Origin of the sequence: Nocardiopsis sp. NPDC101807 (assembly GCF_044766605.1) — a bacterium.
Taxonomy (GTDB): domain Bacteria; phylum Actinomycetota; class Actinomycetes; order Streptosporangiales; family Streptosporangiaceae; genus Nocardiopsis; species Nocardiopsis tropica.
Genome location: NZ_JBIWMK010000002.1, coordinates 378,358 through 489,463 on the forward strand (window position 1 = coordinate 378,358; position 111,106 = coordinate 489,463).

At 73.9% G+C, this 111,106-nt stretch carries 109 protein-coding genes and 1 pseudogene (1 of these 110 cut by a window edge); 65 read left to right on the plus strand and 45 right to left on the minus strand.

The genetic code is table 11. The features are described 5' to 3' along the window. Positions 1-395 precede the first annotated feature (395 nt). The gene (locus ACIRPH_RS06850; RefSeq protein ID WP_402910300.1) at positions 396-1,313 is read left to right on the plus strand and encodes a GNAT family N-acetyltransferase; all 918 of its coding nucleotides are present in this window, start codon (positions 396-398) and stop codon (positions 1,311-1,313) included. Here ACIRPH_RS06850 and ACIRPH_RS06855 read toward each other — a convergent pair. Further along, positions 1,291-2,307: a Gfo/Idh/MocA family protein gene (locus tag ACIRPH_RS06855; protein WP_402910302.1), complete on the minus strand. Its 1,017-nt coding sequence runs from the start codon at positions 2,305-2,307 to the stop codon at positions 1,291-1,293. The two genes, ACIRPH_RS06850 and ACIRPH_RS06855, sit on opposite strands and share 23 nt — an antisense overlap. 132 nt (positions 2,308-2,439) lie before the next feature. On the opposite strand from ACIRPH_RS06855, the gene ACIRPH_RS06860 reads away from it, so the two are divergent. Then, the gene (locus tag ACIRPH_RS06860; protein ID WP_402910305.1) at positions 2,440-2,823 is read left to right on the plus strand and encodes a hypothetical protein; all 384 of its coding nucleotides are present in this window, start codon (positions 2,440-2,442) and stop codon (positions 2,821-2,823) included. Positions 2,824-2,844: 21 nt separating this feature from the next. Here ACIRPH_RS06860 and ACIRPH_RS06865 read toward each other — a convergent pair whose 3' ends face one another. The 3 genes from ACIRPH_RS06865 to ACIRPH_RS06875 are packed head-to-tail and all read right to left on the minus strand — an operon-like array spanning position 2,845 to position 5,979. After that, positions 2,845-3,819, minus strand: a complete 975-nt coding sequence (locus tag ACIRPH_RS06865) for a DUF4097 family beta strand repeat-containing protein (protein WP_402910308.1) — start codon at positions 3,817-3,819, stop codon at positions 2,845-2,847. A gap of 46 nt (positions 3,820-3,865) precedes the next feature. Next, complete coding sequence (locus ACIRPH_RS06870; RefSeq protein WP_402910309.1) at positions 3,866-4,576, minus strand: response regulator; 711 nt, start codon at positions 4,574-4,576, stop codon at positions 3,866-3,868. Then, positions 4,573-5,979, minus strand: a complete 1,407-nt coding sequence (locus ACIRPH_RS06875) for a sensor histidine kinase (RefSeq protein WP_402911630.1) — start codon at positions 5,977-5,979, stop codon at positions 4,573-4,575. Before ACIRPH_RS06875 ends, ACIRPH_RS06870 begins: the two co-directional genes overlap by 4 nt. An 87-nt stretch (positions 5,980-6,066) precedes the next feature. On the opposite strand from ACIRPH_RS06875, the gene ACIRPH_RS06880 reads away from it, so the two are divergent. From ACIRPH_RS06880 to ACIRPH_RS06890, 3 genes are all read left to right on the plus strand, one after another. After that, the gene (locus tag ACIRPH_RS06880; RefSeq protein WP_402910312.1) at positions 6,067-6,798 is read left to right on the plus strand and encodes a (2Fe-2S)-binding protein; all 732 of its coding nucleotides are present in this window, start codon (positions 6,067-6,069) and stop codon (positions 6,796-6,798) included. Positions 6,799-6,878: 80 nt separating this feature from the next. After that, complete coding sequence (locus ACIRPH_RS06885; RefSeq protein ID WP_402910313.1) at positions 6,879-7,634, plus strand: SAM-dependent methyltransferase; 756 nt, start codon at positions 6,879-6,881, stop codon at positions 7,632-7,634. Between the two features lie 455 nt (positions 7,635-8,089). Continuing rightward, positions 8,090-8,395, plus strand: a complete 306-nt coding sequence (locus ACIRPH_RS06890; protein ID WP_402910316.1) for a hypothetical protein — start codon at positions 8,090-8,092, stop codon at positions 8,393-8,395. Positions 8,396-8,695: 300 nt separating this feature from the next. Here the strand turns inward: ACIRPH_RS06890 and ACIRPH_RS06895 are convergent, their stop codons facing one another. Then, a complete protein-coding gene (locus ACIRPH_RS06895; RefSeq protein ID WP_402910318.1) occupies positions 8,696-9,178 on the minus strand; it encodes a VOC family protein in 483 nt (160 codons plus the stop codon). A gap of 200 nt (positions 9,179-9,378) precedes the next feature. Here ACIRPH_RS06895 and ACIRPH_RS06900 point away from each other — a divergent pair, with 200 nt between their 5' ends. The 4 genes from ACIRPH_RS06900 to ACIRPH_RS06915 all read left to right on the plus strand — a co-directional run bounded on the left by ACIRPH_RS06900 (position 9,379) and on the right by ACIRPH_RS06915 (position 12,829). Further along, positions 9,379-9,822, plus strand: a complete 444-nt coding sequence (locus ACIRPH_RS06900; RefSeq protein ID WP_402910320.1) for a helix-turn-helix domain-containing protein — start codon at positions 9,379-9,381, stop codon at positions 9,820-9,822. Next, a complete protein-coding gene (locus tag ACIRPH_RS06905) occupies positions 9,819-10,241 on the plus strand; it encodes a DUF4180 domain-containing protein (RefSeq protein WP_402910323.1) in 423 nt (140 codons plus the stop codon). Before ACIRPH_RS06900 ends, ACIRPH_RS06905 begins: the two co-directional genes overlap by 4 nt. Before the next feature lie 62 nt (positions 10,242-10,303). Beyond that, positions 10,304-11,101 (plus strand): methyltransferase domain-containing protein, encoded by a 798-nt coding sequence (locus ACIRPH_RS06910; RefSeq protein ID WP_402910325.1) that lies wholly within the window; start codon positions 10,304-10,306, stop codon positions 11,099-11,101. Between the two features lie 252 nt (positions 11,102-11,353). Then, the gene (locus tag ACIRPH_RS06915; protein WP_402910328.1) at positions 11,354-12,829 is read left to right on the plus strand and encodes an MFS transporter; all 1,476 of its coding nucleotides are present in this window, start codon (positions 11,354-11,356) and stop codon (positions 12,827-12,829) included. Positions 12,830-12,981: 152 nt separating this feature from the next. On the opposite strand, the gene ACIRPH_RS06920 is transcribed toward ACIRPH_RS06915, so the two are convergent. Beyond that, entirely contained in the window at positions 12,982-13,476 is a 495-nt protein-coding gene (locus ACIRPH_RS06920; protein WP_402910330.1) for a macro domain-containing protein, read from the minus strand. 198 nt (positions 13,477-13,674) lie between these two features. Between ACIRPH_RS06920 and ACIRPH_RS06925 the strand changes: the two genes are divergently transcribed. Next, positions 13,675-14,082: a MarR family winged helix-turn-helix transcriptional regulator gene (locus ACIRPH_RS06925; protein ID WP_402910333.1), complete on the plus strand. Its 408-nt coding sequence runs from the start codon at positions 13,675-13,677 to the stop codon at positions 14,080-14,082. An 18-nt stretch (positions 14,083-14,100) separates the two neighbouring features. Here ACIRPH_RS06925 and ACIRPH_RS06930 read toward each other — a convergent pair whose 3' ends face one another. Both ACIRPH_RS06930 and ACIRPH_RS06935 read right to left on the minus strand, forming a co-directional pair. Next, positions 14,101-14,673, minus strand: a complete 573-nt coding sequence (locus ACIRPH_RS06930) for a GNAT family N-acetyltransferase (RefSeq protein ID WP_402910335.1) — start codon at positions 14,671-14,673, stop codon at positions 14,101-14,103. A gap of 111 nt (positions 14,674-14,784) precedes the next feature. After that, complete coding sequence (locus ACIRPH_RS06935; protein ID WP_402910337.1) at positions 14,785-15,414, minus strand: TetR/AcrR family transcriptional regulator; 630 nt, start codon at positions 15,412-15,414, stop codon at positions 14,785-14,787. A gap of 71 nt (positions 15,415-15,485) precedes the next feature. Here ACIRPH_RS06935 and ACIRPH_RS06940 point away from each other — a divergent pair, with 71 nt between their 5' ends. The 4 genes from ACIRPH_RS06940 to ACIRPH_RS06955 all read left to right on the plus strand — a co-directional run bounded on the left by ACIRPH_RS06940 (position 15,486) and on the right by ACIRPH_RS06955 (position 19,697). Further along, positions 15,486-16,196 (plus strand): GAP family protein, encoded by a 711-nt coding sequence (locus tag ACIRPH_RS06940; RefSeq protein WP_402910339.1) that lies wholly within the window; start codon positions 15,486-15,488, stop codon positions 16,194-16,196. A 107-nt stretch (positions 16,197-16,303) separates the two neighbouring features. After that, the gene (locus ACIRPH_RS06945; protein ID WP_402910341.1) at positions 16,304-17,041 is read left to right on the plus strand and encodes a sensor domain-containing protein; all 738 of its coding nucleotides are present in this window, start codon (positions 16,304-16,306) and stop codon (positions 17,039-17,041) included. A 354-nt stretch (positions 17,042-17,395) separates the two neighbouring features. Then, on the plus strand, positions 17,396-19,294 hold the full coding sequence (locus tag ACIRPH_RS06950) for an ABC transporter ATP-binding protein (RefSeq protein WP_402910344.1): 1,899 nt from the start codon (positions 17,396-17,398) through the stop codon (positions 19,292-19,294). 97 nt (positions 19,295-19,391) lie between these two features. Then, positions 19,392-19,697 (plus strand): integrase core domain-containing protein, encoded by a 306-nt coding sequence (locus ACIRPH_RS06955; RefSeq protein WP_402910347.1) that lies wholly within the window; start codon positions 19,392-19,394, stop codon positions 19,695-19,697. Here the strand turns inward: ACIRPH_RS06955 and ACIRPH_RS06960 are convergent. Together ACIRPH_RS06960 and ACIRPH_RS06965 are read right to left on the minus strand one after the other, a co-directional pair. Further along, positions 19,694-20,236: a sugar O-acetyltransferase gene (locus tag ACIRPH_RS06960; protein ID WP_402911633.1), complete on the minus strand. Its 543-nt coding sequence runs from the start codon at positions 20,234-20,236 to the stop codon at positions 19,694-19,696. The two genes, ACIRPH_RS06955 and ACIRPH_RS06960, sit on opposite strands and share 4 nt — an antisense overlap. Positions 20,237-20,379: 143 nt before the next feature. After that, positions 20,380-21,045, minus strand: coding sequence for a TetR/AcrR family transcriptional regulator (locus tag ACIRPH_RS06965; protein WP_402910349.1), 666 nt, complete (start codon positions 21,043-21,045; stop codon positions 20,380-20,382). 99 nt (positions 21,046-21,144) lie between these two features. Between ACIRPH_RS06965 and ACIRPH_RS06970 the strand changes: the two genes are divergently transcribed. Continuing rightward, positions 21,145-22,320, plus strand: coding sequence for a winged helix DNA-binding domain-containing protein (locus ACIRPH_RS06970; protein ID WP_402910352.1), 1,176 nt, complete (start codon positions 21,145-21,147; stop codon positions 22,318-22,320). A gap of 146 nt (positions 22,321-22,466) precedes the next feature. Here the strand turns inward: ACIRPH_RS06970 and ACIRPH_RS06975 are convergent, their stop codons facing one another. Continuing rightward, positions 22,467-23,654 carry an acyltransferase gene (locus ACIRPH_RS06975; protein ID WP_402910354.1) on the minus strand — a complete coding sequence of 396 codons (1,188 nt, stop codon included), beginning with the start codon at positions 23,652-23,654 and terminating at the stop codon, positions 22,467-22,469. 29 nt (positions 23,655-23,683) lie between these two features. Further along, a complete protein-coding gene (locus ACIRPH_RS06980; RefSeq protein WP_402910355.1) occupies positions 23,684-24,304 on the minus strand; it encodes a TetR/AcrR family transcriptional regulator in 621 nt (206 codons plus the stop codon). A gap of 228 nt (positions 24,305-24,532) precedes the next feature. Here ACIRPH_RS06980 and ACIRPH_RS06985 point away from each other — a divergent pair, with 228 nt between their 5' ends. The 3 genes from ACIRPH_RS06985 (at position 24,533) to ACIRPH_RS06995 (ending at position 26,468) form a co-directional block, all read left to right on the plus strand. After that, the gene (locus tag ACIRPH_RS06985; RefSeq protein WP_402910358.1) at positions 24,533-24,961 is read left to right on the plus strand and encodes a fluoride efflux transporter FluC; all 429 of its coding nucleotides are present in this window, start codon (positions 24,533-24,535) and stop codon (positions 24,959-24,961) included. Then, on the plus strand, positions 24,958-25,320 hold the full coding sequence (gene crcB / locus ACIRPH_RS06990; RefSeq protein ID WP_402910361.1) for a fluoride efflux transporter CrcB: 363 nt from the start codon (positions 24,958-24,960) through the stop codon (positions 25,318-25,320). The genes ACIRPH_RS06985 and crcB overlap by 4 nt, the downstream gene beginning before the upstream one ends. A gap of 284 nt (positions 25,321-25,604) precedes the next feature. After that, on the plus strand, positions 25,605-26,468 hold the full coding sequence (locus tag ACIRPH_RS06995) for a hypothetical protein (protein WP_402910364.1): 864 nt from the start codon (positions 25,605-25,607) through the stop codon (positions 26,466-26,468). A gap of 94 nt (positions 26,469-26,562) precedes the next feature. On the opposite strand, the gene ACIRPH_RS07000 is transcribed toward ACIRPH_RS06995, so the two are convergent. Next, on the minus strand, positions 26,563-28,836 hold the full coding sequence (locus tag ACIRPH_RS07000) for an ATP-binding cassette domain-containing protein (protein WP_402910366.1): 2,274 nt from the start codon (positions 28,834-28,836) through the stop codon (positions 26,563-26,565). 73 nt (positions 28,837-28,909) lie between these two features. Here ACIRPH_RS07000 and ACIRPH_RS07005 point away from each other — a divergent pair, with 73 nt between their 5' ends. Next, positions 28,910-29,728, plus strand: a complete 819-nt coding sequence (locus tag ACIRPH_RS07005; RefSeq protein WP_402910368.1) for a TetR/AcrR family transcriptional regulator — start codon at positions 28,910-28,912, stop codon at positions 29,726-29,728. A gap of 268 nt (positions 29,729-29,996) precedes the next feature. Then, the gene (locus tag ACIRPH_RS07010; protein ID WP_402910371.1) at positions 29,997-30,653 is read left to right on the plus strand and encodes a CatB-related O-acetyltransferase; all 657 of its coding nucleotides are present in this window, start codon (positions 29,997-29,999) and stop codon (positions 30,651-30,653) included. A 33-nt stretch (positions 30,654-30,686) separates the two neighbouring features. On the opposite strand, the gene ACIRPH_RS07015 is transcribed toward ACIRPH_RS07010, so the two are convergent. Continuing rightward, positions 30,687-31,088, minus strand: a complete 402-nt coding sequence (locus tag ACIRPH_RS07015; protein ID WP_402910374.1) for a cupin domain-containing protein — start codon at positions 31,086-31,088, stop codon at positions 30,687-30,689. A gap of 51 nt (positions 31,089-31,139) precedes the next feature. Between ACIRPH_RS07015 and ACIRPH_RS07020 the strand changes: the two genes are divergently transcribed. Both ACIRPH_RS07020 and ACIRPH_RS07025 read left to right on the plus strand, forming a co-directional pair. Beyond that, positions 31,140-32,141, plus strand: coding sequence for a helix-turn-helix domain-containing protein (locus tag ACIRPH_RS07020; RefSeq protein ID WP_402910377.1), 1,002 nt, complete (start codon positions 31,140-31,142; stop codon positions 32,139-32,141). Positions 32,142-32,256: 115 nt separating this feature from the next. After that, entirely contained in the window at positions 32,257-33,234 is a 978-nt protein-coding gene (locus ACIRPH_RS07025; protein ID WP_402910379.1) for an aldo/keto reductase, read from the plus strand. A gap of 129 nt (positions 33,235-33,363) precedes the next feature. Here the strand turns inward: ACIRPH_RS07025 and ACIRPH_RS07030 are convergent, their stop codons facing one another. Then, positions 33,364-34,368 (minus strand): helix-turn-helix transcriptional regulator, encoded by a 1,005-nt coding sequence (locus ACIRPH_RS07030; RefSeq protein WP_402910381.1) that lies wholly within the window; start codon positions 34,366-34,368, stop codon positions 33,364-33,366. A 264-nt stretch (positions 34,369-34,632) separates the two neighbouring features. Between ACIRPH_RS07030 and ACIRPH_RS07035 the strand changes: the two genes are divergently transcribed. Next, positions 34,633-35,055, plus strand: coding sequence for a VOC family protein (locus ACIRPH_RS07035; RefSeq protein ID WP_402910384.1), 423 nt, complete (start codon positions 34,633-34,635; stop codon positions 35,053-35,055). A 227-nt stretch (positions 35,056-35,282) separates the two neighbouring features. Here ACIRPH_RS07035 and gdhA read toward each other — a convergent pair whose 3' ends face one another. Continuing rightward, the gene (gene gdhA, locus ACIRPH_RS07040) at positions 35,283-36,650 is read right to left on the minus strand and encodes an NADP-specific glutamate dehydrogenase (RefSeq protein WP_402910387.1); all 1,368 of its coding nucleotides are present in this window, start codon (positions 36,648-36,650) and stop codon (positions 35,283-35,285) included. A 287-nt stretch (positions 36,651-36,937) separates the two neighbouring features. Between gdhA and ACIRPH_RS07045 the strand changes: the two genes are divergently transcribed. After that, on the plus strand, positions 36,938-37,990 hold the full coding sequence (locus ACIRPH_RS07045; protein ID WP_402910390.1) for a Gfo/Idh/MocA family protein: 1,053 nt from the start codon (positions 36,938-36,940) through the stop codon (positions 37,988-37,990). A 468-nt stretch (positions 37,991-38,458) separates the two neighbouring features. On the opposite strand, the gene ACIRPH_RS07050 is transcribed toward ACIRPH_RS07045, so the two are convergent. Beyond that, positions 38,459-39,997, minus strand: coding sequence for a hypothetical protein (locus ACIRPH_RS07050; RefSeq protein WP_402910392.1), 1,539 nt, complete (start codon positions 39,995-39,997; stop codon positions 38,459-38,461). Positions 39,998-40,449: 452 nt separating this feature from the next. On the opposite strand from ACIRPH_RS07050, the pseudogene ACIRPH_RS07055 reads away from it, so the two are divergent. Next, positions 40,450-40,977 (plus strand): annotated as a pseudogene (locus ACIRPH_RS07055) (phosphotransferase); the annotation flags it as partial. Positions 40,978-41,362: 385 nt separating this feature from the next. Beyond that, positions 41,363-41,536, plus strand: coding sequence for a hypothetical protein (locus ACIRPH_RS07060; protein WP_402910394.1), 174 nt, complete (start codon positions 41,363-41,365; stop codon positions 41,534-41,536). Positions 41,537-41,588: 52 nt separating this feature from the next. Here the strand turns inward: ACIRPH_RS07060 and ACIRPH_RS07065 are convergent, their stop codons facing one another. Continuing rightward, positions 41,589-42,491, minus strand: a complete 903-nt coding sequence (locus tag ACIRPH_RS07065; RefSeq protein ID WP_402910395.1) for an NADP-dependent oxidoreductase — start codon at positions 42,489-42,491, stop codon at positions 41,589-41,591. Positions 42,492-42,697: 206 nt separating this feature from the next. Continuing rightward, on the minus strand, positions 42,698-43,261 hold the full coding sequence (locus tag ACIRPH_RS07070; protein WP_402910398.1) for a helix-turn-helix domain-containing protein: 564 nt from the start codon (positions 43,259-43,261) through the stop codon (positions 42,698-42,700). Between the two features lie 40 nt (positions 43,262-43,301). Between ACIRPH_RS07070 and ACIRPH_RS07075 the strand changes: the two genes are divergently transcribed. Together ACIRPH_RS07075 and ACIRPH_RS07080 are read left to right on the plus strand one after the other, a co-directional pair. Further along, positions 43,302-43,826 (plus strand): GNAT family N-acetyltransferase, encoded by a 525-nt coding sequence (locus ACIRPH_RS07075; RefSeq protein ID WP_402910400.1) that lies wholly within the window; start codon positions 43,302-43,304, stop codon positions 43,824-43,826. 409 nt (positions 43,827-44,235) lie between these two features. Beyond that, positions 44,236-45,192, plus strand: a complete 957-nt coding sequence (locus ACIRPH_RS07080; RefSeq protein ID WP_402910403.1) for an EamA family transporter — start codon at positions 44,236-44,238, stop codon at positions 45,190-45,192. 116 nt (positions 45,193-45,308) lie between these two features. Here ACIRPH_RS07080 and ACIRPH_RS07085 read toward each other — a convergent pair whose 3' ends face one another. The 3 genes from ACIRPH_RS07085 to ACIRPH_RS07095 are packed head-to-tail and all read right to left on the minus strand — an operon-like array spanning position 45,309 to position 48,486. Then, a complete protein-coding gene (locus tag ACIRPH_RS07085) occupies positions 45,309-46,637 on the minus strand; it encodes an ABC transporter substrate-binding protein (protein ID WP_402910405.1) in 1,329 nt (442 codons plus the stop codon). A gap of 18 nt (positions 46,638-46,655) precedes the next feature. Beyond that, positions 46,656-47,531: a carbohydrate ABC transporter permease gene (locus ACIRPH_RS07090; RefSeq protein ID WP_402910407.1), complete on the minus strand. Its 876-nt coding sequence runs from the start codon at positions 47,529-47,531 to the stop codon at positions 46,656-46,658. Then, the gene (locus ACIRPH_RS07095; RefSeq protein WP_402910409.1) at positions 47,521-48,486 is read right to left on the minus strand and encodes a carbohydrate ABC transporter permease; all 966 of its coding nucleotides are present in this window, start codon (positions 48,484-48,486) and stop codon (positions 47,521-47,523) included. Before ACIRPH_RS07095 ends, ACIRPH_RS07090 begins: the two co-directional genes overlap by 11 nt. A 425-nt stretch (positions 48,487-48,911) precedes the next feature. Here ACIRPH_RS07095 and ACIRPH_RS07100 point away from each other — a divergent pair, with 425 nt between their 5' ends. From ACIRPH_RS07100 to ACIRPH_RS07120, 5 genes are all read left to right on the plus strand, one after another. After that, a complete protein-coding gene (locus tag ACIRPH_RS07100; protein ID WP_402910412.1) occupies positions 48,912-50,231 on the plus strand; it encodes a Gfo/Idh/MocA family oxidoreductase in 1,320 nt (439 codons plus the stop codon). Beyond that, a complete protein-coding gene (locus tag ACIRPH_RS07105) occupies positions 50,228-51,445 on the plus strand; it encodes a Gfo/Idh/MocA family protein (RefSeq protein WP_402910413.1) in 1,218 nt (405 codons plus the stop codon). Before ACIRPH_RS07100 ends, ACIRPH_RS07105 begins: the two co-directional genes overlap by 4 nt. Next, entirely contained in the window at positions 51,442-52,287 is an 846-nt protein-coding gene (locus ACIRPH_RS07110; protein WP_402910415.1) for a PmoA family protein, read from the plus strand. Before ACIRPH_RS07105 ends, ACIRPH_RS07110 begins: the two co-directional genes overlap by 4 nt. Before the next feature lie 495 nt (positions 52,288-52,782). Then, the gene (locus ACIRPH_RS07115) at positions 52,783-53,673 is read left to right on the plus strand and encodes an NAD-dependent epimerase/dehydratase family protein (protein WP_402910417.1); all 891 of its coding nucleotides are present in this window, start codon (positions 52,783-52,785) and stop codon (positions 53,671-53,673) included. An 85-nt stretch (positions 53,674-53,758) separates the two neighbouring features. After that, positions 53,759-54,820 carry a LacI family DNA-binding transcriptional regulator gene (locus ACIRPH_RS07120; protein ID WP_402910420.1) on the plus strand — a complete coding sequence of 354 codons (1,062 nt, stop codon included), beginning with the start codon at positions 53,759-53,761 and terminating at the stop codon, positions 54,818-54,820. 83 nt (positions 54,821-54,903) lie between these two features. Here ACIRPH_RS07120 and ACIRPH_RS07125 read toward each other — a convergent pair whose 3' ends face one another. After that, positions 54,904-55,827 (minus strand): NmrA family NAD(P)-binding protein, encoded by a 924-nt coding sequence (locus ACIRPH_RS07125; RefSeq protein ID WP_402910422.1) that lies wholly within the window; start codon positions 55,825-55,827, stop codon positions 54,904-54,906. A 103-nt stretch (positions 55,828-55,930) separates the two neighbouring features. Here ACIRPH_RS07125 and ACIRPH_RS07130 point away from each other — a divergent pair, with 103 nt between their 5' ends. Next, on the plus strand, positions 55,931-56,497 hold the full coding sequence (locus tag ACIRPH_RS07130) for a TetR/AcrR family transcriptional regulator (RefSeq protein WP_402910425.1): 567 nt from the start codon (positions 55,931-55,933) through the stop codon (positions 56,495-56,497). A gap of 99 nt (positions 56,498-56,596) precedes the next feature. Here ACIRPH_RS07130 and ACIRPH_RS07135 read toward each other — a convergent pair whose 3' ends face one another. From ACIRPH_RS07135 to ACIRPH_RS07165, 7 genes are all read right to left on the minus strand, one after another. Beyond that, positions 56,597-57,109 carry a GNAT family N-acetyltransferase gene (locus ACIRPH_RS07135; protein WP_402910427.1) on the minus strand — a complete coding sequence of 171 codons (513 nt, stop codon included), beginning with the start codon at positions 57,107-57,109 and terminating at the stop codon, positions 56,597-56,599. Between the two features lie 62 nt (positions 57,110-57,171). Beyond that, entirely contained in the window at positions 57,172-57,555 is a 384-nt protein-coding gene (locus ACIRPH_RS07140; RefSeq protein ID WP_402910430.1) for a DUF2784 domain-containing protein, read from the minus strand. A gap of 138 nt (positions 57,556-57,693) precedes the next feature. Next, positions 57,694-58,782, minus strand: coding sequence for a mandelate racemase/muconate lactonizing enzyme family protein (locus ACIRPH_RS07145; protein ID WP_402910432.1), 1,089 nt, complete (start codon positions 58,780-58,782; stop codon positions 57,694-57,696). 2 nt (positions 58,783-58,784) lie between these two features. Next, a complete protein-coding gene (locus ACIRPH_RS07150; protein WP_402910435.1) occupies positions 58,785-59,690 on the minus strand; it encodes a 5-dehydro-4-deoxyglucarate dehydratase in 906 nt (301 codons plus the stop codon). Positions 59,691-59,760: 70 nt separating this feature from the next. After that, complete coding sequence (locus ACIRPH_RS07155) at positions 59,761-60,681, minus strand: sugar phosphate isomerase/epimerase family protein (RefSeq protein WP_402910437.1); 921 nt, start codon at positions 60,679-60,681, stop codon at positions 59,761-59,763. Continuing rightward, positions 60,678-61,838, minus strand: a complete 1,161-nt coding sequence (locus ACIRPH_RS07160; RefSeq protein ID WP_402910439.1) for a dihydrodipicolinate synthase family protein — start codon at positions 61,836-61,838, stop codon at positions 60,678-60,680. Before ACIRPH_RS07160 ends, ACIRPH_RS07155 begins: the two co-directional genes overlap by 4 nt. Further along, on the minus strand, positions 61,835-62,989 hold the full coding sequence (locus tag ACIRPH_RS07165) for a Gfo/Idh/MocA family protein (RefSeq protein WP_402910442.1): 1,155 nt from the start codon (positions 62,987-62,989) through the stop codon (positions 61,835-61,837). Before ACIRPH_RS07165 ends, ACIRPH_RS07160 begins: the two co-directional genes overlap by 4 nt. Positions 62,990-63,558: 569 nt before the next feature. Between ACIRPH_RS07165 and ACIRPH_RS07170 the strand changes: the two genes are divergently transcribed. The 9 genes from ACIRPH_RS07170 (at position 63,559) to ACIRPH_RS07210 (ending at position 72,259) form a co-directional block, all read left to right on the plus strand. Continuing rightward, a complete protein-coding gene (locus ACIRPH_RS07170) occupies positions 63,559-64,122 on the plus strand; it encodes a DUF3887 domain-containing protein (protein WP_402911636.1) in 564 nt (187 codons plus the stop codon). 53 nt (positions 64,123-64,175) lie between these two features. Continuing rightward, positions 64,176-65,147: a lysostaphin resistance A-like protein gene (locus ACIRPH_RS07175; protein ID WP_402911639.1), complete on the plus strand. Its 972-nt coding sequence runs from the start codon at positions 64,176-64,178 to the stop codon at positions 65,145-65,147. A gap of 224 nt (positions 65,148-65,371) precedes the next feature. Next, entirely contained in the window at positions 65,372-66,517 is a 1,146-nt protein-coding gene (locus ACIRPH_RS07180; protein ID WP_402910444.1) for a winged helix DNA-binding domain-containing protein, read from the plus strand. A 98-nt stretch (positions 66,518-66,615) separates the two neighbouring features. Continuing rightward, positions 66,616-67,269, plus strand: coding sequence for a GyrI-like domain-containing protein (locus ACIRPH_RS07185; RefSeq protein WP_402910446.1), 654 nt, complete (start codon positions 66,616-66,618; stop codon positions 67,267-67,269). Between the two features lie 257 nt (positions 67,270-67,526). Continuing rightward, positions 67,527-68,045 carry a hypothetical protein gene (locus ACIRPH_RS07190; RefSeq protein WP_402910448.1) on the plus strand — a complete coding sequence of 173 codons (519 nt, stop codon included), beginning with the start codon at positions 67,527-67,529 and terminating at the stop codon, positions 68,043-68,045. Between the two features lie 173 nt (positions 68,046-68,218). Continuing rightward, positions 68,219-69,223 (plus strand): DUF2804 domain-containing protein, encoded by a 1,005-nt coding sequence (locus tag ACIRPH_RS07195; RefSeq protein WP_402910450.1) that lies wholly within the window; start codon positions 68,219-68,221, stop codon positions 69,221-69,223. Positions 69,224-69,287: 64 nt separating this feature from the next. Next, positions 69,288-70,334: a pirin family protein gene (locus ACIRPH_RS07200; protein WP_402910453.1), complete on the plus strand. Its 1,047-nt coding sequence runs from the start codon at positions 69,288-69,290 to the stop codon at positions 70,332-70,334. 267 nt (positions 70,335-70,601) lie between these two features. Next, complete coding sequence (locus tag ACIRPH_RS07205; protein ID WP_402910455.1) at positions 70,602-72,146, plus strand: sodium-dependent transporter; 1,545 nt, start codon at positions 70,602-70,604, stop codon at positions 72,144-72,146. After that, entirely contained in the window at positions 72,146-72,259 is a 114-nt protein-coding gene (locus ACIRPH_RS07210; protein ID WP_267950150.1) for a methionine/alanine import family NSS transporter small subunit, read from the plus strand. The genes ACIRPH_RS07205 and ACIRPH_RS07210 overlap by 1 nt, the downstream gene beginning before the upstream one ends. Before the next feature lie 84 nt (positions 72,260-72,343). Here ACIRPH_RS07210 and ACIRPH_RS07215 read toward each other — a convergent pair whose 3' ends face one another. The 4 genes from ACIRPH_RS07215 to ACIRPH_RS07230 form a co-directional block, all read right to left on the minus strand. Beyond that, complete coding sequence (locus ACIRPH_RS07215; RefSeq protein WP_402910459.1) at positions 72,344-72,889, minus strand: type 1 glutamine amidotransferase domain-containing protein; 546 nt, start codon at positions 72,887-72,889, stop codon at positions 72,344-72,346. A 260-nt stretch (positions 72,890-73,149) separates the two neighbouring features. Next, on the minus strand, positions 73,150-73,851 hold the full coding sequence (locus ACIRPH_RS07220) for a hypothetical protein (RefSeq protein WP_402910462.1): 702 nt from the start codon (positions 73,849-73,851) through the stop codon (positions 73,150-73,152). 75 nt (positions 73,852-73,926) lie between these two features. Continuing rightward, positions 73,927-74,529: a helix-turn-helix domain-containing protein gene (locus ACIRPH_RS07225; RefSeq protein WP_402910465.1), complete on the minus strand. Its 603-nt coding sequence runs from the start codon at positions 74,527-74,529 to the stop codon at positions 73,927-73,929. A 112-nt stretch (positions 74,530-74,641) separates the two neighbouring features. Beyond that, positions 74,642-76,018 (minus strand): FAD-binding oxidoreductase, encoded by a 1,377-nt coding sequence (locus tag ACIRPH_RS07230; RefSeq protein ID WP_402910467.1) that lies wholly within the window; start codon positions 76,016-76,018, stop codon positions 74,642-74,644. A gap of 226 nt (positions 76,019-76,244) precedes the next feature. On the opposite strand from ACIRPH_RS07230, the gene ACIRPH_RS07235 reads away from it, so the two are divergent. Together ACIRPH_RS07235 and ACIRPH_RS07240 are read left to right on the plus strand one after the other, a co-directional pair. Continuing rightward, positions 76,245-76,985: an SDR family oxidoreductase gene (locus ACIRPH_RS07235; protein ID WP_402910470.1), complete on the plus strand. Its 741-nt coding sequence runs from the start codon at positions 76,245-76,247 to the stop codon at positions 76,983-76,985. A 181-nt stretch (positions 76,986-77,166) separates the two neighbouring features. Then, the gene (locus tag ACIRPH_RS07240; RefSeq protein WP_402910472.1) at positions 77,167-77,592 is read left to right on the plus strand and encodes a DNA-binding protein; all 426 of its coding nucleotides are present in this window, start codon (positions 77,167-77,169) and stop codon (positions 77,590-77,592) included. A 205-nt stretch (positions 77,593-77,797) separates the two neighbouring features. Here ACIRPH_RS07240 and ACIRPH_RS07245 read toward each other — a convergent pair whose 3' ends face one another. Beyond that, entirely contained in the window at positions 77,798-79,108 is a 1,311-nt protein-coding gene (locus tag ACIRPH_RS07245; protein WP_402910475.1) for an FAD-binding oxidoreductase, read from the minus strand. A 100-nt stretch (positions 79,109-79,208) separates the two neighbouring features. Between ACIRPH_RS07245 and ACIRPH_RS07250 the strand changes: the two genes are divergently transcribed. Next, a complete protein-coding gene (locus tag ACIRPH_RS07250; protein WP_402910477.1) occupies positions 79,209-80,081 on the plus strand; it encodes a sigma-70 family RNA polymerase sigma factor in 873 nt (290 codons plus the stop codon). Between the two features lie 74 nt (positions 80,082-80,155). Here ACIRPH_RS07250 and ACIRPH_RS07255 read toward each other — a convergent pair whose 3' ends face one another. The 5 genes from ACIRPH_RS07255 to ACIRPH_RS07275 form a co-directional block, all read right to left on the minus strand. Continuing rightward, positions 80,156-80,698: an MOSC domain-containing protein gene (locus tag ACIRPH_RS07255; RefSeq protein WP_402910480.1), complete on the minus strand. Its 543-nt coding sequence runs from the start codon at positions 80,696-80,698 to the stop codon at positions 80,156-80,158. Positions 80,699-80,779: 81 nt separating this feature from the next. Beyond that, positions 80,780-81,208: a hypothetical protein gene (locus ACIRPH_RS07260; protein WP_402910483.1), complete on the minus strand. Its 429-nt coding sequence runs from the start codon at positions 81,206-81,208 to the stop codon at positions 80,780-80,782. Positions 81,209-81,224: 16 nt separating this feature from the next. Next, entirely contained in the window at positions 81,225-81,668 is a 444-nt protein-coding gene (locus ACIRPH_RS07265; protein WP_402910486.1) for a hypothetical protein, read from the minus strand. Between the two features lie 93 nt (positions 81,669-81,761). Beyond that, positions 81,762-83,267: an MFS transporter gene (locus ACIRPH_RS07270; protein ID WP_402911641.1), complete on the minus strand. Its 1,506-nt coding sequence runs from the start codon at positions 83,265-83,267 to the stop codon at positions 81,762-81,764. 44 nt (positions 83,268-83,311) lie between these two features. Next, positions 83,312-83,875, minus strand: coding sequence for a TetR/AcrR family transcriptional regulator (locus ACIRPH_RS07275; protein WP_402910489.1), 564 nt, complete (start codon positions 83,873-83,875; stop codon positions 83,312-83,314). A 390-nt stretch (positions 83,876-84,265) separates the two neighbouring features. On the opposite strand from ACIRPH_RS07275, the gene ACIRPH_RS07280 reads away from it, so the two are divergent. After that, positions 84,266-85,105: an alpha/beta fold hydrolase gene (locus ACIRPH_RS07280; RefSeq protein ID WP_402910491.1), complete on the plus strand. Its 840-nt coding sequence runs from the start codon at positions 84,266-84,268 to the stop codon at positions 85,103-85,105. A gap of 108 nt (positions 85,106-85,213) precedes the next feature. On the opposite strand, the gene ACIRPH_RS07285 is transcribed toward ACIRPH_RS07280, so the two are convergent. Further along, entirely contained in the window at positions 85,214-86,086 is an 873-nt protein-coding gene (locus ACIRPH_RS07285) for a class I SAM-dependent methyltransferase (protein ID WP_402910493.1), read from the minus strand. A 423-nt stretch (positions 86,087-86,509) separates the two neighbouring features. Between ACIRPH_RS07285 and ACIRPH_RS07290 the strand changes: the two genes are divergently transcribed. The 5 genes from ACIRPH_RS07290 (at position 86,510) to ACIRPH_RS07310 (ending at position 90,264) form a co-directional block, all read left to right on the plus strand. Then, on the plus strand, positions 86,510-86,701 hold the full coding sequence (locus ACIRPH_RS07290; protein WP_402910496.1) for a hypothetical protein: 192 nt from the start codon (positions 86,510-86,512) through the stop codon (positions 86,699-86,701). Between the two features lie 52 nt (positions 86,702-86,753). Then, entirely contained in the window at positions 86,754-87,659 is a 906-nt protein-coding gene (locus tag ACIRPH_RS07295) for an NADP-dependent oxidoreductase (protein ID WP_402910499.1), read from the plus strand. Between the two features lie 51 nt (positions 87,660-87,710). Then, positions 87,711-88,433 carry an alpha/beta fold hydrolase gene (locus ACIRPH_RS07300; protein ID WP_402910502.1) on the plus strand — a complete coding sequence of 241 codons (723 nt, stop codon included), beginning with the start codon at positions 87,711-87,713 and terminating at the stop codon, positions 88,431-88,433. Between the two features lie 168 nt (positions 88,434-88,601). Beyond that, positions 88,602-89,744, plus strand: coding sequence for a Gfo/Idh/MocA family protein (locus ACIRPH_RS07305; RefSeq protein WP_402910505.1), 1,143 nt, complete (start codon positions 88,602-88,604; stop codon positions 89,742-89,744). Positions 89,745-89,937: 193 nt separating this feature from the next. Beyond that, the gene (locus ACIRPH_RS07310; protein WP_402910508.1) at positions 89,938-90,264 is read left to right on the plus strand and encodes a hypothetical protein; all 327 of its coding nucleotides are present in this window, start codon (positions 89,938-89,940) and stop codon (positions 90,262-90,264) included. Positions 90,265-90,347: 83 nt separating this feature from the next. Here the strand turns inward: ACIRPH_RS07310 and ACIRPH_RS07315 are convergent, their stop codons facing one another. After that, positions 90,348-90,956 carry a TetR/AcrR family transcriptional regulator gene (locus ACIRPH_RS07315; protein ID WP_402910511.1) on the minus strand — a complete coding sequence of 203 codons (609 nt, stop codon included), beginning with the start codon at positions 90,954-90,956 and terminating at the stop codon, positions 90,348-90,350. A 175-nt stretch (positions 90,957-91,131) separates the two neighbouring features. Here ACIRPH_RS07315 and ACIRPH_RS07320 point away from each other — a divergent pair, with 175 nt between their 5' ends. Beyond that, complete coding sequence (locus ACIRPH_RS07320) at positions 91,132-92,079, plus strand: alpha/beta hydrolase family protein (protein WP_402910514.1); 948 nt, start codon at positions 91,132-91,134, stop codon at positions 92,077-92,079. Between the two features lie 438 nt (positions 92,080-92,517). On the opposite strand, the gene ACIRPH_RS07325 is transcribed toward ACIRPH_RS07320, so the two are convergent. Then, a complete protein-coding gene (locus ACIRPH_RS07325; RefSeq protein ID WP_330161362.1) occupies positions 92,518-93,111 on the minus strand; it encodes an XRE family transcriptional regulator in 594 nt (197 codons plus the stop codon). A 662-nt stretch (positions 93,112-93,773) separates the two neighbouring features. Here ACIRPH_RS07325 and ACIRPH_RS07330 point away from each other — a divergent pair. The 4 genes from ACIRPH_RS07330 to ACIRPH_RS07345 all read left to right on the plus strand — a co-directional run bounded on the left by ACIRPH_RS07330 (position 93,774) and on the right by ACIRPH_RS07345 (position 97,748). Next, on the plus strand, positions 93,774-95,372 hold the full coding sequence (locus tag ACIRPH_RS07330; RefSeq protein ID WP_402910518.1) for a protein kinase: 1,599 nt from the start codon (positions 93,774-93,776) through the stop codon (positions 95,370-95,372). A 1,594-nt stretch (positions 95,373-96,966) separates the two neighbouring features. Then, on the plus strand, positions 96,967-97,095 hold the full coding sequence (locus tag ACIRPH_RS07335) for a hypothetical protein (RefSeq protein ID WP_402910520.1): 129 nt from the start codon (positions 96,967-96,969) through the stop codon (positions 97,093-97,095). A 9-nt stretch (positions 97,096-97,104) separates the two neighbouring features. Next, entirely contained in the window at positions 97,105-97,359 is a 255-nt protein-coding gene (locus ACIRPH_RS07340) for an SH3 domain-containing protein (RefSeq protein WP_402910523.1), read from the plus strand. A gap of 29 nt (positions 97,360-97,388) precedes the next feature. Further along, the gene (locus ACIRPH_RS07345) at positions 97,389-97,748 is read left to right on the plus strand and encodes a hypothetical protein (protein ID WP_402910526.1); all 360 of its coding nucleotides are present in this window, start codon (positions 97,389-97,391) and stop codon (positions 97,746-97,748) included. Positions 97,749-98,014: 266 nt separating this feature from the next. Here ACIRPH_RS07345 and ACIRPH_RS07350 read toward each other — a convergent pair whose 3' ends face one another. Beyond that, on the minus strand, positions 98,015-98,695 hold the full coding sequence (locus ACIRPH_RS07350; RefSeq protein ID WP_402910528.1) for a TetR/AcrR family transcriptional regulator: 681 nt from the start codon (positions 98,693-98,695) through the stop codon (positions 98,015-98,017). A gap of 255 nt (positions 98,696-98,950) precedes the next feature. Between ACIRPH_RS07350 and ACIRPH_RS07355 the strand changes: the two genes are divergently transcribed. The 3 genes from ACIRPH_RS07355 (at position 98,951) to ACIRPH_RS07365 (ending at position 102,968) form a co-directional block, all read left to right on the plus strand. Next, on the plus strand, positions 98,951-101,626 hold the full coding sequence (locus ACIRPH_RS07355; RefSeq protein WP_402910531.1) for a helix-turn-helix transcriptional regulator: 2,676 nt from the start codon (positions 98,951-98,953) through the stop codon (positions 101,624-101,626). A gap of 3 nt (positions 101,627-101,629) precedes the next feature. Next, the gene (locus tag ACIRPH_RS07360) at positions 101,630-102,508 is read left to right on the plus strand and encodes an alpha/beta fold hydrolase (RefSeq protein WP_402910533.1); all 879 of its coding nucleotides are present in this window, start codon (positions 101,630-101,632) and stop codon (positions 102,506-102,508) included. An 88-nt stretch (positions 102,509-102,596) separates the two neighbouring features. Continuing rightward, positions 102,597-102,968: a VOC family protein gene (locus tag ACIRPH_RS07365; protein WP_402910535.1), complete on the plus strand. Its 372-nt coding sequence runs from the start codon at positions 102,597-102,599 to the stop codon at positions 102,966-102,968. Between the two features lie 78 nt (positions 102,969-103,046). On the opposite strand, the gene ACIRPH_RS07370 is transcribed toward ACIRPH_RS07365, so the two are convergent. Continuing rightward, a complete protein-coding gene (locus ACIRPH_RS07370; protein WP_402910537.1) occupies positions 103,047-103,925 on the minus strand; it encodes an alpha/beta fold hydrolase in 879 nt (292 codons plus the stop codon). A 128-nt stretch (positions 103,926-104,053) separates the two neighbouring features. On the opposite strand from ACIRPH_RS07370, the gene ACIRPH_RS07375 reads away from it, so the two are divergent. The 5 genes from ACIRPH_RS07375 to ACIRPH_RS07395 form a co-directional block, all read left to right on the plus strand. Continuing rightward, positions 104,054-107,308, plus strand: a complete 3,255-nt coding sequence (locus ACIRPH_RS07375) for a BTAD domain-containing putative transcriptional regulator (RefSeq protein WP_402910539.1) — start codon at positions 104,054-104,056, stop codon at positions 107,306-107,308. A gap of 55 nt (positions 107,309-107,363) precedes the next feature. Beyond that, the gene (locus ACIRPH_RS07380; protein ID WP_402910541.1) at positions 107,364-108,293 is read left to right on the plus strand and encodes a ribonuclease Z; all 930 of its coding nucleotides are present in this window, start codon (positions 107,364-107,366) and stop codon (positions 108,291-108,293) included. 143 nt (positions 108,294-108,436) lie between these two features. Beyond that, entirely contained in the window at positions 108,437-109,717 is a 1,281-nt protein-coding gene (locus tag ACIRPH_RS07385; protein WP_402910544.1) for a metallophosphoesterase, read from the plus strand. Positions 109,718-109,880: 163 nt separating this feature from the next. Continuing rightward, positions 109,881-110,582: an ArsR/SmtB family transcription factor gene (locus tag ACIRPH_RS07390; RefSeq protein ID WP_402910546.1), complete on the plus strand. Its 702-nt coding sequence runs from the start codon at positions 109,881-109,883 to the stop codon at positions 110,580-110,582. Between the two features lie 32 nt (positions 110,583-110,614). Then, on the plus strand, positions 110,615-111,106 hold the 5' portion of the coding sequence (locus ACIRPH_RS07395) for a DMT family transporter (RefSeq protein ID WP_402910548.1). 450 nt of this gene lie beyond the right edge of the window; only the first 492 of its 942 coding nucleotides appear in the window; its start codon is at positions 110,615-110,617; its stop codon lies beyond the right edge, outside the window.

Here is a 111,106-nt window from a genome sequence, read left to right on the forward strand (position 1 = left end):
CTGATCCCCTCACCGCACTCGTCACCTGTCCCCCGCGCGCGGGTTCCCGCAGCGGCTGATGACGTGGATACGGCCGTGCGCGGCAACTTGTCCCCCGCGCACGGGGTTCCCGCGCTCACCCGCGCGTACGCGGCCCGGCAGGGCGTGTCCGCGCGGGGGTTCCGCGAGGGTGCGCGCATTCGGCCCCGCTGCCTCATGTCCGCCCGCGCGCGGAGGTTCCCCGGCGTCGCCACGCTGCGCGCCCGTGCCGCCGGGTGCCCGCGCGGGGAGGTTCCCCGGCGCGGCCGGCGCGGCGGGGAGCGACCCTTCTGGTCGAAGTTCACCCCGCGAACCCGCCAAAACCACTACGTTGGGGAGTCATTTACCTCCGAAGAGTAATGAAAGCAGGGGTGTCCGTGCCCGCTCCAACCCGACTCCACTGCCCCGAACTGCGCGGACTCAGCGCACCGCCCACCATCCGCGACCTCGGCCCCGACTACCGGGTCGCCCGGTGGGACTCCCCCGCGTCGCTCTCCCCGGACTGCCGCCGACGGCTCCACGGGACCCTGAGGGAACTCGCGGCCCGCGCCTTCGGCGCCGACCACTCCGGCTACTGGCGCGCCCGGGTCGACGCGGGGTTCTTCGACCAGGTCTCCACGCTGGCGCTCATCCTCGGCCCCGACGGCGTCCCCGTCGGCTGGGGCGGCTACCACCGCTGCCGCTTCGCCTCACGCCGCGCCCTGTACCTGGACGCCGCGGGCGTGGTCCCCGCCCACCGGCGGTTCGGCCTGACCTCCGCCCTGATGACCCACTTCCTGGCACGGGAGATCCTCGCCCACCCGCTGGGCCGCACGTACGTCGTCCTGCGCACCCGCCACCCCGCGGTCTACGCCGGCTGGCGCAAGGGCCTGGGGGCCGCACGCGTCTTCCCCGGCGAGCACCGGCCCCTCCCCGCCCGGGTCCGGCGCATCGCGGCCGAGGCGGCCGAGTGGCTGGGGGACGGCCCCCGGCTGGACCCCGGGAGCCTGCGCGTCCGCGACGCCTACCGCATGTTCGAGGGCGACGTCTACGGGGTCCCGCCCCGCAGCGGCCACCCCGCGATCGACGACTACTTCGCCCACGCGGTCGGCCCCAAGGACGCCGTCCTGGTCGTCGCGCGCATGAGCGTCCCCGGCCTGGCCAGGTTCGCCGCGGCCCGCGCGCTCAGCGCGCGGGCCCGCCGGCGGCCCCCGACCGGCGGCCGGCCCCCGCGCGGAGCCGTCCACGGGGGGCCGGTCCCCGCCGCGCCCACCGGGGCGGGCGCGGCCGGGCTCATCCCAGGGGGACGGCCTTGACGTTGGCCGGGCTGTACACGAGCCCTCCCACGTCCCGGATCTGGTCCGAGATCCGTGCCAGGTGCAGGCTCTCCGACCACGGCATGTCAGGGCTCTCCCGCTCGCCCGCCGCCACGCACCGGGCGACCTCCTCGGCCTCGTACTCGTAGCCGTTGGCGCGGAAGGGGCGGTGGAACTCCTCCGGCTCGCGGCCGTCGCGGCGCAGCACCGCGGTGGTCGCCGCGAAGAAGTTCGGGATCTCCAGCCACCCCTTCGACCCCGCCAGCACCGCCCGGTTGGGGAGCGTGGTGCGCGAGGAGCAGGACAGGGTCCCGGTGGCCCCGTTCTCCCCGCGCACCAGGACGGTGGTGTGGGTGTCCACCATGCGGTCGGGCGACAGCTGGCGGGTGGCGCCCACGACCGTCAGCTCGCCCAGGTGGCGGGAGGCGAAGGCGAGCGGGTAGATGCCCAGGTCGAGCAGGGCGCCCCCGCCCAGGTCCGCGTTGAAGATCCGGTGGTCGGGGTCGTAGGGGACGTTGGCTCCGAACTCCGCGGACAGCCAGCACACCTCCCCGATCGCGCCGTCTTCCACCAGTTCGCGGACCAGGCGGGAGATCGGCAGGTAGCGCGTCCACATCGCCTCCATCAGGAAGCGGTCGTTGGCGCGCGCCGCCGCGACCATCTCCGACACCTGGAGGGCGTTCATCGCCATGGGCTTCTCGACCAGGACGTGCTTGCCCGCGTTCAGGCAGGTCAGAGTGTTGGGGTGGTGCCAGGGGTGGGGGGTGGCCACGTAGACGGCGTCCACGTTCGGGCTCTGGGCCAGCTCCTCGTAGCTGCCGTGGCGCTCCGGGACGCCCCACGCGTCCGCGAACTCGTCCGCCCGCTCCCGCGTGCGGGAACCGACCGCCGTGACCGTGGCCGAGGGGACGGCCCGGAGCCCTTCGAGGAAGGAGTGCGCGATACCGCCGGTTCCGACCACGCCCCAGCGCAGCCCACCGTTGTCGTCTGTCATGGGCCCATCCTAAAAACAGGGTCATCTCGGGGTCGAGGCGGGGAAGGTCCTCGGAATCGGCGCCCGGGAACCGTACGGTGGGGGCCAGTGAGGCGGACGAGCGCGCCCGCCGGACCATGGACGGAGGAGGACATGTCGGAGACGCTCGCACGGAGGCTGGGGGTGCGGCCCGGGGACCGGCTGCTCGTCCTCAACGCCCCCGAGCGCTACCTGCGGCTCCTGGAGCCACCGCTCGACATCCACATCGACCTGGGCCCCATCGAGGGAGCCGACTACGACGACGTCCACCTGTTCGCCCTGGACAAGGGGACCGTGGACCGCGAGGCCCCCCGCGCCCTCGCCTGCGTGGGCCCGGAAACCAGGCTGTGGGTGTGCTTCCCCCAGCGCGGCGGCACCATCATCACCGACCTGACCGCGGACAAGGGCTGGGACGTGCTCGTGGACGCCGGGTGGCGCCGCGCCGCCCAGGAGCCGATCGACTCGGACTGGGCGGCGCTGCGCTTCGAGCGGAGCTGACGGGGCCCCGCCCCGCCGCGGTCAGCCCGCCTCGATGCTGAGGGCGCCGCTGACGGTGTTGGCGTCGATGCGCGACCCCGCCCCGTCGTCCACGTCCACGTCCACGTCCCGCTCCCCGGAGATGGAGTCACCGGTGACGTCGTAGGCGCCCCTGGGGACCCGCACGTCGATGCTGCCGCTGGTGCTCTCCACGGTCAGCGTGTCGAAGGCGTCCCCGGTGGCGACCTCGATCCGGCCGGAGACCGTCGAGGCCTCCGCCGTGGTGAAGCCGCTGCCCACGGACACGTCACCGCTGGTGGACTCGGCCGTGACCGACTCGGCCTCGAACCAGGACACGTCCACCCGCCCGGACGTGGAGGACGCCTCCAGCCTCTCGCCCGAGCCCGCGGCACTGACCTCGCCGCTGGTGGTGTCGATCCCCACCGAGCCCTCCACCCCGGCCAGCGACACCTGCCCGCTGGTGGTGTCCACGGCCACGTCGCCGACGTTGTCGGACACCTCGACCGGACCGCTGATGGTGGACAGCTCCAGCGCGCCGTTGACGTTCTCCGCTCTGATCCGGCCGCTGACGGCCTCCACGGTCACCGCGGTCCCCTCCGGGACGGTGATCTCGTAGTCGACCGCGCACCCCCCGAAGAAGGGGACGCTCTGGCAGGCGGCCTCCACCTGGAGGCCGTCCCCGTCGGCCTCGACCCCTTCCCTCGGCTCGGTGAAGGGCGTGCCGCGCAGGGTGCGCTCCACCACGACCTCGTCGCCGCCGCCGGCGAGGACGACGTCGCCGCCCGTGCGGTTGTCGACCTCCAGGGTCCGGATCCCGGCGAAGGAGTCGCTGCGGTCGCCCCTGTCCACGCCCACGTTGCCCAGCACGGAGAACGAGGTCGCCGCCACCATGATCGCCACCAGCACGCCGCCGATGACGAGCCAGGGGCCCATGCGGAACCTGCGGCGGGGCTCCTTGCTCGACGAGGCGTACAGCCCCCGTGCCTTGAATGTCACTGTCTTCCCTTCCTGGAGGGTTCCCGCCCTCCGGATATCGGTGCGGTCAGGTGCGGTCGGCGCCGCGCAGGTAGTGCAGGACGGCCTGGACCCTGCGGTGGTCGTGGTCGTCCTGGCCGAGGTCGAGCTTGGTGAAGATGGAGCGGATGTGCTTTTCCACCGCGCGTTCGGTGACGCTCAGGCGCAGCGCGATCCCCGCGTTGTTCAGCCCCTGGGCCATCACCTCCAGCACCTCGGTCTCGCGGGGGGTCAGGCGGTCCATGGCGCTGTCCCTGTGTCGGCTGAGCAGTTGTGACACCACCTCGGGGTCGATGGCGGCGCCGCCGCCGGCGACCCTGCGCAGCACCGCCAGGAACTCGTCGATGTCGGCGACCCGGTCCTTGAGCAGGTAGCCGACCTTGCTGGAGCCGCCGCCCAGCAGATCGGCGGCATAGCGGCTCACCACGTGCTGGGACAGCAGCAGCACCGCCACCTCCGGGTGGGACCGCCGGATCGCGACGCCGGCCCGGATGCCCTCCTCGGAGAAGGTGGGCGGCATGCGGATGTCGACCAGGCACAGGTCCACGTCGGGGTGCTCCTCCACCGACCTCAGGAGGGCGTCGGCGTCGCCGACCTGGTCGACGATCTCCACGCCCGCGTCCTCCAGCAGCCGGGCCATGCCGCTGCGCAGCAGGACCGAGTCCTCGGCGATGATCACCCTCGGCCCCTTCCCGGGCGCCGGGTCCGTCGCCGCGTTCGCACCGCTGTGCACGGTCATGCCTCCCATGGGATGTCGGCGGTCAGGACGGTCCCCCCGCCGGTCGGACTGTGGATCGTCAGGACGCCGTCGACCGCGTCGACGCGGTCCCACAGGCCGTACAGGCCCGTGCCGGCCTCGGGGTCGGCCCCGCCGACCCCGTCGTCGGTGACGGTGAGACGGAGCCGGTCGGCGGACCCGCGGGCCCCCTCGGACACCCGCTCGGCGGCCACGGTGACCCGTGCGGCCCCGGCGTGCTTGGCGACGTTGTTCAGCGCCTCGCACGCCACGTAGTAGGCGACCCCCTCGGCGCGCTGTGAGGGGCGCTCCGGCAGGTCCACGTCCACGCGCACGGGGACGGGGGCGCGCCCCGCGGCCACCGGGAGGGCCGCGCCGAGGCCGTGGTCGGTGAGGACCCGGGGGTGCAGGCCCCGCGCGACCTGGCGCAGTTCGTCCATCACCTCGCGGGACTCCCGCTGGGCCTCGGTGATGAGCTCCAGGGCCTTCTGCGGATCCGCGGTGACACGGGAGCGGGCCCGTGTGAGGGTCATGGTGAGGGCGAGCAGGCGCTGCTGGGCCCCGTCGTGCAGGTCGCGTTCGATCCGGCGCCGCTCGGCCTCCGCGGCGTCGACCATGCGCAGGCGGCTGTCCTGGACGTGGACGAGGCGCCGTCGGATGCGCAGCTCCGGGGCCTCGAAGAGGAGCATCCGGTGCAGGAGGACCTCGGTGGCGACCAGGGAGGGGGTCAGCCGCAGCCCGACGAGTGCCAGCAGCGGACCGACGGCGACCAGGACGAGCGGCCCGGCGATGTCCTCGGGGGCGCCCCGGACCAGGACGAACATGATCCCGAGCAGGGCCCCGACGGCCGCCGCGCCGCCGCACACCACGAGGAACATCACGAGGCCCCCGGCGACGAGGCCGTGGAGCCCGGCGACGGTGCTGTAGACGATCATCGACCAGGCGTCGCGCCCGAACACGAACCGCCAGGCGCGGACCGCCGGACCGTCGCCCGAGAGGGGGTCGGGCGGGCTGGTCTCCACGATCCCGAACACCGCGCCCAGGCGCTCGCGCTGGACCCGGCAGGCCAGGCGCGCCAGGAGGGAGGCGGCGACCGGGGAGGCCGCCAGCATCGTGAGCGCGTCCACGGCGAACCAGCCGGCCCCCCGCTCGGGGGCGTCCGGCACCCAGGGCAGGGTGACCGCGAACCCGATCCAGGTGGCGGAGACCACGAGCAGGCACGCGGGCACCAGGTAGAACAGGGCCAGGGCCAGCGACGTGACCAGGTGGAGGAGCTCCACCATGCGGACCCGCCAGGGCGGCCCGTAGGCTTCTGCGACGCGGGGCAGCCCGGCGAGGACGGGCAGCAGGCGTCTTCCGCCGCCCCGCCCGCCGCCGTTAGCGCTCTGACCGGTCACGCCACCAATCTAGGGAACCGCGGCCCGGCGGCACGAGGCCGTCAGCACGTGGAGCACGGGTGGTGCTGGCACTACCCACCGGAGGAAGGGGTGCGCATGGGAGGCGTCCGCGTCCCGGTGCGGCCGGTCCTGGAGGACGTCGGCCGGATCAACGCGCTGTTCGCGCTGGAGGGGGAGCCCCCGGGGCCCGGCTGGGTCTCCCCGGGAGGGGTCGGCCGACAGGTGCTCGCGGCCGAGGTGGAGCGGGTGCGCACGCGGTCGGGCGCACCGGCCGGGCACACCGGCCCGGGGGTGGAGTGGAGGGTGGCGGCGTCGCTCTTCCAGCAGGGGCTGGCCACGCGGATCCTCTCCCCGGTACTGGCGGCGGCCCTGTGCCACGGCGTGCTGCTGGACGCGGCGAGGTTCCGGTGGGACCCGCACCGGGAGGGGCCCCTGGTGCTGCGCACCTCCCAGGAGACGGCCGAGTCGGTGGTCGGCGGCCCCGGGCGGGCCGCCGACCGGATCGAGGAGGCGGTGCTCCTCGGCGTGCTGGCGGGGGTCGCCCGGAGCCTGTGCGGAACGGGACGGGTGGCCCCGGGGCTGCTGCGGGGCAACACGGCCTCGGCCCTGGCGGGGGCCGCCCGCTCGCTGGGCGCGGCCCGGCCCGGGCGGCGCGCGGAGGCCGAGGCCCTGGCCGGCGACCTGCTCGGGCGGACGGCCCTGAAGGGCACCGGCGGGTACGCGGGGACGGACGCCGGCGGTGCGGGGGTGTTCCGACGCACGACGTGCTGCCTGTACTACCGGCTGCCCGGCGGGGGCTACTGCGGGGACTGCGCGCTGGGACCCTGACGGGCGCGGGCCCGCGGAGGGCCGCGGGCGCCGGACGAAAATCCCTGGACCCGGTCGGCCCCCTGCACCATCCTGGCCTGATGGTCACTCCCGAGATACCTCCCCTGTACCGCGACTGCGACTTCAACGGCCCGCTCTCCGACGCGCACGCGGCCCGGCTGATCCGGACGCTCGGGCCCCTGGAGGGACGCCGGATCGTCGACGTCGGCTGCGGCTGGGCCGAGTTCCTCCTGCGCACCCTGGAGTCCGAGCCGACCGCGACCGGCTTCGGCATCGACCGGAACGGGGACCACGTCCGGCACGGTCGTGAGCTCGCCGCGGCACGGGGGCTGGACGACCGCGTCGAACTGGTGGTCGGCGACGTCGGGGAATGGGCGGGGACCGAGGCGGACGTCGTGGTCAACAACGGGGCGTCCCACGTGTGGGGCGGTGATCCGGTGACGCACACCGGCAACGCCCTGGCGGCGGCGAGCGACCTGCTCGCTCCCGGCGGACGGCTCCTGTTCGGCGAGGGCTTCTGGCTGCGCGAGCCCACCCCGGAGGAACTGGGCGTCCTGCAGGACATCCCGCTCGCCCAGTACGGATCGGTGCCCGACCTGGTCGACCGCGCCCTCTCCCACGGGTTCCGGCTCCGGGCGCTGTCCCAGGCGTCCCTGGAGGAATGGGACGACTTCGAGTCCCGGCACGCCCAGGGGTGGGAGGACTGGCTTCTGGCGAACCCGGACTCCCCCGACGCAGAGGAGGTCCGCGCCCGGGCCGACCGGCACCGCGAGTTCCGGGTCCGCGGCACCCGGGAGACGATCGGCTTCGCCTACCTGACCCTCATCCGGGTGTAGGGGGCGTCCGCCCGCCTCGGCACGGCGACCCGGGCAGCGCCCGGGGCACCGCCGTCCTCCCGGTCCCGCGTCCCGAAGGACCCGGTTTTCCCCCTCGGAATCCACGGTCCCCGCAAGCCCCCGGAATCCGGGGCGTCGCGGGGACCGCCGGAACCCACGACCGCCCCGCGGCGGTGGGCGGGGCCGTTTCCGTGACCGGGGCGGAACCGTGCGACATCCGCCCCGTCCAGGGGCGGTGATGACGGGGCCGGAGTGCGATACTGGGGGGAGAAGGACCCAGAGCGGACCACCGCCCGGCCGCCCCTCGCCGGGGCCCGCGGGCGGAACCATCGAACCCGGAGCATCCCACGCAGCGAGCAACCGCACCAGCCCACCGGTCCACCAATGACGGCGAGCCCTTCCGAGGCAGTCCGCGGCCACATCATCGAACCCGCTCTCACACCACTGGAGAATTCATGAACCCCGCGCTCCTCAAGCTCCTGAACTCGGCCGACGCCACCGGCAGGGTCATCACCGGAGAACACCTCTGGCAGACCTGGACCGTCGCCGAGCAGCGCCAGTGGGTGACCCCGGACAGCCCCGAGGGCCGGTTCGTGACGGCCGAGGGGATGAACGCCCGGCGCTTCGCGACCGGCGAGGGCGAGGCCGACCACGCCCGGCGCGCGGTCTACACCCACGCCGCGGACCCCGAGGACCTGGCCCAGCTGCTGGCGGTGCTGGGGCTGGACCACGACTCCGAGGACGGAACGCTCCACCGCTGACCCGTTCCCGCCGGCCGGGACCGTCCGCGCCGGGGCACCCTCCCGAGCTGGGAGGGCGCCCCGGCGCGGACGTCGGTCCGGGGCTCCGGCCGCGGGTGGGCCGTGGCCGCCCCCCGCGGCCCCTCCGAGCACGCTCCCCTTCCGCGGGACGGTCGAGACCCCCTGCTCCCGGCGGCCGGGCCCGGTCCCCCGCCGCCTCCGACGCAGAGGCGGCCGGTGAGCTCCCGGCCGCGCCGGTGGCGCAGCCGGGGCCTGCTCGCGGGCTCCGGCGCCGGGGGCGTAGGCCCGTCCCGCCGCAGTTCAGGCCCGGTCCATGGCCCGGCGGACCTCGGGCAGGTCGATGCGGGTCATCGAGAGCATCGACCGCATGGCGCGCTCGGCGCGTGCCGGGTCGGGGTCGTCGAGGAGGTCGTCCAGCTCGGCCGGGAAGACCTGCCACGAGAAGCCGAACCTGTCCTTGAGCCACCCGCACTGGCTCTCCTGGCCGCCCTCGCCGAGCGCGGCCCAGAAGTGGTCGGACTCCTCCTGGCTGTCGCAGATCACCTGGAGCGAGACGGCCTCGGAGAACGTGAACTCGGGGCCGCCGTTGAGGGCGGTGATCTGCTGGCCGTCGATCTCGAAGTCCACGGTGAGCACCATGTCCGCGGGGCGGGGACCCCCGGGACCGAAGCGGCGGACCCTGAGGATACGGGAGTTGTCGAACAGCCCGACGTAGAAGTTCGCGGCCTCCTCCGCGCGGGTGTCGAACCACAGGCAGGGCGTGATCTTGTTCAGCGTGCTCATCGGTCGTCCTCTCGCCGCGGGCGCGGTTCCCCGCGTCCTTCCTACACGTATCGACCGTGCCGGGCGGCGCGACTCATCGGGCGGTCGCTGATTTTCTCTGCCCACAGTCAGAAAGTCCTATATGACGCCAAACTCCCCTTTCATAAGGTAACGTTAGGGATGTATAGAGAAGTTTCGAGCGCCCCGATGGGGAGAGTGCGTTGGAGCAGCAGTACTACTCGGTGGACCAGGTGGCCGAGCTCCTGGACCTGCACGTCAAGACGGTGCGGGCCTACATTCGCGACGGCCGGCTCCGGGCGGCCCGGATCGGCAAGCAGTACCGGGTCCGGCGCCAGGACCTGGAGGAGTTCACCGGCGGCCCGCTCCCCCGGCCGGAAGCGCCCGCCGCCGGTGGCGGCGGGCGCACCGCGGAGGCCTCCACGGTCGTGCGGGTGGACGGGGTCGGCCCCGACGACGCCTCGCGCCTGACCACCCTGGTCACGTCCTCCCTCTTCGCGGCCCCGGGCGGCGCGGCGAAGGTCCACGTCCAGACCGTCCACGACAGGGAGCGCGCGAGCCTGAAGGTCGTCGTCCTGGGCGACCTCTCCGCGACCGCGGCGGTCCTGGAACTCATCGACGTCATAGTGAACGAGGAAAGGGGATGAGCGGTCCGATGGCCGATGTCCTGCGGGAGCTGGGCGGCGTCCGGGTCATGGTGTGCGCGGCCGACGGCCCGCCCCTGCGCGGTGAGGCCGAGGCGATCGACCTGATCGGCGAGGCCTCCTACGGGGGCGCCTCGTGGGTGGTCCTGCCGGTCGAACGGATCGACGGGGACTTCTTCTCCCTGCGCACCGGCGTGGCGGGGGCCGTGACGCAGAAGTTCGCCGCCTACGGGATGGGCCTGGCCGTCGTGGGGGACGTCTCCGCGCACGTGGCGGCGAGCACCGCCCTGCGGGGCCTGGTCCGGGAGGCCAACCGCGGCCGCGGCCTGTGGTTCGTCCCCGACATGGGTGCGCTCCAGGGGCGCCTGGCCTCGTCCGGCGGCCACTCCGTCTCATATAGTGAGAAAGACATCTCACTGTAAGAGACGTCGGGTGTAGGGTCGGACGCGTCGACAGGTCCAGCGACCCGGTGAGAGGGCGATCCATGACGCGTTACACCCACGGCCACCACCCGTCGGTCACCGACTCCTACCGCCGGCGCGACGCGGGGAACTCCGCCGCCTACGCGCTCGACCGGCTGGCCCCGGGCCTCTCCCTGCTGGACGTGGGCTGCGGTCCGGGCAGCATCACCGTCGACCTCGCCCGGCGGGTAGCGCCGGGGCCGGTCACCGCGGTGGACTCCTCCCCCGAAGCGGTCGACCTCGCCCGCGCGACCGCGGCCGCGGCGGGGGCCGAGAACATCGGGTTCCGGGTCGCGGACGTGCACCGCCTGGACCTGCCCGACGACTCCTTCGACGTCGTCCACGCCCACCAGGTCCTCCAGCACGTCGCCGACCCGGTCCGGGCACTGTCCGAGATGCGCCGGGTGGCCCGACCCGGCGGGACCGTCGCCGCCTGCGACGCCGACTACTCCGCGATGTACTGGTACCCGCGCCTGCCCGAACTGGACTCGTGGATGGACCTCTACCAGCGGGTCGCCCGAGGGAACGGCGGTGAGCCCGACGCGGGCCGCCGGTTGGCGGCCTGGGCCCGCGAGGCCGGGTTCACCGACGTCACCTACGTGGCCGAGGTGTGGAGCCACTCCGACCCCGACGGTCGCGCCTGGTGGGGCGGCATGTGGGCCCGGCGCATCCTGGAGTCCGACATGGGGCGGCAGGCCGTCGCCGAGGGCCGGGCCACCCGGGAGGAGCTGGAGCGCATCTCGCGCGGGTGGACGGCGTGGAGCCGGGACCCCGCCGGGGTGTTCGTGGTCCCGCGCGGCGCGATCCTGTGCCGCGCCTGATCGCGCCGCCCCCGCGGTTCCCGGGCCGGTCGGGAAAACCATGTGCGCCGGACGGGGTCGGCCCCTAGACTGCCGTCCATGATGGCAGTCGCAGTCACGGAGTAGGCGGGCGTCCGCGCCCGCCGCGCGCCGCGCCGCGTCCTGGGAGGACCGGCGGGGCCCGTTCGGCGTGCGGCGCGGGCGAAACGGTTGGTTCCCCTTCTCCGTTCTCGGCCCGCCTCCGTGCGGGCCCGACCCGATCGGCCATCACACATGACCTCGTTCCGAACCCCCGGCGCGCCCTCCGGCCGCCGGGAGCGCTTCACCCGTACCCGCCGCTGGTGGGCCCTGGCTGCGGTCTCGATGCTGCAGTTCCTCATCGCCGTGGACGTCACGGTCGTCAACATCGCCCTGCCCTCGATCGGGGCGGACCTGGGCGCCGGGCCCCAGGGCCTGACCTGGGTCGTCGCCGGGTACACGCTCGTCGGCGGCGGCCTGCTGCTCCTCGGCGGGAGGATCTGCGACCTGCTCGGCCGACGCCGCATGCTGCTGCTGGGCGCCGCCCTGTTCGGCGCGGCCTCGCTCGTGGCCGGTGCGGCCCCCGACCTGCCCTGGCTCCTGGCCGCGCGCTTCGGACAGGGGGCGGGCGAGGCCCTGGCCTCCCCGGCGGCGATGTCGCTCATCGCGATGCTGTTCCCCGCCCCCCGGGAGCGCGCGAAGGCGCTCGGCGTCTGGGGAGCGATCTCCAGTTCCGGACTGGTCGGCGGGGTGCTGCTGTCCGGCGTGATCACCGAACTGCTCGACTGGCGGTGGATCTTCCTCGTCAACCTCCCCGTGGTGGCGGTGGTCCTGGTCGCGGTCCCGCTCCTGGTCGCTCCCGACGGCGCCCGCCGTGCGGCGGGCGGATCCGGGGACACGGCGCCCGCCGACGCGTCCGTACCCGTGCGGCGCCGCCCCGACGTCACGGGCGCGGTGCTGCTGACCGCCGGCCCCCTCGCCCTGGTCTACGGGGTGCTGCGGGCGGCGGAGGCCCCCTGGGGCGATCCGCAGGTGTTCGGCCCGCTCGCCGCGGGGGTCGCGGCACTGGGGCTGTTCGTCCTGGTCGAGGCGGTGTCGGCCAACCCGCTGGTGCCGCTGTCGTTCTTCGCGAACAGGACCAGGACGGTGGCCAACGCGGCGACGGTCCTGCTCAGCGCGGCGCTGTCGACCTCGTTCCTCCTGGTGACGCTCTACCTCCAGCAGGTGCTGGGGATGAGCCCCCTCCAGGCGGGGCTGGCGTACGTGCCGTTCTGCGCGGCGATCCTGGTCTCGGCGACCGTGGTCGGCCGCGTCATCGGCGCGCTCGGGCTCTCCGGGGCGGCGATCGCGGGGCTGCTGGCGGCCGCCGCCGGAACCGCCTGGCTGGCGAGGCTGCCGGTGGACGGCGACCTGTGGACCGACGCCATGCCCGGCATGGTCCTGGTCGGCGTCGGCATGGGCGTCGGTCTGATCGCCCTGCAGAACGCGGCCCTGCACGGGGTGACCGAGGACGACGCGGGGGTCGCCTCGGGGGTCCAGCGCTCGGTGGACCAGCTCGGCGGCGCCACCGGCATGGCCGTCCTCGTCGGGGCGGCGGTCGCCGCGGGTGCGTCCGGTGACGCCGACGCGGCCGTCGAGGGGTACAGGACCGCCTTCACCTGGGCGACCGCGGGCGTTCTCGTCGCCGCCGCGGGCGTGGCCCTGTTCGCCCGCAGGGCCGGCCGCGCCTGACGGACGGCAGCGCGTCCCGGGTCCGCGGCACGCGTGCCGCGGACCCGGGGCCTGCGGCCTCCCGAACCGCGTGGGGCGTCGCCCCCGGCCCGCCGCTGCCGCGGAGCGCCCGCCGCCGTCCCGGGACCGTTCCGCGGCCCCACGCGCACGGCTCAGTCGACGTCGTAGACGGTGACCCCGACCCCCCGGTCGAGGAGTTCGCCCTCGATCAGGGGCTGGACGCGCGACCACGTCCCGCCGGCGAGCCCGCAGCCGATGCGGGGCATGTGCACGGTCGCGCGGAGACCGAGGGCGTGCGCGGCGAGTGCGCGCAGGCAGGCGGCGACCGCCTCGTAGCGGATGGGCGGACCGCCGCCGCCCCGCCTCGTGCCGTGCTGGGCCACCATGTTGGCCACCCAGGTCTCGGGCCCGACCGGGACCAGGCGTACGGCGCCCAGGGCGAAGTCGTTGCGGGCTCGTTCGCGGTGCCAGGCGCGGTAGTCGCGTTCGGGTCCGGGCCAGCGCCGGGAGAGGGCGAGCACGAACCCCTTGCCCCAGCCTCCCCGGTCGTTGCACACGTGGGCGATGATCGTGGGCCCCGCGGCCTGGGGACTCGTGGCGTCGCCGCGGATGATCCGCAGCCCGGGCGGGAGGGTCTCGGTGGGCATGGCCGAACGCTAGCGGTCGGCGGTGACAGGGCGTCCCGGGTCGGCGGGGCGAGGGGCCCTCCCCCGGCGCGGGCACGGGAGGCTCCGTCGGCCCTGCCGGCGCGACACCGCCGCGAGCCCCTGACAAGCCGCGGTCGGGCGGCATATCGTCGACCTGCCGCGCACGCGCGGCAGTGTACGCGGCCCGCTGGAGGAAGCATGTCCGACCTGCCCATCGGCTACTGGCTCAAGCACCTGGACCGGCTCATCGAGAACGACTTCGACCGGGTCCTCGCCTCGGAGTCGCTGGGGCGCCGCCACTGGCAGGTGCTCAACTCCCTGCACACCGAGCCCGGCACGACCGCCGACCTCGACCGCCGGCTGGCCCCGTTCCTGGAGGAGGACGAGGCCACGGTGGCCCCCGCCGTCGACCGGCTGCGCGACCTGGGGTGGGTCGAGGGCCTGGCCGCCCTCGCGCTCACGCCCCGGGGCGAGGCCGGGCACGCCGAGCTCCTCTCCCGGGTCGAGGAGGCCAGGGCGCGCCTCACGCGGGGGATCGGCGACGAGGAGTACCGCGTGGCCGTCGACGTCCTGGAGCGGATGTCGGCCAACCTCGAACAGGTCTGAGGGGCCGGACGCCCCCGGTCACGGGGCGGGCAGTTCCCGGGTGAGCTCGACGAACGCCAGGTCGGCGCGTCGGGGGAGGCCGAAGGTCTCGTCCCCGTAGGGGAAGGGCTCGGTCTTGCCGGTGCCGGTGTAGCCGCGCCGCTCGTACCACGCGATCAGCTCGGGGCGCTGCTTGAGGACCTTCATCCGCATCAGGCGGCACCCCCACTCCGCGACGGCGGTGCGCTCCGCCTCGGCCAGCACCTGCCGTCCGAGCCCGTCGCCCTGGAGGGCGGGCCGGACGGAGAACATCCCGAAGTAGGCGCCGTTGACGCCCCGCTGGAGCTCGCAGCAGGCCACGAGGAGGCCGTCGGCCTCGGCGACGAGGACGATCGTGTTGGTGCGCCCCAGCAGCTCGGCCAGGCCCTCGGCGTCCACGCGCTGGCCGTCGAGCAGGTGGGCCTCCGTGGTCCAGCCCCGTTCGGAGGATTCGCCCCGGTAGCAGGCGTTGACCAGTTCGACGAGGGCCGGGACGTCGGCGGCGACGGCGTGCCGGTAGGTCGGGCTGAGCGGCCCGCCGGCTGCCGTCTCGCTGGTCTGGCTGGTGGTCACGCGCGTCTCCCCCGTCGCTTACGGTCACTGGCACCACCCAGTATCGACTACCGCGAAGTCGGGCAAATGCGGACCCCCAGCGCGAAAACCGGCACCTCGCGCACCCCCAGGTCAGGGGTCCGCCCGGTACCGCCACGCCTCCCCCGTCCGCACCAGGAAGCTCCGCAGGCGACGCCGGGCGTCGTCCGCGTCGAGCATCCCCGGGGTGACCATCAGTTCGAGGGAGAGCCCGTCCACCTGGGTGTGGAGGTAGCCGGCCCACTCCTCCACCCAGGGGTCGGCATGGGGCCGGAAGGGGTCCCCCACCGGGGTTCCGACGAGCGAGGCGACCAGCTGCCGGTAGAGCCTGCGCTGGAGGTTCCAGCGCTGGGCCCGGTCCCTGTCGTACTCGCCCAGGATCCCGGCGGACTCCCAGGCCCGGTACTCGGCACGGCGCGTCTCGTCCAGGGGCAGGAGCTGTTCGGCGTACTCGGCCACGCGGTCGGTCGGCGGCATGTCGGCGGGCTGTCGCGCGGACAGGCCCCTGATCCGCTCCGTGGCGCGTTCCTCGGACAGGTTCATGGCGAAGACCAGGAGTTCCTCGCGCGTCTGGAAGTAGTGGCGCAGCGCCCCCGGGGACCAGCCCGCCTCGGCCGCCACGGAGCGGATGGACACGGCGGCGGGGCCGGACGCGGCTATGACCCGCCACAGGGCCTCGGCGAGTTCCCGGCGGCGCTGTTCGTGATCGACGATCTTTGGCACCCCGCCTTTCTAGCACGTCTGTGTTATTTTATTTCACACGTGCGTGCGATAAAAACCGCGAGGAGTCCTCCATGCCCCCCTGGGAAGTACTGCTGCCCGTCGCCGGACTGGCCCTGCTGGACACGCTCAGCCCGGCCACCCTCGGCGTCTCCCTGTACGTGCTGCTGAGCGGCGCGCGCTCGGTGGCGCGTCCCCTGTTCGCCTTCCTGGGCACCGTCGCCCTCTTCTACTTCGTGCTCGGCTGCGCGCTCGTGCTCGGCCTCGGCGCCCTGCTGGAGACCCTCGGCGGCCTGGCCGACAGCGCCCCCGTCGGCTGGGCGATGGCCGTCCTGGGCGGCGGTCTGCTGGTCTACAGCTTCCTCATGCCGACCAAGCCGCGCGAGCAGCGCAGACCCGCCTCCTTCCGCACGGTCTCGATGGTCGGCCTGGGCCTGGCCACCGGCCTGCTGGAGGGCGGCACGGCCTTCCCCTACTTCGGCGCGATCGGCATCATGACCACCGCCGAGCTGACCGCCGCCACCTGGATCCCCCTGCTCGCCGCCTACAACGCGGTGATGGTGCTCCCCCCGGTCCTGCTCTACCTGGGCCACCGGGCCCTGGGCGAGCGGCTGCGCCCCCGGCTGGAGCGCTGGCGCACCAGGGTCGAGTCGGGCTCCCGGGAGGCGATGGGGTGGATCATCGGCCTGGTCGGCTTCCTCCTCCTGGTCAACGGCCTCGCCCGGACGGGGGCCGTCGCGGCGCTGGAGGGGTCCGGGGTCGTCACCTTCCTCAACGGCCTGTGAGCCGGGAAGGCCCGTCCCGGCGCCACTGCGCGGTGGAGCCCGCACCACCACCGATGCGCGTGCGTACGACCCTGACGGCCGGCCCGGCCGGGCGTAGTTTCGGTGCCATGAACAGGCCCCAGTCCGTCCTCGCCCAGGTCGTCGCCGACTCCCGCTACAACCTGTGGGGGTTCCCCCTCGCCCTCGTCTCCTTCGTGCTCGTCGTGGCCGGTCTGGCCGCGGGAGCGGGCACAGCCGCGGTCGGGGTCGGGCTGTTCCTGTCCGCGGGCGCCCTGCACGCCGCCCGGGGGCTCGCCCACGTCGAGCGGATCCGCCTCGCCGACCTCCACGGCCGGCCGGTGGTGCGCCGCCCCTACCGCTCCCCCGCCTCCGGCGCGGGCCCCCTGCGCCGGGCCCTCGGCGTCCTCGCCTGCCGACAGAGCTGGCTGGACGCGCTGCACGCCGCCGTGGGACTGCCGGTCGCCGTGGTCGGCTTCTGCGCCACCGTCGCCTGGTGGGCCGGGGCCGCGGCCGGCCTGCTGCACCCCCTGTGGGGGTGGTCCCTGTACACCGTCCCGGGCTACACCGACCTGGGGGCCTACGTCGCCCCGGACAACCCGGTCGTGGCCACCACGGTGATCCACATGGTCGCCGGCGCCCTGTTCGCGCTGAGCCTGCCGATGGTCGTGCGCGGTTGCGCCCACGCCCGGTCCACGGTGGGCCGCGCCCTGCTGCTGGCCCCCGAGGACGCGGGGGTGGGGGTGTACACCGCCCACCCCGGCGGCGTCCCGGGCGGGAGCGCCCGCCGGCACGTCCCGCCGCACGCCGCCCCGCCCGCCGGACCGCGCGTCCCCTCGGGGGTCTGACCCCGCCGGGCCCCGCGGGCCGGGGGCCTCACCACCCCCGGTCCGGCTCCGTCGGCAGGGCGACGGCCGCGTGGGCGGCCGGACGGGGGTCGTGCCGCCGCCGCACCACGCGGACCGGGATCGTGGACGCGTCGCGCACCGGACGGTAGACGGGCCCGGGACGTCGGTGGCGGGCCACCGCGCTCTCCGGGGTGATGCCGACGCTGCGCCCGGTGGCGATCTCGGACAGCCGCAGCGACCGCCGCCGGGCTCCCGGACGGGCACGGAGCGCCGGACCGCCCTCCGATTTGACCAGAACATTAGTTGAGGTTCTACGGTTCTCGTCAACAGCCCCAACACACCCGGTGGTCGAACATGAGCATCGAAATGGCCGCGTGGAACTCCGTGTATCACGCGATGCACGCGAAGGAGGACCAGCGCCCCTTCTCCCTGCCGGTCCTGCGCCGGATCTCCTCCTTCGCCCGCCCCCACTCCCGCCGCCTCTCCTGGTTCCTGGTCCTGAGCGTGGCCACGGCGGCCCTGGCCGTGGCCTCCCCCCTCCTCGCCGGACGGGTCGTCAACGCGATCGTCGACGGCGGCGCGCTGCGCCCCGTGCTCTTCCTGGCCGGGCTCATCGCCGCCGTCGCCGTGGTCGAGGCGGCCCTGGGACTGGTCGTACGACAGCTGTCGGCCAGGGTCGGCGAAGGGCTCATCCTCGACCTGCGCACCACCGTCTACGACCACGTCCAGCGCATGCCGGTCGCCTTCTTCACGCGCACCCGCACAGGGGCCCTGGTCAGCCGCCTCAACAACGACGTCATCGGGGCCCAGCGCGCGTTCAGCGACGTGCTCTCCGGCGTGGCGAGCAACCTGGTCACCCTCGTCCTCGCCCTGGCCGTGATGCTCACCCTGTCCTGGCAGATCACCCTGCTCTCGCTCCTGCTGCTGCCGGTGTTCGTCGTGCCGGCCCGCCGCATGGGCGCCCGCCTGGCGCGGATCGAGCGCGAGCGCGCCGTCCACAACGCGGCGATGGGCACCCAGATGACCGAGCGCTTCTCCGCCCCGGGGGCCACCCTCATCAAGCTCTTCGGCCGCCCGGACGAGGAGTCGGCCGAGTTCGCCCGCAGGGCGAGCCGGGTGCGCGACATCGGCGTGCGCACCGCGATGGTCCAGGAGGTCTTCTTCACCGCCCTCACCCTGGTGTCCGCGCTCGCCCTGGCGCTGGTCTACGGCCTCGGCGGCCTTTACGCCCTGCGCGGGCAGCTCGACGCGGGCACCGTCGTGTCCATGGGCATGCTGCTCACCCGCCTCTACGCGCCGCTCACCTCCCTCGCCGGCGCACGGGTGGAGGTCATGAGCGCCCTGGTCAGCTTCAGCCGGGTCTTCGAGATCCTCGACCTCGAACCGATCGTGGACGAGAGGCCCGACGCCCGGACCGTCCCCGACGGAGCGGTGTCGCTGGAGTTCGACGACGTCACCTTCGCCTACCCCAGCGCCGACAAGGTGTCCCTGGCCTCCCTGGAGGAGGTCGCCGCCCTCGACGTCCAGGACAACGGGGACGTCCTGCACGGGGTGTCCTTCCGCGTCGAACCCGGGCAGATGGTCGCCCTGGTCGGCTCCTCCGGCGCGGGCAAGTCCACCATCGCCCAGCTCGTCCCCCGCCTGTACGACGTGGACTCCGGCGCCGTGCGCCTGGGCGGAACGGACGTGCGCGACCTGACCTTCGACTCCATCCGCGCCACCTTGGGGATGGTCACCCAGGACGGGCACCTCTTCCACGAGTCCATCCGCTCCAACCTGGCCCTGGCCTCACCCGGGGCCACCGACGAGCAGTTGTGGGACGCGCTGCGCCGGGCCAGGCTGGACGCCCTCGTGGAGGCTCTGCCCGACGGCCTGGACACCGTCGTGGGAGAGCGCGGCTACCGGTTCTCCGGCGGCGAGCGCCAGCGCCTGACCATCGCGCGCCTGCTGCTGGCCGGACCGGAGGTGGTCATCCTGGACGAGGCGACCTCCGCGCTGGACTCCACCTCCGAGGCCGCGGTCCAGGCCGCCCTCACCGAGGCGCTGAGGGGGCGAACGGCCCTGGTCATCGCCCACAGGCTCTCCACGGTCCGGGCCGCCGACGCCATCCTCGTCGTCGAGGAGGGGCGGATCGTCGAGCGCGGCACCCACGCCGAGCTGCTGGCGCGGGACGGCCGCTACGCGGAGCTGTACCGCACCCAGTTCGCCGCCGGGGCCCCCGAGGCGGCCGCCGCTCCCGCCGCAGCCGGATAGCGGCCCCGCGGACCCCGTCCCCCGGTGGCGCCACACCGGGGGACGGACCCTTTGCACGCCGCGGGCGCGGGCCTACTTCGCCTCGACGGGCGTGGAGGTGGAGCGGGTACTGACCGGCAACGGGGCCTGCTGCCGGTCCCACACCTGGCGGGACACCCCGGCCGGGGCCGGTATCAGGCACAAGCGGACCCGCCCCCACCGGCCCCGGGCCGACGGCAGGGTGGAACGCTTCCACCGCGCCCCGGCCGGGGAACGGGCCTGCGCCCGCCCCCGCACCAGCGAGACCGAACGCGCGGAGGCGTTCACCGGGTGGCTGCACCACGACGATCACCACCGGTCCCACACCGCGGTCAACGGCCCTCCGGCTACCCGCGTACCTGACCTCTCAGGTCAGTACGCCTAGGAGGCGCCGATCTCGCGGACGACGCGGGCCGGGTTGCCCACCGCCACCACGTTCGCGGGCAGGTCCTTGACGACCACGGAGCCCGCGCCCACCACGGTGTTCTCGCCGATCGTCACGCCGGGGCAGACGATGACGCCTCCGCCCAGCCACACGTTGTCGCCGATGGTGATCGGCTCGCCCGCCTCCCACTTGGCGCGCCGCAGCTCGGGGTCGACCGGGTGGGTGGGGGTGAGCAGCTGGACGTTCGGGCCGATCTGCACGTCCGCCCCGATCCGGATGGGGGCCACGTCCAGCATGACCGCGCCGCAGTTGACGAACGTGCGGGGGCCCACGGTGATGTTGTAGCCGTAGTCGACCCGCAGGGAGGGCCGGATCACGCTGTCCTCCCCCAGCTCGCCCACCAGTTCGGCCAGCGCCGCGTGCCGGGCCTCCAGGTCGTCGATCGTCGACGAGTTGAACGCCTCCGTCCGCTTCTCGGCGAGGAAGAGGTCGGCCTGCAGTTCGGGGTCGTCGGCGAGGTAGAGCTCACCGGCGAGCATGCGGTCCTTCTGAGTGGTCACACGGGTCCCTTCGATCATGATTCGCCCCCGACCCTAGCCCCGGGCGGGCCTCCCCCGGAGCGGCCCCCCGCGTCCGGCGCCCCTCGTCCGCCCGTCCGGGCGTCCCGCCGGCGGCGCCGGCCTCAGGAGGCGGGCCCGCTGTCGGGTTCCGCGGGGGCGTCCGGCGGGTGGCGCAGGGCCGGGAGCAGGACGCCGTCGACCATCGACACGAGGAAGTCCCGGTCGAACGGCTTGCCCCGGACGAGTGCGCGGAAGGCGGCCATCGACGGAACGAGCTGCGACAGCGCCTCGATGTCCGCCGTGGGCGGGATCTCGCCCCGGTCGACGGCACGCCGCATGAGGGCGTGGTGGGCCTCGGCCCACGGCTGGACGATCGCGGCGGCGCCCGCGTCGGCCAGGGCCCGGTCCTGGACGAGCATCGACGCGAGCCCCGCCATGACCTCGAGCCGGCGCTCGGCCTCCTCGACCGCCTGGGGCCGGAACAGGCCGAGGAGGTCGCCCCGGAGGTCGCCGGTGTCGGGCAGGTTCTCCAGGTCGACCTGGTCGCGCTTCATGCGCGCCACGGCGTCGACGACCAGCTCGGCCTTGGAGGGCCAGCGGCGGTAGAGCGTCGCCTTCCCGGCCCCGGCCCGGGCGGCGACCAGGTCCATGGACAGCCGGGAGTAGCCGACGTCGGCCAGGACCTCCAGCGCCGCGTCGAGGATGGCGCCGTCCCGTGAGCGGTCCCGCTTGCGGCCGGGGCGCACGGGGCCTTCCGCGGGCTCCCGGGTCTCACCGTCTCGCACCATGGCGGCAGTCTCCTCGTCTCTCCGTCCCCGATGACGATACACGCCTGTTCCGGAACGTGACTGTATCGAATTACCGGCCCGGTGTGGCACGATGACCCGATGCACCATGTCACCGACGGCGAACGCCGGGCCCGCCTGGCCGTGCGGCACGCACTGGCCCCCGGCGCCCGCGCCGACTCCCCCGAAGCGGCCGCCCGGGCCGTCGTCGCGCTGCACGCGACCGAGCCGGCCACGGTCCACCTCTCGTGCTGGGCACGCGTCTCCTCCCTGACGGTCGCCGACGTCGACGGGGCGCTCCACCGGGAGCGCCTGCTCGTGAAGCAGTTGGCAATGCGGCGCACCCTCTTCGTGTTCCCGCGCGAGCTGCTGCCGGGCGTGTGGCCGAGCGCCTCGGCCCGCGTCGCCGCGGCGGAGCGCGCCCGCATGGCCAAGGACCTCGTCAGGGCGGGCCTCACCGACGACGGGGGCGCCTGGCTCGACCGGGCCCGGGCCGAGGTCCTGTCCGTGCTCGCCGACGCGCCGGAGGGCCTCGCCGCCGTCGACGTGCGCCGCGCGGTGCCGAGGATCGACGTGAAGGTCGAGGGGTCGCCCGGCGAGCTGTGGTCGGCGCCCCGGGTGCTCACCCTCCTCGGGGCCGCCGGCGACATCGTCCGCGGCGCCGACGCCGGCCGCTTCCCCGTCTCACGGCCCCGGTGGACCCTGGCCCCGCACTGGCTCGACGAGATCCCCGCACCGTGGAGCCCGGGCGAGGGGTACCGCGAGCTCGTCCGCCGCTGGCTCCTCCGCTTCGGCCCGGGGACCGAGGAGGACATCGTCTGGTGGCTGGGGGCCACCAAGACGATCGTGCGCGCGGCGCTGGCCGACCTGGAGGCCGTCGCGGTGTCCCTGGACGGCGGCGCCACCGGCTGGCTCATGCCCGACGACGTGGGGCCGACGGAGGACCCGGGCGAATGGGTCGCGCTCCTGCCGGTGCTCGACCCGACCGTGATGGGCTGGCGCGACCGGGGCTTCTACCTGGGGCCGCACCGCGAGCGGCTCTTCGAGCGGCGCGGCAACGCCGGCACCACGGCCTGGGTCGGCGGCCGCACCGTCGGCACATGGGTCCAGGACGGGGCCGGGGCCGTCCGTGTGCACCTGCTGGAGCCGGTCCCGGCCTCGGCGCGGCGCGCCCTCGACGAGGAGGCGGAGCGCCTGACCGCGTGGCTCGGCGGGGTGCGCGTCGGCACCGGTTACGTGTCACCGGCGATGCGCGCCGCCCTGGACGCCGTGGGGTGAGCCTGCCGGGGATCCGCCCCCGGCGCCGAGGGGCGCGCGGGCCCCGGAGGGCGGGGGCGGCGTCGGCCCGCGTGGGGGCCGGCGGGCCCGTGGGAAGCGGGGGGCCGCCTCCGGCTCTTCACGGAGGCGGCCCCGGGAAAGGGGCGTCAGAGGATCCGACGTGCCCCGGGGATCGCGCGGACCGCGGCGGCGATCGCCCAGCAGGCGGGGACGGCGAGGGCGGCCATGCCCAGGAACTTCACCGCGGCGGGCGCCTCCCAGCCGCTCAGCGCCATTCCGAGTCCGACCAGCACCAGCGGGTGCAGGAAGTACACGGCGAAGGCGTTGTCGGCCAGGAACGCGGAGAAACGGTTCCGCCGGTCGAGGAAGCGGCGGAAGGACACCATCAGCGCGAGGGTCACGCCGACGGCGAAGAACGTCTCCGCCACCATGTGGAACAGCGCCGGAGCGGTCCCGGGTTCGTTCGCCGCTCCGAGGACGAGCGCCCCTCCCAGGAACGCGGCCATGCCGAGGACGGCCGTCGCGCCCCCGTACCAGCCGGCCCGGTCGGGCAGGCGGGTGAACCAGTTGCGGCGGTAGGCCAGTACGCCCACGGTGAAGAGGGCGGCGTACTGGGGCAGGTAGTCGGGGCTGGGAAGGCCCACGAACGGCCAGTAGGGGGCGGGGTTGACCCAGCGCCAGAGGAACGAGACCAGGGCCAGGGCCGTGGTGAAGGCGAGGACCGGACCGAGCCAGCGCAGCGGGGCCGTGTCCTCCGGGCGGACGGCGGGGAGGACCGCCGCGCCCCGGCTCTCGGCGCGGCGCTCGCGGAAGCCGCGCACCATGACGTAGGTGAGGCTGAGGACGAGCAGGACCTCGACGAACCACATGGGGCCGGGGTCGAAGGAGATCAGGTAGAAGAGCCAGTAGGGCATCTCCGCGCCCTCGGCGGCGGCCCCCTCCGCGAACAGCCGGTAGGCGCCGGTCGTGAGCAGGGGGCGTAGGAGCAGGACGAAGAGCAGCAGGGGGACGCCCAGGCGCACCAGGCGTTCGCGGACGAACCCCCGACGCCCCCTCCGGTCCCTCGCTCCGGGCACGAAGTAGCCCGCGAGCAGGAAGAACAGGCCCATGAAGTAGGTCTGGTTCACGATGACCAGGAGGTCGAGCAGCCCGCCCGTGGGGTCCTGCGCGGGCTCGGTGTAGAACCAGACCGGGATGCTGCCGTAGGTGAGCGCGACGTGGTGCAGCACGACCAGGACGGTCATCGCCACGCGCAGGTTGTCGACGTAGTGCAGGCGTCTGGGGGGCGGCGGCGCCGACTCCGGGCTCAGGGCGGGCGCTGGTTGCTGTGTCATGGGGTCCTCGTGATGGGGGTGTGCGCCGGTCAGTCGGCGCGGGTGGCGCGGACGAGCTGTTCGCCGAGCTCGGCGGCGTGCGCCATGAGGTCGTGGTCGGGGTGGACGCGCCAGTACTCGAACATCCCGTCGGTGGCGGACTGCTGGGTCACGGCCATCGCCCGCACGTCGAAGTCGCGGAACTCGCCGCTCCTCTGCCCCTCCCGGTAGAGCACCTCCAGGGACTCGTAGAGGGGTTCGGACTCGCCGGCCCCGTACCGGGGGGAGCCGTCCGGCCTGCGCGCGTGGAGGAAGATCTGCGCCAGGGCCGCCATGCGGCTCCGGTGCTCCAGGGCGTAGGCGGCCACACCCCGCACGTGTGCGCGGAGCATGTCGGCGGCGTTGTCCTGGGCGAGGATCTGCGGGACGACGGACTCGGCGATCTCCGTGTAGACGCCCGTCACCAGCTGTTCCATCAGCTCCTCCTTTCCCGCGAAGTGGTACGAGATGACGCCCTTGCTCACGCCCGCCTTCTCGGCGATCCGCGCCAGTGAGGCGTTGGGATAGCCCACCCCGGCGATGGTGTCGATCGCCGCGGCGACGATCTGCGCCCTGCGGGCCTCCTCGATGAAGGACCTTTTCTGACCGGCTGGATTATTTTCTGACCGCATGGCCAGAATCTAACACGGGGGGCCAGGAATCCATGGGGGTTGTCCCTGAGCCGCCCCTGGGCCGACCCCGCCGGGCCGGGGGTGGAAACCCCGGGACGGCCCGGTCCCGCTCCCCGCGGGTCCCGGAGGGGCCCCGGGCCCGGCCGCCCCCTCCGCGCGGGCGGGGCCGCTCCCGGCCGACCGGGGCCACCGGCCCCGCCGCCTGCGCCGCAGGGGCAGGATGGGGGCATGACCCGACCCGCGCCCACCCTGCCGGAACTGTGGCCGGTGCTGGCCGTGATCTCCCTGGGAGGGGCGCTCGGCGCCCTGGCCAGGTACGGCCTGGACACCGCCTGGCCGCCCACGGCGTCCGGGGTCTCCTGGACCGTGCTCGCGATCAACGTCAGCGGCAGCGCGCTCATCGGCGTGCTCATGGAACTGCTCAACCACCGGTGGCCGGACAGCCGGTTCATCCGGGTGTTCTGGGGGGTGGGGGTCCTCGGGGGCTACACCACGTTCTCCGCGTACGCCCTGGACGTCCTCACCGCGCTCGAACACGGCCGTCCCGAGGCGGCCCTGGCCTACCTGGTGCTCACCCCGGCCGGGGCCCTGGCGGGGGTGTGGGCGGCCTCGGCGGTCTCCCACCGGGCACTGGCCTCCGGAAGGCGGGGCGCGTGAGCGCCCTGCTCGTGGCGCTGGGTGCGGCGGTGGGAGCCCCCGCCCGGTTCCTGCTGGACCTGGCCGTGCAGCGCCGGCACGGCACGTCCTTCCCCTGGGGCACGCTGTGCGTCAACGTGATCGGCTGCCTGCTCCTGGGCGCCTTCACCGCCCTGCCCCTGCACGAGGGGGCGGCGGGGCTGCTGGGCGCGGGGCTGTGCGGTGCTTTCACGACCTACTCCACCTTCTCCTACGAGACCTACCGGCTGGCCGCGACCGGCGAGCGCCTGCACGCGGTCCTGTACGCGGCGGTCAGCCTCGCCGCGGGGCTGGGAGCGGCCTGGACGGGGCTCGTCCTCACCCGGGCGCTCCTCGGCTGACGCGGACGGGTCCGGCCCCCTCCCGCACGCCGTGGTCGGGCGCCTCCCGGAGCGGCAGCGGCCCGGGGCTCCCCGGCCCTCGTCCACAGGCCCTGGAGAATCAACGGGGACAGGGGTACCGTTGTCCGTGGGCGCGGTCCCGCGCCCAACCCCCGGTTCCGGTGCTCGCGCCGCCGGCTGTGAGGGGGCAAAGGGGACCCAGGGTCCTCGGGACGCCGGTCCGATGTGCCCCACCGGCGGGGCGGAGGGAGCGCGAGTTCCGACGCTGTCGCCGAGGAGCCGTCATGACCAGCCACAAGACCTTCAAGCAGCGCGTGCGCGCCCGCATGGACAAGACCGGCGAGAGCTACACCGCCGCCCGCGCACACCTGATCGGCCGCACCGGAACCGCCCCCGGGTCCGGCCGCGGGCCCTCCGGACCCGCCGCCGAGCCCGGGAGAGCCGCCGCCGACCGCTCCCCCACCGTGCAGCCCCCGCCCGCCGGGCGGCACCCGGTGTCCGCCGACGCCCCTCCCGCGACGGGGGCACCGGAGGGCTCCGCCGGCCCCGCAGACGCGCCCGTCCCCTCCGCGGCCGACCGGCGCACCACGGGGGCGATGCGCGGCCGCGTCACCGACGACTCCGTGCGGGAGCACACCGGCCGCGACTACGCCGGGTGGTTCGCCCTGCTCGACGGCTGGAACGGCACCGCCCGCACCCACGCCGAGCTGGCCGCATGGCTGGGCCGGGAGCAGGGCGTCCCCGCGTGGTGGGCGCAGACCGTCACGGTCGCCTACGAGCAGGAGCGCGGGATGCGGGTCCCGGGCCAGAAGAAGGACGGGTTCGCGGTCAGCGTCAGCAAGACCGTCCACGCGCCGGTCGAGCGCCTCTTCGCCGCCTTCGTCGAGGAGGGCGAGCGCGGGAGGTGGCTGCCCGACCACGACCTGGCGGTGCGCACCTCCACCGGGCCCCGGCGCCTGACCGCCGACTTCGACCGCACCACACGGATCAGCGCCAACTTCACCGCCAAGGACGGGGGCAGGAGCACGGTCGCCTTCGAGCACACCAAGCTGGCGGACGCGGAGACCGCTGCCGAGACGAAGGCGTTCTGGAGGCACCGGCTGGGGCAGCTCAAGATCGTGCTGGAGGAGCACGGGGACCGGTCCTGAGCCCTGCGTGACCCGAGCCGCTCCCGGGCCCCGGGGCCGCCCGCCCCCGGCACGCCGTCCTTCACGGCCGTCGGGGGCGGGGGCGGCCCACGGCCTAGCGCTCCAGGTACGCGCGCAGGTGGCGGGCGGTGAGGGTGTCGCCCTCGGCCACCAGCTCGGCGGGACTGCCCTCGAAGACCACGCGGCCGCCGTCGTGCCCGGCGCCCGGCCCCAGGTCGATGAGGTGGTCGGCGTGCGCCATGACCGCCTGGTGGTGCTCGATGACCACCACCGTGTTGCCGTCGTCGACCAGCCGGTCCAGCAGGGCGAGGAGCCGGTCCACGTCGGCCAGGTGCAGGCCGGTGGTGGGCTCGTCCATCACGTACACCGCCCCCTCCTTGGCCATGCTGATCGCCAGCTTCAGGCGCTGGCGTTCACCGCCCGACAGGGTGGTCAGCGGCTGGCCCAGGCCCAGGTAGCCCAGGCCGACGTCGTAGAGCCGGTCCAGGATGGTGCGGGCGTTGCCGGTGGTGAAGAACTCCCGGGCCTCCACCACCGACATGGAGAGCACCTCGCTGATGTTCCTGCCGCGCAGTTCGTGGGTGAGCACCTCGGGCCGGAACCGCTTGCCCTCGCACTGCTCGCAGGTGGAGGCGACTCCGGCCATCATCGCCAGGTCGGTGTAGATGACCCCCGCGCCCTTGCACTCGGGGCAGGCCCCCTCGGAGTTCGCGCTGAACAGGGAGGACTTCACCTTGTTGGCGCGGGCGAAGGCGGTGCGGATCGGGTCGAGCAGGCCGGTGTAGGTGGCCGGGTTGGAGCGGCGCGACCCCCGGATCGGTGACTGGTCGACCACCACCACGCCCTCCCTTCCGGGGAGGGCGCCGTGGATGAGCGAGCTCTTGCCCGATCCCGCGACCCCGGTGACCACGGTGAGGACTCCCAGGGGGACGTCCACGCTGACGTCCTTGAGGTTGTGGCTGTCGGCCCCGGAGATGGAGATGGCCCCGGTGGGGCGGCGGACCTCGCTCCGCAGGGTGGCGCGGTGGTCCAGGTGGTCGCCGGTGAGCGTGCCCGAGGCGCGCAGCCCGGCCACGTCCCCGGAGTAGGTGATCCGCCCGCCGGACGGTCCGGCGCCCGGCCCCAGGTCCACCACGTGGTCGGCGATCGCGATCGTCTCGGGCTTGTGCTCGACCACCAGCACGGTGTTGCCCTTGTCGCGCAGGCTCACCAGCAGGTTGTTCATCCGCTCGATGTCGTGCGGGTGCAGGCCCACGGTGGGCTCGTCGAAGACGTAGGTGACGTCGCTGAGGCTGGAGCCCAGGTGGCGGACCATCTTGACGCGCTGGGCCTCGCCGCCGGACAGCGTGCCCGACTCCCGGTCCAGGCTGAGGTAGCCCAGGCCGACCTCGACCAGGGAGTCGAGGGTGTGGCCGAGGTTGTCCAGCAGCGGCTTCACCGAGGGCTCGTCCAGGGAGCCGACGAAATCGGCGAGTTCGTTGATCTGCATGGACGAGCACTCGGTGATGGTGCGTCCGGCGACCTTGACCGAGCGGGCCTCGGCGTTGAGCCGCGTGCCCTCGCACCCGGGGCACGTGGAGTAGGTGACGGCGCGGTCCGCGAAGGCGCGGATCCCGGGCTGCATGGAGTCGCGGTCCTTGGACAGGTAGGTGCGCTTGAGCTTGACCACCAGCCCCTCGTAGGAGAAGGAGTTGCCGCCGACCTTGACCCGGGTGGCGGGGCCGTGGAGGAAGGTCTCCCACTCCTCGGGGGTGTAGTCGCGCAGCTTGCGGTCCGGGTCCAGGAACCCGGAGTTGGCCATGACCTGCCAGTACCAGGAGTCCACGGCGAACCCGGGGACGGTGATGGCGCCCTCGTTCAGCGACAGGTCCCGGTCGTAGAGCTCCTCCAGGTCGATCTGGTTGGTGCGGCCCAGCCCCTCGCACTCGGGGCACATGCCCTCGGAGTTGTTGAAGCTGAACATGCTCGACGGTTCCAGGCGCGGGGTGCCGACCCGGCTGAAGACGATGCGCAGCATGGCCGCGGCGTCGGTGGCGGTGCCGACGGTGGAGCGGGAGTTGGCGCCCATCCGCTCCTGGTCGACGATGATGGCGGCGCTCAGGTTGCGCAGGGTGTCCACGTCGGGTCTGCCCTGGCTGGGCATGAACGACTGGACGAACGTCGTGTAGGTCTCGTTGATGAGTCTCTGCGACTCGGCGGCGATCGTGCCGAACACGAGGGAGGACTTCCCCGACCCGGACAGGCCGGTGAACACGCTCAGCCTCCGCTTGGGGATGTCCACCGAGACGTCGGCGAGGTTGTTCTCCCTTGCGCCCCTGACCTGGATGGTGTCGTGGCTGTCGGCCATGGAGGTGGGATCGGAAGACACGCTGCTCCTCAGAAATCCTTATGCGGTAAACTGGCGGCCTGCGAACGTTAGTTTATGGCATAAGGAGATGCAAGTGGTCGTCTACGCCGGGCAGGGTGACGCCCGTCGCTCCATGGGCCTGCTGTGGCGCGCCCCCGTGGACCCGTCCGCGCGTGCCGTCCCCGGCCCCAAGCCCGAACTCAGCGTGGACCTGGTCGTGGAGACCGCCATCCGCGTCGCCGACGAAGAGGGCATGGACGCGCTGTCGATGCGCGCGGTGGGACAGCGGCTCGGGCGCACCGCCATGTCGCTGTACACCTACGTGGCCAGCAAGAACGAGCTCATCGAGCTGATGTACGACCACGCGTTCGGTGAGCTCGCCGACGCGGCCGAAGCCGACGGTGAACCAGACTGGCGGAAGGCTACGACGAACTGGGCGACCCGGCTGTGGGAGTTCTACCTGCGCCACCCCTGGACGCTGGAGGTCTCCCAGGCCAGGCCGGTGCTGGGCCCCAACGAGTACCGGCTGTTCGAGTCCATGGCCCTCGTGCTGCACCGCGCGGGGCTGGACGCCGTCCGGATCCGCAGCGCCTACGGCAACCTCTTCTCCCTCGTGCGCGGATCCGTGCAGACGGCCGCGGAGGCGCGCCGCGCCGAGACCGTGACGGGAACGCCCGAGGACGAGTGGTGGTTCGCCCGCTCCGCGCAGCTGGACGCGCTCGTGCCCGACTTCGCCGAGCGCTTCCCCACCCTCGCCCGCATGTCCGAGGCGGGCGCGTTCTCCAACGAGGACGAGAGCGAGCCCTACCTGGAGCAGGAGGCGTGGGAGACCTTCCAGTTCGGTCTGAACGCCCTGCTCGACGGGGTGCGGGGCAAGCTCGGCGCGCGGGCCCGCCCGGAACCGCGCACGTGATGATCTCCTCGGAGGCGTCCGTGAGCGGGCCGCGGGCCCAGTCCCCGTACCGGGCCCTGAGGTCGCCTCGGACCCGTCCGGACCGGTCACCCTCCGCGAGGGCCGCCACGCCTCCCATTTCCGCGCCCGCACACGGTTTTCCCGGAGGTCCTCCCGCCCGCGGAGGGCCCTCGTCCCGGCCGCGGCCGGGACGAGGGCCCGGTTCGCTAGCCTCGTCCCCGACGAGCCCGGCGCCGCCCGGCCCCGGGAGAGGAGAACGGGGAGACCCATGCCCGCACCCGATCCGGACCGGTTGCACCCCACGACCCGGCCGGACCTGACCAACGTCGTCTTCCTGAAGGCACAGGTCACCTCCGACCTCATCGAGGTGGGCGAGTACACCTACTACGACGACGAGGGCAGCGGCGTCCCCTTCGAGCAGGCGTGCGTGCTCTACAACTACGGCCCCCAGCGCCTGGTGATCGGCCGGTTCAGCGCCATCGCACCGGGCGTCACCATCCTCATGCCCGCCGGGAACCACCCCACCGTGGGCCCCTCCACCTACCCGTTCACGATGTTCGGCGGCGAGTGGTCCGAGCGCACCATGGACACCTACCTGTCGATCCCCGCCCCGCCCGACACCAGGATCGGCAACGACGTGTGGATCGGCCGGGGCGCCACGATCATGCCGGGGGTGGCGATCGGCGACGGCGCCGTCGTGGCCGCGCACAGCGTCGTGACCAAGGACGTCGCCCCCTACGCACTGGTCGGCGGCAACCCGGCGCGGCACCTCCGCAGCCGCTTCGAGGAGGACGACGTCGCACGCCTGCTCGCGGCCCGGTGGTGGGACTGGCCCGTCGAGGCGATCACCGAGCGCGCCGCCCTCATCATGGGCGGCAGCCCCGCCGAGGTCGCCGCGGTGGCCGAGGGCGTCCTCGGCGGCTGAACCCCGGAGCGTGGTGCGGCCGGACGCGGGGCCTCAGCCGTCCAGGGCGTGCCCGGTGGTGGCGTCCACGTGGTCGGGCACCTCCTCGTGGCGGTCGCCGACCGTCAGGGTGCCGGTGGGCTCGAAGAGGAGGATCGACGCGCCCCCGTCCGACTCGGGCCGGTGCTCGGCGCCGCGCGGGACCACGAACACCGATCCCCTCTCCAGGGTGACGACCCGCTCCGGGGCGCCCTCGCGCTCGCGCAGCCGGATGCGCAGGTCCCCGTCCAGGAGGAGGAAGAACTCGTCGGTGCCGTCGTGGGCGTGCCACACGTACTCGCCGCGGACCTTGGCCACGCGCACGTCGTAGTCGTTGACCCGGGTGACGATGCGCGGACTCCACAGCTCGTCGAAGGAGGCCAGCGCGTCCCGCAGGTTGATCGGTCGTTCGCTCATAGGGCCATCCTGGCCCTGGCGCCCCGACCGGGGAAGTGCTAGGAATCGCACATGCCGCAAGAATCCTCGCACCGAGTCGCGCTGGTCGTCGACGAGGGCTCGAACCCCTTCGAGATGAGCGTGGCCACCGAGCTCTTCGGACTGCGCCGCCCCGAGATCGACCACCCCTGGTACGACCTCACCGTGTGCTCGGCGGTCCCCGACGTGCGCGTCCACCTGGGGCTGTTCACCATCACCGGCCTGGCCGGACTGGAGGCGGTGGAGGAGGCCGACACGGTCATCGTGCCCAACCGCCCCGACCCGTGGGTCCCGCCCAGGCCGGAGGTGGTCGCGTCCGTGCGCCGGGCGGCCCGCCGGGGGGCCCGGCTGGTCAGCTTCTGCAGCGGTGCCTTCACCCTGGCCGCCGCCGGGGTCCTGGACGGGCGGAGGGCCGCCACGCACTGGAGGTTCGAGGAACTGTTCGCCCGGATGCACCCGCAGGTCCGCCTCGAACGCGACGTGCTGTTCGTGGACGAGGGCGAGGTGCTCACCGCGGCGGGCAGCGCCGCCGCCCTGGACCTGGGACTGCACCTGATCCGCCGCGACCACGGCGCGGAGACCGCCAACACGGTCAGCCGGCGGCTGGTGTTCGCCGCCCACCGGGAGGGCGGGCAGCGCCAGTTCGTCCGCAGGCCGCTCCCCGAGACCGCCGACACCTCCCTGGCCCCGGTCCTGGCCTGGGCCCGCGAGCACCTGGGCGAACCGCTCGCCGTCGCCGACCTGGCCTCTCGGGCGTCGGTCAGCCCGGCGACCCTGCACCGCCGGTTCCGGGCCGAACTGGGCACGACCCCGCTGGCCTGGCTGCGCTCCGAGCGCGTGCTGCTGGCCTGCCGCCTGATCGAGGCCGGGGGCATGGGCTTCGAGGCGGTGGCGCGGGCCAGCGGCCTGGGCAGTACCGCCAACCTGCGGGCGAGCGTGCGGGCGCACACCGGGGTCGGCCCGGCCCTGTACCGGGAGCGGTTCGGTCCGCGTCCCCCGGCCCGGGAAGGCGGCCGGTCCCCGGACCGCGCCTGACCGCGCGGCCACGGCCCCCGTGCCCGAGGGGCGGACCGGTCGAGCGGCCGCCGGGCCGTCGGAGGCCGCGGACCTCCTTGCCTGGGAGCGCTTCCAGAGGTCTAGGATCGGCCGCATGGAAACACGTGTACTGGGTCGCACCCGCAAGGACGTCGGCGTCGTCGGTTTCGGCGCCTGGCAGATCGGAGCCTCCTGGGGCGAGGTCAGCGAGGCCGACGCCACCGCCGCCCTGCACACCGCGGTCGAGGAGGGCGTCACCTTCTTCGACACCGCCGACGTCTACGGCGACGGCCGCAGCGAACGGCTCGTGGGACGCCTGCTGAAGGAATTCCCCCACATCACCGTGGCCACCAAGATGGGTCGGCGCCGGGAGCAGACGGCCGCGAACTACAACCCCGCCAACTTCCGGGCCTGGAACGACGACTCCCGCCGCAACCTGGGCGTGGACACCGTCGACCTGGTCCAGCTGCACTGCCCGCCCCCCGCCGTCATCGCCACCGACGCCGTCTTCGACGACCTGGACGCCATGGTCGAGGAGGGGCGGATGCGCGCCTACGGCGTCTCGGTGGAGACCGTGGACGAGGCCCTGGCCGCCATCGCCCGCCCTCACGTGGCCACCGTCCAGATCATCCTCAACGCCTTCCGCCACAAGCCCCTGGAGCGGTTCCTGCCCGCCGCGCGCGAGGCCGGGGTCGGTGTCATCGCCCGCGTCCCGCTGGCCAGCGGCCTGCTCTCGGGCAGGTTCACCGCCGACACCCCCTTCGCCGCCGACGACCACCGCGCCTTCAACCGCGAGGGGCAGGCCTTCGACAAGGGGGAGACGTTCTCCGGGGTGCCCTACGCCACCGGGCTGGAGGCCGTGGAGCGTATCCGCCCGCTCGTCCCCGAGGGGATGACGATGGCCCAGTTCGCGCTGCGCTGGATCCTGGACCAGGACGGCGTGAGCGTCGTCATCCCCGGGGCCCGCAACGCCGACCAGGCGCGCGGCAACGCCGCCGCCGCGGACCTGGCGCCGCTCTCCCCCGAGGCCCGCGCCCAGGTCGGCGCGGTCTACGACGAGCTCGTCCGACCCCACGTCCACCACCTGTGGTGACCGGCGACGCCCCCGTGGGCTGACGGCAGGCCGTCAGGGGCCCCGGTCGGCTCCGCGTCCTGCGGGGCCGGTGACGGCCGGGAGGCCCCGGCGTGCGCCCGAGGGAGGCCGGGAGCGGCGCGGGGCCGGTCAGTCCCCGGGCCGGCGGGCCCCGCGTCCGGCGCCTCCGAAACGGCGGGCGAGACGCTCGAACGCGTCCTCCAGCTCGGGCGGTCCGACGACCTCGAAATCGGCGTCGAAGCGTCCGACGGCGGAGGCCAGGCCGACCCATGACCACGAACCGAGCACCAGCCGACAGCGCTCCGGCCCCAGCTCCTCGACCAGCCCGTCGTAGGCGAAGGGGGCGACGGACGCGGCGGGCAGGTCGAGGACGACCTCCCCCCGGCAGGGCCAGTCGGCCGGCCCGCCCGAGCCCCGGAACCTGCCGGTGACGAAGGCGGCCACGTCGCCGCCGGGCACCTCCCGCGGGGTGAAGCGCGGACCGTTGGGGGTGCGGGGTGAGATGCGGTCCACACGGAGGGTCTGCCAGTCGTCGCGCTCGTCCTCCCACGCCAGGAGGTACCAGCGCCCCCGCCAGGTCACCAGGTGGTGGGGTTGCACCCGGCGCCGGACCACCGCGGTGTCGTCCCGGTCCGAGGCGGATCGGAAGGCGGGGGCGTAGTCCAGGCGCAGCTCCTCGCGGGCGTGGACGGCGGCGCTCAGCGCCAGGAGCAGGCTGCCGTCGGCCCGGGCGGGGAGGGCGTCGGGCGGCGCGACCGCGTCGACCCGGATCGGGCGGATCCGCTGACGCAGCCGTGAGGGCATGACCTGGCGGATGGTGGTGAGCGCGCGTTCTGCGGCCTCCCCGATCCCGGCGCCTGTCGCGGTGGCCGCCTGGAGCGCCACCGCCAGCGCCACGGCCTGTTCGTCGTCGAACAGCAGCGGGGGCATCTGCGAGCCCGCGTCGAGCCGGTAACCGCCGTCGCGCCCCTTGAAGGCCGTGATCGGGTAGCCGAGTTCGCGGAGGCGGTCCACGTCGCGGCGGACCGTGCGCGCGCTGACGTCGAGCCGCTCGGCCAGCTCGTCACCCGACCAGTCCCGGCGGGTCTGGAGCACGGACAGGAGCGCGAGCAGACGGGCGGACGTTTTCACCATGGAACCCATCCTGCTCGACATAGAGGACACACCCTGTCCTGTGAGCCTGCGAATGTGGGGCCACAGGCAGCGAAGGGACGGGCGCGAACGCGGTCATCGCAGGTCACAGCCGCCTCGGCAGCGGGCTTTCCGTGTCCGCCGCCGAGGGGCGGGGCCGTCCGCCTCCCCCGACGCCCGGCCGCGCCGCCACGGCGGCGCACGGCCGACCGCCACCGACACCAGCCGTACAGAGCTCATCAGAGCAGACCGAGACCGGGAGCCACCATGTCCATCACGACCACGACCCACCTGAACTTCCGCGGCGACGCCCGTGCGGCGCTCGACTTCTACCACTCCGTCTTCGGCGGGGACATCGCCGTCGTCACCTACAAGGACACGGGCAACGTGCAGAACCCGGACGAGGCGGACTGGGTGACGTGGGGCCAGGTGATCGCGGACAACGGCTTCCACGTCATGGCCTACGACGTGCCCTCCCCCACGCCGTGGGACCGGGGTGAGAACGCCGTCTTCGTCTCCGTGCGCGGGGACGGCGCCGAGGAGGTCACCGCCCTCTGGGAGAAGCTGGCCGTCGGCTCGACCGTCGTGCAGCCGCTGGAGGCCTCCCCGTGGGCGCCGCTCTACGGGATGCTCAAGGACCGCTTCGGCATCGTCTGGGTCCTGGACGTCGCGGCCCCGTACAACGGCTGACCCCGAGCCGGGGAGGTGGGGCGGGCCGGGCGCCCTGCCGACCCGGTCCCCGGCACGGCTCCGGGGGCGGTCGCGCGCTCCTCCGTGAACGGCCGTTTCCCCGGTCCGCCCGACCGGCCGGCACGGAGGCGGCTCCTCCTGCTCGGGCGGGTCCGCCTCCCGACCGGGGAAGGAGGGCCGCCGTCTCCGTCCGGGCCCCTGCCCCGGGCCCCGGACGGAGGCGGTGCCTAGATCAGGCCCTGGGCGAGCATCGCGCCCGCCACACGCTCGAACCCGGCCACGTTCGCACCGAGCACGTAGTCGCCCGGGGCGCCGTACCTCTCGGCGGCCTCCTCGCACCGGTCGTGGATCCCCGTCATGACCTCGGCCAGCTCGGCCTCGGCGTGCTCGAACGACCACGACGTGCGCCGCGCGTTCTGCCGCATTTCCAGGACGCTGGTCGCCACGCCTCCGGCGTTGGCGGCCTTGCCCGGCGCGAACAGCACCCCGGCCTCGCGCAGCACCTGGACGGCCTCGGGGGTGGTGGGCATGTTCGCGCCCTCGGCCACCGCCAGGACGCCGTTGCGGACCAGGGTGCGCGCCGACGCCGCGTCCAGCTCGTTCTGGGTGGCGGAGGGCAGTGCCACCTCGCAGGGCACGTCCCACACGTTGCCGCCCTCCACGTAGCGGGCGTCGCCGCGCCGCTCGGCGTACTCGGAGATCCTGGCCCGCTCCACCTCCTTGATCTGCTTGAGCAGGTCGAGGTCGATGCCCTTCTCGTCCACGACGTAGCCGCCGGAGTCGGAGCAGGCGATCACGGTGGCGCCCAGCTGCTGGGCCTTCTCCACCGAGTAGACCGCCACGTTGCCCGAACCGGACACCACCACGCGCCGACCGTCCAGGCTCCGGCCCGAGCGCTCCAGCATCCGCTGGGTGAACAGCACGTTCCCGTACCCCGTGGCCTCGGTACGGACGCGCGAACCACCCCACTCCAGGCCCTTGCCGGTGATGACCCCGGCCTCCCACCGGTTGGCGAGGCGCCGGTACTGGCCGAACATGTAGCCGATCTCGCGGCCGCCCACGCCGATGTCCCCGGCCGGGACGTCGGTGTGCTCGCCCAGGTGGCGGTGGAGCTCGGTCATGAACGACTGGCAGAACCGCTCGATCTCGTTGTCGGAGCGCCCCTTGGGGTCGAAGTCGCTGCCGCCCTTGCCTCCGCCGATGCTCATGCCGGTGAGGGCGTTCTTGAAGATCTGCTCGAAGCCCAGGAACTTGATCACCCCGAGGTTCACGCTGGGGTGGAAGCGCAGCCCGCCCTTGTAGGGGCCCAGCGCGCTGTTGAACTCCACCCTGAAACCACGGTTGACGTGCACGTTGCCCTGGTCGTCGCGCCACGGCACCCGGAAGATGACCTGGCGTTCGGGTTCGCAGAGGCGCTCCAGGATGCGCTGGTCGGCGTATTCGGGGTGGCGGGAGAGGGCGGGCGAGAGGCTGTCGAGCACCTCCAGGACGGCCTGCTGGAACTCGGGCTCGTCGGGGTTGCGCCGCACCACGTGCTCGTACGCGCTTCGGACCCCCGGGTGGTGCCCGCTGCGGGCACCATCGGAAAACGGCATGCGAGTGCGTTCCCTTCTCACTGCTGGAACGGGCACCCCGCACGCCGTTGTGCCGGGAACCTCGATCATCGGAGGAATCGGTTCGAGGAGACGGGGCCATGGGCTCATACAGGCCCTGTCCACCCGTGGTGTTGCCAGTGTATTGCCTTGACGTAAACATACTTTTGGGCGCATCGGTGCTTCCCGACCTCTGCCCCTGGCCGGAGAGGCGCGGGCGGAGGCACGCACAAGAGCCGCTCCGGGGAAAATCCGTTGTCCGCCACGGCGGCTCCCGGGAGGATGCCTCCATGCGCATGGGAGTGGTGGGGCTGGGGATGGGGCTGCACCTGGCGGTGTGGGCCGCCAGGGCGGGCATCGACGTGACCGCGGTCTGCGACCGCGAGGCCCGACCGCGACAGCGGGCGCGCGAGCTGCTGCCCGGCGCGGTCGCCGTCGACCGCTGGCAGGACCTGCTGGACCCCGGCCACCGCCTGGACGGGGTGGTGCTCGCCAACGACTTCGACGCCCACGCCCCGATGGCGACCGCCTTCCTCGACCACGGCGTCCACGTGCTCTCCGAGACCGCCGCCTGCGCGAACGCGGAGGAGGGCCGGGCCCTGGTCGAAGCCGCCGACCGCTCCCGTGCGACCTACTCCTTCGCCGAGAACTACGTGCTCCACCCGCACGTGCGGCTCCTGCGCGAGGCGGTGGAGGCGGGGGAGGTCGGCCGGATCAGCCTGGTGGAGGCCGACTACCTGCACGGGATGTCCCCCGGGGCGCGGGCGGAGCTGATCGGCGACCCCGCCCACTGGCGCGGCCGGATCCCCCCGACCGCGTACTGCACCCACTCGCTGTCCCCGATCCTGGCGATCACCGGGGCGCGTCCCGTCGAGGTCACCGCGTTCGGCGTGGACGAGGCCTCTCCGCGCGAGGCCTCCACCATGGTGGTGCGCCTGTCCACGGGGGCGCTGGCCATTACCCGCAACGGGTTCCTGCAGGGCGAGCCCGACAGCCACTGGAGCTGGGTGTCGGTGCGCGGAACCCGGGGGCTGGCCGAGTCGGTGCGGGCCGGGGGCGACCGGGCCTGGTCGGTGCGGGTCCGCCAGGAGGGCTGGACGCAGGAGGACGGGGTGACGCGCGAGGAGGAACGCGTCCCGCCTCCGGTGACCCTGGACGGCGAGCCCCTGGAGCGCGGGGCCGAGGGAACGGTCCTGCTGCTGCGGGGCTTTCGCGACACGGTCCTGCACGGCGCACCGCCGCCGGTGCCGGTGCGCGACGCCGTGGCGGCCTCCCTGGTGGGCGTGGCCGGGGCGGAGTCGCTGGCCCGGGGGTCCTGTCCGGTCCCCGTGCCGCAGGTCTGAGCCGCGCGCGAGCACCGGCGATGCCGGCGCCGCGCGACACCGCGGGTCCCGTCCCGGAGGACGCCGTGCCTTCCGGAGCACCGGACGATCCCGCCCGGCCTCCCCGGTCCGCCGCACCGCCCCCCTCCCCGGCGGACCCGTCCCCGTACGCGCTGCGCACCGCCCCGCCGGCCGGGCCCGGCCCGGCCGGCGGGCGCCGTCCCGGACAGGCCCGAACCGCTGTTCACCGACTCCGACCGCCCCGGGCGACGGAGGGGCCGACCGGGTGCCGCGCGGCCTGTGGGAGGACGTGACGCGCGGCGACCACTCCAGCATCGGCGCGGCCCCCGCCGCCGGGAAGCGGCTGCCCCGGGACGCGCACCCGACCGGCACCCGTCCCCGGCCCGCCCGCGTCCCGGCCGCCCCGGTCGCCTCCCCGCCGCCGCTCCGGCAGGGGAGGTCCGAAGGCGCGGACCGCACCGGCGCCCCTCACACGGCGGCCCGTCCGCGGAGGAGGTCCAGCCGGCGGCGCACGGAGTCGACCGCGGCACGGGCCGCGGGTGTGGGCGCGCGGCCCGTCCGCTCAGGTGGGCGCACCGGTTCGCGGCGGTCCCCGCCGAGGGAGGCGCGCATGAGCGCGAGGACCGCGGGATCCGTCTCCCCGGCCCCCTCGGCGCCGCCCGTGTCGGGACCGTCCCGCAGGGCCCCGGCCGGGCCCTCCGCGGCCCTCACCGGCCCCTCGGACCGGGCAGCGCACCCGGCCGGACCGCCCGTGCGGGCCGTCCCCGTACCGGGGCCCCGGCTCGGGTGGAGGATCTCGCCGGGCACGCTCCGGCAGGCCCCGCCGCACACACGGCAGCTCCCGCCCGGGACGTTGCGCACGCCCGGGTGGTCGGGGCAGGTGCGCGGCGCCGCACCGTCGGGGCCGACGGCGAACCCGGGCGGCTCGGCGAACGCGTCCCCGTAGTCCGGATGCCTGGGGGCGGGCACCCCCTGCCCGAGCCGTTCCGTGCGCGGCGCGGGAGCCCACGGCGGGGCCGGGGCGCCTCCGCCGCCGCGCCGCACGCCCGCGCCGAGGCGGCCGGCCAGGAACCCGCGCGCGTCCTCCACGCGGCCCAGGCGGCGCATGAGCGCCGGGAACGGGCTGCGCAGGGTCTCCGCGCCCTCCAGCAGCGCGCCCAGCTCGGCCGTGCGCATCCCCTGCCCGGCGAGCCGGTCGAGGGCTGCGGCCAGGGCCTCACGGTCCGGTCCGGGGCGGCGCAGCACCGAGTCCGGTATCCGGGCGAGGAGGCTCCGGGCGAGCCCTCGCGCCCCCGGGGCGGTCACTCCTCCCGGGGCGGGATCCGGTATCCGCTCCGGAGCAACGCCGCGTGTGGGCGCACCGGGCGTCCCCGGGTCCGGCGCGGGGCCGGGGACCCGTTCCGGGCCGACCACGGGCGCTTGCACCGGCACGGGCAGGGGACGGACCCCTCGCTCGTACGCCCGGGCGGCCACCCGCCCTGTGGTGGCGCTCCCGCGGACGGAGCGCCGGATCGGGGAGGGGTGTACAGGGGAAAGGTCTGCAGGTCGTTCTGACCTGTCGGCCAGGTCAGGATGAACGGTCGTTCGCACCGGAGGCCAGGGGCGTGAGGCCGGGGACAACGGCTCCTCCCCCAGCGCCCGGCGCACCCGGTTGACCTCCTCCAGCGCCTGGGCGGTGTATGCCTGCGCGGGGATCAGCAGCTCCAGCACCGGCGGGAGCCGGTCGGGCCACCGGCGCCCGGCGGCGATGTCGGTGCGGAAGAACAGGCGCGTCTGCGCGGGGCCGAACCTGCGCACCAGGCCCGCGCCGACGAGGTCGTGGAGCGCCCGTTTGACGGTGGAGGCGCTCATCGTGCCGCCGGAGCGCTCGGCGATCGTGTCGAGGTACAGGTAGCACCAGCGCCCGTCCGCGTCGACGGCGTCGGCGATGATCGCCGCGACGGTGTGCGCGCGGGTGCTGGGCAGCAGGCCCGCCCTGAGGGCGTCGGTGATCCAGAGCGAGGGCATGAAGCCGATACCGCGCATGGCGCCCGGGGCGCGCCGACGCGGACCGACGGACCCCGGCGGGGGCTGCGACGCCGTGTCCGAAGGAGACGACATGCGGGATATGGCCGTGACATCGGGGCCGGGTTGGATACACTCCACCACTAGCCGCCTCCCTGAGTTGACCAGGTTGGGGGTCAGAGCCCGGCGCCGGTGTTGGTAGCACCTGCCGGGCTCGACTGCTTTCGGGACCCACAGTAGTGGAGCGAACACGGGTTCGGGTGCGACTGTGGAAAACCCTCCGGCGGCCTTCCCCAGCCGTGCCGGACCCCTCCGACCGGGGCCGGAAGCCCGGGGCGGCGGCCCGGTCGCCCCGAGCCGCCGCAGGCCCTCCGCCCGCGAGGAGAGCGATGACCGATCCGGCCGACCCCGACGACGCCCACCAGGAACGCGCCGCCGTCCTCCCCGGCGGGATGATGAACACGGTCCTCCGGCACGGCGGCCGCGTCGTGCGCACCGCCACCCCCGCCTCCCCCGCCCTCCACGCCCACCTGCGGGCCCTGGCCGGCGCCGGCTACCGGGGCGCTCCCCTTCCCCTCCGGCTGCGCGGGGACGGCCGCGAGGAGCTGACCTTCGTGGAGGGCGACGTGGCCCTGCCGCCCCTCCCCGACTGGGCGCGCACCGAGTCGGTCCTGCGCTCGGCCGCGGCGCTCCCGCGCCGCTACCACGAGGCCGCGTCCCGTGTCGGCGTGGACGCCACCGCGCCCTGGGCCTCGGGGGCGGCCGGACTGGCCGACCCCGAGGGCGGGCCGATCCTGTGCCACAACGACCCGTGCCCGGAGAACCTCGTCTTCCGGAACGGGCGGGCCGAGGCCCTGATCGACTTCGACCTCGCCGCGCCCGGAAGGCCGGTGTGGGACGTGGCCGCCCTGGCCTACTACCTGGTCCCCGCCCTCGACCCGGTCTCCGCCGCCGGGACCTGGAGCGAGGGCGCGGACGTGCCCCGCCGACTCCGGGCGGCCGCCGACGCCTACGGCCTCGCCCGCGGGGACCGCGCCGCCCTCCCCGGCGTGATCGGGCAGTACACGGCCGTGGCCCGCACGTTCGTGGCGGCACGCGTGGACGGCGGGGAGGAGGCGTTCGTCCGCGGCCTGGAGCGGTCCGGGGGGTGGGACCGCTGGGACCGCCGCCAGACCTGGCTCGCCGAGCAGCGCCCGGTGTTGTCCCGCGCCCTCCTCGACTCACGCGGGAGCGGCCCGGCCCCAGCCGGGTCCTCCACCCTTCCGAGGAGAGACGGTCGGCCCCACGGCGACATTCGTACAAGACCGGCGCCCGTCGGCCCGCTTACGGGCCCAGCTCGGAGTCACGCCCGAACGCACCCCCCGCCTGGTGCGGTTCGACCACGCCGTCCGCCTTCTCGCCGCGGGCCACGCCGCCGAGAGCGGCTACGTCGACCAGTCCCACCTGCACCGCGAGGTCAAGTCCTTCCCGGGGTACACCCCCACGGCCGTGGTCGCCGCTCCCTGGCTCGCGATCGACGACGCCGCGTGGCCCGGTGCGTGACCGGGGTCGGGGCCCTGTCACAGGCGGGCGGACACGCCCCTGAGCGGACGGTTCAGGGGACCAGGACGATCTTGCCGGAGGACTTCCGCTCCCACTCCCGGTGGGCCTGCGCGGCCTCCCCCAGCCCCATCGCCCGGGACGCGGGCGGGGTGATCCGCCCGTCGGCCGCGGCCTCCATCAGCGTCTCCAGGGTCTGCGCGGTCTGGTCCTCCGGCTTGGAGAGGAAGGGGACGCCCAAGTCGAAGGCGGCCGGGTCGGCGAGGGTGACGACCCGGTCAGTGCCTCCGCGCAGGGCGATCGCGTCGGGGAGCGCCCCGTGCCCGGCCGCGTCCAGGACCGCGTCCACGCCCCGGGGCGCCAGCGCCCGCACACGCTGGGCGAGCCCCTCCCCGTAGGGGGTGGCGAGCGCTCCGAGCGCGCGCACCCGGTCCAGGTTCGCGCCTCCGGCCGTCCCGATGACCGTGATCCCGACCGCGACCGCGAGCTGGACGGCGATCCCTCCCACGCTGCCGGAGGCGCCGTTGACCAGCAGCGTCTCCCCGCGCCGGGGGTCCAGGACGCGCAGCGCGCGGACCGCGGCCTCTCCCGCCACCGGGAGAGCCGCCGCCTCCTGCCAGGTCAGCGCCTCCGGTTTGGCCGCGAAGGTGGACAGCACGGCGTACTCGGCGTATCCGCCGCCGGCGGTCCATCCGGCGACGGCGTCGCCGACGGCCGTGCCCGTGACGCCCTCACCGACCGCGTCCACCACCCCGGCCGCCTCCTGGCCCGGCACACGCGGTGCGGGCAGCGGCTTGCCCTGCGCCATCAGCCCCGAACGCACCTTGACGTCGATCGGGTTGACGCCCGCGGCGCGGACGGCCACCCTCACCTGACCGGGGCCGGGTTCGGGAACCCCGGTCTCCACGACGGTCAGGACGGACGGGTCGCCGTATTCGGAGAAGCTCACAGCGCGCATGGTTCTTCCTTCGGATCTCGGTGCCCGGCCCCGGGGGCGGCGGGGGCACGACTCGGCCCGGAGGCTCTCCAGGCCGTCTCGCACCCTACGCACCGGGCACGCGCCCTCGGTGCCGCGCCACGCCCGAAGGCCCCGATCGGCGCCGACCGGTCGAAGCGGCGGGGTCCGTCAGCCCTCACCGCACGGCCCGCGCCCCGGTCGTCCCCTCAGGCGCCGCGCCGGGCGATGACCACCAGGTAGCGGCAGGGGGACCGGCCCGGGTTGTGGAACTCGCACGGCTCGGGCGGCCCCAGCTGGAGGCAGTCCCCCGCCTCCAGGAGGTGCTCGACGGAGCCCTCGCGGAAGGCGAGAGCGCCGTCCAGGACCCAGATCTGGTGGTGCGTGAAGACGTAGGCCTCCACGGGGAAGGCGACTCTCGCGCCCGCCGGGAGCTCCACCTCGACCAGCTCGATCGGGCCGCCGGAGGTCGGGGAGACCGCCCGGCGCACGTAGCCGGTGTCGGGGTCGGTCCAGGTGGGCTGCTCGTGGGAGCGGGCCAGGCGCCGGTCGCCCTGTTCGGCACGGGAGATCAGCTCGGAGAGGGTGATGCCGAGTGCCGCGGACAGGCGCCCGAGCAGGGAGGCCGTGGGCTGGACGTCGCCGTTCTCGATACGGCTGACCATGGTGCGCGAGACACCGGAGAGTTCGGACAGCGCCGAGGCGCTCAAACCGCGGGAGCCGCGGAGTTCCTTGAGGATCAGGCCGAGGGCAGCACCCAGTTCGTCGCTCATGTGTTCACTATAGTGACAGGCCCCGATTACTATAATGACCATGACTTCGATGTCCACCCTCACCGTCCGCGACGCGACCCCCGCGGACGCCGAGGTCTGCGCCGCGATCTACGCGCCCTACGTCACCGACACCGCGATCACGTTCGAGCTCGACCCTCCCGGTACGCAGGAGATGGCGGAGCGGATCGCGGCCGCCCAGCGCGAGCACGCCTGGATCGTCATGGAGGACGCCGACGGCGTCCTCGGCTACGCCTACGGCGGCACGTTCCGCACCCGCGCCGCCTACCGGCGCACGTGCGAGGTCAGCGTCTACCTCGAACAGGGCCGCCGCCGCACCGGCGCGGGCCGGGCCCTGTACGGCGCCCTCCTGCCCCGCCTGGCCGAACGCGGCATGCGGGTCGCCGTCGCCTGCATGACCCTGCCCAACGACGCGAGCCTCGGACTGCACCGCGCCCTGGGTTTCGAGGACGTCGGCGTCATGTCGCGCGTGGGCTGGAAGCACGACGCCTGGCACGACGTGGCCTGGGCCCAGCTCGACCTGACCGACCTCGCCCCCCGGCGCTGACCGCGAGGAGGAGCCGCGACTCCTGCGGGGCCCCGTCCCCCGCACGGGCCCAAACCCGCCGCCTGCCTCCCGGAGGGGCCGCCGGCCCGTCCGGCGCACCGGGGCGGGAAGCCCCCTGCGCGGCCCCGCCGCCGAGGAGGGCTCTTCGCGCAGCGCCTCCCGGGAGTGGACCGGGAAGCCCTTCCGCCGACCCTCGCACAGCGCCCGCCCGGCGGGGCCCCTGTAGGCTCCCCGTCCTCGTCGGCCCGCCGACCGCAGCGCCCGCCGGCGGCGATCACCTCCTGCCGCCCGGCTCCGGGAAGCCCTCCCCACCCCCTCGCGCACCGCCGCCCCCTCCCGCCGTGGCCGACGCGCCGACCGTACGCTCTGCCCAGGTCCCATCTCCCCATGAATTCCCTGGAGCAGCCACGTGTCCGCCCCCTCCGCACGCCACCGCCCCTCCGGGCTGGCGTTCGCGCTCGGCTCAGCGCTCGCCTTCGGCGGCTCGGGCGTGTTCGCCCGCCCCCTCCTCGACGCGGGGATGGACTCCCTGCACGTCACGTGGCTGCGGGTCGCCGGGGCGGCGCTCCTCCTCCTTCCCGTCGCCGCCGCCCACTGGCGGGTCGCCCGCCGCCGGCCCCTGCTCGTGCTGGCCTACGGCGTCTTCCCCATGGCGGGGGTCCAGGCCCTGTACTTCGCCGCGGTCGCCCGCATCCCCGTCGGCATCGCCCTGCTCATCGAGTTCCTCGGCCCCGTCCTGGTCCTGCTGTGGCTGAGGGTGGTGCGCCGCACCCGGGTCTCCCCCGCCGCCGTCGTCGGGGTCGTCCTGGCCGTGGCCGGGCTCGGACTGCTGCTGGAGGTCTGGGCCGGCATGCGCCTGGACGCGATCGGCGTGGCCCTGGCCCTGGGCGCCGCCGCCGCACAGGCGACGTTCTTCCTCCTGGGCGACAGCATGGGGGAGGACACCGACCCGCTCGCGGTCATCGCCTTCGGCTCCCTGGTCGCCACGGTCCTCCTGGGGGCCCTCGCCCGCCCGTGGACGATCCCCTGGGGACTGCTCGCCGCGCCGGTCCCCCTGGGCGGCCTCCACGTGCCCGGCTGGGCCCCGGCCCTGTGGCTGGGACTGGTGTGCACCGCCGTCGCCTACTTCGCCGGCGTCTCCGCGATCCGGCGCCTGTCCCCGCAGGTCGCCGGGGCCGTCGCCTACCTGGAGGTCGTGACCGCGATCGTGCTGGCGTGGGTGCTCCTCGGCGAGGCGCTGACCCCGGTCCAGATCCTGGGCGCCGCGGTCATCGTCACCGGCGCGTTCATCGCCCAGACCGCCGTCCCCGGCGCACCGGCGCCCCCGGAGGACGTCCGGCGCGCCGACGCCGCCGCCTCGCCCTGAGGCCCCGCCCCCACCGGTCCTGCACGGCCCGCGCGGACGGCGCCCCGCACACGGCGCCGGGCCCGGCGGGAGAGGTCTCTCCCGCCGGGCCCGGCCACCACTCGCACCGATCCGGGTCAGGCGCCCCCGGTCGCCGCCTCCACCTCGGACATGAACTGCTCCGCGGCCTCCTCGGGCGTCAGGTTCCCGAACGCCAGGTCGTCGGTGACCCGCTTGGTGATCTCCACGACCTGGCCGGCGCCGATCGGGGGCGGCGGGTTGCCGTCCACGATCGTGCCCTCGATGTCGGACAGGAACACGGCGCTGCGCGCGTCCGCCTCCGGCAGCGAGTTGAGGATGTGCGCGCGCACGTCCACGTTCGCGGGCAGGCCCAGGTCGGCCAGGATCAGCTCGGCCGCCGCGTTCTCGTTGAGCATGAAGTCCACGAACCGGGCCGCCTCCTCCGGGTGCTCGGAGGACGCCGCGACGGAGTAGAACATCGCGGGCTTGAAGTACATCCCGGTGCGCTCGCCCTCGGACTCACCCGGGTAGCGCAGCAGCTCGATCTCCCGGCCGGAGGACTCGCTGATGCCGCCGAGCTGGTTGGTCCAGAAGTGCGCCATCGCGCCCTGGTTCGTGGACAGGACCGACTGGTCGGGACCGCCGCCCTCGATCTCCACGCTCTCGGCCGCCCCCGGCTGGCCGCCGTTCTCCAGCAGCTGCTCGGTGATGCCGAACCACTCCGCCATGGTCTCCTGGGAGAAACCGAGCGAGCCGTCCTCGGCGTACAGGTTCTCGCCCCGCTGGCGGGCGAAGATCTGGAACCCGGACTCGTTGTAGGACATGCTCTGCGTGCCCACGGTCTCGCCGTCGGTCGCCTCGCTGATCTGCGCGGAGATCTCGACGTAGTCGTCCCACGTCCACGTCTCGTCGTCGGGCATCTCCACGCCCGCGTCCTCGAACGCCTGCGGGTCGGCGAGGATCGCGTACGCGTTCACGCCGCTGGCGACGCCGAAGGTCTGGCCGTCCAGGTCGCCGCTCTCGGCCACCAGCGGGTCGATCTTCGACAGGTCCAGCACGTCGCCGAACTCGGTGAGGTCGGCCAGCGCGCCCCGGTCACCGTACTCGCGCAGGTACCGCTCCTCCTGCATGAGGATGTCGGGAGCGTCGTTGGCCGCGGTGCTCGTGGCCAGCCGGTCCCAGTAGGAGCTCCAGTCGGTGTAGTCCCCGACGATCCGGATGTCGGGGTTCTCGGCCTCGAAGACGTCGATGACCTGCTGCATCGTGGAGTGGCGGTCGTCGGCGCCCCACCAGGAGAAGCGGAGTTCGACGACGCCGTCCTCGGAGCCGGAGTCTCCTCCGCAGGCCGTGACGGCCATCACGAGCGCGGTGGCCGCGGCCGCCAGGGGGAGGAGGGTACTGCGGCGGCGGGCCCGGGGGCGCCCGACGCCAGGGGGTGTGTACATGGGTCGATTTCCTTTCGACTACTTGATTCCGGTGGTGGCGATGCCCTTGACCAGGTATCGCTGGCCGGCCAGGAAGAATCCGAAGACCGGGCCGAGTGCCACGACGGACATCGCGAACAGCGGCCCCCAGGACGTCTGGGAGCTGGAGTCGACGAAGGTGCGCAGGGCGACCGGGACGGTGTACATGTCCGGGCTGGTGAGGAAGATCAGCTGGCTGAAGAAGTCGTTCCAGGTCCAGATGAACGTGAAGATCGCGGTGGTGGCCAGCGCCGGGAGCGACAGCGGCATGATGATCTGGAAGAAGATCCTCACGTGGCCGCAGCCGTCGATGCGCGCGGCCTCGTCCAGGTCCTTGGGCAGTCCGCGGATGAACTGCACCATCAGGAAGATGAAGAAGCCGTCCGTCGCCAGGAGCTTGGGCACGATCAGCGGCAGGAACGTGTTGATCCAGCCCAGCTCCGCGAACAGGATGTACTGCGGCACGATCACGACGTGGATCGGCAGCATGATCGTGGCGAGCATGATCGCGAAGAAGAGCCGCTTGCCGCGGAACTCCAGGCGGGCGAAGGCGTAGGCCGCCATCGAGCAGCCGACGAGGTTGCCGATGATCGATCCGGCCACCACGACCGCCGAGTTGAGCAGGTAGTGGTGGAACGGGAACTGGAGCGCCGTCCACCCCTCGGTGTAGTTGCCCGGGGTGAAGGTCTCCGGGATGAGCCCGGGGGCGCGGAAGATCTCCGCGGTCGGCTTGAAGGAGCTGGAGAGCATCCACAGCAGCGGGTAGAGCATGATCAGCCCGAACCCGATGAGCCCGATGTGGATGAGCAGCCGTCGTGTGCGTCGGGCCCCGAGGCGCCTGGTGGAGGTCGCGGGGGCCGTTGTCTCAGTCGCCATAGAAGACCCAGTACTTGGAGGCCAGGAAGTTCACCGCGGTGAACCCTCCGATGATCATCAGCAGCAGCCAGGCCATCGCCGAGGCGTAACCCATGTCGAAGGCGCCGAAGCCGCGCTGGTAGAGGTAGAGCGTGAAGAAGAGGGTGGAGTCCGAGGGTCCTCCGGTGCCGCCGCTGACGATGAACGCCTGGGTGAAGGTCTGGAAGGCGTTGATGATCTGGAGCACCAGGTTGAAGAAGATGATCGGGGTGAGCATGGGAACGGTGATGTTCCAGAACCGGCTCACCGGACCCGCCCCGTCCACGGAGGCCGCCTCGTAGTACATGGCGGGGATCTGCCGCAGGCCGGCCAGGAAGATCACCATGGGTGCGCCGAACGTCCACACGTTGAGCACGATCAGCGTGCCCAGCGCGTAGTCGGGATGGGACACCCATCCCTCGCCCTGGATCCCGAAGAACGCCAGGACCTGGTTGATCAGGCCCTCCGCGCCGAACACCTGGCGCCACAGGATGGCGATGGCGACGCTGCCGCCCAGCAGGGAGGGCAGGTAGTAGACCGACCGGTACAGGGGAAGCCCCCGCACGCCGCGGTCCAGGACCATCGCCAGGGCGAGCGCCAGCGCGAGCTGGAGCGGCACCGACACGAACACGTAGACGAACGTGACCCTCAGCGCGCTGTGCAGCCGGGCGTCGGTGAACATCCGCTCGTAGTTCTCGGCGCCGACCCACTCGTGGTCACCGATGAGGTTGTAGTCGGTGAAGGAGAAGTACAGGGAGGCCAGGAGCGGGCCCGCGGTGATGAACACCAGGCCGATGAACCACGGGGCCAGGAAGCCGTAGGCGGCGAGGTTCTCGCGCTTGGCGCGGGGGGCCGCGCTCTTTCCGCTGCGGGGGCGCGATTTGGGTGCGGCCTGGTCCGGAGCCGCCGCCCTCCCCCGCTGGAGCAGGGCGCTCACGGCGCGCCGCCGTCCCGGAGGGCCGACGGAAGGCGGCGACCGGTGGCGTTCGGTCCTGGGTTCATGGGGAGCCAATCTCACTCGGAGGGCACGGGCGCTGTGTGTGCGAGAACACGGGGAGAAACCGGGCTGAGTAGCCCTGGTAAGCGCTATCCAAGTATTAGGATGTTCAGTTTCTAGCACCGGGTTACATGGGTGTCAACGATTCGTTTCCCCACAAGTGTGATCCACACCCCAGATCGTTACCGTTCGCGCCCCCCTCACAGCGCGGGAACCGGCCGGTGAACGCGCTTCCCGGGTTCTTCTCGCGCCAAACGCCACTCCTCGTAGCCACGCGAACACGGGTGGGTGTGATCGGTTTGGGACATGGATTTGACCAGTTCGTCGCGGGACACCCCTGTCGTTTTTTGTGGAAAGCGTTTACCATGCAGCATGTGAACGACACCACTCCACGCAGGTACGCGATCGTCGGCACCGGTTCCCGGGCCCGGATGTACACCCGGGCGCTGACCGGCACCCACCGGGACCAGGGACGACTGGTCGCCCTCTGCGACACCAACGCCACCCGGATGGCCGTGCACAACAGCATCGTGACCGAGGCCGGTCTCGACCCCGTGCCGACCTACTCCCCCTCCGACTTCACCCGCATGCTGAAGGAGGAGCGGGTCGACGAGGTCATCGTGTGCACCGTCGACCGCACCCACGCCGACTACGTCGTCGCCGCGCTGGACGCCGGCCTCGACGCCATCACCGAGAAGCCCATGACCGCGGACCTGGAGGGGCTGCGGCGCATCAACGAGGCCCAGGCCCGCACCGGGGGCCGGGTGACCGTCGGCTTCAACTACCGCTACAACCCCGTCCACCGCCAGCTGCGCGACCTCATCGCCTCCGGGGTCATCGGCGAGGTGGGCTCGGTGCACTTCGAGTGGCTGCTGGACCTGCGCCACGGCGCCGACTACTTCCGCCGCTGGCACCGCGACAAGACCCAGTCCGGCGGGCTGCTCGTCCACAAGGCCAGCCACCACTTCGACCTCGTCAACTGGTGGATCGGCGCCCGGCCCACCGAGGTGTTCGCCTGGGGCCGCCTGTTCTTCTACGGTGACGAGAACGGCCGCCGCCACGGCCTCGCGGGCGACTACGAACGCGGACACGGCTCCCCCGCCGCCGAGGCCGACCCCTTCGCCCTGCACATGGGCGACAGCCCCGACCTCACCGCCCTGTACCTGGACGCCGAGCACGAGGACGGCTACCGGCGCGACCTCAACGTGTTCGGCCCCGGCATCACCATCGAGGACGACATGTCGGTGCTCGTCGGCTACGACACCGGGGCCCGCCTGAGCTACCACCTGGTCGCCTACGCCCCCTGGGAGGGCTACCGGATCTCCATCACCGGCAGCCGGGGGCGCCTGGAACTGGACATGACCGAGTTCGACCACACCTCCCCCCACCAGGACGAGTCCACCCCCGTACGCGGCATGCCCGCCCCCAAGGACCACACCTCGGCCCGCCTCCTCCTGCGCCGCCACTGGCAGGAGCCCGAGGAGATCCCGATCGCGGTCGGCGAGGGCCCCCACGGCGGAGGCGACCAGGTCATGCTCGACTCCCTGTTCGGCGGATCCGACGACGGCATCCGACCCGACCACGCCGACGGCGGCAACGCCCTGCTCACCGGACTCGCGGCGAACGCCTCCATCGACTCCGGGGCCCCGGTCAGGATCGCCGACCTGCTCGGGACGGACCGGTGACCGCGCCCCGGGGCGCCGGGGCCGACGAACGGGCGGGCCGCGCCGACGACCCCGTCCCGGTGCTCCTGGTCGGCCTGCACGGCCACGGCCGCTCGCACCTGCGCTCCCTGCTCCCCCTGTGCGAGAGCGGACTCGTCCGACTGGTGGGCGTCTGCGACAGCCGGCCGCCCGAACCCGGGGACGACCTGGAGGGCCACGGCCCGGTCCCCTGGTTCGACGACCTCGGCAGGGCCGTCGACGAGACGGGCGCCCGGATCACCGTCCTGGTCACCCCGATCCACACCCACCTGCCGCTGGCCAGGACCGCCCTGGAGCACGGCTCCCACCTGCTGCTGGAGAAGCCCACCACGGCGGGCCTGGCCGAGTTCGAGCAGCTGCGCGCGGCCGTCGACGCCTCCGGGCTCGCCTGCCAGGTCGGCTTCCAGAGCCTGGGCTCCCGGGCGGTCACGGCCGTGCGCGACCTGATCGCCGGGGGAACGGTGGGCCGCGTGCGCGGCATCGGGGGCGAAGGCGCCTGGAAGCGCACCTCCGCCTACTACGACCGGGCCCCCTGGGCCGGACGCCGCCACCTGGACGGCCGCGACGTCGTGGACGGGGCGCTCACCAACCCGTTCGCGCACGCGGTCGCCACCGCCCTGGCCGTGGCCGGGGCCGGGGCCGAGGCGCCCCGGGACGTGGAGCTGGAGCTGTTCCACGCCCACCCCATCGAGAGCGACGACACGTCCTGCCTGCGGCTGCGCACCGCCGACGGAACCGTCATCACCCTCGCGGTGACGCTGTGCGCCCCCGACAGCCAACCGCCGCGCCTGATCGTGCACGGCGAACGCGGGCGGATCGAGCTGGACTACACCCTCGACCGGGTCACCCTGCACCGGCCCGGCCGCGCGCCGGCCACCACCGTCCACCCGCGCACGGGCCTGCTGGAGAACCTGGTCGAGCACCTGCGCGACGGCGTTCCGCTGCTGGTGCCGCCCGACGCCACCCGGGGGTTCATGCACGTGCTGGAAGCGGTCCGGCACGCCCCGGACCCGGCCCCGATCCCCCTCGGACACCAGCGGGTGTGGAACGAGGACGACGTCACCCACCGCACCGTCAACGGGATCGGCGCGCTCGTCCACCGCAGCGCGCAGAACCTCGCCCTGTTCTCCGAACTCGCCCCCGCGTGGCTCCCCGGGGCCGCGGAGGCGACACCGACCACGAAGGCCCGCCCATGACCGCGTCCCTGTCCCTCAACGGTGTCGTCCTGGCCGTCCAGCGGGACGGCGCCGACATCGACCCCCGGCTCTCGCCACGCCCCTACCTGCACCCCGTACGCACGCGGGGCGGCACGGAGGTCACCGAGCACCTGCCCGCCGACCACCTGCACCACCTGGGGGTCGGCGTGGCCGTCCCCGACGTCTCGGGGGTGAGCTTCTGGGGCGGGCGCACCTTCGTGCGCGACCGGGGCTCGGTGATGCTCGACAACCACGGCCGCCAGGAGCACCTGGCATGGGCCGCGGAGAAGGACGCCGAACGGGTCGAGGAGCTGTCCTGGACCGGACCCGACGGGGTGGAACTGCTGCGCGAGCGGCGGTCCACCCGGGCCCTGGACCTGGACGCCCGTACCTGGGTGCTGGACCTGCGGGTGGAGCTGTCCAACACCTCCGGACGGGACCTGAGCATCGGCAGCCCCGCCACGAACGGCCGCCCCGGGGCGGGGTACGGCGGGCTGTTCTGGCGCGCCCCGCTGGGCGCGCGACCCCCGGAGGTCACCGGCGCCGGGGGCCTGCGGGGCGAGGAGGCCCTGCACGGCTCCCGGGCCGAGTGGCTGGCCCTGGCAGGGGAGGACGGCTCGGGTGCGCCGTGGACGCTCCTCTTCGTCCAGCCCGGCGAGCGCCGCGACCCGTGGTTCCTGCGGGCCTCGGACTACCCGGGGGTCGGCCCCGCCCTGGCCTGGGACGAGCGCCTGCCCCTGCCCGTGGGCGGCAGGCTGGAGCGGGGACTGCGCGTGGCGGTGTGCGACGGCCGTCCCACCGACCCGGCGTCCCTGGCGGAGGCCGTGGGCGCGCTGGACTGAGCGCGGGACGGGGCCCGGGGCGGAAGAACCGGGCGGGGCCGGAGCGGCGACAGTCGGTTCCGAGGGCCCCGAGGGCCCCGAGGCGGCCGTCGGGCCGGGGCACGCCTCCGGGTTCCGGGGAGCACGGGAGCCGGGGCGTGGGACCGTGGGCCGTTGCGGCCCGTGGGCCGCCGGGGGCGGGGCTCGGGCCTCCCTGTCCCGGGACCCCGGTCCCGGCGTGCCCGGCGGCGGGATCCCGGGCCCGCGGGCGCGGCGGCTCCACGGCCGCGTGAGCGGGTGCGCCGGGCCGGCCGCCGCAGGGCGTCGGCGACGGCGCGGGCCCGCGCCGGAAGCCGCCCCGGGACCTGCGACGCCCCAGCGGGGGGCGGAGCACGCCTCCCGAGGGCGGGCAGCACGGGGCCGTCCGTCCGGGCGGCCCCCTACAACCGACCCAGGCCCTTCACCGGCCTGTGGACGACCACGGCGCCACGCGCCGTACGAGAGAAAGGCAGCACCATGCGCGTCCTCGTCACCGGAGGCTCGGGGAGGCTCGGCCGCAGCGTCGTGGCCACCCTGGCCGAGCGCGGCCACGACGTCACGTCGGTGGACACCGCCGAGGCGGACCACCCGGCCGGGGTCACCGGGATCGTCGCCGACCTGCTGGACGACGCCGGACGGGAGGACGCCTTCACCCGGGCGCGGCCCGAGGCCGTCGTCCACCTGGCCGGGATCGCCGTGCCCTTCGCCCGCCCCGACGTGGAGACCCTCCAGGTCAACACCGGCCTGGCCTGGGCCGTGCTCTCCGCCGCCGTCGCCCACGGGGCCCGCTCGGCGGTGGCCGCCTCCAGCCCCACCGTCTACGGCTACAACACGCCCTCCTGGCGGCCCCTCGCCCTGCCGCTGGACGAGGAGCACCCCGTCGCCCCCTGGCACGCCTACGGGCTGAGCAAGGCCATCATCGAGGACACCGTGCGCTCCCTGGCGCGCACCAGCGACACCTGCGTGCTGTCCTGCGTGCGCCCCGGCTACGTGGTGGCCCCCGAGGAGTGGCGGGGCGCGGTCACCCAGCTCGGCCACACCATGGCCGAGCGCCTGGCCGACCCGGCCCTGGCCGCGACCTCCCTGTTCAACTACGTGGACGCGCGCGACGCCGCGGAGCTGTTCGCGCTCGTGGTGGAGCGGCCGGAGCGGGTGCGCAGCGGCCAGGTGTTCAACGCCGTCGCGCCGGACCCGCTGGCGGAGGGCCCGGTCCACGAACTGCTGCCCCGCTTCCACCCCTCCACGGCGCAGACCGCCGCTTCCCTGGCGGACGGCCGCTCCGTGTTCTCCTCGGAGGCCGCCCGCACCGCCCTCGGCTGGACCCCCACCCGTACCTGGCGCGACCAGATGTCCGCCCCCACCCCGTGAGACCCGATCGGCCGTGAACAGGTCGAGGGCTCCGCTACGCTAGGAAAGAGTTTTCCCAGTGGCCCGAACCAGAAGAGGGAGCGGTGTGGAGTCCGGTTACGTGACGCTGGAACAGGTCGCCTCACACGCCGGGGTGTCCCTGGCCACGGCTTCCAGGGTGATCAACGGCAGCACCAGGCAGGTGAGCCAGCGGCTGCGCGACAAGGTCACCGCCAGCGCCCAGGAACTCGGCTACCTGGCCAACGCCTCGGCGCAGACGCTCGCCCGCAACAGCAGCTCGCTGGTCGGGCTGCTCGTCCACGACATCGCCGACCCCTACTTCTCCTCGATCGCGGCGGGGGTCACCCGCCACACCGAGGAGCGCGGACTGGTCCTGGTGCTGGGCACCACGAGCCGCTCCGCCCAGAAGGAGGGGCGCATCCTGGCCGCCCTGCGCGCCCACCGGGCGCGCGCGGTGGTGCTGGTCGGATCGCGCTCGACCGACGACGAGAGCAACCGTCGCCTGGCCGAGGAGATCCGGCTGTTCCGCCGCCAGGGCGGACGGGTGGCGTGCGTGTCCCAGGAGGGGCTGCCCGCCGACACGGTCACGCCCGACAACCACACCGGTGCGGCCGACCTCGCACGCCACCTCATCGCGCAGGGGCACCGCGAGTTCGCCATCCTGGCAGGGCCCACCGACCTGTGGACCGCGCGCGAGCGCCTGGACGGGTTCCACTCGGCGCTCTCGGGCGCGGGCCTGGAGCTGGCCCACCACAACGTCGTGCACGGTGCGTTCACCCGCGACGGCGGCTACGAGTCCACCCGCCGCCTGATGGCGGTCGGCACCGGGGCCACCTGCCTGTTCGCGGTCAACGACGTGATGGCCACCGGGGCGATGGCCGCCCTGCGCGACCTGGGGCTGCGGGTGCCCGAGGACCTGTCGGTGGCGGGCTTCGACGACATCCCGACCCTGCGCGACCTCACCCCCGCGCTGACCACCGTGCGCCTTCCGCTGGAGGAGATGGGAGAGCGGGCCGCGGTGCTCGCCCTGGAGGAGGAGCCCGGCGAGGAGGCCCGCGTGATCACCGTCCGGGGCGAGGTCGTCGAGCGGGAGAGCACCGCGCCGCCCGGCCGGGCGGCCCGCAGTACGGCCGTCGGCACCGTCTGACCCCGCCGCCGGCACCGTTGCGGTGTGGGCCCGGTCCAAGGGACCGGGCCCACACGTGTGTCCGGCGGATGCGCGGGCCGTCGTCAGCCGGCGGTGCCCAGGTACCGTTGCGCCCATTGCGCGAAGGTCGTGAGCGGGACGCCGAGGGCCCGCGCGAACTCCGGCCGGGCGGGCTGGCCGGTCACGTTCATGAACTCGTGCGACGCCCCCATCCCCGGCATCCCTGCGGCGAACGCCTCCTCCACGCCCATGTCGGGCGCGCTCAGCTCGGTCCCCAGGGCGTGTGACAGGGTCCGCGCGATCTCGGTCATGGTCAGGTGGTCGCTCGCCAGCTCCAGCTCGACCCCGTGGAAACGCTCCGGGTCGGCCACCGCCGCGGCGGCCGCCCCGCCGATGTCGTCGACGGCGACGAGGGACACCGGCGTCCCGGGCTTCAACACGCTCACCAGGCCGCCCTCGACGCCGCGGGGGAACAGGAACTCCGCCGACGGCAGGAAGTTCTCCATGAAGAAGCCCGGCTTGAGGATCGTCCAGTGCCGGAACCCCGCCCCCCGCACCCGGTCCTGGATCCCGGTCTTGGCGGTGTAGTAGGGCTCCAGCGCCGTCCAGCGGCCCTCGTCCCATCCGGCGATGCCGGTGTGCTGCCCGGCCCCGGAGACGGACGTGTGCACGAACTGCGGCACGCCCGCGGCCAGCGCGCCCGCGATCAGGTTGGCGGCCTGGGCCACCTCGCCCTCGAAGTCGACGGAGTCCCCTCTCATCTCGGGCAGCTGGACCGAGAAGACCGCCCGGGCCCCCTCGGCGGCCCCGGCCAGGGAGTCGCGGTCGCGGAGGTCGCCGGTGACCAGGGACGCGCCGAGCGCCTCCACGGCCCTGGCCCGCTCGGTCGCGGGGTCCCGCACCAGGGCGCGGACGGGGACACCCGCCGCGAGCAGGGCGCGGGCCGTGGCGCCGCCCTGGCGGCCGGTGGCGCCGGTGACCAGGACGGGGGCGGAATCGGTGGACATGGGGTCGCTCCTCGGGTGGGCACCGCTAAACGGCGGGGCCCGCCGTTTCTTGTCCGCTAAGATACGGAGGGCCCCGCCACTTAGCAACCGCAGAGGTGACACCATGCCCGCCCAGCGCGCGGACGCCCGGCGCAACCACGCCCGCCTGCTCGCCGTGGCCGAGGAGGAGATCGCCGAGCACGGCGCGGACGCCTCCCTGGAGCAGATCGCCCGCGTCGCGGGGGTCGGATCGGCCACCGTACGCCGCCACTTCCCCAACCGCCGTGCCCTGCTGGACGCGGTCTTCCGCGGACGGATCGAGGCCCTGTGCGCCCACGCGCGGGACCTGGGAAGCACGGCCGACGCCCGGACCGCGCTCCTGCAGTGGCTGCGCGCCGTGACCGAGTACGGCGCGTCCACCCGGGGGCTGGCCGTGGCGCTGCTCCGCGACACGGGGGCCTCCGCCGACGCGGTGCACGGCAGTACCTGCGCGGCCGAGCTCATCGCGGCCGGGGAACCGCTGGTGGAGCGCGCCGCGGAGGCGGGGGCGGTGGCCCCGGGCGTGACCGCCGAGGATCTGGTCACCCTGGTCACCGGCATCACCCTGGCCACGGAACACCACCCCGATCCCGTCGCCGAGGCGGACCGGATGCTCGGTCTGACAGTGGCGGGGGTTCTCCCGCAGGGGTGAGCGGGACGCTTCGCAGAGGCCGGGCGCCGGTTCCCCCGGCCCCGTGCGCGAGGCCGACCGGTCCGTGCCGCCGCCGACGCCCGGGCCGACGGCCGCGGCTCAGAGCCTGCGGTGCATGATGTGCAGCCCGACGTAGCCGTGCTCGGGGTGCGCGAACCCCTCGGGCAGGGTGCCCACGACCGTGAAGCCCAGGGATCGCCACAGCGCGACCGCGCGGGTGTTGGTCTCCACGACCGCGTTGAACTGCATCGCGCGGAACCCGTCGGCGCGGGCCGTGTCCAGCACGTGGGCCGCCAGCGCACGGCCGACGCCGCGCCCGCCGTGGGCGGGGTCGACCATGAAGCTCGCGCTCGCGACGTGCGAACCGGGCCCGCGGTGGTTGCGGACGGAGTTGGCGGTGCCCAGCACCGTCCCGTCGGCGTCCACGGCCACGAACGTGCGTCCGGGCGGGGCCGGGAACCACCGCTCGCGCGCCTCCTCCGGACCGAGGTCGGTCTCCCACGTGAACGTCGTGCCCGCGGCGATGACGGGGCGCATGAAGGCCCACATGGCGGGCCAGTCGGCGGAAGCGGCCTCACGGATCTGCATGCCCGCCAGCATGCTGGTGCGCACCGTCCTCCGCAACCGGTTTCCCCGCCGCGGAGCCGGCGGCCTCCGCCGGGAACCGCCCGCCCTCAGGCCGCCGGCGCGGAGACGCCGCCGGACCGGGCTCGCCGGCGGCGCACCCACACACCCGCCCAGGCCGCGGCCACGACGGCGGCCATCACACAGCGCGAGGTCATGAGGTGCTCGCGGGGGTAGAGGCGCTCGGTCAGGTAGAAGTCGATGAAGCCGAACTCCATCACCGGGCGGCCCGTGTTGAGCCGGGCCCAGTTCTCGATCTCCGTCAGGAAGCACGGCCAGTCGACGATCACGATGCCCAGGGCGTAGGCGGCGACCGCCAGGTGGACCCGGAACAGCCGGGGCCATCGCCAGGCCAGGAACCCGCCGAGGACGACGAAGCCGAGGAACGCGAAGTGGAGGACCATCGCGGTGTGGCCGAGGAGGAGGTAGGGCATGTCCCGAAGCTAGGCCCGGGCGGCGCCGCGCGCATCGGTACCCGCACCCACCCCCCTCTGAGTACCCGTGCTCATGACCGCGCCGGGGCGCCCCCCGACCTGCGGAGGACGCCCCGGCGCACGGTCGCGGACCCTGTGCTAGGGGGAGGGGTCCGCGACCGGGGTGAGCGTGTCGGCGAACACCAGGCCGTGGCCGAGCCCGGTGTCGGCGCGCACCGTCCCCCGGTCGAACTCCACCCCGCTGGGGCGGGCCAACGCTCCCAGCGCGGCGAAGGAGGCACGGTCGATGTCCTCGACCATGGCCACCCGGGGAAGGCACAGCGCCAACTGGCCCGACAGCTCGGGCAACAGGTGCGGAGCCACCGGCACGCCGCGGCGCGCCATCGACTCCGCGATCCGCAGGAACGGGGTCACCCCGCCCACCCGCACCACGTTGGGCTGCGCCACGTCGCACACGCCGAGGTCCACGGCCCGCTCGAACTCCGCGGCCGTGCGCAGGTTCTCACCGATCGCGAAAGCGATGTCCGTCCGCTCGCGCAGACGGGCATGCGACTCCAGGTCCTCGGCGGGCAGGGGCTCCTCCACGAAGTACGGGTCGAACGGTTCCAGCGCGCGCAGCGCCCGCGCGGCCCTGGGCACGTCCCAGCGCTGGTTGGCGTCCACCATCAACAACCGCTCCGGCCCCAGTGATTCCCGCACCGCGCCCACGCGCTCGACGTCGCGGGAGATCTCGGCCGAGCCCACCTTCATCTTGGCCGCCCGGTGCCCCGCCCCGACCCAGCCCCGCACCTGCTCCACCAGGTCCGGCAGCGAGTAGTCGAGGTTGACCCCGCTGCCGTAGGACTCCACCGAGTCGCGGCGCCGGCCCACCAGGTCGACCAGGCTCACCCCCGCCGCACGGGCGGACAGGTCCCACAGGGCGATGTCCACCCCGGCCAGCGCCATCAGGGTGAGCCCGCTGGTCCCCGCCTCGCGCAGGTGCCAGCGCAGCTCGTCCCACCGGGAGGGGTGCGCCGCGCCCCCCGCCAGGACCGGTCCCAGGTCGTCGTTGACCAGGGCCGCCACCGCGCGGGCCCCGATCAGCGGGGTCCACGAGAACCCCGTGCCGACCAGCCCCGTGTCGGTGGCCACCCGCACCACCACCACGTCGTTGCGGTCCACCCCCCCGTCCCACGCCCGGTGCAGCGGCAGCCGGAAGGCACGGGCCACGACCTCGGTGACACGCACCGTCAGCCCTCCTTCACCAGGGACAGGCCCGTCTCGATCAGCTCTCCCAGGGCCGCCACCTCCTCGGCCGTGGGGTCGGTGAACGGGGCCCGTACCCCGCCCGCCTCCACCCCGCGCAGCCGTGCCCCGGCCTTGACCAGGGACACCGCGTACCCGGGCACCCGGTCGCGCAGCCGCACCAGCGGCTCGAAGAACCCGGACAGCAGCCGGTCCGCGAGCGGGTCCCCCGCGTGGAAGGCCGTGTAGAACGCGTTCGCCACCTCGGGCACGAACGCGAACGCCGCCGACGAGTACAGCGGCACCCCCACACCCCGGTAGGCCGCCACGGTCAGCTCGGCCGTGGGCAGGCCGTTGAAGAACGTGAACTCCTCCCCGCGCACCTCGCGCACCGCCAGGACGATCTGGTGCATGCGCCCGAGGTCGCCCACCCCGTCCTTGATGCCCACCACCGTGGGGATCGCCGCCAGCTCGGCCGCGCTCTCGGGGGTGAACACCATCGATCCGCGCTGGTAGACGATCACCGGGATGTCGACGGCCGAGGTCACGGTGCGCACGTACTCCACCAGCCCCCGCTGCGGGGCGCCCACCAGGTAAGGGGGCAGCAGCAGGACGGCGTCCGCGCCCAGCTCCCGGGCCGCGCGGGCCTGCTCGACCGCGGTGCCGACGCTGCCGCCCGCACCGGCCACCACGGGCACACGCCCCGCGGTGACCTCCACCGACCGCCGCACCACCGCGGCGTGCTCGGCGGCCGACAGGGCGTGCACCTCACCGGTACCGCACGCCGCGAACACCCCACCGGCCCCCTGCTCCACGCCCGAGGCCACGTGCTCGGCCAGCACGGCCTCGGCGACGCCTCCTCCGGAGTCGAAGGGGGTGAGGGGGAAGAACAGGATTCCTTCGAAGTTCATGCCGCTCCTTGGCTGTTGAGGGATCGGGGCCGCCCCGGGTACGGGCGGCCCCGGCGAGGTCCGCAGGACCTCACAGGACGTGCTGCACGTGACGCCGGACCAGGGTGGCGATGACGTCGTCGCCGTCGGCGTCCCACACCTGCCGGTTGAAGATCTCCACCTCGATGTCCCCGTCGTACCCCGCCGCGTCCACGGCCCGGCGCAGGCCGCGCACGTCGGCGTGGCCGTCACCGACCATGCCCCGGCCCAGCAGGTTGTCGGCCGGCAGCGGCACCACCCAGTCGCAGGCCTGGAAGGAGGCGATGCGCCCGCCCGCCCCGGCCCGCTCGATCTGGGTCCACACCTGCGGGTCCCACCACACGTGGTAGGCGTCCACGACCACGCCCGCCGCCTCGGCGTCGAAGCGTTCTGCCACGTCCAGGGCCTGGCCCAGGGTGGACAGCACCGCGCGGTCGGCGCAGAACACCGGGTGCAGCGGCTCCAGGGCCAGGCGCACACCGCGCTCGACCGCGTACGGGACGAGCTCGGCCAGGGCCTCGACCATCCGCTCGCGCACGCCGGCGAGGTCGCGGTCCCCGTCGGGCATGCCGCCCACCACCATGACCAGGCAGGGCGCGCCCAGCTCGGCGGCCTCGTCGACGGCCCGGCGGTTGTCCTCCAGGGCGGCGGCCCTGTCCTCGCCGGTGAGGAACCCTCCACGGCAGTAGGACGAGACCCGCAGACCGCTGCGGCGCACCAGGTCCGCGGCCTTGGCGAGACCGGTCTCGGCGACCGGTTCGCGCCACAGGCCGATGGCGGGCAGACCGGCGCGCAGGCACCCGTCCACGGCCTGGGTCAGGCTCCAGCGCTTGACGGTGGCCTGGTTCAGGGACAGCCGCGCCAGCCGGGGGTCGCCCGGCTCCGGGGTGTCCACGGCCGCGGGCAGGCCGGAGGGGACGTCGACGGCGCCGGGCACCACCGGAGCGGCGCCGTGGGGCGGGTACGTGGTCACTGGTCCACCCCCGACACCTGGAGCAGGGCGCGCATGCGCGCCGCGGCGAGGTCGGGGTCGGAGAGGACCCCGGCGGCGTCGGCCAGGCGCAGGGCCTGGGCCAGGTGGGGCAGGTCGCGGGCGCTGTGCAGGCCGCCCACCATGTGGAACCCCTTCTGGTGGCCGTTGAGCCAGGCCAGGAAGGTGATGCCGGTCTTGTAGTAGAAGGTGGGCGCGGCGAACAGGTGCCGGGCCAGGGGGACGGTCGGGTCCATCAGCGCGCGGTAGCGGCCGGTGTCGCCCTCGTCCAGCGCCGCGAGCGCCCGGGCGGCGGCCGGGCCGATGGCGGCGAAGATCCCGAGCAGGGCGTGGGAGTGGCCCTGCTCGTCGCCCAGCACCAGGTCGGGGTAGTTGAAGTCGTCGCCGGTGTACAGGCGCACCCCCTCGGGGAGCAGGCGTCTGAGCCGGACCTCCAGGGCGGCGTCGAGCAGGGAGACCTTGATGCCCTCCACCGCGTCGGCGTGCTCGGCGATCAGCGCGGCCACGGGCTCGATCGCCTCGGCCGGGTCGGAGAACCCCCAGTACCCGGCCAGGGCCGGGTCGAAGGCGGTGCCCAGCCAGTGCAGGACGACCGGGCGCTCCGCCCGCTGCAGCAGGCGGCCGTAGGCCTTGGCGTAGTCCCCCGGCCCCCGGGCGACGGCGGCCAGGGCCCGCGAGGCCATCAGGACGGGGGTGGCACCGGCGCCCTGGACGACGTCGAGCTGTTCCCCATAGGCCGTGATAACGCTTTCCAGATCGACATGGGAAGAATCGAGCTGGTCGGTGCCCACCCCGCAGGCCAGGGCGGCGCCGCGCGCGGCGGCCTCCGCCCCCGACCTGCGGATCAGCTCGGCGGTGGCCTCCCAGTCCAGTCCCATGCCGCGCTGGGCTGTGTCCATGGCGTCGGCGACGCCCAGCCCCTGGTCCCAGAGGTGGTGGCGGAAGGCGAGGGTGGCCTCCCAGTCCAGGCGGGCGGGGGCCCCGGGCGCGTTGGGGGCGGCCGGGTCGGCGACCACGTGGGCCGCCGCGTAGGCGACGCGCGAGCGCGCGGGCGGCAGGGGGGAGGTGTCGGCGGGGGCGCCGGTCAGCGTGTAGGGCGCGACGGCGCCGTCGGGGGAGGGCAGGCGCAGTGTGTTCACGTCAGGGTGACCTCGTCCAGTTCGACGGTGTGCCCGTTCTGGGCCGAGCGCAGCCCGGCCTCGGCCATCTGCAGGCCCCGCGCGCCGGAGAGCAGGTCGTGCGGGAAGGGGGCGTCCAGGACCACGTGCCGCAGGAAGCCCTCCCACTGGGCGCGGAACCCGTTGGGGAAGTCGGTGTTGTCGGGGACCTCCTCCCACTGCTCGCGGTAGCTGGAGGGGTCCTCCAGGTCGGGGTTCCAGACGGCCTTGGGGGTGGAGGCGCGGTGCTGGAAGCGGCAGGAGCGCAGCCCCGCCACGGCGCTGCCGTGGGTTCCGTCGACCTGGAACTCCACGAGCTCGTCGCGGTTGACGCGCACGTTCCAGGAGGAGTTGATCTGGGCGATGACGCCCCCCTCCAGCTCGAAGATGCCGTAGGCGGAGTCGTCGGCGGTGGCCTGGTAGGCGCGCCCCTCCTCGTCCCAGCGCTGCGGGATGTGGGTGGCCACCTTGGCGGTGACCGTGCGCACCGGGGCGAACAGGTGCTCCAGCACGTAGTGCCAGTGCGGGAACATGTCCAGCACCATGCCGCCGCCCTCCTCGGCCCGGTAGTTCCAGCTGGGCCTCTGCGCGGGCTGCCAGTCGCCCTCGAAGACCCAGTAGCCGAACTCTCCCCGGACGGAAAGGACCTTTCCGAAGAAGCCGCTCTCGACCAGCCGGCGCAGTTTGAGCAGGCCGGGCAGGAAGAGCTTGTCCTGGACGACGCCGTTGCGCACGCCCGCGTCGCGGGCGAGCTTGGCCAGTTCCAGCGCCGAGCTGAGCGTGCTCGCGGTGGGCTTCTCGACGTAGACGTGCTTGCCCGCGGCGATGGCGGCGCGTACCGCCGCCTCCCGGGCGTGCGTGATCTGGGCGTCGAAGTAGATCGAGATCCGGTCGTCGGAGAGAACCGAGTCCAGGTCGGTGGTCCAGCGCTCGATGCCGTGCCGGTCCGCGATCTCGCGCAGTTTCCGCTCGGAGCGCCCGACCAGCACGGGTTCGGGGATGATCCGGGAGCCGTCGGGCAGGGGAACCCCTCCGGCCTCGCGGATCGCCAGGATCGACCTGGTCAGGTGTTGCCGGTACCCCATGCGTCCGGTGACGCCGTTCATGGCGACACCCAGCACGTGATCACTCATGGGTTGTTACCACCTCTCCTTGTGAAAGCGCTTTCCAGCGTACGGCAAACCGTCCGTCCACACCAGTGGGCCGGAGGTGCCGCAAGGGGCTCCGAGGAGGAAAGAAGCGGAAAACCCCCGCGCACCGGGGGCGTTCCCGCCGGGAAGGGGGTCGCGGCGTTCGGGAGAAGCGGGCGGAGACGACCCGGCGGACCCCGGTCGGGGGCCCGCCGAGGCCCTCTCCGGGAGGGCGGGGCGCGGCCCCCGGGGCGGCGTTCGGCGAGGGAGCGGCTTCCGGGCGGGGGCGCCTTCCGGGCCTCCGGCGCCCGTGTCCGCGCACGCGTCCGGCGGGGCCTGCTCTCGCACGGGGACGGGGAGGCGCCCCGTCGGTGACGGCCGCGGTGCGGCATCCGCCGCACGCCGTGCCACCGCCCCCGCGCCGGGGGAAGGGGGCGCACCGGTGGGCGAGCCCTCGCGGCGGGCGGCGTCGCAGACCGTGGCGCTCCCCCTGTCGCGCAGCCCGGTTGTAAAGGTACTCTTTACACGTGCAAGGAAAATTGACAGATGCGCTGAAGGTCGTGAAGGCGCGCCTGGACGCGTTCCTCGCGTCACGCGTCCTGACGAAGGACGACGACTGGGCCGACGCGATAGGACGTGCCGTGAGCATGCAGGCGGCCGCCGACGACGTCGTGCGCGCCGTCGTGCAGCAGGCGCGCCAGAACGGCGCCACGTGGCAGGTCATCGGTGACGCGCTCGGCGTGAGCAGGCAAGCGGCGTTTCAGCGCTATGGCAGACCGATCGACCCCAGAACGGGAGAACCCATGAACACCACGCCGCTCCCCGGCGCCGCCGAACTGGCCGCCTCGGTGATCGGGGACCTCGCTTCCGGCCGATGGGCGCGGGTCACCGGGCAGTTCGACACCACCATGCGCGACGGCCTCTCGGAGGACGCGCTCGCGGCCGCGTGGGCGCAGATCGTCGGCCTGTCGGGAGCTCTCGAAGGCAGGGGAGAGCCGGAGGTCACCCGGGCCGGCGACGTGACGATCACGAACACGCCGCTCTCGTTCGAGGCGGGCGACTACACGGCACGGATCGCGTTCCGCGACGACCGCGCCATCGCCGGCCTGCACATCCTGGAAGGGCAGACGCCGTGACCATCGGATCTTCGGACGGACCCAGGACGACCGCGGCCCGGGGCGGGCCCTGCATGGGCGGCCGCGATCTGCGCTCCATCGGCGTGTTCACCGTCCTGGCGTTCGCGCTCGCCTGGCTCCTCGCGCTCCCGCTCTGGTTCGGTGACGGACTCGCCGACCCCCGGTTCCCCCTCGTGGCGACCGCCACGATGACGACCCCCGCGATCGCCGCCCTCGTCGTCGTGTTCTTCGTGGAGCGGCCGAGTCACAAGGCGCGGAAACTCGGGGTGTGGCCGCTGAGACCGGTCCGCGGACTGCTCGGCTACGGGGCACTGGGGATCTTCGTGTCCATCGCCCTGGTCCTGGTGGCGCTCCCGGTGGGCGCACTGCTGGGGGTCTATCCGGCCGACTTCGCGAACTTCTCCGCGTTCCAGCAGGTCCTCGACGAGCAGGCGGGCGCCGCGGGGGCCGGCGAGACCCCGGTGCCGATCGGCGCGCTCGTCACCGTCCAGCTCGCCGCACTCCCCCTGACGGCGTTCGTCAACCTGCTTCCGGCGCTGGGCGAGGAACTCGGGTGGCGGGGGTGGCTGCTCCCGAAGCTGATGCCGCTCGGCACCCTGCCGGCCCTCCTGGTCTCCGGCGTGATCTGGGGCCTGTGGCACGCGCCGCTCATCCTCCTCGGGTACAACTACCCCGATGCGCCGGGTTGGCTCGGCCTGGCCGCGATGGTCGGCATGTGCGTCCTGATCGGCGCAGTCTTCGGCTGGCTGAGGCTCCGATCGGGGTCCGTGTGGCCCGCGGCCCTCGCACACGCCGCGTTCAACGGGGCGGGCGGGTCCTACCTCCTCTTCGCGCAGGCTGGAGAGCACGTCGACACCACGCAGGCGACGGTCCTCGGCTGGAGCGGGTGGATCGTGCCGCTCGCGCTCGTCGTGGTCCTGGTCGCCACGGGGCAGTTCTCCTCCGCGAAGCACCCGTCCACCCCGCCGTCGGAGAAGGGGCGTCCCCCCGGACTCCCGGCGACGGGACAGGCAACCGGAGAGTAGCCGCAACGGCCCCTGAGGTCTCCGGGGCCGGGCCCGGAGGCCGCGGGTGCGGCGCGTCGAACGGGCCCCGGACCGGTCCTGGCCGCACGCCGGGCCGGGACCGCACGGTGCGGTCCCGGCCCGGTGCCCGGTCGCGGAGGGGGCGCCACGCGCCGAGTGGAGGCCAGTTCCTGACCTGGACGGTTCCTAGAGTGGGGGCACACCACAGCACCCCGAGGAGACCCATGGCCACCCCCACCTGGCAGGACATGACCGCGCGACGGCTGTGGCGCCACGCGCTCACCTCCCCGGGAAGGAGCGCGGCCGACGTGGTCGGCGCCATGTGCGGGGCCCACGCCCAGGTGATGTCGGCGGCCGAGGTGTCGATCGGCCTCCGCCTGGAGGGCGGCGACCGCACGCACGCGCGCACCGCCCTGTGGGAGACCCACGAGCTGGTCAAGACCTTCGGCCCGCGCGGCACCGTCCACCTGCTGCCCACCCGCGAGCTGCCGCTGTGGACCGCGGCGCTCTCGGCCGCCCAGCGCGCGGGCAACCCCTCCCCCAAGGGGGCGCTGCTCACCCCCGAGCAGACCGACGCACTGGTCGAGGCCTCCGCCGCCGTCCTCACCGACACCGAGATGACCGTGGACGAGCTCACCGAGGCCCTGGCCGAGCGGGCCGGCTCCTGGGCGGCCGACCCCGTCATGGACGCCTTCCAGACCAAGTGGCCGCGCTGGCGGCAGGCCACCCACACCCTCGCCAACCGCGGCTCCCTGTGCTTCGGCCCGATGCGCGGCCGCAGGGTCACCTACACCAGCCCCCGCCGGTGGCTGCCGGACGCCGCCCCGGCCGACACCGACCGGGCCCTCGCCCACGTGCTGACCGGGTACCTGCGCGCCTACGGCCCGGCCACGCCCCAGCACTTCGCCCAGTGGCTCTCCGCGCCCAAGCGCTGGGCGGGCGAGCTGTTCACGTCCATGGGCGGGCTCATCGAACCAGTGGAGGTGGAGGGCGCCACCCTCTACCAGCTCGCCGGGGACGCCGCCGCCCCTCCCGCGCCCGCCCCGGAGGTTCTGCTGCTGCCCTACTTCGACCCCTACACCGTGGGCTGCCACCCGCGCGACGTGGTCTTCCCCGGTCCGGCCCGGCAGCGCGCGCTGGCCCGGGGCCAGGCCGGGAACCACCCCGTCCTGTTCGTGGACGGGGTGGCGGCCGGGGTCTGGCACCAGCGGAGGTCGGGCCGCCACCTCGACATCACCGTGGAGGCCCTGGCCCCGCTCCCGCCCGCACGGCGCGACGCCGTCGCCGAACAGGCCGAACGGGTCGGGCGCATCCTCCAGGCCTCCCCCCGCCTGTCCTTCGGCGCCGTTACCGTGGGCGCCCACGCCTGACGACGGGTCCGCCGCCGATCGGCGGCGGACCCGGACCCCACCCACCGAGCCTCCCGAGGCGGAAAGGCCGCGGCTCTGCGTCCGAGCCCAGGTGCACGATGACGAACAAGACCGACTTCAAGAAGACCCTCGACGCCTACCGGGCGCCACGGGGCCGGTTCCGGATCGCCGAGGTGCCGGACCTGCACTACCTGATGATCGACGGCCGCGGGGACCCGAACACCTCACCGGCCTTCGCCGAGGCGGTCGGGGCGCTCTACCCGGTGGCCTACAAGCTGAAGTTCGCCAGCAAGCGGGATCTCGGGCGCGACTACGTCGTCATGCCCCTGGAGGGCCTGTGGTGGGCCGAGGACATGGACGCCTTCACGGCCGCGCGTGACAAGTCCCGGTGGGACTGGACCATGATGATCATGGTCCCGGACTGGACCGACCAGGACATGTTCGCCTCCGCCGTCGAGCGCGCGGCGGCCGGGAACGGGCCCGCGCGCCTGGGCGACGTCCGCCTGGAGCGGCTCTCGGAGGGCCGGTGCGTGCAGACGCTGCACGTCGGCCCCTTCGACGGGGAGGCCGAGGTCCTGGCGCGGATGCACCACGAGTTCATCCCGGACCACGGGCTGCGCATGGCCGGGAAGCACCACGAGATCTACCTCGGCGACTTCCGCAGGGCCGCGCCGGAGAAGCTGCGCACCATCCTCAGACAACCGGTCGAATCCGAGGCCGGGGGCGGCTCTGCCGCACAGCGGCGCGGGTAGGCAGGGGTCGCGGGGCGGGTGCGGGGAGGCATCCCACCCGTCCGGGCCGTCGGCACAGTACAGGGCCGTCCGCCCCAACGCCCGGTCGTCCACCGCGCCGCAGCCCGAAGCACCCCCCGCGTACGGGTTCCGGGAGGCGCCGACGGCACGGATGCCGTCGGCGGGAGCGGTCGGCCCGCCTCTCCGGAAAACCCCTTTGCCGTCCGCGAGCGCGGCGCTAGCATGCGGAACCGCCCGTTCGCCCAGCCGGGGGAGCCATGGAACACGACTGGCAGGTCCGTGCCGACAACGCCATCGCCTGGGCACGGCGTCGTCTCGGATCGACCGCCTACACCTCACGGTGCCTCGCCTTCGTGGAGGACGCCTATGAACGGTCCAACGGCGTGGAGATCTTCGGCGGCGACTCCGCCGGGGAGTCCGCCGAGATCTATGCGGTGAGGGACAACACCGGAACGCCCGCGTTCGGCGCCTTCGCCTTCTACGACAGCACCGGAGAGTTGTTCGGCCGACGGCGGAACTGGGGCCATGTGGGGCTGTGCGTCGGCGACGGCCAGGTCGTCCACGCCTGGGACCGGGTCAGGATCGACCACTATCTGGAGATCCCGGACCTCGTGGCGCCTCCGGGCTGGGACGCCCCGCGCTGGCTCGGATGGACACCGGTCCAGCGCATCTTCCGGGGGTTCCGGCCCAAGGACTGGGAGGCGGCCGGCGATGCGCCCGCAGCCGCACGGCGCATGCAGGCGACCAGGTTCGGCGACGGTCCGGGGCCGGCCTGACACCCGTGTGGGACCCGGACCGGTCCGCGGCAGGCAGGCCGTCTGCCCGCGTGCGCCTTCGCGCCCGGCCCCTTCCCGGCCCGCCGCCCCCGGCGGCCGTGCGGGCCGCACCGCGGCCGACCTGGCCCGCCGGGCCCTTACCCGCGGCCCCGCTCCCCCCTATGCTGCCGGGCATGGCAACACACGAGCGGGAGATCACCGCCCCTGTCGACCTGTGCGCCCCCGACGGCCGCCTCGCACCCGACGCCGTGGGGTGGTCGCGCACCCCCCTGCACCGGAGCGCGCTCCCCGGCTGGGGCCGCCGCAAGAAGTGGGAGTACTGGTGTGTGTCCACCCCCACCCACCTGGTCGCCCTCACCGTCGCCGACATCGACTACCTCGGAGTGGTCGGCGTGTACCTCCTGGAGTACGGGGGCCGCGAGGTGAGCCGCACCTCCCTGCGGCCGCTCGCCCACGGCGTCCGCCTGCCCGACACCCTGGGCGCCGGGACGGGCGCGGCCCTCGGACCCGTGCGCGCCCTCATCCAGGAGGAGCCCGGCGCGACGCGGCTCCGCTTCTCCTGCGACACCCCCGAGGGCAGGCTCCACGGCGACCTCACCGTCGACCTTCCCCAGGGCCACGAGACCATGAGCGTGGTCATCCCCTGGAGCGCCGACCGCTTCCAGTACACCTCCAAGCACACCGCACGCCCCGCCCGGGGCGCGGTCCGCCTCGGAGGGGACGTCCTGGACTTCGGGGGCGGCTGGGGGGTGCTCGACCACGGGCGCGGCCGCTGGCCCTACGACACCCGCTGGAACTGGGGCGCGGCCTCCGGCCGCACCGACGGCCACACGGTGGGGCTGCAGTTCGGCGGCCGGTGGACCGAGGGCACCGGCCTGACCGAGAACGCCCTGTGCGTGGACGGGCGCCTGTCCAAGATCGGCGAGGAACTCGAATGGGAGTACGACCCCGACGACGCCCTCACCCCCTGGTGGATCCGCACCCCCGGCTCCGACCAGGTCGACCTCGTCTTCACCCCCTTCCACGAGCGGGTCGACCGCACCGACGCCGGCGTCCTCGTCAACGACACCCACCAGTGCTTCGGCCACTACACCGGCACCGTGCACAACGACGACGGCCACCCGGTGGCCGTGGACGGCCTCTTCGGATTCGCCGAACACGTGCACATGCGCTGGTGACACGGGTACGGCCCCGGCCCCCGGCGGTACGCGCGCCGGCGCCGCCTCGGCTATTTTCGGCAGGGTGAGCAATCTCGAACCCCACCCCGCCGAAGAGCGCGTGTGCGCCGGAGAGGTCGGCACCGCCCTCCCCGCCCCGGACACCGAACTCCTCGAACCACGCGAGGTCCCCCTGGGCGGGCCCCGCGCGATGCTGGTCCGCCGGGCCCTGCCGGGCAAGAACCGCCGCATGGTCGGCGCCTGGTGCTTCGCCGACGCCTACGGACCCACGGACGTCTCCGCGGGCGCCGGCATGCAGGTGCCGCCGCACCCCCACATCGGCCTCCAGACCGTCAGCTGGCTGGTGAGGGGGTCGGTCCACCACCGCGACAGCGTCGGATCCGACCAGCTGGTCCGCCCCGGCCAGCTCAACCTCATGACCGCCGGGCACGGCATCGCCCACTCCGAGCGCACCCCCGCCGACGCCCCCCGCGACCTGCACGGCGCCCAGCTGTGGGTGGCGCTGCCCGGGGCCGACCGCGAGGGCGACCCGCACTTCGAGCACCACGCCGACCTGCCCGTCCTGGACCTCCCGCGCCTGGACCGGGCCGACGGGGCCCCCGCGGAACCGCCGGCGCGGGGGGCGAGGGTCACGGTGATCATGGGCGAGGTGGAGGGTCGCCGCTCCCCCGCCCGCACCTACACCCCGCTCATGGGCGCCGAACTGGTGCTGGAGCCCGGCGCCCGCGTGCGCATGCCCCTGGACCCGGGGTTCGAGCACGGCGTGCTGGCACTGGACGCGACCGTGCACACCCTCGGGCACCGGGTCGGGGCGGGGTCCCTGCTCTACCTGGGGCAGGGCCGCGACCACGCCGTCCTGCACGCCGAGGAGCGCGCCCACCTGCTGGTCATCGGCGGCGAGCCCTTCGCCGAGGACCTGGTGATGTGGTGGAACTTCGTCGGGCGCGACCACGACGAGATCGTCCGGGCGCGCACGGCCTGGGAACAGGGCCGCGAGGCCCCCGCGCCCGGATCCCGCTTCCCCGCGGTGGCCGGTGACGGGGGCGCGGCGCTGCCCGCGCCCGACCTGCCCAACGCCCGTCTGCGGCCCAGGCCCCGCCACCGCCCCTGACACCCCTCCAGGCCCCGCGCGGCAGGACCTGTGGCGGCGCCCCGATACCCCGGGGGCGCCGCCACACGCGTGTGCAAGCGCGGCTGAAGAGAGGCGTCCAGTGTTCCTTGACACACGCGCGGGGTACGTCCATACCTGGACGAAGTGATACGAAAACCGTATTTCTGCACGACATGCGGCGAGGCGAAATGTCCCAACGATGCCGCCTGGACCAACTCCTGCTACGGTGCGGTTCGCGAACTACGGGATGATTTAGGAGGCCTGAACATGGCCCAACAGCCTCGCGAGCAGTGGGGGACGCGCGCGGGATTCCTGATGGCGGCGATCGGATCCGCCGTCGGACTCGGGAACATCTGGCGATTCCCCTACATCGCCTACGAGAACGGCGGTGGGGCGTTCATGCTGCCCTACCTGGTGGCCCTGCTCACCGCCGGTATCCCACTCCTGATCCTGGAGTACTCGATCGGCCACCGGTACCGGTCCTCCGCCCCCCTGTCCTACAGACGGATCTCCCGGCCCGCCGAGGCCATCGGCTGGTGGCAGGTGGCGATCTGCTTCGTCATCGCCATCTTCTACGGCGCGATCATCGCCTGGAGCGCCTCGTACATCTACTTCTCGGTCACCGGCGCCTGGGGGGACGACCCCAACGGGTTCTTCTTCGGCGACTACCTCCAGATGAGCGAGGCCCCCGGCGGGATCACCGGGTACGTGCCCGCGGTGGCATGGCCGCTGGTCGGCGTGTGGGTCGTGGTGCTGGCCATCCTGGCCCTGGGCGTGCGCAACGGCATCGAGAAGGCCAACAAGGTTTTCATCCCGCTGCTGGTGGTCCTGTTCCTCGTCCTGGTGGTGCAGGCGCTCACCCTGGACGGCGCCGTCGCCGGCCTGGACGCCCTGTTCACCCCCGACTGGAACGCCATGCTCGACGGCAGCGTGTGGGTGGCGGCCTACGGACAGATCTTCTTCTCGCTGTCCATCGGGTTCGGCATTATGGTCACCTACGCCTCCTACCTCAAGCGCAAGGCCGAACTGACCGGCTCGGCCATGGTCGCGGGCTTCGCCAACAGCTCCTTCGAGCTGCTCGCGGGCATCGGCGTGTTCGCGGCGCTGGGCTTCATGGCCACCGCCGCCGGAACCGCGGTCGACGAGGTCGCCACCTCGGGCATCGGGCTGGCCTTCATCGCCTTCCCGCAGATCATCTCCACCCTGCCCTTCGGCGGGGAGCTGTTCGGCGTGCTCTTCTTCGCCTCGCTGATGATCGCCGGGCTGACCTCCCTGATCAGCATCGTCCAGGTCGTCGTCTCCGCCGTCCAGGACAGGGTCGGCCTGGGCCGCCTGCAGTCCGTCTTCCTGGTCGGCGGCATCATCGCCCTGGTGTCCATCCTGATCTTCCCCACCCACCAGGGCCTGCACTACCTGGACGTGTTCGACCACTTCATCAACCAGTACGGCATCGTCCTGGCCGCCCTGGCGATGCTCGTCGTCTTCGGATGGGTCCTGCGCCGGCTGCCGATGTTCCAGCGGCACGCCAACGAGGTGTCCTCCATCCACCTGGGCACCTGGTGGAAGGTCGTGCTGGGCGGGATCACCCCGGTCCTGCTCGGCTTCATGATGTGGGACAGCCTGCGCGTCGAGCTCACGGAGAACTACGCGGGCTACTCCACCGGGTTCCTGCTCTCCGCGGGCTGGGGCGTGGCCATCGGCGCCCTCGTCTTCGGGATCGTCGTCTCCCTGTTCCCCTGGAAGCGCGCCGACGCCATCGCCCGCGAGGACGCGGCCGAGGCCGCCCTGACCGCCAAGGAAGGTGACAGCTGATGTCCACCAGCGCGATCGTCATGATGGTCGTCTCCATCGCCGTGCTCTGGGGCGGCCTCGTCGCGGCCGTCGTCCACCTGCGGCGCCACCCCGACGAGTCCGGGCCGGAGTAGGCGCCGGGCAGACGGCGGGCGGGGCGGTGGATGCCGGGAGCATCCGCCGCCCCGCCCGTCGTTCGCGCCGCGCCGGTGCGCGCCTCACCCCTGGGCGAACTCCCGCACGATGCGCTCGCAGAACGCGGGCAGGTCGTCGGGGTTGCGGCTGGTGGTGACCCCGTGGTCGGTGACCACCTCCTCGTCCACCACGACCCCGCCGGCGTTGCGGATGTCGGTGCGGATGCTGGGGTAGGAGGTCACCGTGCGCCCCCGCACCACGTCGGCCTCCACCAGGATCCACGGCCCGTGGCAGATCGCCGCCACCGGCTTGCCCGCCGCGACGAAGTCGCGCACGAACCCCACGGCGTCCGCGTCCAGGCGCAGGTTGTCCGGGTTGACGGTCCCTCCCGGGACCACCAGGGCGTCGTAGTCCTCCACCGCGGCCTCGGAGACCACGCGGTCCACGGCGAACCGCTCGGAGGGTTCGATGTCGCCGTTCATCGACTGGATCTCCCCCTCGCCCAGCGAGACCAGGTCGGTGCTCGCGCCCTCCTCGCGCAGCGCCTCGCGCGGGCGGACGAGTTCGACCCGCTCGACCCCGTCCGCGGCCAGAATCGCGATCCTGCGTCCGTTGAGCCTGTCGGCCATGGCTGCCCCCTCGGGTCGCGTCGTCGGCACCGCTCCGGTGCCGCGTTGGCCGCCCTACCCGCTCCGGGGGGACGTCTCACCTTCCGTCCGCGGACGGACCGCGCCCCGTGGCCGCTGGGGGAGCACCGTCGCGGAGCCGCCCGGACGGGCGGCCGAGGTCCTGGCGTTCGACGACGTCCCGCACCTGGAACCGGGCCTGCGGCGGCGCGGTTCCGCGCCCGCGCGGCACCCTGGGTCGGCCGCACCCTGGGTCGGCCGCCTCAGGGACGGACCTCCGGGGCGCCCTCCCAGGCCGAGGCGGGGATCCGCTCCAGCAGCCCGACCATGGTCCGGGCCGAGGCGCGGACCCGTTCGGCGTCCAGCTCCCGGTGGTCCCAGCACAGCAGGCGGTCGCCGTGGATGCGGAACGGGACGGCCGCCGCGCCGGCGCCGGCCAGCCACGTCCGCACGTCCTCGTCCAGGACGGCGCGGGCGAAGCCGTCGTCGGAGGCGGCGACGTGGAAGAGGGAGTCGAACGCCGTATCGCCCAGCCTCAGGTCGTGGACCCCCAGCGGCCCCAGCACCGCGTGCCCCAACGCCTCCTCCCGCAGCTCCAGCACGGGCGCGCCGGACGGGACCGGGAGCACGACGACGGTGTGCGTATGGGTGTCGGTCCTGGTCTGGCGTCCGTCGTGGTGGGAGGTGGAGTAGCGGTACTCGAAGGCCAGGACGCGGTGTCCGCGCAGCTCCGTGCACAGCACGTGCGTGGCCCTGGCGTCGGAACGGCCCCGCACGAACGGGTCCCCCGAGAAGCGGTCCACCAGCTCCGGTCGCTCCCGGTCGTAGCGCCACCCCTCGCGTTCGGCCCAGGCGGCCAGGGCTTTCGCACGCCGGCGCTCGGCGGCCGAGCCCGCGAACACCAGGGCGCCGACCGCGGCGACCACAGCGACCGTGACGGCCAGGACCAGTAGGGCGACGTCCAAGGGGAACTCCTCATCCGGGTGCGGCTCTCCCACGGTGAGACGCCGCTCACCACCGGGCCGGTTCCCCTTTCCCGCTCACTCCTTGCCGGCGGATTCCCTGGTGCGCGGGCGCACCCGCACGTGGGCGCGCTCCCCCTGGGGGCCGAACAGGCCCAGGTACTCCACCGGCTCGGGGCCGGGGTTGGCGAAGGCGTGCGGCAGGCGTGTGTCGAACTCGGCGACCTCCCCGGGCGAGAGCACCATGTCGTGGTCGCCCAGGACCAGGCGCAGGCGCCCGCTCAGGACGTACAGCCACTCGTAGCCCTCGTGGGTGCGCTGCTCGATCTCGGTGTGCCCCTGGGGCGGCGGATAGGTGACCTTGAAGGCCTGCAGCCCCCCGGGCTTGCGGGTCAGCGGCACGAACGTGATCCCGTTGCGGACGAAGGAGCTGCGCCGCACGCGCGGGTCGGCCGCGGGGTCCTCCCCCACGAGCTCGTCCAGGGGCACGCCGTGCGCGCGGGCCAGCGCGAGCAGCAGTTCCAGGGTGGGGCGCCGGCGGCCGGCCTCCAGGCGCGACAGGGTGCTCACCGAGATCCCGGTGGCGTCCGACAGCTGGGAGAGGGTCGCCCCGCGTTCACGGCGCAGGGCGCGAAGGCGGGGCCCGACCGCGGCCAGGGTCGGCGCGAGTTCGTCGTCCATGACCACAATCTGCCACAGTGCGGCCCCCGGGGAGGCCCCGACCGCCCGCCAGGGGCCGGAGCGCCCCCGGGCCGGGCAGGACGCGCGCACCCGCGCCGCCCGGCCCCGAGAGTCAGGCGAACACCTTGCCCGGGTTGAAGATCCCCCGCGGGTCGAGGGCGTTCTTGACCGCGTGGTGCATCCGCACCACCTCCGGCCCCATCTCCCGTGCCGCGCCCCGCATCTTCAACAACCCCACACCGTGCTCGCCCGTGACCGTCCCTCCCAGGGCCAGGGCCTCGTCCACGATCACCTCGAAGGCCTCCTGCGCGCGCTTCTTGGCCGCCTCGTCGCCGGCGGGGACGATGAACAGCGGGTGCAGGTTGCCGTCGCCCGCGTGGGCGATGTTGCCGATCCGTGTGTCGAACCGCTCGGCGGCGGCCTCGATCCTCGCCAGCATCACCGGCAGCTTCGCCTTGGGCACGCACATGTCCTCGGTCAGCAGCGGACCGAGCCGCTCCAGGGCCGGGTAGGCCAGTCGGCGGGCCTCGAACAGCGCCTCGGACTCCTCCTGGTCGGTGGAGCGCACCGCGTACACCGCGCCCTCGCCCCGGAAGCAGGACAGGATGCGCTCGGCCTCCTCCTCCCCGGCCGCGCCCGGCTGGTCGCTGCGCGCCAGCAGGAGCACCTCGCCCTCGGCGGACAGCCCCATGTTCTTCCAGGCGTCGACCGCCTGGAGGCAGAACCGGTCGATGAGCTCCATCGCCGAGGGGACCACCCCCGCCGCCGAGACGGCGGCCACGGCGCGCCCGGCGTCGGTGAGGGAGTCGAAGTAGCCGACCACCGTGTGCTCGGTCCCGGTGCGCAGGGGCCGCATCCGCAGCGTCACCTCGGTGACCAGGCCCAGGGTGCCCTCCGACCCGACCATCAGCCCGCACAGGTCGTATCCGGTCACGCCCTTGGCGGTGACGCGGCCCAGCCGCACCACCTCCCCCGACCCCATGACCGCCTCCATGCCCAGCACGTAGTCGCGGGTGACCCCGTACTTGACGCAGCACAGCCCGCCCGCGTTGGTCGCCACGTTCCCGCCGATGGTGGACCAGGGCGCGGAGGCGGGGTCGGGCGGGTACCACAGGCCGTCCCGGGCCACCCGCTCGCGCAGGTCGTCGTTGACGACGCCGGGCTGCACCGTCGCGGTCTGCTGGACCGGGTCGACCTCCAGCACGCGGTTCATGCGCTCGAAGGAGACCACCACCCAGCCGTCCACGGCGTTGGCCGCCCCCGACAGCCCCGTGCCCGCGCCGCGCGCGACCACCGGGACCCCCAGTTCGGCGCACAGGGCGACCGTGGCCGACACGTCGGCGGTGGCGCGGGGGCGCACCACGGCGGCGGGGCGCCCGTAGGGGGCCCATTCGGCCTCGTCGTGGGAGTAGCCCTCCATGATCGCGGGGTCGGTGACGACCTGCTCCTCCCCGACCGCTGCCCTCAGCCTCTCGGCGATCCCGGACATGGGCACACTCCTCACCGCTTCGCGCCGCCGCCCGCTGCGCCGACGCTGCCAGCACCCTAACGCCGCGCCTTCCCCGCAGGTCGCCCGTCCCCCGGACAACCGGCCGAGCGGTCCGGCGGAACCCTGCGGCGGCCGGAACACACACCGCGACGAACCACCGCGAAAGCACACGTACGACCCTGCTGCGGTGTTAGCGTCGTCCCCACCGGCCACAGAGGGAGCCACCATGAAGACAGTGCTGGTCACAGGCGGTACCGGAACCCTCGGCCGTCCCGTCGTGGAGCACCTGCGCCGGGCGGGGCACGGCGTGCGCCCCCTGAGCCGCCGCCCCGACCCCGCGGACCCCGACGCCGTCGGCGTCGACCTGCGCACCGGCTCCGGCCTGGGCCGGGCCCTGGAGGGGGTCGACACGGTGGTCCACTGCGCCACCAACCCCGCGGGCGGCGACGTCGAGGCCGCCACCCACCTCATCCGCGAGGTGCGCGCGGCGGGCACGGCGCACGTGGTCTACGTCTCGATCGTCGGCGTGGACCGCGTGCCCCTGGGCTACTACAGGGACAAGCTGCTGGTCGAGCGGGCCCTGGAGGGCTCCGGCCTGGGCTGGACGGTGCTGCGCGCCACCCAGTTCCACACCCTGGTCCGGCGGATCTGCGCGGGCGCGGCCCGCTCACCGCTCATGCCGTTCCCGGACGTGGAGGCGCAGCCGGTCGACAGCGCCGAGGTCGCCTCCCGCCTGGCCCGCCTGGCGGAGGGGGACCCGGCGGGCCGCGCCCCCGACATGGGCGGACCGCGCGTGGAATCCTTCCGCGGCCTGGTCCGCGCCTACCTGGAGGCGGAGGGGCTGCGCCGGCGGCCCGTGCCCGTGCGCCTGCCGGGCAGGACCTTCGCCGCCTACCGGGCGGGAGGCCACCTGGCTCCGGACAGGGCGGTCGGCAGGACCACCTTCGCGGAGTACCTGGCCCGCTGAGGGCCGGGACCGCGCGGCGATCGCCCCGGCCGCCCGCCCCGGAACGGCCCCGGGGGCGAACCACGTGAGCCCGAAAGGGGCGGTGCCGCCCCTGGGCCCGCCGCGGTCCGCTCCCCCGACTTGAACGCCTGGTTGAAAAAGTTTAGTTGACAACAACTTGTTCAAACACCATGCTGGGCACATGACCGAGCAAGAACGCGACGACGCCTTCACCCGGCCCGACGCCCGCAACGCCCAGCGCCTGCGCACCCACCAGGCGCTCCTGCGCATCACCGAACGCCACGCCGCCGGCGAGCACCGCACGCGCTGGGACGAGCAGCGCATGCCCATGCAGCCCTTCGACGCCCTGCGCCGCGTCGCCGACCTCGCCGCCGGCAGCGCCCTGCCCCAGGACGGCGAACCCCCCGTCGACCAGGACGACCTCACCGCCGCCCTGACCCTGGTGCCCTGGGCCCGCGCGGAGTTCGACCAGCTGGAGGCCGGCCTGCTCCAGATGTCCAAGGGCCGCGGCATGACCTGGCAGGAGATCGCCTTCGGGCTGGGCCTCGGCTCCGCCCAGGCCGCCCGCCAGCGCCACGAACGGCTCTCCCAGCGCACCGACCCCTGACCGCACCGCGGGGGGCCGGCCGCGCGGCCGGCCCCCCCCCGCCCCCCGCCCCCCCCCCGCGAGTGGGGCCGCTCCAAACCCTGCGGGTCGCGCGCGCCCGTGATCCCCCCCCGCCCGGCCACCCCCGCCCGCCCCAGCGCCCCCCCCCCCCCCCCCCCCCCCCCCCGGGGGGGGGGCCGCCCGCGCGCCCGCCCCCCCGCGGCCCTCAGCCGCCCACCGGATAGTTGGACCGCACCACACCGTGCGGGTCGCGCTCGCGCTTGATCCGCCGCAGCCGCGCCAACGCCTCCGGCCCGAACACGTCGGCCACCGACTCCCCCGGGGCCAGCGCCGTCAGCGGCTTGCGTCCGCTCACGAGCGGCCCCAGGTCCGCCACCAGCCGCCCCAGGCGCTCCCGGATCCCCTGCGCCGCCCGCGCGGAGACGGGAACCCCCAGCGCGTACACGTAGTACGGCTCCTCCACCGCACCGAACGGGGTGGCCGACTCCCGCGCCAGGGCGCCGCCCAGGTGCCGCACCTGCACCCCCAGCAGGGGCGCCGGCGGCTCCTCCACCAGAGCCCGCACCGCGTCCCCGTCCCACCCCCTCAGCAGCTCCGCACGCGCCATCCCCGGCGAGGGGGCGGTGGGCTCGGCGGTGATCGACCCCAGCGCCGCCGACGACATCGTCCCGCGCCCGTCCCGCAGCGGCGCGCCCACCGCCTCCAACGGCCGCAGCAGCTTGCGCGCCCGCTCCTCCCCGCCCAGGAAGGTGACGTCCACCGACACCGTCGGATCCAGCCCCGGGATCTGCTGGAGGTTCGCCCACACCGTCAACTCCTCCGGCGCCCCGGACACGACCTCGGCGAAAGCCTCCATCACCCGCGCCGCCGCCGAGGCCGGCCACACCACCCGGCCTCCGTACAGCTCCGGCGCCGGGTACAGGTCGAACTCCACGGAGGTGACCACGGCGAAGTCCCCTCCGCCCCCGCGCAGCGCCCAGAACAGGTCCGGGTCCGACGCCGCGTCCACCCGGGCCCGCCCGCCCCCGGCGTCCACCACCTCGAACGCCCTCACACCGTCGGCCGCCCACCCGTGGCGCCGGCCGAACCAGCTCAGACCGCCGCCCAGCGTGTACCCCACCACCCCCACCACCGGAGAACTGCCCGGCAGCCCGGTCAGACCGTACGCGGCGGCGGCCTCCTGCACCCGCCCCCAGGCCACACCCGCCCCCACACGGGCGGTGCGCCGGACCGGGTCCACCTCCACCCCGTCCAGGGCCCCGGTGCGCAGCAGCACCACACCCTCCACCGCACCCGAGGCGCCGTGCCCGGTGGGCTGCACCGCCACCGTCAGCCCGCACCGGCGGGCGTGGCGGACCAGCGCGGACACGTCGTCCGCACCGGCGGCCTCCACCACCGCCGCCACCGGCTGCTCGATCGCCAGGTTCCAGGGCCGGGCGGCGGCCTCGAAGCCCTCCTCGCCCGCCACCAGCACCCGGCCCCGCAGCATCCCGCGCAGATCGCCCAGGTCACTCATGCGTCATCCTCCGTCGACATCGGTCACACCGGCTGACCCGAAAACGTCAGCATCAACAAGCGTCGGAACCACGACGAACCTGCACGGAAGAATGTGACCGGTGAACACCGCAGAATCCCTCGCCGCCCGTTTCCACGAACACCGCGGGCTGCTGCACTCCATCGCCCACCGCATGCTCGGTTCCCGCGCCGAGGCCGAGGACGCCGTCCAGGAGACCTGGCTGAAGCTGAGCCGCACGGACGCCTCGCAGATCGACAACCTCGCGGCCTGGCTGACCACGGTCACCGGCCGCGTGTGCCTGGACCTGCTCAGATCCCGTTCGGCGCGCCGCGAGGACCCCGCCGGCGAGGACCTGCCCGAACCCGCACCCGCCGCAGCACCAGCCCCGGACACCGACCCCGAGCACCAGGCGGTCCTCTCCGACACCGTCGGCACGGCGCTCATGGTGGTCCTGGACACCCTCTCCCCCGCCGAACGGCTGGCGTTCGTGCTGCACGACATGTTCGCCCTGCCCTTCGAGGAGATCGCCCCCGTCGTCGAGCGCAGCCCCGCCGCCACCCGGCAGCTGGCCAGCCGGGCCCGGCGCAGGGTCCGCGGGGGCGGCGCCGACGGCCGCACCGACCTGGCACGCCGCCGGGAGGTGGTGGCCGCCTTCCTCGCCGCGGCACGCGGAGGCGACTTCGAGGCGCTCCTGCGGGTCCTGGCCCCCGACGTGGTCGTCCGCCCCGACACCGCCGCCAGACTCGCCGGCGTCCCCGCCGAGACCCGGGGCGCGCGGGCCGTGGCCTCCCAGGCCATCACCTTCGCGCGGCTGGCGGAGCAGGCGCGCCCGGCACTGGTCCGCGGCCTTCCCGGGTTCGTCTCCCTCAAGGACGGGCGGCCCTATGCCGCACTGGCGTTCACGGTGCACGAGGACCGCATCACCGGGTTCGACGTCCTCTACGAACCCGAACTCCTGGCCGGGCTGGCCTGACCCCGCGGGCCCCCACGGCGGGACCGCCCCCCCCCGTTCCCGCCCCGGCCACCAGGGGCGGGAACGGGCCCTCCTCAGACCGGCACGAGGGGGCGGTGCCCCCCTGCGGGCGCGCTCACCCGGACAGGCATGCCCGCCTCCACGGGGCCTCCCTCCAGGACGACCCCCATCACCCCGGCCCGGCGCACGACGGACCCGTCCCCCTCGTGGTGGACCAGCCGCTTGAGCAGGCCCCCGGCGAACCCGTCGATCTGCAGGCACGGATTGCGCAACCCGGTGACCTCCACCCGGGCGCGGCCGCCGAAGCGCAGGACGGTCCCGGTGGACAGGGCGAGCAGGTCCAGTCCGCGCGTGGTGACGTTCTCCCCCAGCTGCCCGGGGGCGACGGCGAAACCGTCCTCGGCCAGCTCCGCCAGCAGCTCGGCGTGGATCAGGTGCACCTGGCGCAGGTTGGGCCGGGCGGGGTCGACGGCCACCCTGGACCGGTGCTTGACGGTGGCGCCCATGTGGGCGTCGCCCTCCACACCCAGCCCGGCCAGGAGCCGGATCCTGGGAAGGACGTCCTTGCTGAAGGCGTGCGCGGAGCTGCTGCTCACCGATTCCACGACCGGGCCCATGGGCTCAGTCCTCTCTCTGGGCTGCCAGGGCCCCACGGCCCTGCCACCGGGTGCGGCCCCGTGCCGGGGCGCCCGGAGGCGCTACCCGGACACCGCCCGCAGGGCCACCGGACCGTGCAGGGTGAGGCGGTCCAGGGCCGCGGCGGTCCCCTCGTCGGCGGGGAGGTAGACCACCAGGCGCTGGCCCCCCGAGTCCAGGCTCTCGTAGGACAACCGCAGCTCGCCCGCCTCCGGGTGCACCAGGCGTTCGAGGCCGGTGCGCCGGGGCGCGGCGGGCGCCGCCGCGAGCCGGTCGGTGAAGGGAGCGCCGCCCACGATCTCCAACTCCTCCACCAGGTGTGCGAGAAAGGGGTCGTCGAGCGAGCTCTCGGCCCTGAGCTCGGCGATCCGCTCGTCCGCGACGCGGTCCCAGTCCGGGTACACCTGCCGTGCCCGGTCGTCGGCGAACACAAACCACCACCGGTTCACCGGCTCGCCGTCCTCGTCCAGGAGCCCCGACCGGGCCCGCACCGCCGCCCCGCGCCCCTCACCTCCTGGTCGGGGCGTGGAAGCGGGCCAGGTCCACGGGCCAGGCGTCGGCGTACCCGACCCCGCGCTCGGGCGGCAGCCGCCGACCGGTGAGGGCGTCGGTACGGGCGACCGCGGCGACGCCCCGCGCGTCCAGCGGGTGGAGCCCTCCCGCCTCGAGCCGCCACCCGCACACGCTCTTGAGGGGCACGGCGCGGCCGTCGGGCAGGGTGTGGGAGGTGCGGTCGGTGAAGGTGCGCAGCACGGCCGTCCCGGGGACGCCGTCCAGGAGGGCCGCGCCCAGGGCGTCGACCACCTCGGGGTGCTCGACGCTGAGCACGCCGAGGTGGCGCCGCAGGCAGGTGTAGGCGGAGGAGGTGGTGAGGAGGGTGAGGGTGTGCAGGTCGCCGGGGGCGCCGTCCAGGAGCGGGTCGAGGAGGGCCCGGACCTTGTGGGAGTCCATACCTACGGAGTATGCGGGGTCGGAGGCGGCCGGAACGGGTTGTCCACAGGCCCGGTTCCGGCCTTCGGCCCCGATCCGGCCCCCGGCCCGCGCTCAGTGCCCCTGGGAGACGTCCAGCGACCTGGGCGTGAGCACGAACACGGCCACCGCGGCGGCCAGCAGCGCGAGGCCGCCGACCAGACTGATCTGTGTCAGCGACTCGCTGAAGGCCGCCCGGGCCAGCGCGGCGAGCTCGGCGGAGCCGGTCTCGGCGGCGATGTCGAGGGCTCCCCCGAGCGACTCCTGGGCGTCCAGCACCGTCTGCTCGCCCAGGCCGGTGCCGGTGAGGACCCCCACGGGCAGCTCCGCCCGGTAGACCGCCGCGGCGGCACTGCCCAGGACGGCCACCCCCAGGACGTTGCCCAGGTCGTAGGAGGTCTCCTCGATGGCGGCGGCGTTGCCCGCCTTCGCCTGCGGGGTGCTGGACATGATGACGGCCGAGGCGATCGCCAGGGAGCCCGAACCCGTCCCGAGCAGGACGAGGGCGACCATGACCACCGGGTAGGACAGCGGCCCCGGCAGGGCGAACACCAGCACGAACCCCAGCGCGGCCACGAACAGACCGCCCGCCAGCACTGCGCGGCTCCCCAGGCGCCGGGCCAGCGCCGGCGCCAGCGGCGAGGCCACCGCGGCGCCCAGCGCCATCGGCAGCAGCCGCACCCCCGCCTGCAGGGGCGAGTGCCCCTCCACGAGCTGGAGCCACTGGGCGACCAGGAGCAGCATCGCCGCCATGGCGAACATGGAGGCCAGCGCGGCCACGGTCCCCGCGGTGAAGGCCGGGGAGGAGAACAGCCGCACCTCCAGCAGCGGGTCCGGTCGCCTGAGGCAGCGCACCACGAACCAGCCCAGCACCAGCGCGCCCAGGGCGAACGCCAGCAGCGCCGAGGGGTCCAGGATCCCGGCCTTGCTGAACTGCTTGATGCCCCACACCAGCGCGACCATGCCCACGATCGACAGCACGGTCGCCACCATGTCCCAGCTGCCCGGGTGCGGGTCGCGGGCCTCGGGCAGCAGGAGCAGCCCCGCCAGCAGGCCCGCGGCCATGAACGGCACGTTGACCAGGAACGCCGCGTGCCAGGAGAAGTGCTCCAGCAGCAGCCCGCTCACGATGGGGCCCACCGCCGCGCCCAGCGACGCGATGGCCGCCCAGATCCCCAGCGCGGTGGCGCGCTCGCGGGGGTCGGGGAACACGGTGCGGATCATCGACAGGGTGGTGGGCATGATCATCGCCCCGCCCACGCCCAGCAGGACGCGCACCGCGATCACGGTGCCGGGGCTGTCGGCCGCCAGCACCGCGAGCGAGGCGCCCCCGAAGACCGCGAAGCCGGCCAGCAGCATCCTCTTGCGGCCCCACCGGTCGCTCAGGGCGCTCATCGTCACCAGGAGCCCGGCCAGCACCAGGGAGTAGGCGTCCACGATCCACAGCTGCTGGCCGGAGGTGGGCCTCAGGTCGGCCGAGAGCGCCGGCAGGGCCACGTTGAGGATGGTCATGTCCATGACCACCACGAGGAGGCTGCCGGAGAGCACCATCAGCGCGGCCCAGCGCCGGGCGGCCGACATCGGCCCCTTCCCGGTGGTGGCGGTCGGGGCGGGATCGGTTCCCATCACAGCTCCGTGTCGGTGGTGGCGGTCCGGCCCATCAGGGAGGTGACCGCGAAGGCGAGTTCGTCCGGGTCCAGGGGTTCGTCGTGGGTCAGGGCGTGCAGCATCGCCCCGTCCACGTACAGGGCCAGCGCCCGCGCGGCCCGGGGGGTGGTGTGCTCGGCCAGGATCCGCACCAGGCCCTCGAACCAGCGCAGTGTCAGCGGGCGCAGGTCGGGTCGGTGCACCCCGGCCAGGTACAGCTCGGCGTCGGCCCGCACCCGGGGGCCCTGGCGCAGGTAGTCGTGGAGGAGTGCGGCCACGGCGGCCGGGTCGCCCCGGTCGCGGGCGATCTGCCCGGCCAGCTCGCGCAGGGCCTCGTCGGTGTCCTGGGCCAGGTGCTGCAGGGCCGCCGTGCTCAGGTCGTCCAGCGTGGCGAAGTAGTAGGTGGTGGCGCCCAGCGGCACACGGGCGCGCGCGGCGACGCCGCGGTGGGTGAGGCCGGAGACGCCGCTCTCGGCGATCAGCTCGGCGGCGGCCTCGACGATGCTCCGGCGGCGCCCCCGGGGGTCGCGTCGGGCGCTCACCGCCGCCCCGTCCCGGGCACGCGGCCGTTCCGGCGGCGCATACGCGTCCCTCCTGCTCCGGACAAGGAATAGTACATCTGTACATGTACAAGAGTACTGGAAACCCGCGCGACCCCGGGGCCCCGCGGCGGGGGTGATCCCGGCCACCGCGCGACCCCCGCGCCCCGGCCGGGGCGCGCCACCGCGCGGGGTGCGCCCGCCCCCGGGGCCGCAGAAGCACGACAGGGGCGACCGGCCTCCGCCCGTCTACTCTAATGCTCCCCAAAACTCCCTCAACTGGTCCGCGTTTAGGGAATTTTGGTTTACTTTGGAGGCACATGTTCGTCTGTGTCGGCCTGGGCCCGCCCCGACGGACACGGACGGCCGATCCGGAGAGGACCCGCCCCACCCATGAACGCGATCTACAAGACCGAAGCGGGGGAACAGGAGCTGCGCCGCCGCTACCAGGAGGAGCTGCGCACCTGGCCGGTCCCCGCCGACCACCTGCGGGTGCCCACCCGCCAGGGCGAGACCTTCGTGCTCGCCTCGGGACCCGCGGACGCGCCCCCCGTGGTCCTGCTGCACGGCTCGGGGGCGAACGCGACGATGTGGCGCCAGGACGCGGCCGCCTGGGCGCGACACTTCCGCACCTACGCCGTGGACCTGGTGGGCGAACCCGGCCTGAGCGCCCCCTCCCGCCCGCCCCTGTCCTCGGGCGCCCACCTGCTCTGGCTCGACGACGTGCTGGAGGGGCTGGGGCTCGACGACACGGCTGTGGTCGGCACCTCCCTGGGCGGCTGGATGGCACTGGAGTACGCCGCCCACCGCCCCGACCGGGTGCGCCGCCTGGCACTGCTGTGCCCCGGGGGCGTGGGCGCCCAGAAGGTGGGATGGCTGTTCGCGACCCTCCTGCTGCGCCCCTTCGGGCGCTGGGGCCGGCGCCGCTCGGTGATGGTGGCCACCGGCCTGGACGCGCTCTCGGCCGGACCCGCCCTGGACCAGGTCAGCCTGACCTTCGAGCAGTTCCGGCCGCGCACGGAGCGGCTCCCGGTGTTCTCCGACGACACCCTGCGCCGCCTGACGATGCCGGTGCAGGTGACCGTGGGCGAGAGGGACGCGATGTTCGACTCCGCGGGAACCGCGAGCCGCGTGCGCAGGTGCGTGCCGCACGCCTGCGTGCACGTCCTGCCCGGGGTCGGGCACGCGATCCTGGACCGGTCCGGGTCCGTCCTGGAGTTCCTCCGCTCCTGACCCCGACGGCCCGGGCGTCCGCCCGGGCCGGGGGCCGGACCCGCCTGCCCGCGCGAGGAGGCGGACCGGCGTCCGCCGCGGCGCCCGCCCCGCGACGAGGGCCCGGGGTCAGGCGCGGCGCGCGGCCCACACGGTGCGCTCGGTGCGCACCGCCAGGTCCTCGCGGCGCAGGATGCTGTGCGGGCTGTCGGCGTCCAGGAGCCGGTCGAGCGCGGCCAGGTCCTGCGGGGAGAGCCCGGCGGCCACGGCGGCGCGGATGCGTTGCAGTCCGCCGAGCGCGTAGGCGCCGACCGCCTCGCCGCGGGAGCCCCCCACCTCCACGGGGACCGTGCGTTCGCCCTCGACCGTGAAGCCCGCGGCGGCCAGCATCGGACCCCAGTCCGCGCCGCGGTGGGGCAGGTGCTCGGCGTGCGAGCGGTCGGCCACGGCATGGCAGCGCTCCTCCAGGCCCGGACGCTCCTCCGGGGCGCCCTCGGGCAGGAAGCGCGGGAACCCGGCCAGCTCGACGACGGCGAAGAGGCCGCCGGGCGCGAGCGCGTCGCGGACGTTGCGCAGGGCGCGGTCGGGGTCGGCCAGGTGGTGCATCGAGGCCGACGCCCACACCAGGTCCGGCGAGCCGAGGTCGGGCCACCCGGGTGCGTCCAGGTCGGCGCGCACGGTGCGCACGCGCTCCTCGACGCCGCGGGCGCAGGCCTTCTCGCGCAGCCGCCGCAGGTGCCCGGCGGAGGTGTCGACGGCCGTGACGTGCGCGTCGGGGAAGCGCTCCAGGAGGGCGAAGGTCCCCGCGCCCGTGCCGCAGCCCAGGTCCACGATCCGGCGCGGGACGGCCTCCAGCGGCAGCCACGCGGTGATCGAGGCCGTGTGCTCGGCGAGGACCTCGGCGTCCAGGTCGAGGATCTGCGCCTGGACCTCGGAGTCGTGCTCCCGGTGGTGCTCGTGCCGGGCGCCGTTGTGGGCGGTGTGCGAGTGCGCTTCGTTCATGCCTTCACCGTAGGGCGGCCATGCCCCTGAGGCGCGATTCCTTCCCCGTTGCGCAAGACGATGGTCCGATGCGCTGCCCGACGCGCAAGACGCGGGGGCCGGGAGGGCCACTCGGCGGCGCGCCCGGTCGCACGCCGCCCACGACAGCCGTCTCATCGCCCGAGTCGAACAAGCCGCCCGGACCGGCGTCCGGCAGTGACGCCACCACACCTCGCGGCACCGTGCATTACTGCCGTGACGGATACGGCGACCGATCCGCGGGCACGGGCGGCCGACATAGGTTAGGGCCCGCCGAAGGATTCCTGAGGCCCACCCCCTATCAGGGAGTCGTTGATGACTTCAGTCCCTCGTCACCATGGCCCTCGCGGCAGGCTCACGGCGTATGACCACCTCCGCGTCGGTACCGAGAACTGGATCAGCTCCATGGCGAACTACACCACCCGCCACGTCCTCGAGAAGGAGACGAGCGACGGCCGACTCCGGGGGGAACGGCCGGCAGGAGCCACCACCCAGACCACGTACCACGCGTACACCGTGCTGGAATCGATCCGCCTCGAACGGCCCCGGCCCGACTACCGCCCGCAGGGCGAGAAACCTCCGGTCTGCCTGACCTGACACCGTTCTGAACGGTGCGAGCAAATAGCCCTCGTATATGAGAAGGACCATCATGAAAGCCGCCGTCATCACCTCGTTCGGCGAACCCTCCGTGTTGCGGGTCGCGGAGGCTCCGCGACCGGTGCCGGGCCCGGGCCAAGTACTGGTGCGGATTCACGCCGCCGGGGTGAACCCGGCGGAGATCCAGGCACGCGCCGGAGCGTTCCGCCTGCGTGCTCCCGCCATCATCGGATTCGAGTTCGCCGGCGTCGTCGAGGCGGTCGGCCCGGGCGTCGACGAGGGCGTGGTCGGCGACCGCGTCGCCGGGTGGCCGGACTCCGCCACCCAGGGCTCCTACGCCGAGTACACGGTCAGCAGCAACTTCGCGACGATCCCCGACGGCGTTTCCTTCGACGAGGCCGCGGCTACTGTCATCGGCGCCGACAACGCGGCGAGGGCTCTCGGGCTCCTGGACATTCGCCCGGGTCATACGCTCGTGGTCACCGGCGCGAGCGGTGCTCTGGGCGGCGCCGCCGTGCAGTTCGCGCGACAGCGCGGTGTGACGGTGATCGGCGTCGCCGGGACCGCCAACGCCGACTTCGTCAGGAGTCTCGGAGCGACCTTTGTCGCCCACGGCCCGGGCCTGGTCGATCGCATCCGTGCCGCCGCTCCGGGCGGGGTCGACGCCGCGCTCGACACCGCCGGCAAGGGGCTCCTTCCCGCCCTCGTCGATCTTCTCGGCGGCCCCGACCGGATCGTGACGCTCGCCGACCGCGATGCCGCACAATACGGCGTCGCATTCAGCCCCGGGGGCAGCGGGAACCGCGACCGCGGACCTGTCCAGGAGGCCCTGAATCTGATCGCCGCCGGCGCATGGACCGCACGCATCGGCCGGAGCTTCCCCCTCGACGAGGCCGCGGACGCTCATCGCCTCGTCGCCACGGGCCACACCCACGGCAAAGTCATCCTTCTTCCCTGACTCGGCCGACCGGCCATTCAACCACGACGACAAACAAGTGGAGAACCCCAAATGCCTGCAGTCCTCGTCCATGGCGTACCTGACACCCACCGGCTTTGGGACACCGTCCGTTCCCATCTTCAACGCGAAGATATTGTGACGATCGATCTCCCCGGGTTTGGCGTACCCCTGCCGGCGAGGTTCACGTCGACGAAAGAAGAGTATCTCGATTGGCTTATCAAGAAGATCGAGGACATCGGCGAACCCGTCGACCTGGTCGGTCATGATTGGGGGTCTCTGCTCACGGGCCGTCTCGCGTCTATCCGACCAGATCTGGTGCGGACCTGGACAGGCATCAGCGGACCGATCGATCCGGAGTATCCGTGGCACTATCTTGCCAAGATCTGGCAAACGCCAGGCGAGGGCGAGCAATGGATGGCGGACCTCGACCTCGAGGCGTTCGCAGCAAGCCTCAACGAGGCGCAGATGCCGCGCGACGCGGCAAACGAATCGGTCCGGCATCTCGATACCACTATGAGAGCGAGCATTCTCGCCCTTTACCGTTCGGCGATCGAGGTCGGGGCGGAGTGGAAGCCGGGTTTGAGCAACGTGACCGCACCAGCGCTAGTGATCTGGGGCCTGGACGATCCGTTTCTTCCCCACCGCTTCGCCGACGAGCTCGGTAACGCCACACGCGCACGCGCCGTCTTCAAGCTGCGCAGCTCGCACTGGCCGATGATAGAGCGTCCGGCCGATGTCGCGCGCGAACTCGAGGCCCACTGGGCTCACGTGTAAAACCTGCGCTCGGGCCACTGGGGCTCAAACACCGCGGCCGCTACGCGAACAGCAATCATTGCTCGCTCGCCATGGCGAGCCCGAGTGCCCACGCATGTGTCCGGAAACGAATCATCGTGACGCAGCCCGGAGAGCGTTGCCGGGGCCGCACACGGCAGGAGCATCCTGATGAAGAATTCAGCGAATACCCGGATCGGCGTCGGCCTTATCGGTGCCAGTGCCGATCGGGGTTGGGGCGGAATTGCTCACGTCCCGGCGCTGCAGGCGCTCGACGCGTTCCAGATCCGCGCCGTCAGTACGACTCGCATGGAGAGCGCGAACGCGACCGCTCGTCGGCTGGGCGCCGATCTCGCCTTCGACACACATGAGGCCCTGGTCGTGCGACCAGAGGTCGACCTGGTGGTGGTTGCGGTCAAGGTGCCGGAGCACAAGCAGATCGTTTCCGACGCGCTGGCCGCGGGCAAGATGGTTTATTGCGAATGGCCGCTCGCAAGAAACCTGTCGGAGGCCGAAGCGCTGGAGGGGCTTGCCCGCGAGCGACGGTTGCGGACGGTTGTCGGGTTGCAGGGCGGCCTGCACCCGCCGGTCCTCTTCCTTCGCGACCTCATCGCGCAAGGCGTGATCGGCAAGCCGCTCAGCACGAGCATCCGAGCGCATGTGACCGACGACATGTGGGTCGGCCGATATGACCCGCCGGTCGAGTACATGGCTCACGCAAAGCACGGCGCCACGCTTTTGAGCATCATGCTCGGCCACGGGCTCGAACCGCTTGCGCGCGTGCTCGGCACGTTCGAGAGTCTGTCCGCCGTCGTCGCCAATCAGCGCGGTGACGGCGTCCGCCTCTCCGACGGCGCGTCGCTGCCGAAGGACGCGCCGGATGAGATCGTCGTCGCCGGCGTTCTCGAAGGCGGGGTCGTCACTTCGCTGCACTACAGTGCCGGGCAGTCTGCCGGCTCGGCGATGGTATGGGAGATCCAGGGCACCGAGGGCGGTGTGCGCGTGGAGTCGGCGTCGGGCTACATCCATTTCACCGATTTCACCATCACGCTGCGCCGCGGCAGCGAGCCTGTCCAAGTCCTGCAGGTCCCCTCCGCTTATGCGGCTCCCGACCTGCGACTCGACGCACCCGCAGCGGGGGTCGCCCGCCTCTACGCCCAGTTCGCCGCCGACCTCCGCGACGGAACCGCCGATGCGCCGGATTTCGCGGTCGCACTCGATCGCCACCGGGTACTCGAGGCGATCACACGGGCCGCTGACACAGGTCACCGGCAGCATCTGTCCCGCCCCGACCGAAGGAACCCCGATCTTTGAACCCGGAAGAGGCGCTGCCGCAGGACCCGAGGGGAGGGCGATCCGCGAGCCAACCCTGACGTGATCACGGGGGTCGAGGAAGATTGCCACAGGATGTAGCGGTAGAGCCGTGATCTGGGCGCCGGTTCGGTGACGGGGCCGGTCTGCCCTGTTCGCGGCCCGGGTCCGGGCGGGCGAGGAAGGCCCCAAGGCGTTGTTCGACCGGTCCGTGCTCCACCTGCTCGAACACCAGATCCTGCTGCCCGGCCTGACCGTGTTCTCCCGCCTGGTGAGCGGGGTGCGCAAGGCGGAGAACGCCCGCCTGCACCAGGTGGTGGCCCAGCGCATCCCGCACCCGGTGCGCGCCGAACCGGGCGCCCTGCTCCAGGTCCCCGGCCAGACCCGCTTCTCCGAGCTGGAGCGGCTGCGCACCGAACCCGACCGGGTCCAGCCCCGGCCTGGTCCAGGCGCTGGACCGCACCAGCCGGATCGCCGGGATCGGCGCCGGCGCGGGTGGCCCCTGGAACCGCTACGCCCCTGACCACGACTCTCCGTGATCTTTCAGCAGGAGCCTGGCCTCGAACAGGCGCTGCTCGGATACGCGGGCATGCCGGTCCAGGATCCCTACCGGTCAGCGGCCCGTCCCGGATTCGGGCGCCCCAGGCCGGCGATGAGGAGCCCGACCAGGCGGCGCGCATCGTAGCGCGCGTTGCCGCCTGCCCCGGCGCACAGGCCGCCCACACCGAGCATCAGCTCGTAGGCGTCCAGGTCCGAGCGGATCTCGCCCGCGTCGGCCGCGGCGTCGAGAAGCCGGGTGCACACGGGTACGAGCCGCTCCAGGAAGTAGGAGTGCAGGGGGTCGTAGCAGGGGTCGTCGGATTGCAGGACGGTGGCGAGTCCCTGCTTGGTGACCACGAAGTCGACGAAGTGGTCGATCCAGAGGCCCAGGGCGGCGTAAGGGGTTGCGCTGGACTCCAGCAGGGCCGGACCGGCGTCCGCGAGGAACTCCACTTGGTGCCGGTAGACGACGACGATGAGGTCCGCCCGCGTCGGGAAGTGCCGGTAGATCGTCGCCGTGCCGACGCCCGCCTTCGCCGCGATGTCGCGGATGGGTGCTTCGACCCCCGAGGCGGCGAAGACCGCGGCGGCCGCCTCCAGTAGTGCCTCCTCATTGCGTCGGGCGTCCGCCCTCTTGGGCCGCTGTGCGCCCTGCGCCCGCTCGCTGCTGTTCACAACCGCACCGCCCCTGTACTGCCGCCGTTGCTAAACGGGACACTGTCCCGTATGTTCAATCCGGGACAACGTCCCACTTATGCATCATGCCAGACCGGTGTGACGGCACCAAGCCTGGTGCCCTTCCCTGTCCTTTCGGGGACCTGCCGCCAACAGTCGCGAGGAAGAACTCTCCATGACCGCATCAGCCACTGCCGCGCCGGACGCGGCCCTCAGCACACCCGCCCCGGTCGTCTCGGTGAAGCCGGTGACGCTGAAAGCGCCGGAGCGTGGCGCGGACCTGCACGTGCGGGTGTCGGCGCCTGTGGCCGGGGGTGCCTTGCCGATTATCGTCTTCTCACACGGCTTCGGGTCGTCGCTGGAGGCCTACGGGCCGCTGACCGACTTCTGGGCCGCGCACGGCTTCGCGGTGATCCAGCCGACCCACCTCGACTCGCGGACGGTCGGCCTGGCCCAGGGCGATCCCCGCGCACCGCGGCTTTGGCGCCTGCGCGTGGACGACATGAAGCGCATCCTCGACCATCTCGACCTGCTGGAAGCCGCTGTCCCCGGCCTGGCCGGGCGCCTGGACCGCGGCCGCATCGCCGCGGCCGGCCACTCCTTCGGCGGACAGACCGCCGCAATCCTGCTGGGGCTGCGTGTCACCGACCCCGAGACAGGGACCGCCGAAGACCTGTCCGACCCGCGGGTGAGGGCGGGCGTCCTGATGGCGACGGCGGGGGAGGGCGGCGACCACCTCACCCCCTACGCCGCCGAGAACCTCCCCTGGCTGCGGGAGGTGGACTTCTCCCACCTCACCCCGCCGGCCCTGGTGGTCGCCGGCGACGAGGATGAGCTGCCGGTGACCACCAGGGGGCCGGAGTGGATCACCGAGCCCTACACCCTCAGCCCGGGCGGCAAGAGCCTGCTCACCGTGTTCGGCGGGGAGCACTCCCTCGGCGGGATCGCCGGCTACGAGGCCAAGGAGACCACCGACGAGAACCCGGACCGCCTGTCCCTGGTCCAGCGGACCACCTGGGCCTACCTCCGCCACGCGCTCGGCCTCGAGGGCGCCTCGTGGGGCTCGGTGCAGCGCTCCCTCGCGCAGAGCGCCGCCCCGCTGGGCCGGATCGAGTCCAAGTGAGGCTCCGGCGCTGAGCTGTCAACCCCTGTCCCGGATCACGGCAAGATCAGGAGTGTCCCCGCGCCACGATGCGTCGCGCGGGGACACTCCCGTGCCCGCATCCCCGATGGGGACAGTTGCCGGCGGTCAGAACCAGGCGGTACCGGGGCGGACCGCACCGGAGTACTGGACCACTCCGGTGCGGCCGGATTGGTCTACCTTTTGAACTGCGGAAACGTAGGCCCGTTACCCCTGTCGACCCGCGGCTCTCGACGGCCGGACAGCTCCGGGTCGAGCAGCTGCACCGGCCCCGGGCGGAGGTTCTGGAAGCGCTCCTCGCCGCGGTCGGTGTGATCGCGGCGCCCGGGGTCCTGGCCCTCGCCGCCGGTGTCCGTGCTCTCCCGCGCCTTCGGCCGGTCCGTGTGCCGCGCCGGCGGACGGGTGGTCGGGCCGGCGCGGTCACCCGTCGGCGCCCCGGCCCTCGGGGGCCGCGCCCTCGCGCTGGTGGCCGCGGCGGGCGTCGCGGTCGAAGATGCCCAGGATCTCGCAGGGGCCGCCCTCGGCGCCGATCGCGTGCGGCATCATCGTGGGGAACTCGGCGGCCTGGTTCGCCTCGACGCGGAACCGGCGGTGGCCGAGCATGAGGGTCGCGGTGCCCGACAGGACGACGAGCCATTCGCGTCCGGGGTGGGCGCGCATGCGCGCGGGGTTGTCGGGCGGCGGTTCGGTCATGCGCTGGCGCACCACGCTCATGCCGGGGTCCCCCTTGACGGGCCAGCGCATCAGGCCGTGGGCGGCGTCGATCATCGGGCTGGTGACGATGTCGTCGGCGGCGGTCTCCACCAGCTGGTCAAGTGTGGTGTCCAGGGCCCGGGCGAGGGTGACCAGCTGGTCCAGGGCCAGGCGGCGCCTGCCGTTCTCGATGCGGCTCAGCGAGGACTGGCTCAGGTGGGCACGGGCGGCCAGTTCGGCCAGGGACCACCCCTGCGCCACCCGCAGGGCACGGATGCGTTTGCGTACGAGGCTGTCCAGCTCCCCGTCTTCTTGCGTCATGAGGGACAGCGTATGCCTGTGGAGCGCTCCGGGGTCCGGCCCCGTGGGCGCGTCCCCCGGGCCCCGAGCCGGGGACGGGCCGAAGGACATGGCCGGGCCCCGCGCACGCGGACGGCGCCCGCACCGGGGAGCCGGGCCTCAGGGCGCCGGGGGCGCCGCCCGTGCGGCCCGAGGCCGCAGGCCTTCCTCCCGGGGGTCGTTTCAGCCCTTCGCTAATAACGTTTCGTTGGTAACGTAACTCAACAACAAAAACCCCTAACGCATACGAAACGAATCCACGGAGACCCCCGAGTTCTTACCTCCGATAAGTGAACCTTATCGGCGGTTACCCCTGCGGGGGCGGCCCAGGCCCCCGGCGGCCCCCACAGGGGCCCCGCAACGTAATTCGGGCCAGGTCAGGGGCCGGCGAGAACGCGATGGGTACACCATCGCCTGAATTCAGCGATCGCTGTCGCACGGGCGGGCGCGGACCCCCTCCCCCGCAGGGACCGGCGCCCCCGGAACGCACCCCCTGCGGGTCGGTGCGCGGCGAGCCGCCGGACGCGCTCCGCCCCGCCCCCGGGGCCGGGGGTGCTTGCGGCGAGAACCCACGCGGACCCGCTCCTGCTTCGCGCCCCCCGGAAGGCGCCCGCAAGGTCGGCGGGTTCTACACCGCCCCCGTCGTGGACGCCGACCCCGACGCCACCCCGCCCTGGCTGGCCACCGCCTACATCCCCGGCCCCACCCTGCACCGCGCCGTCGCCGACCACGGCCCCCTGCCGGCAGAGGCGGTGGCCGTGCTCGGCGCCGGCCTGGCCGAAGGGCTGGCCGCGGTATACGCCCAGGGGGTGGTGCACCGCGACCTCAAGCCGGGCAATGTCCTGCTGGCCGAGGACGGGCCCCGTCTCATCGACTTCGGGATCGCCCGCGCCTTGGACGCCACCTCCCATACCCACAGCTCCACCGTGCTGGGCACCGCGGCTTTCATGTCCCCCGAACAGGCGAAGGCGCAGAAGGTCGGCCCGGCCTCGGACGTGTTCTCCCTGGGGTGCGTGCTCGCCTTCGCCGCCACCGGGCGCAGCCCCTTCGGCGACGGTCCGGTGTACGCGGTGCTCTTCCGGGTCGTGCACGAGGAACCCGACCTGGGCGGCCTGCCCGTGTCCCTGGTCGACCTGGTGCGGGGTTGCCTGGCCAAGGAACCAGCCGACCGAGCCGGGTTGGAGGAGGTGTTGGCGGCCTTGGCCTCGCTCTCCCCGTCCCGAGGCGGCGACCAAGGGTGGTTGCCCCCCGATGTCACCGAGGCCCTGGCCCGGTACACGTTCGCCTACACCCGGGTCGAAACCGAGCAGGTCCGGCCTCGCGATCGGGGTCTGACCGAGCCGAAGAAGCAGAGGCCTGAAGCCACCGCCTCCGGGACGACCGGGCCGGAGACGCCGACTTTCTGGCAGAAGCTCCGTGGTGCCTGGGGGGCCAGCGCGGGCAGAGACGAACAGCGGGACTCCCCCGCAGGGGCCGACCGTGCCGAACTGGTCATCGGCAACCTCAGCCTGTACCCCATGGAAGTGGTCGTGGACGGTACCGTGCTGGGCACGGCCCCTGGATTCGCTTCCCGAACCTTCCCCGTCGGGCCCGGGACGCGCTCGCTCCTGGTGCGTGCCGAGGGCCGCGGTGCGACGCGGATCGTCCATGTGGCCGAGGGTGGCGCCGTGAGGATGGCCTTCGACCTCCCCCCGGAAACGCAGTCCGCTCCGGAGCCGGCTGAGTGGGTCGTCTTCTCCGTCACCCGACTCCAGCGGGCGAAGACGTGGGCGCTCGTCGCGGGCGGGCTCTCCACGCTCTTTGTCGGGCTGGTGATGGCGGCAAGTTGGTCGCACTCCCCGTCGAGCGAGACGGAAATGCTGCTTTTTGCTGTCACGATGGTTCTATTCGGGGGCGGCGGGTTTGGCCTCATGGCTCTTTTCGACGAGCCGCCGATGCAGCTCGTGCTTAACTCTGAAACCCTGACGCCCCCGAACCGCCTCGGAGGCGAGAAGCCGATCAAGTGGAGCGACTTCGAGGGGGTCAGCTTGGTCGGCCACGGAAGAAGCGCACGCGTCGTGGTCTGGCCGCGCAAGGGCCGACCGTTGAAGACCGCCAAGACGCTGAAGGACTACCAGGGTGGCAAGGTCGTGTGTCGCGCGGGGCAGATCGGCGCGGGCGGAGGTTTTCAGGAGGGGCGCTTGCGTGCGGCGCTGCGGTGGTTCGCCGGCGAGAAATGGGTCGAACAGCCGACCGATCCGTAAGGAGATGCCAGCAGCTTTCGCGGATAATCCAGCGTCTAGCGTTCACCCTCCTGCAGTAGGGGTGCCGTTTAGGTAGAGCACGCTCCGGTTCCGATGTTCCCAGCGCTCCCATCGCCCGCCGCCGGGGGCGCCCATTTTCCTAAACGTCGCCTCCGATAAGCGCTCTTATCGAAAGTCAGAACGCCGGAGACGGGGGCCCGCCGAGAACGGGCCCCGGTGAACAGCGGGGGCCTGGTGGTCGGCGGTGCCAGGGGCGCCGTGACTCGCCCGAGCGCGAGCAAGTGGGCTGAGGATCAAGGAACTGGTCACTCCTGGCCAACGACGAACCCAGGATAATGCGCCAAATTGGAGTGACTCGCCCGCCACGGCTGCGCCGCAGCAGGGAGTTGCACGGAAAGGCATCAGAAGCTCAATGAAGAAGATTTATTTGTGAAAAAGATAAAAGCAGTACTGGTGACTGCTGTATCGATTTCTGCCCTGTTTGTGGCCACCCCAGCGCATTCGTCTCCGACAATGGGAACCCTTGTGCGACCCAGCGGTTGCAGTGCAAATACCTGGTATGACTACGGGGCGACAGCCACCTGCAGCAGCCACAATGGGGGCTCGTGGAGGGCGATCGCTATTTGTCGAAGCGTGACAACTGGAGACATCCAGTGGTCCTATGGCCCGTACAGGCAGGGCGGCGTTTCTCTTGCCTACTGCAACGGTGACACGGTCGTCCAGAGTGCGGGCGTGCACACCGTTCCGACCGACATGACATAATGTAACATGGAGTCATTTCATGGTTAACAGAATGGTTTCCCTTTTCGCTGCCAGCCTCCTGTTCGCTGGCACGATCGGCTCTCCGGCCTCCGCTGAAGCCATCCCCCAAGCACAGGTATCGGCACGACCGACCGACTGCTCCCACGGAAAGTTCAAGGACACGTATAACGGGGAAGGCACCCAGGCGATATGCCGTTCAGGATCTGGCCGCTATAGGGCTATCGTGCTCTGCCTGCCCTTGAACGGCGGACCGACGATCTACCGCGTGGCCCCTGTGTGGCGGCAGGCGGGGAGCGGCATCACGTCCTACGTCTACTGTCCGCCAATGTCTGTGTACTCGAGTTCTGGAATCGCCACACAGGGCATCGGGTAGCCGCGACTTGTGCCGGCCCTCAAGGCCGGACTTGAAGGGCTGGTGGACCGCCTCGGTGACGGCGCCGGCCTGAAGCGCGGGCCCCCACCGGGTGATCAGGTCCATGACGTCGTGCACCTGGCGGGCGTAGACGAGGCGGGTCGAGCCGTTGGAGGAGTTCACCTCCACGAGGGGGTCCGACAAGATACGCCGGGAAGGGGCAACGGAGGTTATCCATTGCCCCTTCCCGGCGTACTTGGTTCACCCCTGCATGGAGCGCGGCGGGTTCTCCTTATCTCTTATTCCCCTCCGGTAAACGCACATGGGACTCAGGAGAGGGATGTAGCTCAAAGTGACCAACACTGTCCGCAAGAGGACAGAGGGTTACGAAAGCGGCTGCTTCACCCCTATGTTGAGTGCTGCGCGTTACCGAAAGACCCCGGTGCGTACGCTCCCTCCTATTCTGAACCGGAGACCCCCTTGCGCATGAAATCCCTCCTCTCCCCTGTCCTGGTCGCCCTTATGGCGGGCGGCCTGTTCGCGAGCGCCGCTCCCGCCTCCGCCGCCACCGCACCCTCCGCGGCCCCGATCGAGGAGGTGTCGGCCTAGGCCTACCGCGTGACCGCCTGGAGCTACACGTCCACCGCGGTGCGCTCCCAGCCCCGCAACACCAGCAGCCCGCTCAGCCACGTGGTGGCCCCCCACTCCTACAACGCCGAGTGCTGGGGGCGCTACCAGCAGATCACCTATCTCGGCTACACCAGCGACGTGTGGGTCCGCCTGCGTCTGAACTCAGGCGGCATCGGCTGGGTGACCGCGATCGCCCTCAGCGGTGACTACAAGGCCAACCTGCCCGTGGGTGCGCGGTGCTGAGCCGCGCAGCGAGGCGCCCTGCCTCCCGGGTGAGAAGCGTCCTGGTCGCGGCACTGGTCGCCCTTGTGGCGGTCGGCCCGCTCACGATGCCCGGCCCGGCCTCGGCGGAGGCGGCACACACGGCCACGTACACCGTCGCCCCGCCGGTGGGCGGGAAGGCCCCCGTGCGCACCCAGCCCCGCCCCGGTTCACCCCAGAGCAACTACCTCGTCTGGCCGAATACCGCTCAGGCCGAGTGCTGGGGGCGCTACCAGCAGATCACCTACGGCGGTTACACCAGCGACGTGTGGGTCCGGATCCGTCTGGCCAACGGTTCGGTCGGCTGGATCCCGGCCGTCGCCCTCCAGGGCGACTACAAGGCCGACCTGCCTGTGAATGCGCGGTGCTGATCCCCTGACCGTTGCCCAGGACGTCTCCGTGCGGCTCGCCGCACGGAGACGTCCGTGCTCGGCCGGCAGCCTCACGCCAAGGGAGGGTGCCGTTTAGGTAACGTTGGATTTTCCGCGCGTGACTTCCCGACTCCACTCGCCCGCCGGGAAGCGGCTCGTTTTCCTAAACGTCACCTTCGATAAGAGTGGTTGCCGACGGTCAGAACCGTGCGATACCGGGACGAACCACACCCATCCGCTAGATCACTCCGCGCGGCCGGATTGTTCTACCTTCTGACCTGCGGAAACGCAGACCCGTTGCCCCTTTTCGGCTTATCTTGTCCGACCCCCTGAGGCGGGCGCAGCGCGAACCAGCCGGCCTCGACCGAGCGCCGGCACACCGCGGGGTCGTCCCCGGCAGCGACGATCACCGCGGTGAGCAGGGGGATGCCCGAGGCGAGGGTGCGCCGTGAGGCGACCCGGCTCACGACCAGCGACACAATCCCGTGGCAGACCGTCCAGACCTCGGTGCCGAGCCGGTCGGGGTCGGCGTCCTGCGCGATCCGGCCCCCGTCGCGACAGCGCCGGGCGGCACGCACGAGGTAACCCAGGGTCGCCTCGGCGGCCCGGACGTCCTCGAGTTCGACGGTCGCATCGAACATGACCCGATAGAGGTCGGGATGTTCGAGGGCATTGGCGGCGTAGGCGGCCGCCCCCGCCACGAGGTCCTCGACGGGGTCGGCCGGCACGACCAGGGCGTCGAAACGGGCCGCCAGCCGCGTGAAGCCCTCCTGGCGCAGCGCACGCCACACCCCGTCCATCCCGCCGAAGTAGGTGTAGACCGCCATCGTCGAGACCCCGGTCCCCTCGACGAGCGAGCGCAACGTGATCGGCTCGCGCTCACGGAGCATCCGCGCCGCGCGCTCCAGCAGCTGCGTGCGCACCGCCGGGTCCTTCTGTCTCGCCATCCGGAACATTCTAGGGCACCGCACCAGGACGCTCCCATGACCGGACGAGGGGCGGCCGCGCCCCCGCCCCCCGGAGACGGGGCCCGCGAAAACCACGGGAACCCGAGCGTCCAGCGAGCTCCGGGAACACGCGGCGCCCGCCGGCGCCGGGGCGCCCACCCCTGTGTCCGTCCCCGGACGGGACGTGTGCCGCCCCGCCCCCGGGGCCGGATCCGGGCGCAGACGAACACCCGCACCCCTCTACTGTGGGTTCCTGTGCTCTACGGAAGATCTGCGCACATCAGCGCACTCGACGAAGTGATCGCCCAGGCCCGCCGGGGCCGCGGTGGGGCAGTAGTGCTCCGCGGCGAGGCCGGCGCCGGCAAGACCGCCCTGCTCGACGCGGCGGTCGCACAGGGCGGAGCGATGAGGGTGCTGCGGACCTGCGGCGTCGAGTCCGAGTCCGACCTGGCGTTCTCCGCGCTGCACCAGCTGCTGCGGCCGGCGTCCGGATTCCTCGACGCCCTGCCGGGGCCGCAGCGCGACGCCGCGCGAGCAGCCCTGGGGCACGCCGCCGACGGTGCGGGCGACCGCTTCCTCCTGGGCGCCGGCGTGCTGTCGTTACTGGTCGAGGCCGCGGGCCCGGCGGGCCTGCTCTGCGTGGTCGACGACTTCCAATGGGCCGACCGGGCCTCGGCCGACGCACTGCTGTTCGCCGCCAGGCGGCTGGGCACCGAACGGATCGCGATGTTGTTCGCCGTCCGCGGCGACGCCCCCGTCAAGGGCGTGCCGTCGACGGTGGGCGTGGACGGCCTGTCCGAGGACGCCGCGACCGAGCTGTTGGGGTCCCTGCACGTGCCGCCGACCGCACCGGTCGGCCGGGAACTCATCACCCTGACCGGGGCGAACCCCCTGGCCCTGCACGAGATCGCCGCCCGGCTGACACCCGCGCAACTCGCCGGCCGCGACCCGCTGCCCGACCCGCTGCCCGGCGGCGCCCGACTCTTCGGCGACCGGGTGAGCGGGTTGTCGGCCCCCGCCCGGCTGGTCGCCCTGATCGCCGCCCTCGAGACCGACGTCGAGGTGGTCCTGCGCGCCGCCGAACAGCTGGTGGACAGGGAGTCGGGGACCGCGGCGACGGCCTTCGCCGAACTGGAGGAGAGCGGCCTGGCCGAGGTGTCGGGCGCCGGCGTGCGCTTCCGTCACCCGCTCATGCGATCCGCGATCCACGAGTCGGCACCTCCCGCCCAGGTCCGCCACGCGCACGCCGTCCTGGCCGAGCTGACCACGGGCGACCGCAGGGCCTGGCACCTGGCCGGAGCAGCCCTGGGCCAGGACGAGTCGGTCGCCCTCTCGCTGACGCAGGCCGCCGAGCGCTCTCGCGACCGCGGCGGGTACGGCGCCGCCGCCTCCGCCCTGACCAGGGCCGCCGAGCTGACCCCCCGACCGCGCGCCCGCGCCGTCCGCCTCAAGGACGCCGCCGCCGCGGCCTGGCTCGCCGGCCGCCCGGGACAGGCCGAATCACTGCTGGCCCAGGCACGCGAAGGGGCCGGCGGCGACATCGCGCTCGCGATGGAGATCGCCCACCTGCGGGGCCGGTTCGAGCTGAACTCGGGCAACGCCGCCGAGGCCGTGCGGATCCTGGCGGCGGGCGAGAGCCTGGACATGCTCGCCGACGCCGTGGAGGCGGCCTCCTACGTCGGCGACGCGGCGGCCGTCGTCGAGCTCGGCCGACGGGCGGCGGCGCACCCCGCGGGGTTCCTGCGGGACACGGTGGCCGGTATCGGGCTGACACTGGGCGGCGACGCCGCCGGGCCGGGCCTGCTGCGGCGGGCACTGGCGCGCGCCGACGAGTTGGAGGACGCGACGGACCACCTCTGGGCGACGGCCGCGGCCAGCGCCCTGGGCGAGTCGGACCTGGCGACCGAGATGGCCGAGCGGGCCGGGCGGGTGGCCAGGGTGTCGGGGATGACCGGGCAGCTGCCCGTCGTGCTGGAGTTCGCGGCGACCGCCGACCGCCTCGCCGGACGGCTCGCGCGCAGCCAGGCCGTCTCCGAGGAGGGCCTGGCACTGGCACGGGAGGCCGGGTACGAGAACGCGGTGGCCGCGCACCTGGCCAATCTGGCAGTGCTGGCGGCCCTGCGAGGAGAGGAGGAGCCCTGCGAACGGCAGGCCCGCGAGGCGCTGGCCATCGCCCTGCCGCACCGGGTGGGGCTGAGCGCGGGGGTGGCCGAGTACGCGCGGGCGATGCTCGAGTTGTGCCTGGGCCGCCACGTCTCGGCGCACGACCGCTTCCGGGCGATCGCCGCGGCGGGGCCGGGCGCAGGGCATCCGACCGTGGCCTGGCGGACCGTGCCCGACCGGATCGAGGCCGCGGTGGGCGCGGGCGACCAGACCGGTGCCCGCGCGGCGCTTGCGGCCTACGAGCGATCGACCGAACACGCCACGACGTCCGAGTCGCGCGCCCTGCTGGCCCGCTGCCGAGGCCTGGCCGAATCGGATGAGGAGGCCTTCGTCGAGGCGCTGCGGCTGCACACCAACCCGTTCGAGGCGGCCAGGACGGCCCTGCTGCTGGGTGAGCGCCTGCGCCGCGCGCAGCGACCGGGCCGGGCACGAGCGCACCTGCGGATGGCACGGGAGGTTTTCGAGCAGGCCGGCGCCCGGCCGTGGGCACGGCGCGCGCAGGAAGAGCTGCGGGCGGCGGGAGAGAACGCCAGCGCCCCGCCCCCCGGCGTGCTCGACGCACTGACCCCGCAGGAACTGCGCATCGCGGGCCTGGTCGCCGACGGGTTGTCGAGCAAGCAGATCGCCGCCCGGCTCTTCCTGAGCCCTCGTACGGTCGAGTACCACCTGTACAAGATCTATCCGAAGCTGGGCATCGGCTCCCGTACGGATCTGGCGCGGCTGGTAGTTCTACGGAAGGCTCCCGTGGTGGGGGACGCCATGCTGTGAGGCATGCAGAACGTGAGCATCTGGAGTGAGGGGTTCGGCGCCGAGGCGGACGTGCCGGTCCTGTTGATCATGGGTTCGATGTCGCAGGGCATCCTGTGGCCGGACGAGTTCGTCGGCCGCCTGGCCGCCGGGGGCCGCCGGGTGGTCCGGTACGACCACCGCGACACCGGCATGTCGGACACCGTCGACTTCGCGACCGCGCCCTACACCTGGAACGACATCAAGAACGACGTCTACCGGGTGCTGGAAGCCCACGGCCTGGACAGCGCCCACCTGGTGGGCCACTCGGCGGGCGGGCTGCTGGGCCAGCTCATCGCCGTGGAGGCGCCCGAGCGGGTGCGGTCGCTGACCGTCATCGCCTCCTCGCCGCTGGGCGGCGGAGAGGGCCAAGTGCTCGTGCGGGCCCTGACGGGCCGGCCCCAGCCCGAGGGCGCCCTGCCCGGGCCCGGACCGGAGTTCGTGGAGTTCTTCCGCTCACTGGTGTGCGCCCCGCCCGCCCGGGACCGCCGCGCGGCGATCGAGGGCATGATCGCCGAGCAGCGCGTGCTGCACGGCACCGGGCTGCCCTTCGACGAGGACGCGGCGCGCCGTCTGCAGGAACGCGTCTACGAGCGGGCCCGTGACCTGTCGGCGGCGGCCAACCACCGCCTGGCCGCGGGGGCCGGCCCCGACTTCGAGCCGGTGGACGCGCTGCACCGGGTGCGGGCTCCCACGCTGGTCGTGGAGGGCACCCACGAGCCGGTCAAACCGGGGCACGGCGCGGTCATCGCGGGGCGGGTCCCGGGGGCGCGGTTGATGAGGGTGGCGGGCATGGGGCACACGCTGCCGTCGCAGATCCACCAGGAGCTGGCCGAGGCGATCCTCGCCCACACGGCCGAGTGAGGAAGCCTCGGGCACGGGCCACGCCACGGGGGGCGCGCCCGGGACACGCGGCCGCCCGCTGTCGGACCCCTCCGGCACAATACGGGCCATGAACCCATCAGCCGCACCCGCCCACCACGCCCTGAACTACGTGGAACTCACCGTCACCGACCTGCAGGAGGCCCAACGGTTCTACTCCGAGGCGTTCGGGTGGCGCTTCAACGACTACGGCCCCCTGTACGCGGGCATCCGGGGGCCGGGCGAGGAGGACCAGGAGGTCGGCGGCCTCACCACCCGGGGCCGGGTGCGGCCCGGGGGGCCCTTCGTGCTGCTCTTCTCCCAGGACCTGGACCGGTCGGTGGAGGCGGTCACCCGCGCCGGGGGGCGCATCGTCGAAGCCCCCTACGCCTTCCCGGGCGGGCGCCGCTTCCACTTCGCCGACCCCAGCGGCAACGAACTAGGGGTGTGGGCGCACTCCTAGGCCCACACGTCCCCGCCCCGGGGCGCGGCGGAACCCCGCCCCCCGGGGGGCCCGCCCCGCCCCGCGGGTTCGTCCGCCCTACCGGGCCAACAGGGCGCGCAGCGCCTTGACGACCTCCGCCGGGTCCTCCTCCGCCATGAAGTGACCGCAGGAGACCGTGGCGTGGTGCAGGTCCCGCGCCCACCCCTTCCACCGGGACAGGGCGTCGAAGCCGAGCTCGGCCCCCCAGTCCTGCTGGAGCACCGTCACGGGCATCGACAACGCGCGCCCCGCCGCACGGTCGGCCTCGTCGTCGGCCACGTCCACCCCGGCCGAGGCCCGGTAGTCGGCGACGATGGAGGGCACCGCCTCCCGGCTCGCCCGCAGGTAGGCGGCGCGCACCGGGGCCGGGATCGCCTCGGGGTCGCGCGCCCACACGTCCAGGAAGTGGCCGAAGAACACGTCGGGCTCCGCGCCGATCAACGCCTCCGGCAACCCCGGCCCCTGCGCCATCAGGTACAGGTGGAAGCCCACCGCCGCCGACACCCCGTGCATCACGTCCCACATGTCCAGGGTCGGCAGCACGTCCAGCGACGCCAGGTGGGTGACGGCGCCGGGGTGGTCCAGGCCCGCGCGGATCGCGACCAGCGCGCCGCGGTCGTGGCCCGCCAGCGCGAACCGGTCGTGGCCCAGGGCCGAGGCCAGGGCGACCACGTCCGCGGCCATGGTCCGCTTGGCGTAGGCGCGCCCGTCGGTGTCGGCGGGCTTGTCGCTGTCACCGTAGCCGCGCAGGTCCGGGCAGATGACGGTGTGGTCGGCGGCCAGGTCCGCCGCCACGTGGCGCCACATCAGGTGCGTCTGCGGAAACCCGTGCAGCAGCACGAGGGGACTGCCCGAGCCCCCCACCGCCGCGTTGAGCGCCACCCCCTCGGCCACGGGCACGCGCTGGTAGTCGAATCCGCTGATCCTCGGTTCCACGGTTACCTCCACTGGTTCGGTTCTCGGTCCAGAGCATGCCGGGCGCGGATGAGCGCGCGATGAGCGCCCGTTGAGCGCCACCGCCCGCGACGACCGGCCAGGGCCCCGCGCCCGCTACCGTGGAGGACATGAGGGGGGAACAGCAGGACACGGCCGTTGAGCTGCGCGTCCTGGGCCCGTTGGAGGCCCACGGCGCCCAGGGGCCGCTCCCCCTCCCCGGCCCCCGCCACCGGGCCGTCCTGGCACGGCTGCTCCTGGCCCGGGGCCGCACCGTCCCCGTGGACCTGCTCGTGGAGGACCTGTGGGAACACCCCCGCCAGGGCTCGGTGGCCGCGGTCCGCACCTTCGTCTCCGCCCTGCGCCGCTCCCTGGAACCCGACCGGGCCCCCCGCCGGCCCGCCCGCCTGCTCGTGACCGCACCGCCCGGCTACGCCCTGCGCACCGGCCCGGAGGACGTCGACGCCTGGAGGTTCGAGGCCGCCCTGGCCCGCGCCGGCACCGGCCTGGACACGGCCCAGCCCCGCCCCGCACTGGCCGAACTGGACCGGGCGCTGGCCCTGTGGCGCGGCCCCGCCTACGCCGAGTTCACCGCCTACCCGTGGGCGCACCAGGAGGCCGACCGCCTCGAAGGGCTGCGGCTCCTGGCCGTGGAACAGCGCGCCCGCGCCCTGCTCGACCTGGGCCGCGCCGAGGAGGCCGCCACCGACCTGCACCCCCACACCGCCGCCCACCCCCTGCGCGAGAACGCCTGGCGCCTGCTGGCCCTGGCCCTGTACCGGTCCGGACGCCAGGGCGAGGCACTGCACGCCCTGCGCCGCGCCCGCCGCACCCTGGCCGACGAACTCGGCGTGGACCCCGGCCCCGACCTGCGCCGCCTCGAAGCCGACATCCTCGACCACGCACCCCGCCTGGCTCCCCCCACCCCCACGACCCCCGCCCCACCCGCCGCACCCTCCCGCCCCTGCCCCGACGACCACCCCTTCGTGGGCCGCACCCACGAACTGGACCTGCTCGAACAGGCCGCCGCCACCGCCACCGCCCACGCCCGCACCACACCGGTCCTGGTCTCCGGCGACGCCGGGGCGGGCAAGAGCGCCCTGGCCCGCGAACTCACCCGGCGCCTGGCACACCGCGGCTGGAGCACCGCCTGGGGGCGCAGCCCCGAACACGACGGAGCCCCGCCCACCTGGCCCTGGACACAGATCACCAACGCCCTGACCGGCAACGACACCCCCCACCCCACGCAAACACCCCACCCCGACCCCGCCGCCGCACGCTTCCACACCCTGCGCCGCACCACCGACCTGCTGGCCCGCACCACCGGCCAGGGCCCCCTCCTGCTCGTCCTGGAGGACCTGCACCGCGCCGCCCAGGAAACCCTCGAACTGCTCACCGCCCTGGTCGCCGAACAGATCCCCGGCCCCCTGCTCATCGTGGGCACCCACCGCACCGGGGAGATCTCCGCCCCCCTGGCCGCCGCCCTGGCCCGCCTGGCCCCCCACGAACCCGTCCGCGTCTACCTGGGCGGCCTCCCCCAGGACACCACCGGCGAACTCCTGCGCACCGTCCTGGACCACGACGTGGACGCCACCACCCTGCGCACCATCCACCGGCGCAGCGGCGGCAACCCCTTCTTCGCCCGCGAACTCGCCCGCCTGCTGCGCACCGACGGCCCCACCGCCCTGGACACCGTCCCCGCCGGCGTACGCGACGTCATCCGCCACCGCCTGGCCGCCCTGCCCCCGCCCGCACAGCGCCTCCTGCACCAGGCCGCCGTGATCGGCCACGACATCGACCCCGACGTCCTGGCCGCCCTGGCCCCGGACCCGGACACCCACCTGGACGCCCTGGACGCCGCCCTGGACGCCGGCTTCCTCACCCACCACGACACCCCGCTGCGCTTCTCCCACGTCCTGGTGCGCGACACCCTCTACGACTCCCTGTCCCACCCCCGCCGCGCCCGCTGGCACACCGCCGCCGCCCAGGCGATCACCGCCCTGCACCCGGACCGGCCCGGCGCCGACGCCGCCCTGGCCCACCACTACGCCCGCGCGGGCACCCCCGCCACCGCAGCCCTGGCCGCACACCACGCCCGCGCCGCCGCCCTGCAGGCCGAACACCGCTTCGCCCCCCACGAGGCCGCCCGCCTGTGGCAGGACGCCCTGACCGCCCACGACCGCTCCGGACAGGACGACGCCCGCTCCCGCCTGGACGCCCTCACCGGCCTGGTGCGGGCCCTGGCCCTCACCGGCCGCCTGGAGTCCGCCCGCCACCACCGCGCCCGGGCCGTCGCCGAGGCCGACCGGCTCGCCGACCCCGACCTGAGCGCCCGCGTCATCACCGCCTTCGACGTGCCCGCCCTGTGGCCCCGCAACGACGACCCCGACCTGTCCGCGCACCTGGTCCGCGCCACCGAACGCACCCTGGCCGCCCTGCCCCGGGACCGCGAGGCCCTGCACGCGCGCCTGCAGGCCGCCCTGGCCCTGGAGATGCGCGGAACCCTCGACGGGCGCGGCGCCCAGGCCGCCCGCCTGGCCGAGCACGGCGCCCGCCGCCTGGGCGACCCCGCCCTGCTCGCCCTGGCCCTCAACGCCCGCTTCATGCAGTCCTTCTCCCGCACCGGCCAGGCCCCCCAACGGCTGCGCATCGGCGCCGAACTGGTCGCGCTGGCCACCGAGCACTCCCTGGTCACCTTCGAGGTCCTGGGCCACCTCATCCTGGTCCAGGCCCACGCGGCCCTGGCCGACCTGGCCGCCGCCGACACCCACATGCGCGCCGCCGACCGGCTGGGCGACCTCCACGAGATCCCCCTCGTGGGCGTGTTCACCCACTGGTACGCGGCCCTGCGCCTGGCCGTGACCGGCCCCGCCCGCGAGGCCGCGGCCGCCTACCGCACGGCGAGCGTACGCCTGGCCGGAGGCGGCATGCCCGGCATGGAGGAGGGACTGCTGGACCTGGCCCTGGTGTGCCTGCACCTGCAGCACGGCCAACCCCCGCCCCCCGCCGACGCCCCCGGCCCCCACGCACCGTGGATCCGCGCCCTCACCGACAACGACCCCCCGCTGCCGTCCCGGCCGCCCCCCGGACTCCTCACCGAGGCCCTGGCCTGCCTGGGAGCACGGGCCGCCATCGAACGCGGCGACCGCGACGCCATGGAAGGGGCCCACGCCCTGCTGCTGCCCGCCGCCGGGGAACTGGCCGGGGCCGGCAGCGGACTGCTCACCCTGGGCCCGGTCGCCCACCAGCTCGGCGACCTCGCCCTGGCCCTGGGCGACCCCGGCCGGGCCGCAGGCCACTACCGCCTGGCCCTGCGGACCGCCGAGCGGGCCGGCGCACCGCACTGGGCGGGCGCCGCCCGCCGCGCCGCGGACGCACTGGACTGAGCGCCCCCGCGCCGGGGCGGGCGCGGCGGCGCCACCGGTGTGGCAGCATCCCCTCATGTCCGTACGCGAACTCGTCGTCCTGGGAACCTCCAGCGCGGTACCCACCCGCCGCCGCAACCACAACGGCTACTTCCTGCGCTGGGACGGCCACGGCATCCTCTTCGACCCGGGCGAGGGCACCCAGCGCCAGATGCGCACGGCCGGACTCGCCGCCACCGACATCACCCGCATCTGCCTCACCCACTTCCACGGCGACCACAGCCTGGGCCTGCCCGGCACCCTGCAGCGCATCGCCCGCGACCAGGTCCCCCACACCGTGCGGGTCTCCTACCCCGCCCAGGGCGAGGAGTACTGGCGCAGGCTGCGCCACGCCACCCCCTTCCGCGACACCGACGCCGTCCGCCCCCAACCGGTCGGCGGCCTGGGCGCCTGCCTGCTGGGCGAGGAGGACCTGACCCTGACCGTGCTGGCGCTGCGCCACTCGGTCCCCGCCTACGGGTACCGGCTCGCCGAACCCGACGGGTGGCGGATGCTCCCCGAACGGCTGGCCGCCCACGGGGTCCACGGCCCCCTCGTGGGCCGCCTGCAGCGCGAGGGCGCGGTCACCACCGCCGACGGGCGGCGGGTGGAACTGGCCCAGTGCGCCCGCCCGCGCCGCGGCCAGGTGTTCGCGTTCGTCATGGACACCGCCGAGTGCGAGGGCGCCCTGGAACTGGCGCGCGGCGCGGACATGCTGGTGATCGAGTCCACCTACCTGGACCCCGAAGAAGGGCTCGCCGCCTCCTACGGGCACCTGACCGCACGCCAGGCCGGGCGCATCGCCGCCCGCGCGGGGGTGCGCACCCTGGTGCTGACCCACATCTCCGAACGCTACGAGCACAGCGAGGACCCGCTCTTCACCGCCCAGGCCGGCGAGGAGTTCGACGGCCGCATCGTCCTGGCCCAGGACCTGGACCGCATCCCCCTGCCCGCCCGCGACTCCTGAAGGGGCCGCCCTCGGGCGGGGCGGGTGCGCGGGCGCCGAGTTCACCGGCCGGACACGGAGGAGCGCCGCACGTTCACGCACCGTTGCGACGGGGTCGCTACGTTCGCACCGTCAGCGCACCCGGCAGAAAGGCCCGGCACCCCATGCCCGCCTCCCCCCGATCCGCCGCCCGCCGCACCCTGGCCCTCCTGAGCGGCGCCGCCCTGGCGATGGCCGCCCTCCTCGCCTCCCCCCACGCCCTGGCCCAGACCGTCCCCGAACGCGTCATCCTCTCCCCCACCGCCGACCCCTCCACCTCCCAGACCCTCACCTGGCGCACCGCCCAGGGCGGCGAGCAGATCCTGGAGATCGCCCCCACCGCCGACCCCGACCAGGTCACCCGCGTCCCGGCGCACACCACCGCCCGCATCGGCGCCACCTACCACGCCGCCACCGCCACCGGCCTGGAACCCGACACCGCCTACCGGTACCGGGTCGGCGACGGGTCCGGCGCCGACACCCCCTGGCGCACCCTCACCACCCCCGCCCAGGACGCGCAGCCCTTCGACTTCCTCTACTTCGGCGACATCCAGAACGACATCACCCGGGGCGCCGCCCCCGTGGTCCGCGCCGCCCTGGCCGCCGAACCCGACGCCGAACTGGCCGTGCACGCGGGCGACCTCGTCGACAGCGCCAACAGCGACTCCCAGTGGGGGGAGTGGTTCGACGCCTTCGGCGCCCGGGCCACCGGCGGCATCAACCACATCGCCGCCCCCGGCAACCACGAGTACTCCGGCCCGAACCTGAGCGGCCACTGGGCCCCGCAGTTCCCCGGCGCCGCCAACGGGCCCGCCTCCGGCCGCGACCTGCCCCGGACCGTCTACCACACCGACTACCAGGGGGTGCGCTTCGTCGTCCTGAACTCCAACTACCGCAACGCCGCCCCGCTCAACGCGTCGGCGTGGCTGCGCACCCAGCAGCAGTGGCTGGAGCAGGCCCTGAGCCAGAACCCCCACCGGTGGACCGTGGTCACCTTCCACCACCCCGTCTTCTCCAACAGCCCCGGCCGCGACAACGCCCCCCTGCGCCAGGCCTGGCTGCAGACCCTGGAGGAGTACGACGTGGACCTGGTCCTGCAGGGCCACGACCACTCCTACAGCCGCGGCAACCTGGTGCGCAACCGCACCGGCGACCCCGACGTGCAGACCGGCCCCGTCTACGCGGTCACGGTGACCGGACCCAAGATGTACGACGTCGGCGACGGCAACTGGACCGCCAACGGGGCCGAGGCCCGCGTGCAGCTCGGCCACACCCAGACCTTCCAGGCGGTGTCGGTGGACGGCGACACCCTGCGGTACCGGGCGCGCACCGCCCAGGGCACGGTCGTGGACTCCTTCACCATCGTCAAGGACCAGGACGGCAAGCGCGTCACCGACACCCTCTGACCCCCGAGCCCTCCCTCCAGGGGTGTCCCCGTGTTCGGGCGGGGACACCCCGCCCCCCGGGGCGGCAGGCGCCGCCCGCACACGGCGCGCCACGGACGACCCGCCCGCACCCGCCCACACGCTTCGTCCGCGAACGCACCGTCCATGACGCATCCTGGAGGACATGCACGCTCCCGACGGATCCCGCCTGGCCGCCCTGGCCGCACTCCTGGCCGACCCCACCCGGGCCGGCGTGTGCCTGGCCCTGCTGGACGGGCGCGCCTGGACCGCCGGGGAACTCGCCCGCCACACCGGTGTGGGAGCCTCCACCATCAGCGCACACCTGACCAGGCTCACCGAGGGCGGACTCCTCGCCCAGGAACGCCAGGGCCGCCACCGCTACGTCCGCCTGGCCGACGCGGGCGCGGCCCGCCTGGTCGAGACCCTGGCCTCCCAGGCCGCCCCCGCCGCCGACCCCCCGCGCACCCTGCGCACCTCACGCGCCAACGAGGCCCTGGCCCGCGCACGCACCTGCTACGACCACCTGGCCGGACGCCTGGGCTGCGCCCTCACCGACGCCATGACCCGCCGCGGACTGCTCCGCCAGGACACCGGGTTCGCCCTCACCGACGCCGGCCTGGCCTGGTTCCGCGACCACGCCATCCCCCTGGAGCGCACCCGCTCACGCCCCCTGGCCCGCCCCTGCCTGGACTGGACCGAACGCCGCCCCCACCTGGCCGGGACCGCCGGAGCCGCACTGTGCGCCCACGCCCTGCACGCGCGCTGGCTCACCCGGATCGGCTCGGGCCGCGCCCTGAGGATCACCGACCGGGGGGCCCAGGCCCTGGAGCAGGCCCTGGGCCTGGACGCGGACACACTTCGCTGACCGCCGCAGCGTCCGCCCCCTACCGTCCTTCCATGACCTCCTCGCACACCCCCCGCCACCGGGCCGCCCTGGCAGCCGCAGGACTCACCGCGCTGCTGTGGGCCTCGGCCTTCGTCTCCATCCGCAGCGCCGGGGAGTTCTACTCCCCCGGCGCCCTGGCCCTGGGCCGCCTGGCGGCCGGCTCCCTGGTCCTGGTCGCCCTCCTGGCGGCGACCCGCACCGGCCCGCCTGCCCGCGCCGCCTGGCCGGGCATCGCCGCCTCGGGCGTGCTCTGGTTCGGGGTGTACACGGTCGCCCTGAACTGGGGCGAGCGCGAGGTCGACGCGGGCACCGCCGCCATGGTCGTCAACCTCGGACCGATCCTCATCGCCCTGCTGGGCGCCGCGTGGCTGGGCGAGGGGCTGCCCCGCCCGCTGCTGTGGGGGAGCGCGGTCGCCTTCACCGGCGCCGTGGTCGTGGGGACCGCCACCGCCGGCGCCGAGGACGCCTCCGTCCTGGGCGTCCTGCTGTGCCTGGCGGCCGCG

Excerpts from the sequence above, each read along its gene's own strand:
- ACIRPH_RS06945 (WP_402910341.1), top strand. The coding sequence starts at position 16,304 with ATGAACAGGCCCCAGTCCGTCCTCGCCCAGGTCGTCGCCGACTCCCGC.
- ACIRPH_RS06970 (WP_402910352.1), top strand. The coding sequence starts at position 21,145 with ATGCACCATGTCACCGACGGCGAACGCCGGGCCCGCCTGGCCGTGCGG.
- ACIRPH_RS07255 (WP_402910480.1), bottom strand. The coding sequence starts at position 80,698 with ATGGGCCCGGTCGTGGAATCGGTGAGCAGCAGCTCCGCGCACGCCTTC.
- ACIRPH_RS06925 (WP_402910333.1), top strand. The coding sequence starts at position 13,675 with ATGTCCGACCTGCCCATCGGCTACTGGCTCAAGCACCTGGACCGGCTC.
- ACIRPH_RS07285 (WP_402910493.1), bottom strand. The coding sequence starts at position 86,086 with ATGAACGAAGCGCACTCGCACACCGCCCACAACGGCGCCCGGCACGAG.
- ACIRPH_RS07070 (WP_402910398.1), bottom strand. The coding sequence starts at position 43,261 with ATGAGCGACGAACTGGGTGCTGCCCTCGGCCTGATCCTCAAGGAACTC.
- ACIRPH_RS06985 (WP_402910358.1), top strand. The coding sequence starts at position 24,533 with ATGACCCGACCCGCGCCCACCCTGCCGGAACTGTGGCCGGTGCTGGCC.
- ACIRPH_RS06965 (WP_402910349.1), bottom strand. The coding sequence starts at position 21,045 with ATGGTGCGAGACGGTGAGACCCGGGAGCCCGCGGAAGGCCCCGTGCGC.
- ACIRPH_RS06960 (WP_402911633.1), bottom strand. The coding sequence starts at position 20,236 with ATGCTCGCCGGTGAGCTCTACCTCGCCGACGACCCCGAACTGCAGGCC.
- ACIRPH_RS07085 (WP_402910405.1), bottom strand. The coding sequence starts at position 46,637 with ATGTACACACCCCCTGGCGTCGGGCGCCCCCGGGCCCGCCGCCGCAGT.
- ACIRPH_RS07290 (WP_402910496.1), top strand. The coding sequence starts at position 86,510 with ATGGCGAACTACACCACCCGCCACGTCCTCGAGAAGGAGACGAGCGAC.
- ACIRPH_RS07305 (WP_402910505.1), top strand. The coding sequence starts at position 88,602 with ATGAAGAATTCAGCGAATACCCGGATCGGCGTCGGCCTTATCGGTGCC.
- ACIRPH_RS07090 (WP_402910407.1), bottom strand. The coding sequence starts at position 47,531 with ATGGCGACTGAGACAACGGCCCCCGCGACCTCCACCAGGCGCCTCGGG.
- ACIRPH_RS06880 (WP_402910312.1), top strand. The coding sequence starts at position 6,067 with ATGGGAGGCGTCCGCGTCCCGGTGCGGCCGGTCCTGGAGGACGTCGGC.
- ACIRPH_RS07110 (WP_402910415.1), top strand. The coding sequence starts at position 51,442 with ATGACCGCGTCCCTGTCCCTCAACGGTGTCGTCCTGGCCGTCCAGCGG.
- ACIRPH_RS07030 (WP_402910381.1), bottom strand. The coding sequence starts at position 34,368 with ATGGTGAAAACGTCCGCCCGTCTGCTCGCGCTCCTGTCCGTGCTCCAG.
- ACIRPH_RS07035 (WP_402910384.1), top strand. The coding sequence starts at position 34,633 with ATGTCCATCACGACCACGACCCACCTGAACTTCCGCGGCGACGCCCGT.
- ACIRPH_RS06870 (WP_402910309.1), bottom strand. The coding sequence starts at position 4,576 with ATGACCGTGCACAGCGGTGCGAACGCGGCGACGGACCCGGCGCCCGGG.
- ACIRPH_RS06855 (WP_402910302.1), bottom strand. The coding sequence starts at position 2,307 with ATGACAGACGACAACGGTGGGCTGCGCTGGGGCGTGGTCGGAACCGGC.
- ACIRPH_RS07365 (WP_402910535.1), top strand. The coding sequence starts at position 102,597 with ATGAACCCATCAGCCGCACCCGCCCACCACGCCCTGAACTACGTGGAA.
- ACIRPH_RS07025 (WP_402910379.1), top strand. The coding sequence starts at position 32,257 with ATGGAAACACGTGTACTGGGTCGCACCCGCAAGGACGTCGGCGTCGTC.
- ACIRPH_RS07065 (WP_402910395.1), bottom strand. The coding sequence starts at position 42,491 with ATGCGCGCTGTGAGCTTCTCCGAATACGGCGACCCGTCCGTCCTGACC.
- ACIRPH_RS07270 (WP_402911641.1), bottom strand. The coding sequence starts at position 83,267 with ATGTCGGCCGCCCGGCGCTGGGCCGCGCTGATGGTGCTCTCCGGCAGC.
- ACIRPH_RS07390 (WP_402910546.1), top strand. The coding sequence starts at position 109,881 with ATGCACGCTCCCGACGGATCCCGCCTGGCCGCCCTGGCCGCACTCCTG.
- ACIRPH_RS07175 (WP_402911639.1), top strand. The coding sequence starts at position 64,176 with ATGGGCGGCCGCGATCTGCGCTCCATCGGCGTGTTCACCGTCCTGGCG.
- ACIRPH_RS07350 (WP_402910528.1), bottom strand. The coding sequence starts at position 98,695 with ATGGCGAGACAGAAGGACCCGGCGGTGCGCACGCAGCTGCTGGAGCGC.
- ACIRPH_RS07280 (WP_402910491.1), top strand. The coding sequence starts at position 84,266 with ATGAACGCGATCTACAAGACCGAAGCGGGGGAACAGGAGCTGCGCCGC.
- ACIRPH_RS07140 (WP_402910430.1), bottom strand. The coding sequence starts at position 57,555 with ATGCCCTACCTCCTCCTCGGCCACACCGCGATGGTCCTCCACTTCGCG.
- ACIRPH_RS07385 (WP_402910544.1), top strand. The coding sequence starts at position 108,437 with ATGCCCGCCTCCCCCCGATCCGCCGCCCGCCGCACCCTGGCCCTCCTG.
- ACIRPH_RS07205 (WP_402910455.1), top strand. The coding sequence starts at position 70,602 with ATGGCCCAACAGCCTCGCGAGCAGTGGGGGACGCGCGCGGGATTCCTG.
- ACIRPH_RS07380 (WP_402910541.1), top strand. The coding sequence starts at position 107,364 with ATGTCCGTACGCGAACTCGTCGTCCTGGGAACCTCCAGCGCGGTACCC.
- ACIRPH_RS07240 (WP_402910472.1), top strand. The coding sequence starts at position 77,167 with ATGACCGAGCAAGAACGCGACGACGCCTTCACCCGGCCCGACGCCCGC.
- ACIRPH_RS07190 (WP_402910448.1), top strand. The coding sequence starts at position 67,527 with ATGGAACACGACTGGCAGGTCCGTGCCGACAACGCCATCGCCTGGGCA.
- ACIRPH_RS06860 (WP_402910305.1), top strand. The coding sequence starts at position 2,440 with ATGTCGGAGACGCTCGCACGGAGGCTGGGGGTGCGGCCCGGGGACCGG.
- gdhA (WP_402910387.1), bottom strand. The coding sequence starts at position 36,650 with ATGCCGTTTTCCGATGGTGCCCGCAGCGGGCACCACCCGGGGGTCCGA.
- ACIRPH_RS07325 (WP_330161362.1), bottom strand. The coding sequence starts at position 93,111 with ATGACGCAAGAAGACGGGGAGCTGGACAGCCTCGTACGCAAACGCATC.
- ACIRPH_RS07235 (WP_402910470.1), top strand. The coding sequence starts at position 76,245 with ATGAAGACAGTGCTGGTCACAGGCGGTACCGGAACCCTCGGCCGTCCC.
- ACIRPH_RS06885 (WP_402910313.1), top strand. The coding sequence starts at position 6,879 with ATGGTCACTCCCGAGATACCTCCCCTGTACCGCGACTGCGACTTCAAC.
- ACIRPH_RS07225 (WP_402910465.1), bottom strand. The coding sequence starts at position 74,529 with ATGGACGACGAACTCGCGCCGACCCTGGCCGCGGTCGGGCCCCGCCTT.
- ACIRPH_RS07180 (WP_402910444.1), top strand. The coding sequence starts at position 65,372 with ATGGCCACCCCCACCTGGCAGGACATGACCGCGCGACGGCTGTGGCGC.
- ACIRPH_RS06980 (WP_402910355.1), bottom strand. The coding sequence starts at position 24,304 with ATGCGGTCAGAAAATAATCCAGCCGGTCAGAAAAGGTCCTTCATCGAG.
- ACIRPH_RS06910 (WP_402910325.1), top strand. The coding sequence starts at position 10,304 with ATGACGCGTTACACCCACGGCCACCACCCGTCGGTCACCGACTCCTAC.
- ACIRPH_RS07300 (WP_402910502.1), top strand. The coding sequence starts at position 87,711 with ATGCCTGCAGTCCTCGTCCATGGCGTACCTGACACCCACCGGCTTTGG.
- ACIRPH_RS07150 (WP_402910435.1), bottom strand. The coding sequence starts at position 59,690 with ATGAACTTCGAAGGAATCCTGTTCTTCCCCCTCACCCCCTTCGACTCC.
- ACIRPH_RS07210 (WP_267950150.1), top strand. The coding sequence starts at position 72,146 with ATGTCCACCAGCGCGATCGTCATGATGGTCGTCTCCATCGCCGTGCTC.
- ACIRPH_RS06950 (WP_402910344.1), top strand. The coding sequence starts at position 17,396 with ATGAGCATCGAAATGGCCGCGTGGAACTCCGTGTATCACGCGATGCAC.
- ACIRPH_RS06995 (WP_402910364.1), top strand. The coding sequence starts at position 25,605 with ATGACCAGCCACAAGACCTTCAAGCAGCGCGTGCGCGCCCGCATGGAC.
- ACIRPH_RS07020 (WP_402910377.1), top strand. The coding sequence starts at position 31,140 with ATGCCGCAAGAATCCTCGCACCGAGTCGCGCTGGTCGTCGACGAGGGC.
- ACIRPH_RS06915 (WP_402910328.1), top strand. The coding sequence starts at position 11,354 with ATGACCTCGTTCCGAACCCCCGGCGCGCCCTCCGGCCGCCGGGAGCGC.
- ACIRPH_RS07265 (WP_402910486.1), bottom strand. The coding sequence starts at position 81,668 with ATGGACTCCCACAAGGTCCGGGCCCTCCTCGACCCGCTCCTGGACGGC.
- ACIRPH_RS07015 (WP_402910374.1), bottom strand. The coding sequence starts at position 31,088 with ATGAGCGAACGACCGATCAACCTGCGGGACGCGCTGGCCTCCTTCGAC.
- ACIRPH_RS07130 (WP_402910425.1), top strand. The coding sequence starts at position 55,931 with ATGCCCGCCCAGCGCGCGGACGCCCGGCGCAACCACGCCCGCCTGCTC.
- ACIRPH_RS06975 (WP_402910354.1), bottom strand. The coding sequence starts at position 23,654 with ATGACACAGCAACCAGCGCCCGCCCTGAGCCCGGAGTCGGCGCCGCCG.
- ACIRPH_RS07115 (WP_402910417.1), top strand. The coding sequence starts at position 52,783 with ATGCGCGTCCTCGTCACCGGAGGCTCGGGGAGGCTCGGCCGCAGCGTC.
- ACIRPH_RS07295 (WP_402910499.1), top strand. The coding sequence starts at position 86,754 with ATGAAAGCCGCCGTCATCACCTCGTTCGGCGAACCCTCCGTGTTGCGG.
- ACIRPH_RS07185 (WP_402910446.1), top strand. The coding sequence starts at position 66,616 with ATGACGAACAAGACCGACTTCAAGAAGACCCTCGACGCCTACCGGGCG.
- ACIRPH_RS07375 (WP_402910539.1), top strand. The coding sequence starts at position 104,054 with ATGAGGGGGGAACAGCAGGACACGGCCGTTGAGCTGCGCGTCCTGGGC.
- ACIRPH_RS07215 (WP_402910459.1), bottom strand. The coding sequence starts at position 72,889 with ATGGCCGACAGGCTCAACGGACGCAGGATCGCGATTCTGGCCGCGGAC.
- ACIRPH_RS06905 (WP_402910323.1), top strand. The coding sequence starts at position 9,819 with ATGAGCGGTCCGATGGCCGATGTCCTGCGGGAGCTGGGCGGCGTCCGG.
- ACIRPH_RS07075 (WP_402910400.1), top strand. The coding sequence starts at position 43,302 with ATGACTTCGATGTCCACCCTCACCGTCCGCGACGCGACCCCCGCGGAC.
- ACIRPH_RS07045 (WP_402910390.1), top strand. The coding sequence starts at position 36,938 with ATGCGCATGGGAGTGGTGGGGCTGGGGATGGGGCTGCACCTGGCGGTG.
- ACIRPH_RS07125 (WP_402910422.1), bottom strand. The coding sequence starts at position 55,827 with ATGTCCACCGATTCCGCCCCCGTCCTGGTCACCGGCGCCACCGGCCGC.
- ACIRPH_RS07360 (WP_402910533.1), top strand. The coding sequence starts at position 101,630 with ATGCAGAACGTGAGCATCTGGAGTGAGGGGTTCGGCGCCGAGGCGGAC.
- ACIRPH_RS07100 (WP_402910412.1), top strand. The coding sequence starts at position 48,912 with ATGCAGCATGTGAACGACACCACTCCACGCAGGTACGCGATCGTCGGC.
- ACIRPH_RS07195 (WP_402910450.1), top strand. The coding sequence starts at position 68,219 with ATGGCAACACACGAGCGGGAGATCACCGCCCCTGTCGACCTGTGCGCC.
- ACIRPH_RS07245 (WP_402910475.1), bottom strand. The coding sequence starts at position 79,108 with ATGAGTGACCTGGGCGATCTGCGCGGGATGCTGCGGGGCCGGGTGCTG.
- ACIRPH_RS06890 (WP_402910316.1), top strand. The coding sequence starts at position 8,090 with ATGAACCCCGCGCTCCTCAAGCTCCTGAACTCGGCCGACGCCACCGGC.
- ACIRPH_RS06920 (WP_402910330.1), bottom strand. The coding sequence starts at position 13,476 with ATGCCCACCGAGACCCTCCCGCCCGGGCTGCGGATCATCCGCGGCGAC.
- ACIRPH_RS06940 (WP_402910339.1), top strand. The coding sequence starts at position 15,486 with ATGCCCCCCTGGGAAGTACTGCTGCCCGTCGCCGGACTGGCCCTGCTG.
- ACIRPH_RS07050 (WP_402910392.1), bottom strand. The coding sequence starts at position 39,997 with ATGCCCTCGCTCTGGATCACCGACGCCCTCAGGGCGGGCCTGCTGCCC.
- ACIRPH_RS07230 (WP_402910467.1), bottom strand. The coding sequence starts at position 76,018 with ATGTCCGGGATCGCCGAGAGGCTGAGGGCAGCGGTCGGGGAGGAGCAG.
- ACIRPH_RS07010 (WP_402910371.1), top strand. The coding sequence starts at position 29,997 with ATGCCCGCACCCGATCCGGACCGGTTGCACCCCACGACCCGGCCGGAC.
- ACIRPH_RS07165 (WP_402910442.1), bottom strand. The coding sequence starts at position 62,989 with ATGAGTGATCACGTGCTGGGTGTCGCCATGAACGGCGTCACCGGACGC.
- ACIRPH_RS06895 (WP_402910318.1), bottom strand. The coding sequence starts at position 9,178 with ATGAGCACGCTGAACAAGATCACGCCCTGCCTGTGGTTCGACACCCGC.
- ACIRPH_RS07320 (WP_402910514.1), top strand. The coding sequence starts at position 91,132 with ATGACCGCATCAGCCACTGCCGCGCCGGACGCGGCCCTCAGCACACCC.